The organism is Janthinobacterium tructae, assembly GCF_006517255.1.
GTDB lineage: Bacteria > Pseudomonadota > Gammaproteobacteria > Burkholderiales > Burkholderiaceae_D > Janthinobacterium > Janthinobacterium tructae.
On the sequence record NZ_CP041185.1, the window covers coordinates 1,766,739 to 1,882,081 of the forward strand.

At 64.0% G+C, this 115,343-nt stretch carries 87 protein-coding genes and 1 riboswitch (2 of these 88 cut by a window edge); of the genes, 34 read left to right on the forward strand and 53 right to left on the reverse strand.

The genetic code is table 11. From position 1 onward, the window contains the following. The 4 genes from FJQ89_RS07830 to FJQ89_RS07845 form a co-directional block, all read right to left on the reverse strand. On the reverse strand, nucleotides 1–667 hold the 5' portion of the coding sequence (locus FJQ89_RS07830; protein ID WP_141169757.1) for an HlyD family type I secretion periplasmic adaptor subunit. The gene continues 647 nt to the left of window position 1, outside the view; 667 of the gene's 1,314 nt are visible here — the first part of the coding sequence; it begins with the start codon at nucleotides 665–667; its stop codon lies beyond the left edge, outside the window. Beyond that, a complete protein-coding gene (locus FJQ89_RS07835; RefSeq protein WP_243136465.1) occupies nucleotides 664–2,838 on the reverse strand; it encodes a type I secretion system permease/ATPase in 2,175 nt (724 codons plus the stop codon). Before FJQ89_RS07835 ends, FJQ89_RS07830 begins: the two co-directional genes overlap by 4 nt. 194 nt (nucleotides 2,839–3,032) lie before the next feature. Next, on the reverse strand, nucleotides 3,033–3,689 hold the full coding sequence (locus tag FJQ89_RS07840; protein WP_243136466.1) for a PEP-CTERM sorting domain-containing protein: 657 nt from the start codon (nucleotides 3,687–3,689) through the stop codon (nucleotides 3,033–3,035). A gap of 114 nt (nucleotides 3,690–3,803) precedes the next feature. Next, nucleotides 3,804–7,316, reverse strand: a complete 3,513-nt coding sequence (locus FJQ89_RS07845; protein WP_141169760.1) for an SdrD B-like domain-containing protein — start codon at nucleotides 7,314–7,316, stop codon at nucleotides 3,804–3,806. 408 nt (nucleotides 7,317–7,724) lie between these two features. Here FJQ89_RS07845 and FJQ89_RS07850 point away from each other — a divergent pair, with 408 nt between their 5' ends. From FJQ89_RS07850 to FJQ89_RS07875, 6 genes are all read left to right on the forward strand, one after another. Further along, complete coding sequence (locus FJQ89_RS07850; protein ID WP_168208397.1) at nucleotides 7,725–8,777, forward strand: hypothetical protein; 1,053 nt, start codon at nucleotides 7,725–7,727, stop codon at nucleotides 8,775–8,777. Continuing rightward, nucleotides 8,774–10,474: a single-stranded-DNA-specific exonuclease RecJ gene (recJ, locus tag FJQ89_RS07855; protein WP_141169762.1), complete on the forward strand. Its 1,701-nt coding sequence runs from the start codon at nucleotides 8,774–8,776 to the stop codon at nucleotides 10,472–10,474. The genes FJQ89_RS07850 and recJ overlap by 4 nt, the downstream gene beginning before the upstream one ends. Before the next feature lie 577 nt (nucleotides 10,475–11,051). Further along, nucleotides 11,052–11,138: riboswitch (cyclic di-GMP riboswitch) on the forward strand. Between the two features lie 83 nt (nucleotides 11,139–11,221). Continuing rightward, nucleotides 11,222–13,843 carry a S53 family peptidase gene (locus FJQ89_RS07860; protein WP_141169763.1) on the forward strand — a complete coding sequence of 874 codons (2,622 nt, stop codon included), beginning with the start codon at nucleotides 11,222–11,224 and terminating at the stop codon, nucleotides 13,841–13,843. 135 nt (nucleotides 13,844–13,978) lie between these two features. After that, a complete protein-coding gene (locus FJQ89_RS07865; protein WP_141169764.1) occupies nucleotides 13,979–14,416 on the forward strand; it encodes an antitoxin Xre/MbcA/ParS toxin-binding domain-containing protein in 438 nt (145 codons plus the stop codon). 2 nt (nucleotides 14,417–14,418) lie between these two features. Next, the gene (locus tag FJQ89_RS07870) at nucleotides 14,419–15,120 is read left to right on the forward strand and encodes an RES family NAD+ phosphorylase (protein ID WP_141169765.1); all 702 of its coding nucleotides are present in this window, start codon (nucleotides 14,419–14,421) and stop codon (nucleotides 15,118–15,120) included. A gap of 53 nt (nucleotides 15,121–15,173) precedes the next feature. After that, nucleotides 15,174–15,494, forward strand: a complete 321-nt coding sequence (locus tag FJQ89_RS07875; RefSeq protein ID WP_096235806.1) for a DUF2288 domain-containing protein — start codon at nucleotides 15,174–15,176, stop codon at nucleotides 15,492–15,494. Here FJQ89_RS07875 and FJQ89_RS07880 read toward each other — a convergent pair. From FJQ89_RS07880 to FJQ89_RS07910, 7 genes are all read right to left on the reverse strand, one after another. Then, nucleotides 15,491–15,778, reverse strand: coding sequence for a hypothetical protein (locus FJQ89_RS07880; protein WP_141169766.1), 288 nt, complete (start codon nucleotides 15,776–15,778; stop codon nucleotides 15,491–15,493). The genes FJQ89_RS07875 and FJQ89_RS07880 overlap by 4 nt on opposite strands. A gap of 39 nt (nucleotides 15,779–15,817) precedes the next feature. After that, nucleotides 15,818–27,103: a YDG domain-containing protein gene (locus FJQ89_RS07885; RefSeq protein WP_141169767.1), complete on the reverse strand. Its 11,286-nt coding sequence runs from the start codon at nucleotides 27,101–27,103 to the stop codon at nucleotides 15,818–15,820. A gap of 31 nt (nucleotides 27,104–27,134) precedes the next feature. Continuing rightward, on the reverse strand, nucleotides 27,135–28,793 hold the full coding sequence (locus FJQ89_RS07890; protein ID WP_141169768.1) for a ShlB/FhaC/HecB family hemolysin secretion/activation protein: 1,659 nt from the start codon (nucleotides 28,791–28,793) through the stop codon (nucleotides 27,135–27,137). 389 nt (nucleotides 28,794–29,182) lie between these two features. Continuing rightward, nucleotides 29,183–29,905, reverse strand: coding sequence for an ABC transporter ATP-binding protein (locus FJQ89_RS07895; protein ID WP_141169769.1), 723 nt, complete (start codon nucleotides 29,903–29,905; stop codon nucleotides 29,183–29,185). Between the two features lie 10 nt (nucleotides 29,906–29,915). Continuing rightward, on the reverse strand, nucleotides 29,916–31,859 hold the full coding sequence (locus FJQ89_RS07900) for a branched-chain amino acid ABC transporter ATP-binding protein/permease (RefSeq protein WP_141169770.1): 1,944 nt from the start codon (nucleotides 31,857–31,859) through the stop codon (nucleotides 29,916–29,918). 7 nt (nucleotides 31,860–31,866) lie between these two features. Next, complete coding sequence (locus FJQ89_RS07905) at nucleotides 31,867–32,757, reverse strand: branched-chain amino acid ABC transporter permease (protein WP_100873371.1); 891 nt, start codon at nucleotides 32,755–32,757, stop codon at nucleotides 31,867–31,869. 93 nt (nucleotides 32,758–32,850) lie between these two features. Further along, nucleotides 32,851–34,008 (reverse strand): ABC transporter substrate-binding protein, encoded by a 1,158-nt coding sequence (locus FJQ89_RS07910; protein WP_141169771.1) that lies wholly within the window; start codon nucleotides 34,006–34,008, stop codon nucleotides 32,851–32,853. Between the two features lie 365 nt (nucleotides 34,009–34,373). Between FJQ89_RS07910 and FJQ89_RS07915 the strand changes: the two genes are divergently transcribed. Then, on the forward strand, nucleotides 34,374–35,282 hold the full coding sequence (locus FJQ89_RS07915; RefSeq protein WP_141169772.1) for a hypothetical protein: 909 nt from the start codon (nucleotides 34,374–34,376) through the stop codon (nucleotides 35,280–35,282). 24 nt (nucleotides 35,283–35,306) lie between these two features. Further along, a complete protein-coding gene (locus tag FJQ89_RS07920; protein WP_141169773.1) occupies nucleotides 35,307–35,720 on the forward strand; it encodes a hypothetical protein in 414 nt (137 codons plus the stop codon). 1 nt (nucleotide 35,721) lies between these two features. On the opposite strand, the gene FJQ89_RS07925 is transcribed toward FJQ89_RS07920, so the two are convergent. Further along, on the reverse strand, nucleotides 35,722–36,210 hold the full coding sequence (locus FJQ89_RS07925; protein ID WP_141169774.1) for a tetratricopeptide repeat protein: 489 nt from the start codon (nucleotides 36,208–36,210) through the stop codon (nucleotides 35,722–35,724). Beyond that, nucleotides 36,207–38,252 carry a bifunctional 2',3'-cyclic-nucleotide 2'-phosphodiesterase/3'-nucleotidase gene (locus FJQ89_RS07930; protein WP_141169775.1) on the reverse strand — a complete coding sequence of 682 codons (2,046 nt, stop codon included), beginning with the start codon at nucleotides 38,250–38,252 and terminating at the stop codon, nucleotides 36,207–36,209. The genes FJQ89_RS07925 and FJQ89_RS07930 overlap by 4 nt, the downstream gene beginning before the upstream one ends. Before the next feature lie 91 nt (nucleotides 38,253–38,343). Between FJQ89_RS07930 and FJQ89_RS27995 the strand changes: the two genes are divergently transcribed. From FJQ89_RS27995 to lysS, 4 genes are all read left to right on the forward strand, one after another. After that, nucleotides 38,344–38,538: a peptide chain release factor 2 gene (locus FJQ89_RS27995; protein ID WP_167389586.1), complete on the forward strand. Its 195-nt coding sequence runs from the start codon at nucleotides 38,344–38,346 to the stop codon at nucleotides 38,536–38,538. Then, a protein-coding gene (prfB, locus tag FJQ89_RS07935; RefSeq protein ID WP_141169776.1) for a peptide chain release factor 2 occupies nucleotides 38,455–39,559 on the forward strand; the annotation gives its coding sequence in 2 pieces (ribosomal slippage) (nucleotides 38,455–38,535 and nucleotides 38,537–39,559; 1,104 coding nt in all). Before FJQ89_RS27995 ends, prfB begins: the two co-directional genes overlap by 84 nt. Before the next feature lie 2 nt (nucleotides 39,560–39,561). Further along, the gene (locus tag FJQ89_RS07940; protein WP_141169777.1) at nucleotides 39,562–40,263 is read left to right on the forward strand and encodes an HAD family hydrolase; all 702 of its coding nucleotides are present in this window, start codon (nucleotides 39,562–39,564) and stop codon (nucleotides 40,261–40,263) included. A gap of 18 nt (nucleotides 40,264–40,281) precedes the next feature. Further along, nucleotides 40,282–41,811: a lysine--tRNA ligase gene (gene lysS / locus FJQ89_RS07945; protein WP_141169778.1), complete on the forward strand. Its 1,530-nt coding sequence runs from the start codon at nucleotides 40,282–40,284 to the stop codon at nucleotides 41,809–41,811. 72 nt (nucleotides 41,812–41,883) lie between these two features. Here lysS and FJQ89_RS07950 read toward each other — a convergent pair whose 3' ends face one another. The 11 genes from FJQ89_RS07950 to ppnN all read right to left on the reverse strand — a co-directional run bounded on the left by FJQ89_RS07950 (nucleotide 41,884) and on the right by ppnN (nucleotide 52,472). Next, the gene (locus FJQ89_RS07950; protein ID WP_141169779.1) at nucleotides 41,884–42,885 is read right to left on the reverse strand and encodes a Gfo/Idh/MocA family protein; all 1,002 of its coding nucleotides are present in this window, start codon (nucleotides 42,883–42,885) and stop codon (nucleotides 41,884–41,886) included. 12 nt (nucleotides 42,886–42,897) lie between these two features. After that, complete coding sequence (locus FJQ89_RS07955; protein ID WP_141169780.1) at nucleotides 42,898–43,920, reverse strand: porin; 1,023 nt, start codon at nucleotides 43,918–43,920, stop codon at nucleotides 42,898–42,900. Nucleotides 43,921–43,955: 35 nt separating this feature from the next. Then, nucleotides 43,956–44,915, reverse strand: a complete 960-nt coding sequence (locus FJQ89_RS07960) for a 2-hydroxyacid dehydrogenase (RefSeq protein ID WP_141169781.1) — start codon at nucleotides 44,913–44,915, stop codon at nucleotides 43,956–43,958. A gap of 20 nt (nucleotides 44,916–44,935) precedes the next feature. Further along, on the reverse strand, nucleotides 44,936–45,922 hold the full coding sequence (locus FJQ89_RS07965) for a sugar kinase (protein ID WP_279239630.1): 987 nt from the start codon (nucleotides 45,920–45,922) through the stop codon (nucleotides 44,936–44,938). After that, complete coding sequence (locus tag FJQ89_RS07970; RefSeq protein WP_141169782.1) at nucleotides 45,919–46,665, reverse strand: sugar phosphate isomerase/epimerase family protein; 747 nt, start codon at nucleotides 46,663–46,665, stop codon at nucleotides 45,919–45,921. The genes FJQ89_RS07965 and FJQ89_RS07970 overlap by 4 nt, the downstream gene beginning before the upstream one ends. Further along, a complete protein-coding gene (locus FJQ89_RS07975) occupies nucleotides 46,662–47,396 on the reverse strand; it encodes an amino acid ABC transporter ATP-binding protein (RefSeq protein ID WP_034755389.1) in 735 nt (244 codons plus the stop codon). The genes FJQ89_RS07970 and FJQ89_RS07975 overlap by 4 nt, the downstream gene beginning before the upstream one ends. Then, the gene (locus FJQ89_RS07980; RefSeq protein ID WP_141169783.1) at nucleotides 47,383–48,033 is read right to left on the reverse strand and encodes an amino acid ABC transporter permease; all 651 of its coding nucleotides are present in this window, start codon (nucleotides 48,031–48,033) and stop codon (nucleotides 47,383–47,385) included. The genes FJQ89_RS07975 and FJQ89_RS07980 overlap by 14 nt, the downstream gene beginning before the upstream one ends. A gap of 1 nt (nucleotide 48,034) precedes the next feature. Next, nucleotides 48,035–48,727 (reverse strand): amino acid ABC transporter permease, encoded by a 693-nt coding sequence (locus tag FJQ89_RS07985; protein WP_100873385.1) that lies wholly within the window; start codon nucleotides 48,725–48,727, stop codon nucleotides 48,035–48,037. 91 nt (nucleotides 48,728–48,818) lie between these two features. Next, nucleotides 48,819–49,625 carry a transporter substrate-binding domain-containing protein gene (locus tag FJQ89_RS07990; RefSeq protein WP_141169784.1) on the reverse strand — a complete coding sequence of 269 codons (807 nt, stop codon included), beginning with the start codon at nucleotides 49,623–49,625 and terminating at the stop codon, nucleotides 48,819–48,821. 220 nt (nucleotides 49,626–49,845) lie between these two features. Further along, nucleotides 49,846–50,913 (reverse strand): LacI family DNA-binding transcriptional regulator, encoded by a 1,068-nt coding sequence (locus tag FJQ89_RS07995; RefSeq protein WP_141169785.1) that lies wholly within the window; start codon nucleotides 50,911–50,913, stop codon nucleotides 49,846–49,848. Nucleotides 50,914–51,101: 188 nt separating this feature from the next. Next, nucleotides 51,102–52,472 carry a nucleotide 5'-monophosphate nucleosidase PpnN gene (gene ppnN / locus FJQ89_RS08000; RefSeq protein ID WP_141169786.1) on the reverse strand — a complete coding sequence of 457 codons (1,371 nt, stop codon included), beginning with the start codon at nucleotides 52,470–52,472 and terminating at the stop codon, nucleotides 51,102–51,104. A 368-nt stretch (nucleotides 52,473–52,840) separates the two neighbouring features. On the opposite strand from ppnN, the gene FJQ89_RS08005 reads away from it, so the two are divergent. The 3 genes from FJQ89_RS08005 (at nucleotide 52,841) to FJQ89_RS08015 (ending at nucleotide 56,813) form a co-directional block, all read left to right on the forward strand. Then, complete coding sequence (locus tag FJQ89_RS08005; protein ID WP_479723894.1) at nucleotides 52,841–54,289, forward strand: peptide MFS transporter; 1,449 nt, start codon at nucleotides 52,841–52,843, stop codon at nucleotides 54,287–54,289. Between the two features lie 130 nt (nucleotides 54,290–54,419). Beyond that, nucleotides 54,420–55,106: a UPF0149 family protein gene (locus tag FJQ89_RS08010; protein WP_141169788.1), complete on the forward strand. Its 687-nt coding sequence runs from the start codon at nucleotides 54,420–54,422 to the stop codon at nucleotides 55,104–55,106. Nucleotides 55,107–55,118: 12 nt separating this feature from the next. Then, nucleotides 55,119–56,813, forward strand: a complete 1,695-nt coding sequence (locus FJQ89_RS08015) for a hypothetical protein (RefSeq protein WP_141169789.1) — start codon at nucleotides 55,119–55,121, stop codon at nucleotides 56,811–56,813. A 101-nt stretch (nucleotides 56,814–56,914) separates the two neighbouring features. Here the strand turns inward: FJQ89_RS08015 and FJQ89_RS08020 are convergent, their stop codons facing one another. From FJQ89_RS08020 to FJQ89_RS08035, 4 genes are all read right to left on the reverse strand, one after another. Continuing rightward, nucleotides 56,915–59,425 carry a TonB-dependent siderophore receptor gene (locus FJQ89_RS08020; RefSeq protein WP_141169790.1) on the reverse strand — a complete coding sequence of 837 codons (2,511 nt, stop codon included), beginning with the start codon at nucleotides 59,423–59,425 and terminating at the stop codon, nucleotides 56,915–56,917. 100 nt (nucleotides 59,426–59,525) lie between these two features. Continuing rightward, nucleotides 59,526–60,527: a FecR domain-containing protein gene (locus FJQ89_RS08025; RefSeq protein WP_141169791.1), complete on the reverse strand. Its 1,002-nt coding sequence runs from the start codon at nucleotides 60,525–60,527 to the stop codon at nucleotides 59,526–59,528. Next, nucleotides 60,520–61,041 carry a sigma-70 family RNA polymerase sigma factor gene (locus FJQ89_RS08030; protein WP_141169792.1) on the reverse strand — a complete coding sequence of 174 codons (522 nt, stop codon included), beginning with the start codon at nucleotides 61,039–61,041 and terminating at the stop codon, nucleotides 60,520–60,522. Before FJQ89_RS08030 ends, FJQ89_RS08025 begins: the two co-directional genes overlap by 8 nt. Before the next feature lie 216 nt (nucleotides 61,042–61,257). Then, nucleotides 61,258–61,485 carry a hypothetical protein gene (locus FJQ89_RS08035; protein ID WP_102123163.1) on the reverse strand — a complete coding sequence of 76 codons (228 nt, stop codon included), beginning with the start codon at nucleotides 61,483–61,485 and terminating at the stop codon, nucleotides 61,258–61,260. A 144-nt stretch (nucleotides 61,486–61,629) separates the two neighbouring features. On the opposite strand from FJQ89_RS08035, the gene FJQ89_RS08040 reads away from it, so the two are divergent. Together FJQ89_RS08040 and FJQ89_RS08045 are read left to right on the forward strand one after the other, a co-directional pair. Further along, nucleotides 61,630–62,823, forward strand: a complete 1,194-nt coding sequence (locus FJQ89_RS08040; protein ID WP_141169793.1) for a prenyltransferase/squalene oxidase repeat-containing protein — start codon at nucleotides 61,630–61,632, stop codon at nucleotides 62,821–62,823. Continuing rightward, nucleotides 62,816–63,763 carry an AAC(3) family N-acetyltransferase gene (locus FJQ89_RS08045; RefSeq protein WP_168208398.1) on the forward strand — a complete coding sequence of 316 codons (948 nt, stop codon included), beginning with the start codon at nucleotides 62,816–62,818 and terminating at the stop codon, nucleotides 63,761–63,763. Before FJQ89_RS08040 ends, FJQ89_RS08045 begins: the two co-directional genes overlap by 8 nt. Here FJQ89_RS08045 and hepB read toward each other — a convergent pair. Together hepB and FJQ89_RS08055 are read right to left on the reverse strand one after the other, a co-directional pair. Further along, a complete protein-coding gene (hepB, locus tag FJQ89_RS08050) occupies nucleotides 63,746–66,613 on the reverse strand; it encodes a heparin/heparin-sulfate lyase HepB (RefSeq protein ID WP_168208399.1) in 2,868 nt (955 codons plus the stop codon). The genes FJQ89_RS08045 and hepB overlap by 18 nt on opposite strands. Nucleotides 66,614–66,779: 166 nt before the next feature. Then, nucleotides 66,780–69,041 carry an OPT family oligopeptide transporter gene (locus FJQ89_RS08055; RefSeq protein ID WP_243136467.1) on the reverse strand — a complete coding sequence of 754 codons (2,262 nt, stop codon included), beginning with the start codon at nucleotides 69,039–69,041 and terminating at the stop codon, nucleotides 66,780–66,782. Between the two features lie 211 nt (nucleotides 69,042–69,252). Here FJQ89_RS08055 and FJQ89_RS08060 point away from each other — a divergent pair, with 211 nt between their 5' ends. After that, nucleotides 69,253–71,580, forward strand: a complete 2,328-nt coding sequence (locus FJQ89_RS08060) for a penicillin-binding protein 1A (protein ID WP_423245192.1) — start codon at nucleotides 69,253–69,255, stop codon at nucleotides 71,578–71,580. Between the two features lie 68 nt (nucleotides 71,581–71,648). Here the strand turns inward: FJQ89_RS08060 and FJQ89_RS08065 are convergent, their stop codons facing one another. Then, complete coding sequence (locus FJQ89_RS08065) at nucleotides 71,649–72,302, reverse strand: TetR/AcrR family transcriptional regulator (protein ID WP_243136468.1); 654 nt, start codon at nucleotides 72,300–72,302, stop codon at nucleotides 71,649–71,651. A 359-nt stretch (nucleotides 72,303–72,661) separates the two neighbouring features. On the opposite strand from FJQ89_RS08065, the gene FJQ89_RS08070 reads away from it, so the two are divergent. Next, nucleotides 72,662–73,576, forward strand: coding sequence for a lipase family alpha/beta hydrolase (locus tag FJQ89_RS08070; protein ID WP_141169797.1), 915 nt, complete (start codon nucleotides 72,662–72,664; stop codon nucleotides 73,574–73,576). A gap of 10 nt (nucleotides 73,577–73,586) precedes the next feature. After that, nucleotides 73,587–74,513: a lipase secretion chaperone gene (locus FJQ89_RS08075; RefSeq protein ID WP_141169798.1), complete on the forward strand. Its 927-nt coding sequence runs from the start codon at nucleotides 73,587–73,589 to the stop codon at nucleotides 74,511–74,513. Between the two features lie 3 nt (nucleotides 74,514–74,516). Here the strand turns inward: FJQ89_RS08075 and FJQ89_RS08080 are convergent, their stop codons facing one another. The 4 genes from FJQ89_RS08080 to FJQ89_RS08095 all read right to left on the reverse strand — a co-directional run bounded on the left by FJQ89_RS08080 (nucleotide 74,517) and on the right by FJQ89_RS08095 (nucleotide 81,961). Next, nucleotides 74,517–77,294, reverse strand: a complete 2,778-nt coding sequence (locus tag FJQ89_RS08080) for an ATP-binding protein (RefSeq protein WP_141169799.1) — start codon at nucleotides 77,292–77,294, stop codon at nucleotides 74,517–74,519. Between the two features lie 51 nt (nucleotides 77,295–77,345). After that, complete coding sequence (locus FJQ89_RS08085; RefSeq protein WP_141169800.1) at nucleotides 77,346–78,188, reverse strand: putative bifunctional diguanylate cyclase/phosphodiesterase; 843 nt, start codon at nucleotides 78,186–78,188, stop codon at nucleotides 77,346–77,348. Between the two features lie 86 nt (nucleotides 78,189–78,274). Further along, entirely contained in the window at nucleotides 78,275–79,873 is a 1,599-nt protein-coding gene (locus tag FJQ89_RS28585; RefSeq protein WP_141169801.1) for a methyl-accepting chemotaxis protein, read from the reverse strand. A gap of 333 nt (nucleotides 79,874–80,206) precedes the next feature. Then, nucleotides 80,207–81,961, reverse strand: coding sequence for a methyl-accepting chemotaxis protein (locus FJQ89_RS08095; RefSeq protein WP_141169802.1), 1,755 nt, complete (start codon nucleotides 81,959–81,961; stop codon nucleotides 80,207–80,209). Between the two features lie 339 nt (nucleotides 81,962–82,300). On the opposite strand from FJQ89_RS08095, the gene FJQ89_RS08100 reads away from it, so the two are divergent. The 7 genes from FJQ89_RS08100 (at nucleotide 82,301) to FJQ89_RS08130 (ending at nucleotide 90,503) form a co-directional block, all read left to right on the forward strand. Continuing rightward, complete coding sequence (locus FJQ89_RS08100) at nucleotides 82,301–83,245, forward strand: 5'-nucleotidase (protein ID WP_141169803.1); 945 nt, start codon at nucleotides 82,301–82,303, stop codon at nucleotides 83,243–83,245. Between the two features lie 87 nt (nucleotides 83,246–83,332). Then, nucleotides 83,333–86,776, forward strand: coding sequence for a transcription-repair coupling factor (gene mfd / locus FJQ89_RS08105; protein WP_141169804.1), 3,444 nt, complete (start codon nucleotides 83,333–83,335; stop codon nucleotides 86,774–86,776). A gap of 55 nt (nucleotides 86,777–86,831) precedes the next feature. Then, entirely contained in the window at nucleotides 86,832–87,674 is an 843-nt protein-coding gene (gene serB, locus FJQ89_RS08110) for a phosphoserine phosphatase SerB (RefSeq protein WP_141172686.1), read from the forward strand. 91 nt (nucleotides 87,675–87,765) lie between these two features. Next, complete coding sequence (locus tag FJQ89_RS08115) at nucleotides 87,766–88,494, forward strand: nucleotidyltransferase domain-containing protein (RefSeq protein ID WP_141169805.1); 729 nt, start codon at nucleotides 87,766–87,768, stop codon at nucleotides 88,492–88,494. Continuing rightward, nucleotides 88,491–89,405, forward strand: coding sequence for a TIGR04222 domain-containing membrane protein (locus FJQ89_RS08120; protein WP_141169806.1), 915 nt, complete (start codon nucleotides 88,491–88,493; stop codon nucleotides 89,403–89,405). Before FJQ89_RS08115 ends, FJQ89_RS08120 begins: the two co-directional genes overlap by 4 nt. Further along, nucleotides 89,395–90,249, forward strand: a complete 855-nt coding sequence (locus tag FJQ89_RS08125; protein WP_168208400.1) for an MbnB/TglH/ChrH family RiPP precursor modification enzyme — start codon at nucleotides 89,395–89,397, stop codon at nucleotides 90,247–90,249. The genes FJQ89_RS08120 and FJQ89_RS08125 overlap by 11 nt, the downstream gene beginning before the upstream one ends. Beyond that, nucleotides 90,246–90,503, forward strand: coding sequence for a hypothetical protein (locus tag FJQ89_RS08130; RefSeq protein ID WP_141169808.1), 258 nt, complete (start codon nucleotides 90,246–90,248; stop codon nucleotides 90,501–90,503). The genes FJQ89_RS08125 and FJQ89_RS08130 overlap by 4 nt, the downstream gene beginning before the upstream one ends. Nucleotides 90,504–90,507: 4 nt before the next feature. Here FJQ89_RS08130 and FJQ89_RS08135 read toward each other — a convergent pair whose 3' ends face one another. Beyond that, nucleotides 90,508–92,373 carry a serine hydrolase domain-containing protein gene (locus FJQ89_RS08135; RefSeq protein WP_168208401.1) on the reverse strand — a complete coding sequence of 622 codons (1,866 nt, stop codon included), beginning with the start codon at nucleotides 92,371–92,373 and terminating at the stop codon, nucleotides 90,508–90,510. A 92-nt stretch (nucleotides 92,374–92,465) separates the two neighbouring features. Here FJQ89_RS08135 and FJQ89_RS08140 point away from each other — a divergent pair, with 92 nt between their 5' ends. After that, the gene (locus tag FJQ89_RS08140) at nucleotides 92,466–92,828 is read left to right on the forward strand and encodes a DUF4870 family protein (RefSeq protein ID WP_099763407.1); all 363 of its coding nucleotides are present in this window, start codon (nucleotides 92,466–92,468) and stop codon (nucleotides 92,826–92,828) included. A 36-nt stretch (nucleotides 92,829–92,864) separates the two neighbouring features. On the opposite strand, the gene FJQ89_RS08145 is transcribed toward FJQ89_RS08140, so the two are convergent. Further along, a complete protein-coding gene (locus FJQ89_RS08145; RefSeq protein ID WP_141169810.1) occupies nucleotides 92,865–94,031 on the reverse strand; it encodes a cystathionine beta-lyase in 1,167 nt (388 codons plus the stop codon). 113 nt (nucleotides 94,032–94,144) lie between these two features. After that, nucleotides 94,145–95,500, reverse strand: a complete 1,356-nt coding sequence (gene rimO, locus FJQ89_RS08150) for a 30S ribosomal protein S12 methylthiotransferase RimO (protein ID WP_141172687.1) — start codon at nucleotides 95,498–95,500, stop codon at nucleotides 94,145–94,147. Between the two features lie 310 nt (nucleotides 95,501–95,810). On the opposite strand from rimO, the gene FJQ89_RS08155 reads away from it, so the two are divergent. Further along, on the forward strand, nucleotides 95,811–97,406 hold the full coding sequence (locus FJQ89_RS08155) for a hypothetical protein (protein ID WP_141169811.1): 1,596 nt from the start codon (nucleotides 95,811–95,813) through the stop codon (nucleotides 97,404–97,406). A 91-nt stretch (nucleotides 97,407–97,497) separates the two neighbouring features. Here the strand turns inward: FJQ89_RS08155 and phaR are convergent, their stop codons facing one another. Next, nucleotides 97,498–98,061, reverse strand: coding sequence for a polyhydroxyalkanoate synthesis repressor PhaR (phaR, locus tag FJQ89_RS08160; protein WP_071076767.1), 564 nt, complete (start codon nucleotides 98,059–98,061; stop codon nucleotides 97,498–97,500). 225 nt (nucleotides 98,062–98,286) lie between these two features. Continuing rightward, on the reverse strand, nucleotides 98,287–100,002 hold the full coding sequence (gene phaC / locus FJQ89_RS08165; RefSeq protein ID WP_141169812.1) for a class I poly(R)-hydroxyalkanoic acid synthase: 1,716 nt from the start codon (nucleotides 100,000–100,002) through the stop codon (nucleotides 98,287–98,289). A 105-nt stretch (nucleotides 100,003–100,107) separates the two neighbouring features. Between phaC and FJQ89_RS08170 the strand changes: the two genes are divergently transcribed. Further along, nucleotides 100,108–100,341 (forward strand): hypothetical protein, encoded by a 234-nt coding sequence (locus FJQ89_RS08170; protein ID WP_243136469.1) that lies wholly within the window; start codon nucleotides 100,108–100,110, stop codon nucleotides 100,339–100,341. A 16-nt stretch (nucleotides 100,342–100,357) separates the two neighbouring features. Here FJQ89_RS08170 and pgeF read toward each other — a convergent pair whose 3' ends face one another. Together pgeF and FJQ89_RS08180 are read right to left on the reverse strand one after the other, a co-directional pair. After that, nucleotides 100,358–101,143, reverse strand: a complete 786-nt coding sequence (gene pgeF, locus FJQ89_RS08175) for a peptidoglycan editing factor PgeF (protein ID WP_141169813.1) — start codon at nucleotides 101,141–101,143, stop codon at nucleotides 100,358–100,360. Then, a complete protein-coding gene (locus FJQ89_RS08180; RefSeq protein WP_071076764.1) occupies nucleotides 101,143–102,168 on the reverse strand; it encodes an RluA family pseudouridine synthase in 1,026 nt (341 codons plus the stop codon). Before FJQ89_RS08180 ends, pgeF begins: the two co-directional genes overlap by 1 nt. Before the next feature lie 89 nt (nucleotides 102,169–102,257). Between FJQ89_RS08180 and FJQ89_RS08185 the strand changes: the two genes are divergently transcribed. After that, a complete protein-coding gene (locus FJQ89_RS08185) occupies nucleotides 102,258–103,061 on the forward strand; it encodes an outer membrane protein assembly factor BamD (RefSeq protein WP_141169814.1) in 804 nt (267 codons plus the stop codon). 34 nt (nucleotides 103,062–103,095) lie between these two features. Here FJQ89_RS08185 and yaaA read toward each other — a convergent pair whose 3' ends face one another. After that, nucleotides 103,096–103,866, reverse strand: a complete 771-nt coding sequence (gene yaaA / locus FJQ89_RS08190) for a peroxide stress protein YaaA (protein ID WP_141169815.1) — start codon at nucleotides 103,864–103,866, stop codon at nucleotides 103,096–103,098. Nucleotides 103,867–103,896: 30 nt separating this feature from the next. On the opposite strand from yaaA, the gene FJQ89_RS08195 reads away from it, so the two are divergent. The 3 genes from FJQ89_RS08195 (at nucleotide 103,897) to FJQ89_RS08205 (ending at nucleotide 106,744) form a co-directional block, all read left to right on the forward strand. Continuing rightward, nucleotides 103,897–104,331, forward strand: a complete 435-nt coding sequence (locus tag FJQ89_RS08195) for a putative toxin-antitoxin system toxin component, PIN family (protein ID WP_141169816.1) — start codon at nucleotides 103,897–103,899, stop codon at nucleotides 104,329–104,331. Between the two features lie 83 nt (nucleotides 104,332–104,414). Continuing rightward, on the forward strand, nucleotides 104,415–105,593 hold the full coding sequence (locus tag FJQ89_RS08200) for a pyridoxal phosphate-dependent aminotransferase (RefSeq protein WP_141169817.1): 1,179 nt from the start codon (nucleotides 104,415–104,417) through the stop codon (nucleotides 105,591–105,593). Between the two features lie 47 nt (nucleotides 105,594–105,640). Further along, nucleotides 105,641–106,744 carry an HD-GYP domain-containing protein gene (locus FJQ89_RS08205; protein WP_141169818.1) on the forward strand — a complete coding sequence of 368 codons (1,104 nt, stop codon included), beginning with the start codon at nucleotides 105,641–105,643 and terminating at the stop codon, nucleotides 106,742–106,744. Between the two features lie 50 nt (nucleotides 106,745–106,794). On the opposite strand, the gene FJQ89_RS08210 is transcribed toward FJQ89_RS08205, so the two are convergent. From FJQ89_RS08210 to FJQ89_RS08255, 10 genes are all read right to left on the reverse strand, one after another. Then, a complete protein-coding gene (locus FJQ89_RS08210; protein WP_168208403.1) occupies nucleotides 106,795–107,253 on the reverse strand; it encodes a nuclear transport factor 2 family protein in 459 nt (152 codons plus the stop codon). Between the two features lie 224 nt (nucleotides 107,254–107,477). Continuing rightward, entirely contained in the window at nucleotides 107,478–108,380 is a 903-nt protein-coding gene (locus tag FJQ89_RS08215) for an alpha/beta hydrolase (RefSeq protein WP_243136470.1), read from the reverse strand. 26 nt (nucleotides 108,381–108,406) lie between these two features. Then, nucleotides 108,407–109,480: a tetratricopeptide repeat protein gene (locus FJQ89_RS08220; protein ID WP_141169821.1), complete on the reverse strand. Its 1,074-nt coding sequence runs from the start codon at nucleotides 109,478–109,480 to the stop codon at nucleotides 108,407–108,409. A 17-nt stretch (nucleotides 109,481–109,497) separates the two neighbouring features. Next, nucleotides 109,498–110,403 carry an ExeA family protein gene (locus tag FJQ89_RS08225; protein ID WP_141169822.1) on the reverse strand — a complete coding sequence of 302 codons (906 nt, stop codon included), beginning with the start codon at nucleotides 110,401–110,403 and terminating at the stop codon, nucleotides 109,498–109,500. Next, nucleotides 110,404–112,185 carry a pilus (MSHA type) biogenesis protein MshL gene (mshL, locus tag FJQ89_RS08230; RefSeq protein ID WP_141172689.1) on the reverse strand — a complete coding sequence of 594 codons (1,782 nt, stop codon included), beginning with the start codon at nucleotides 112,183–112,185 and terminating at the stop codon, nucleotides 110,404–110,406. Between the two features lie 13 nt (nucleotides 112,186–112,198). After that, nucleotides 112,199–112,582 (reverse strand): MSHA biogenesis protein MshK, encoded by a 384-nt coding sequence (locus FJQ89_RS08235; protein WP_243136471.1) that lies wholly within the window; start codon nucleotides 112,580–112,582, stop codon nucleotides 112,199–112,201. Continuing rightward, on the reverse strand, nucleotides 112,582–113,304 hold the full coding sequence (locus FJQ89_RS08240) for a type II secretion system protein M (protein WP_141169823.1): 723 nt from the start codon (nucleotides 113,302–113,304) through the stop codon (nucleotides 112,582–112,584). The genes FJQ89_RS08235 and FJQ89_RS08240 overlap by 1 nt, the downstream gene beginning before the upstream one ends. Next, the gene (locus FJQ89_RS08245) at nucleotides 113,301–113,960 is read right to left on the reverse strand and encodes an MSHA biogenesis protein MshA (protein ID WP_141169824.1); all 660 of its coding nucleotides are present in this window, start codon (nucleotides 113,958–113,960) and stop codon (nucleotides 113,301–113,303) included. The genes FJQ89_RS08240 and FJQ89_RS08245 overlap by 4 nt, the downstream gene beginning before the upstream one ends. After that, on the reverse strand, nucleotides 113,957–114,901 hold the full coding sequence (gene pilM / locus FJQ89_RS08250; RefSeq protein WP_141169825.1) for a type IV pilus biogenesis protein PilM: 945 nt from the start codon (nucleotides 114,899–114,901) through the stop codon (nucleotides 113,957–113,959). Before pilM ends, FJQ89_RS08245 begins: the two co-directional genes overlap by 4 nt. Before the next feature lie 168 nt (nucleotides 114,902–115,069). Beyond that, on the reverse strand, nucleotides 115,070–115,343 hold the 3' end of the coding sequence (locus FJQ89_RS08255; protein ID WP_141169826.1) for a LamG domain-containing protein. It continues 3,446 nt past the right edge of the window; the window shows 274 of its 3,720 coding nt (coding positions 3,447–3,720); its start codon lies beyond the right edge, outside the window — the gene reads right to left on this strand; the stop codon is at nucleotides 115,070–115,072.

Genomic DNA, 115,343 nt, shown 5'->3' on the forward strand with positions numbered 1-115,343 from the left:
GCTGCTGCACGCGCTGCTGCGCGTTCAGGTAGTCGCCGCGCGACCCTGCGCCCTCTTTGAACAGGCGCTCCTCGATCGCCAGGCTCTCCATGCCGATCTTGAGACCCGTCTCGAGCTGGGCGATGCGGCCGTGCGCCTCGGCCAGCTCGCCGCGCCGGCGCGTCACGCCTTCGCGCGCGGCCGCCGTGGCCGAAGCGAACTCGCGCTGACCGTCGCGCCACAACTGCGTTTCCTTGGCGATCAGTTCGGGCGCTTCTTGCTGCCATGCCGGCTCGAAGCGGGGCGTGCCGCCCGTCAGCAGCGCGTCCAGGCGCGCCCTGCCCGCCAGCGCGGCCAGGCGGTTCTGCACGCTGGCGCCCAGGTTGGCTTCATACTGGGCCGTGTCCAGGCGCAGCAGCAAATCGCCGCGATGCACCTGCTGGCCAGGTTGCACCAGCATCTCGCGCACGATGCCGCCTTCCAGGCTTTGCACTTCCTGCAGGTGCGATGGCGGCGTGATGGCGCCGCGGCCATTCACGGACACGTCGAGCTGGGCGAACGTGGCCCAGGCCAGCGTCAGCACCACCAGCACGGCGATCAGCGCCAGCATGCGGATGACGAGGCGCCGCGGCTCGCGTTCCGGGTCCGGGTGCGCCTGCGGCAAGGGACGGGCATGCAGGGCGCTCATGCCGGCGCTCCCGTGGTGGCTTCAACGGCGGCGGCAGGCTTGGCGCCCTGCCCGTTCAAGACGCGCAGCACCTCGTCGCGCGGGCCGTCTGCCACGATGCGGCCACGGTCGAAGACGATCAGCCGGTCCACCAGCGCCAGCATGGCCATGCGGTGCGTGACGAGCACGATGGTGGTGTCCTGCAAGGTGCGCAGGCGCGCGATCAGGCGCTGTTCCGTGGCCGGATCGAACATGCTGCTCGGTTCATCGAGCAGCAGAATGGGCGGTTTGACCAGCAGCGCGCGCGCCATGGCCACGGCTTGCCGCTGGCCGCCGGACAGGCGCTCGCCCCGCTCGCCCACTTCCGTCGCCACGCCGTTGGGCAGCTGGGTGATGATGTCGTCCAGGCAGGCCAGGCGGATGGCGTCGAGCAGCTTGGCGTCATCGGGCTGGCTGCGGCCCAATTCGATGTTTTCGCGCAGGGTGCCATGGAACAGGGTCACGTCCTGCGGCACATAGCCGATCTGACGGCGCAAGCTCAAGGGTTCGAGCTGGGTGCTGGCCAGGTCGTCGAACAGCACGCTGCCGCTTTGCGGACCGTACTGGTTGAGCAGCAGGCGCAGCAAGGTGCTCTTGCCGGAACCGAGCTTGCCGATCACGCCCACTCTTTCGCCGGCGCGGATATGCAGGTTGAGTTTATCGAGCAGCGGCGGCGAGTGCGGATATGCAAACCCCACGTCGCGAAATTCGATGCGTCCGGACAGGGGCGGCGCCTGCAGGCTGGCCGCATCGTCGTCGGTGGGCGCTTCCATGATCTTGTTCAGGGCGTGATACGACAGCTTGGTCTGCTCCCAGCGCATGATCAGGCCCGCAATCTGGCTCACGGGCGCCAGCGCGCGGCCCGTCAGCATGCTCACGGCGATGATCTGGCCCAGGGTCAGCAGGCGCTCGCCCATCAGCAAGGCGCCGACGGCCACCACGGCCGTGCCGGACAGGGCCAGCACGGCCGTGTTGATGTAATTGACGCGGCTGACGATTTCGCGCGTCTCGACGCTGTTGGCGGCGATCGCCACGGTCAGGCTTTCCCATTTGCGGCGGCTCCATGCCTCGGCGCCCAGCGCCTTGATGGTGTCGAGGCCATTCATGGTTTCAAACAGGTGCGCCGTGCGCTGCCCGCTTTCCTGCATCGAGGCGGCCACATGGCGCGCCAGCGCCGCGCGCGAGGCGAAGGCAACCAGCAGCAGGATGGGAATGGCGGCCAGCGGCACCAGCACCAGCCAGCCGCCGACCAAGGCAATGACCAGCAGGAACAGCAGCAGGAACGGCAAGTCGCCCAGGGTGGTCAGGGTGGTCGAGGCGAAGAATTCGCGCACCGATTCGAAATCGCGCACGGTATTGGCCAGCGTGCCGCCCGAGGCGGGCCGGCTGGCCGCGCGCAGGCGCAGGCACTGGGCGAAAATGCTCGACGAGAGGGCCACATCCATGCGCCGCGACGCCGTTTCCACCAGTTCGCCGCGCAGCAATCGCATGGCCAGTTCAAAAACGGTCAGCGCCACCACGGCGATCGTCAGCACCCACAGGCTGGAGGTGGCGTTATTCGGGATCACGCGGTCATACACGGCCATCGCGTAGAACGGCACCAGCGCGCTGATGATATTGAGCACCAAAGTGCCCAGCAAAGCCCAGCGAAAGACCCAGCGGTTGCGGTTGAAGACATCCCAGAACCAGCGCCCCGCCGCCGGCATGCTGTAGAGCAGGCTGCGCTGGTCGAAGAACATCACCGGACGCACGGCCACCCAGCGCCCTGCGGGCACTTCCTGCGCCAGCATGGCCGCATCCAGCCAGGAACTGCCTTCGATGCCGGGCACATGGCATTCATACTTGCCGTCGGCGATCGTCAGCACCACCAGCGCCTGTCCCGCGCCATTCAACAGCAGGGCCGGCATTTCCGTGGGGCGGCGCGGCTGATCCACCGGCAGCGCCGTGCCGGCCAGGCTGCCATGGGCCAACGCCTGGTCGAGGAAGTCGGCGGCAGCCGGGTCGCCGTGCGCGAGCACGCTGGCGCGCAGGCGTTCGGCTTGCACGGCGGTGCCGAAAAAGCGCGCCAGGAACACCACCGCCTCGGCGATGCTGTCGGCGGAGGAAATGGAGGGAGTAGCGTCGGCGGCGTGCGCGGCAGAAGGTGGCGTCATGGTGAACTCAAGTCCGATCTCAGGCAGTTGCAATGAACAGTGAGAAACTATTGTCAAGCTTGCGCGGCGGTGGCCTGCAAAAACATTGTGCCATAGTAATATCGGCTATTCAGATAGGTGTTGTAAAAATAAAAAACTGCGGCGCGTCGTGATGGACGCGCCGCAGCAGTTACAGCAGGCTAGCGACTACTGCTTCAGATTTGACCGGCTTTGCGGCGGCGCGCCATGAAGCCCAGCAAGCCCAGGCCGGCAACCAGCATGGCCCAGGTTTGCGCTTCCGGTACCGGCGACACGCTCAACAGGGTTTGCGAAGCGGGGTTGACGCTGCTCAGGCTGGTGTAGTTGTACAGATTCTTGATGGTGGCGCCGCCTGTTGTTGCATCTTTCAGCATGAAGTTCGCTTCGCTCACGACTGCATTGCTCAGGCTCTTGAAGCGCAGGTCGCCCGTCAACACATTGCTGTCGTCATTGTTCAATTCCCACAGGGCCACCTGGAAGGCGGCGGCACTGTTGGCGTTGGTCGACACATTCGCGATGGACGAGGCGTAATAGCCCTCGTACAGGCGCTTGACGGCGTCGCTGGCGGCAAAGGCACCGCTGCTGTAGCTGTTCGCGGTGTTGCTCAGCGCGACATGGGGATCGAGGCAAAAGGCCAGGAAGGTGTTGCTGTCGTACTTGACTTGCCACAAGGTCGGCGAAATGGCGCTGCCGGCGCCGAAAGCGCCGCCGCTGGCCGTAAACAAACTGACGCTATGCGAGTCGATCACTTGCAGATTGGAGGCGGCCAGGGCGCTGCCGCTGGCGAGGGTGAAAACAGCGGCTGCGATGCCGGCGCGGACGATCAGTTGCATGGATTTTTTCATTGTCGATTCTCGTTATGGAAGAGTGGGAAAAGCGCCGGACCGCCTGCGGTCAGGCGGCCGGCACATATCAGCCAGGCGGATGCGGCCTGGCACAACAGGACATCAGGCAGCCATTTCCTGGGGCTGTGCAGTGGTGTGCGCCATGGCGCGGCGCAATACCTCCGCCATCTCGCACTGCGCCTGGGCTTCGACAGCGGGAGCAGCCGGGGCTGCAGCCACCGTGGCGACGCTCGCATCCTGGCCCAGCGCCTTGTCGAGCGCATGGTCGTCGCGCAGCAGGTCGGCCATGCTTGGCAGCGATACGCCGGCCTTGGCCGCATCCTTGGCATCGACGTTGAAGTACACGTCCGTCATGTCGACCGTCTTGCCGTTGGCCAGCGTGGCGCTGCTGCGCTCCAGGTGCAGGTTGTCATTGGCGTCGAGGAAAGGCAGTTCCGTGTAGGACACCGTCAGGCTGGCGACGCCGGCGTCGTGCAACGACATCAGTTCGCCGTCGTCCGTCACGCCATTGCTGTTGGCGTCGCGCCAGATGCGCAGTTCGGCAAACTTGTCATCTTTCGCGTCGACCACGCCGTCGCCGTTCGAGTCATAGCTGGACAGCTTGGCAAAGCCCGTGCCCTTTTCATTGCCGCCAAACAGTTCGGAGATGTTATCGATCTTGCCATTGCCATTGCTGTCGATGGCCAGCAAGCCGTCATGGGCCGAGACCCAGCCCGACTGGATGGCGCTGCCCGTACCCAGCAAGTCGAAGCTGCCGTGGAAATCGGCGCGGGCGATGGTATGCACGCCGTCGCCATTCAGGTCGATCACGATAGGCGTGATGGCGGCATCCCAGCTCATGTCGTTCTGGCCCGATGCCAGTTTCAGGACATCCGTGTAGACCACGTTGGCATACGAGCCATTGCTGTTGACGTCGGAATCGATGTTGTCGTTCGAACCCACGTTCTTCACGCCCCAGCGCCAGCTATCCATGGCGTAGCCGGCGTGATACACGCCCGATTTGTCGAACTTGAGCGAGTAGCTGCCCGGATCGAGGTCGGCAAACTTGTAGTTGCCATTCGAGTTGGTGTAGGTGGTAGCCAGCAGCGCGCCACTGCCCGAAAACAGTTGCACCTTGATGTTGGCGATGCCCGCCTCATTGCTATCCTGTACGCCGTCATGGTCGGCGTCGCGCCACACCTTGTCGCCCAGGCTGGCTTTGCGGTAGATGCCCGCATCCCAGCTCATGTCGTTCTGGCCGGCGGCCAGGTTGATCAGGCCGGAACGGCCCGTGCTCGCATCGATGTCGGAATCGCTGGCGTCATTGCCGACATTCGCCTTGGTGTAATAGAAACCCGATGGACGCACGACTGCCACCTTGTAGCTACCGGCGACGAGATTGTCGAACAGATAATTTCCGCTGGCATTTGTCGTTGTCGTGGCGATGATCTGGTTGTTGGCATTGAGCAGGTTGACTTTCACACCCGCCACGCCCAGTTCGCCCGCATCCTGCACGCCGTTGTAATTATTGTCTTCCCACACGCGATTGCCGATGCTGCCGGTAACAGGCGCGCATTTGACCAGGCCCGCATCCCAATCGAGCTGGACATCACCCGATTTCAACGCGATCCAGGTGGTGGTGAGGCCGGTAGCCGGATTGACATCCGAATCGGTGGCGTAGCCGCCTACGTCCGCCTTGGTGAAATTGTAGCCGGCTGGTGGCACGAAACCCAGGTAGTAATTGCCTGGCACCAGGTTGCTGAACAGATAATTGCCGCTAGCATCCGTGGTGGCGCTGGCCACCACGGCGCCTGCGGCGTTGTACAGATTGACTTTCACGCCGCACACGCCCGCCTCGCCCGCGTCCTGCGTGCCGTTGCCGTTGGCGTCAAACCACACGCGGTCGCCAATGCTGGCGGTTTTATACAGGCCGGCATCGAGGTCCTTGTAGTTCTGGCCTGCGGCAACGGTCACCAGGGCGCTCTGACCCGCCGCGTTGATATCGCTGTCGAGCGCATCGTTGCCACCGGCATCCTTGACCGTGCTCAAATAGCCTGGCGGCGCGACGACGGCAACCGAATACGTGCCAGCATCGACGCTGAAATTGTAATAGCCGGTAGCATCCGTGACGGTCGAGCCGATCACGCTGCCAGCTGCATTTTTCAGCTGCACGGTGACGCCGCTGATGCCCGCTTCGCCCGCATCCTGCACGCCGTTCATATTGGCGTCATGCCAGACGCGGTCGCCAAGCGAGGCCGGCAAGGCCACGATGCCCGCATCCAGGCTATGGTTGCTGTCGCCGGAAGCGAGCAATACTTGCGCCGTCTTGCCGTCGATGGCGCTGGCGTCGGAATCACGCAGGTCATCGCCGCCCTGGTCCTGGCCCGTAAAGGCATAGCCGGCAGGCAGGCTGGTCTTGTCGAACTGGACGCTGTAGGCGCCCGGCTTCAGATTCGTGAACAGGTAGTTGCCATTCGCGTCCGTGACGAGCGGGCTGCCGACGGCGTTGCCCGAGGCATCGAGCAAGGTCACTTTGACGCCGGCAACGCCGGCTTCACCCGCATCTTGCACGCCATTCTTGTTAGCATCGAACCACACGCGGTCGCCCAGCTCGGCGGCGCGGTACAGACCCGCGTCCAGGCTCGAATTGGTCTCGCCCGGCGCCAGGGTGACGGGCGCCATGTTGCCGGCCGCATCGATATTGCTATCCTTGGCCGCGTCGCCGCCCTGGCTTGCAGCAGTCGCCGTGTAGCCATTCGGCGTCACCACGGTGACGGAATACGTGCCGGGATTGACATCGAAGTGGTAACCGCCATTCGCGTCGGTGGTGGTCGATGCCACCACGGCGCCGGTGCCATCTTTCAATTGCACCACGACATTGGCGATGCCCGCTTCGCCCGCATCCTGCACGCCGTTGGCATTCTTGTCTTCCCAGACGAAGTCGCCCAGGTGGGCCATCGGTACGTTGAAGGTCAGGTGATGCGGCACCAGGCTCAGGTCTTGTGCGTTGCAACCGGCAGTGCCGCCGTCATCGCGCACCTTGAAGCCCAGATCGAAATTGCCGGCCACGGTTTGGCTCGGCACGAAGACCAGGTGGCCCGCGCGGATATCATCGATGGAGACTTCCGTGCCGACCGCGACGGCCACGCCGTTGAGCAAGACTTGCCCTGCCGTGGTGGTATTGGTGATGACGATGGACTTGAAGCCGTCGTGCTCGACGTCGTCGTGGAAGCCGAAATCGCTTTCGCTGAGTACGACGCTGGCGCCATCGACCAGGTTGAAGGTCTTGTCGGCCGCATCGGGTGCGTCGTTGACGGGATCGATGATCACTTGCAGCTCCAGTTGGACGAGATCGCCATTGCCCTTGTCGATCGTCACCTGGATGGTCGAGAAATTGCCATTGTAGTTGGCGGCCCAGTCGCCGGGACGCACATACACGGTGTCCGCGTCGAGCATGCCAAACAGGGGGGTGTTGACGGTCGATTCCGTATCATCCGGCAACAGGACAGTGAAATTCTTGATGTTCAACTCGCCTTGCGCCGTGTAGCCGGCCTGTATCAGCAAGTCGCGGATATCGAAGTTCTTGTTAATGTCTTCGCACACGTGAACCGTGGTCGACAGATTGTAGGTAGTCATGCGGCCTCCTGGCGGAGGACGGGAATCGAAAGGGCCGGGCCGCAATCAGCCTGGCCACGCAGAGTGGCAAATGTATACATAGGATGGGCTTCCAAGAAAAAGAACTTGTTTATAAAAACGCGAAGCCGGCAGCATCTTGTATACAGTTTCGAGGGACACAGGAGCTAAACGACACAACCACACATCGGGGTATGATTGTCTTTCAGGCATTTAAGTTGTCTCAATTATATTTCAAATGTTTTCAGAAGTGAATCGTTTTTTTGAAAACAAATAATGTATATGACAATTGAATTGCATCCTTGGCAATTTATATGATTTTATTGATAAAATCATCGCCACCGTGCGTCGCTCGCGGCGAAAATGCATGCGCCCTTCTCCGCCGATGCCACAATCGCCTACAATCTCGGGATGAATCAACTTACCCTCGTCTTGCCCTTCGCCTTGCCCAATGCCGAACTGGCTGCCGACCTGCTCAAGGTCTTGCAGGCGCCCGCGCTGGCGGCCCTGCTGTCGCGCACCTCCACTTGCGATTTGGAAACTTTTGACAACGCCAAGCGCCTGCTGCCGCATGAAGCGTGGCTGGCGCACGCCTTGGAACTGTCGCCCGCGCCCAACGGCGAGGCGGCGCAGGCGGCCTTTGCAACCCAGGCCATGCGCGGCTACGGCCTCGTGCCGGAACCGGGCGGGCGCTATTTCCTGCTGCACCCGGCCCACCTGGCCATTGCCCGCAGCCATATCAGCCTGGAAGACTTGCGCCAGCTCAAGCTGAGCGAGACCGATGGCCGCGCCCTGTTTGACATTGCGTCCCCGTATTTCGACGAGATCGGCCAGCCCTTGGCGTATGGCGACGCAGGCACCTGGTTCATGCGCGCCGATGGCTGGAGCGACTTGCAGTGCGCCTCGCCGGACGCCGCCACCACGCAAGACCTGTCCGTCTGGATGCCGGAAGGCGAGCACGCACGCGCTGCGCGCCGCCTGCAAAACGAAGTACAGATGCTGTGGCATGAACACCCTGTCAACGCGGCGCGCGAGGAGCGGGGCTTGAAAGCCATCAATTCCTTCTGGATCTGGGGCGGGAGCGTGGCAACAGTGGACGCTGCGCGCTGCGCCGCCAGCCTGCATACCAGGGACGCACCGGGCTGGCTGGCCGCACTGGCGGAACCGGCGCAGCGCGAGGCCAGTCCAAACAGTGTGCTGGCGGACCAATCCGATGCAATCGTCGTGCTGGGCGGCCTGATCGAAGCGGCGCAGGCCCAGGAATGGGGCATGTGGCTGCAACAGTTACAAGCACTGGAAGCGGACTGGTTCGCCCCCCTGCTGGCGGCCGTAAAAGATGGCCGCATGGGCCAGCTGCGCCTGGTGCTGAGTCACCGCGACGCCTGGCTAAGCTGCACCACCAGCAAGCATGCGCAGCGCAAATTCTGGCGCGCGATTACCCTGAACAAGTTGAAAGCATCATGACCCGTACCCGCATCGCCACCCGTCCCTGCCCTTACCGCGAATCCGAATCGCTGCGCCAGGGCGGCATCCACCCAGTGCTGGCCCGCCTGTACGCTTCGCGCGGCCTGACGGACGCGAAGGAACTGTCGAGCGAACTGGCGGCCCTGATGCCGCCGTCCGGCTTGCTGCACATCGACGCGGCCGGCGTCTTCCTGGCCGACGCCATTGCCGCCAAGAAACGCATGGTCATCGTGGCCGACTACGATTGCGACGGCGCTACCGCCTGCGCCGTGGCCATCCGCGGCTTGCGCGCCATGGGCGCCGACGTCGATTTCATCGTGCCCAACCGTTTTGAATACGGCTACGGCCTGACGCCGGAAATCGTCGCACTGACGGCCCGCGAAAAGTCGCCCGACATCATCATCACCGTCGACAACGGCATCGCCAGCATCGACGGTGTGGCCGAAGCGAACCGGCGCGGCATCCAGGTGGTCGTTACCGACCACCATTTGCCGGCCGACACCCTGCCCGACGCGGCCGTCATCGTCAACCCGAACCAACCCGCCTGCGGCTTTCCCAGCAAGAACCTGGCTGGCGTGGGCGTGGTGTTCTACGTGCTGCTGGCCCTGCGGGCGGAACTGCGCCGGCGCGCTGTATTCGATGCGCGGACGCAGCCCAAGCTCGACAACCTGCTCGATCTGGTGGCGCTGGGCACGGTGGCCGACGTGGTGCGCCTCGATAGCAACAACCGCATCCTCGTCGCGCAGGGCCTCAAACGCATGCGCAAGGGCAATATGCACGCGGGGGTGGCCGCCCTGTTCCGCGTGGCGGGCCGCGAAGCGCGCAGCGCCACGCCGTTCGACCTGGGCTTTGCCCTGGGCCCGCGCCTGAATGCGGCCGGGCGCCTGCAGGACATGTCGCTGGGCATCGAATGCCTGATCACGGACGACGAAGGCCGCGCCTGGGCACTGGCACAGCAACTCAACGACATCAACCTGAAGCGCCGCGAAATCGAGGCGGACATGCAGGATACGGCCCTGCTGCACCTGGACGCTTTTGAGCCGGCCAACAGCAGCACCATCAGCGTCTTCGATGCCTCCTGGCACCAGGGCGTGATCGGCATCGTCGCCTCGCGCCTGAAGGAAAAATTTTATCGCCCGACCATCACGTTCGCACCTGGCGCCGATGGCTGGATCAAGGGCTCCGGCCGCTCGATTCCCGGCTTTCATTTGCGCGACGCGCTCGACCTGGTGTCGAAACGGGCGCCCAGCCTGATCGACAAGTTCGGCGGCCACGCCATGGCGGCGGGCCTGACCATCCGCGCCGACGCCTTCGAGGCGTTTTCCCAGGCCTTCGAAGCCGTGGGCCAGGCCTGGCTCAGCCAGCAACAGCTGGAACGGGTAGTGGAAACGGATGGCCCGCTGGAAGACGCCTACTACACGACGGCTTTCATCGAGCTGATGGATGGGCAAGTGTGGGGCCAGGGCTTCGCCCCGCCCGTCTTCTGCGATGAATTCCGCGTCGTCAGCCAGCGCATATTAAAAGAGCGCCATTTGAAACTGCTGCTGGAAAAGAACGGCGTGCGCTTCGACGCCATCTGGTTCGGCCATACCGATTCCCTGGGCGAACGCAGCCGGGTCGCCTTCCGGCTCGATGCGAATGAATACAATGGCACGACCAAAGTGCAACTCATGGTGGAGCACGCCGAACCTGTGTAGTGACACCTGACAGTACCTACTGCGCGTCGGTATAGGCCGCCTGCGATGCTCACCGTACCAGAAGTACGGTTGCGCTTCTCGACCGCCTCTCCCTTCCGCTCGCTACGGTACTGTCAGGTGTTGCGACGTTTGTGGTCTTATTGCTGTGTCTCATGCTTACCTGGAACAATGTCGCATCAAACTGCAACGACGACTTGAGCCACCAGACACACCAACTAAAAACAGCGCAATGCGGGCAGCCTGGCGCAGCGGCTGGCGGCCTGCCGCGCAGCGCCGTATCCAGGCATGGCGTTTGAGGTTGACGTTTGAAAAAAGTATATTCGTTAAATTCGTTAAATTCATTCAATCATCAGGAAGTACATGCGCCGTTGCTGTGAAAAAACACTGTCACACATCGATACCCCTCTGATAACCTTGCCTATAAGGCTTAATCAAGCTGGCAAGATTGCCTCCGACAATAGGCAAATTCACCACATATCATTATAAAAATGAACATGTTCATTGAAAATAGTTAACACTTATTTGGCAAATTCACTAGAATTGATAACGCATCAGGAAATTTGTCGCGATGCATGATCAATTCTGAGGGCAAACCCGCCGAAAGGCGGGGACGCAAAGCCACCGGCCTACCGCGCGCAAGCGCCACGGCAGCGGGGCTGCCAATGCAGGGCCGGGACCGCCAGCGCGCGGCACCATGCCAGGATGCATTGTCGAGATGTGGCCCTCGCCAACTCGGAGAGTTTCGCCATGAAAAAATTCATCCCCCCGCATCCCCGTCAAGGGCGTTTGCTGCTGGGCGCCACTGCCGCCATCCTGCTGGGCGCTTGCGGCCCGGGCCAGGAGACCTCGGTGCCGCCCGCTGCCATTGCCACGGCGGCAACCCAATTCACTGTCGAAGTGCCCGTCATCCCCGCCGCCGTCGGTGCGCTGGTGGCGCAGCCGATGTTCCATGCCGCCCCCGCCCTGCTCGATGCACCTGACGGGCGCGACAGCGCAAACAGCAGCGGCTCGGCCCACTGGCGCCCGCACATGCAGCGGGTACCCGGTGCCATGACGGACATCAGCACGCGCCGCCTGACGGCGCAAAAGATCGCCGCCGCGCAACAGGCGGCGCAAAACATCGCACCGCTGCTGGACGGCGGCGCGGCAGACATCGCCGCACCGATGGCCGGCAGCAGCGTGGTGGCCACCTACTCGCCCGCGCAAATCCGCGCAGCCTACGACCTGCCCGCGCTGCCGGCAGCGGGCACGGCGCTGACACCGGCCCAGGCGGCCCAGCTGGGCGCGGGGCAGACGATCTATATCGTCGACGCCATGCACAACCCGAACGCGGCGGCCGAACTGGCCATCTTCAACCAGAAATTCGGCTTGCCCGCCTGCACCACCAAGGCCATCGCCACGAATGCCACCCTGCCCTTGCCGCCCGCGCCGGCCAGCGGCTGTGAATTTTCTGTTGTCTACAACACGCCATCGAGCACCATGACGGCCACCGCGCCCGCCTATAACTCGGGCTGGGCCATGGAAATCGCGCTCGACGTGCAGTGGGCGCATGCCACGGCGCCGCTGGCGCGCATCGTGCTGATCGAGGCGCCCGACGCTTCCATCAACAGCCTGCTGGGCGCCGTGCGCCTGGCCAACCTGATGGGGCCTGGTGTCGTGTCGATGAGCTTTGGCGCCGTCGAAGGCAACTGGACGGCGTCCGTCGACAGCGCCTTCACGGGCAAGAATATGACGTATCTGGCCGCCACGGGCGACTCGGGCAGCAGCGTGTCCTGGCCGTCCGTGTCACCGAACGTGCTGGCCGTGGGCGGCACCACGCTCAGCTACAGCGGCACGGGCACGCGCAGCGAAGCGGCTTGGTCCGGCACGGGCGGCGGCATCAGCGCCTATACGGCACTGCCCTCCTACCAGAGCGCCAGCAACGTACCGGGCATGACGGGCTTGCTGCGCCGCAATGTGGCCGACGTGGCCTTCAATGCCGATCCCGCCACGGGCCAGTACACGGCCGTGATGGCACAGGGCAGCAGCACCGCCAGCTGGCTCAGTATCGGCGGCACCAGCCTGTCCACGCCACAGTGGGCCGGCCTGATCGCCATCGCCAACGCCAGCCGCGCGCTGCAAGCGAAGACGGCGCTCGGCTTGCCGCACAGCATACTGTACGGCCAGATCGCCACCGTACCCGGCACCTTTGCCAGCAGCTTTGCCGACATCACGCGCGGCAGCAACGGCACCTGCAGCGTCTGCACGGCCAGGGTCGGTTACGACCCGCTGGGCGGCCTGGGTACACCCAACGTGAAAAGCCTGCTGACCAGCCTGTCGGGCATGCCCGCCGCTCCGGTCGCGCCCGTGGTGACGGGGGCCAGCATCAGCGGCATGGTCGGCACGCCGCTCTCGTTTACGGTATCGGCCAGCGCGGCCAATCCCCTCAGCTTTTCCATGCTCGGCGCGCCGGCCGGCATGAGCATCGCCGCCACGGGCGTCGTCAGCTGGACCGCGCCCGTGGCCGGCAGCTATGCCGTGACCATGGTGGCGCGCAATACCGTCAGCGGTCTGACCGGCCAGGCCGTGTACAACATCGTCATCGCGCCGCAACCGGCGCCTGTCGTCGCCGCCGGCGCCATCGCGGGCAAGGTCGGCACGGCGCTGGCCTTCAATGTCAGCGTCACCGCACCGAACCCCGTCAGCTATACGCTCACCGGCGCGCCGGCCGGCATGAGCATCAGCAGCGCGGGTCTGGTGAGCTGGGCGGTGCCGCTGGCGGGCAGCTATGCCGTCAACGTCACGGCCAAGGACAGCAAGACCGGCTTGAGCGGCAAAGGCATCTACACGGTGGCCATCGCCGCCCCGCTGCCGCCCGTGGTCACCGTCGCCGCCGTCAACGGCAAGCCCGGCGTGGCCCTGTCATTCACCGTCACGACGGTGGCGCCCAACCCCGTCACGTACACGCTGTCGGGCGCGCCAGCCGGCATGAGCATCAGTGCGGCCGGCGTCGTCAGCTGGGCCAAACCCGTGCTGGGCACGTATAGCGTGACCATCATCGCCAAAGACAGCAAGACCGGCCTGTCGGGCCAGGCCGTGGCCACGGTGAAAATCGCCGCCGCCGGTCCCACCATCACGGCCGCAGCCATGACGGGCGTGGCAGGCAAGGCCATGAGCGGCAGCATCGTGCTGACGGCGCCAGGGGCGACCTCGCTGCGGATCTCGATCGACGGCGCGCCGCTGGGCATGCAGTTTTCCATGAGCGGCCTGACCATCACGGCCTACTGGCCGCAGCCGGTGACCGGCAGCTATACGCTGAAGGTGGTGGCGCTGGACAATAACGGCTTGACGGCGCAACTGAACGTGCCTGTCACCGTCACGGCAAAATAAGCCAGCGCGGTCCGCCAACGGGGCGCAGCGGGACACCTGTCCTGCTGCGCCCCTTTTTCATGCGCGCGGACCTTGCAACGAATCCTGAAAAGGAGTATAAATAGTCCATAAACAGAGTTTTATTGAAGGAGTGCCATGAATCTCGCCTACGCCTACCCCAAGAGCCGCTTCGAGCCTGCCGTGCTCGTCGACCTGAATGCCAAAGCCGAGCGCGAGCGATTGTCGCAGGCCGCATTGAAAGGGTTTTTCAAGCTGGCCGCCGCCTGGAAACTGCGCGACGACGATGCGCGCGAACTGCTGGGCGGTCTGTCCAGCAGCGCCTGGTACGAGTGGAAAAAGCACCCGGACCGCGTGCTGGAAGTGGACCGCATCACGCGCATTTCCTATTTGCTGGGCATCTACAAGGCCTTGCACATCCTGTACGGCGACAAGCTGGCCGACGAATGGGTGAGTTTGCCCAACAAAAACCCGATCTTCGCTGGCCGCACACCGCTGTCGCAGATGCTGGCCGGCGGCTTGCTGGCCATGCAGACGGTGCGCAAGCTGCTCGACGCGCGCCGCGGAGGGCTGTAATCTTGCCCGCCACCACCGCCCATGACCACCTGCCGCCGCTGGCCGCCTTGCGCCAGATCGACACTTGCCGCCTGATCCCGTCGCGCTTCGCCGACATGGAGGACTCCGTGCTGGCGCCGCTGGCCGAAGACGACGATCACCTGCGCGAACTGTTCGAGCTCGATAACGCGACCAACGCCCGCCTGGTGGCCGAATATGGCGGCGCGCCAGGAATTGGCGTGGACGAGCTGGTTTTTGGCGTGCCAAACTTTCGCATCATCAACGCCGCCTACACCTACGCCCGCCCGGAAGGGGCGCGTTTCAACGATGGCGAGCGGGGCGCCTGGTATTGCGCCTTCGACATGAAAACGGCGCTGGCCGAGATCATTTTTCATAAAACTGTGGAATACCAGGAAATCGACTATTTCGACGACAGCGTCAGCTACCAGTCGCTGCTGGCCGATTTTTCCGCCAGCTTCCACGATCTGCGCGGCCAGCAGCGCTACCAGGCTTGCCTCGATCCGGCCAGCTACATCGCCTCGCAAGACCTGGCCGCCATCCTGCTCGAAGCCGGTTCCATGGGCGTGATCTTCCCCAGCGTGCGGCACGCCAGCGGCACCAATCTGGCCTGCTTCCGCCCTGCCCTGGTGGGCAATGTTCGCAAAGGCGCCGCCTATCGGTTAACATGGCAGGGTACGCCGACGCCGCGCGTGGAAGCCCTGTAAGGCCAGCCAGCCGCGCGCAACGGCACCCGACTCACCGAACATTGATATTTCGCATGCAAACCAATCCTGAAAAAGACACCGAACTGCGCCTCAAAGTGAACAGCGAAACGGCCCGCCTGGCCTGGAGCGAACTGGAAAAGCACTTTGCCCAGGGCAACGTCGTCTGGGTCGCCAATGAACTCGACCTGGTCGAAGTAGCCGTGCGCATCTCGCACGACGACAAGTCCACCATCACGCAATGGATGGTCGATGGCAAAGTGGCCAAGGTGTCGGACCAGCAGGCGCTGGACTGGCAAGCGGCCGATGCGGCCCTGTGGGCCGTCGTCGTCAGCCCGTTCATCTTAGTGCAGCAGGAAAAGCCGACGCAACACTAAAGACTGCGCTCGAACAGCAGGCGCAGCGTAGCGCTGCCGTCCAGCCGCGTCACGCTGTCGCTGCGGCCCGCATCATCAACATACGATTGCCCTTGCAGCTGTCGCTGGCGCAGCAAATTGGCCGCTGACAGTTTCAGACGCTCGGCCGGGCCGCGCACGGCAATGCTGCCGCTTTCCAGCACGTAGCCGTCATCGGCCACGACTGGCGTCGAAAGCGGCAGGCTGATGAGAGGTTGCCAGCAGATGGCATGGCGGCAAAAAAAATGCCGCTTCGCGTACGTCACGAAGCGGCACGTCCACTGGCAAGCCCGGTTAATGCACGCTTACTGGCTTTCGATGCTGGTGTTGCCAGCCGCCACAGGCAGTCGCAGGCCCGTATCGACCACACTCAGGCGCAAGCCCGGCAAGACATTGCTGTTCACCGATGCCGTCGTCAGCACCACTGGCGTGCTGCCCTGCCCCGGCTGGCCGCGCTCCGCCACCACCTGCACAGCGTCTTCCTTGCTGGTCACGGTTTCGCCTTTCGCCACGACATCAGCCTGCACCATATTGCCCTGCGATGGCGCCACATTGACCGCCGCGATCACGCTGGCCACCGCGCTTTGCAGCGCTTCGGTCGGCTTGACGGTCAATACGCCCGGCGTGTACGTCAACGCATAGTTGGTCGACGTCTGGCCGGCCGCCGACACCAGATAACTGCCCGATGGCGTAGCGATGGTGGCCGGCGTGCTGAACGCCAGATTGCCGCTGACCTCGTTCGCCAGCGTGTCGTTGCCCAGCAAGCCCGTATAGCTGGCCGTGAAGGCCGGATTGACATTGCCCTGGTCTTTCTCGGCATTGCCCACCTTCACCCCCAGGGCCGCCTGCGTGATGCTGGCCGTGGTGGTTGCCGTGGCGTTGACCGTGTAATTGCCGGCGTCTGTACCGCTGAGCGCAATGCCGTTCACCGTCACCGTTTTGTTGGCGCCGGCGTTCTTGTCGGCAAAGCTGGCGCCGCTATTACTGATGCTCAGCACATCGCCGGCGATACGGTTGTCCGCCAGGGTCACGCTGGCATTGGTGCTGGTGTCATACACGCGCGGCGCGGCGCCCGTGGCGCGCACCAGCAGGCTGGCCGGCGTAATGCTGGCCGTCAAGCCGCTCGGATTGCTGACCGTATAGTTGCTGGCCAGGCCGGTGATGGTGTCGACCAGGCTCGTGCCCGTCACCGTCACCGCCTTGGAGGTGGCCGCGTTCTTGTCGGCAAAGCTTGCTATCTGGCCAGCCAGGCCCAAGGTTTCGCCCGCCACCAGGCCCGCCAGCACGCCACCGGACAATTGCGCCGCCGTATTGCCGTCGTAGACCTTGTTGCCAGCCAACTGGCCCGCCACCGTCAATGCTTTCGGTGTGATGCTGGCCGTCAAGCCCGTCGGATTGCTGACCGTGTAGTTGCTGGCCAGGCCGGTGGCCGTGTCGAGCAGGCTTGTGCCCGTCACCGTCACGGCTTTGCCATTGGCCGCGTTCTTGTCGCTGAACACGGCAGTTTGACCAGCAATGCCCAGGCTTTCGCCGGCCACCAGGCCGCTCAGGGCGCCACCGGACAGGCTGGCTTGTGCATTGCCATCATAGACCTTGTTGCCAGCCAGCTGGCCCGCCACCGTCAATGCTTTCGGTGTGATGCTGGCCGTCAAGCCCGTCGGATTGCTGACCGTGTAGTTGCTGGCCAGGCCGGTGGCGGTATCAACCAGGCTCGTGCCCGTCACCGTCACGGCTTTGCCATTGGCCGCGTTCTTGTCGCTGAACACGGCAGTTTGACCAGCAATGCCCAGGCTTTCGCCGGCCACCAGGCCGCTCAGGGCGCCACCGGACAGGCTGGCTTGTGCATTGCCGTCGTAGACTTTGTTGACCGCCAGCTGGTCCGCTACCGTCAAAGCTTTCGGTGTGATGCTGGCCGTCAAGCCGCTCGGGTTGCTGACCGTATAGTTGCTGGCCAGGCCGGTACTGGTATCAACCAGGGTCGTGCCCGTCACCGTCACGGCTTTGCCATTGGCCGCGTTCTTGTCGCTGAACACGGCAGTTTGACCCGCAATGCCCAGCGTTTCGCCACCCACCAGGCCGCTCAAGGCGCCGCCGGACAAGCTGGCTTGCGCATTGCCGTCGTAGACTTTATTGCCGGCCAACTGGCCCGCCACCGTCAAGGCCTTGGCCGTGATGCTGGCCGTCAAACCGGTCGGGTTGCTGACCGAGTAATTGCTGGCCAAGCCGGTGGCGGTATCAACCAGGCTCGTGCCCGTCACCGTCACGGCTTTGCCATTGGCCGCGTTCTTGTCGCTGAACACGGCAGTTTGACCCGCAATGCCCAGCGTTTCGCCACCCACCAGGCCGCTCAAGGCGCCGCCGGACAGGCTGGCTTCTGCATTGCCGTCGTAGACTTTATTTCCGGCCAACTGGCCCGCCACCGTCAAGGCTTTCGGCGTGATGCTGGCCGTCAAACCGGTCGGGTTGCTGACCGAGTAATTGCTGGCCAAGCCGGTGGCGGTATCAACCAGGCTCGTGCCCGTCACCGTCACGGCTTTGCCATTGGCCGCGTTCTTGTCGCTGAACACGGCAGTTTGACCAGCAATGCCCAGGCTTTCGCCGGCCACCAGGCCGCTCAGGGCGCCACCGGACAGGCTGGCTTGTGCATTGCCGTCGTAGACTCTGTTGACCGCCAGCTGGTCCGCTACCGTCAAAGCTTTCGGTGTGATGCTGGCCGTCAAGCCGCTCGGGTTGCTGACCGTGTAGTTGCTGGCCAGGCCGCTGGCCGTGTCGACCAGGGCTGTGCCCGTGACCGTCACGGTTTTGGCCGTGCCCGCATTCTTGTCGGCAAACGCCGCGCTCTGGCCGCCGATCACCAGGGTTTCACCGCCAACCAGGCCGTTCAACACCCCACCGGACAGGCTGGCGACTGTATTGCCGTCGTAGACTTTATTGCCGGCCAGTTGGCCCGTCACAGTCAAGGCCTTGGCCGTGATGCTGGCCGTCAAGCCGATCGGGTTGCTGACGGTATAGTTGCTGGCCTGGCCGGTGCCATCGGCCAGGCTGGCGCCGCTGACGGTGACCGTTTTGTTGCTGCCCGCGTTCTTGTCGCCGAACACCCCCGTGGTGCCTGACAATACCAGGGTTTCATCACCTACCAGGCCGTGCAAGGCGCCGCCGGTCAGGCTGGCCGCCCGCGTGCCGTCGTAGACCTTGTTGCCCGCGACAATGCCACCGATGGTCAGTTCCTTCGGCGTGATATTGGCCTGCAAGCCGGTCGGATTGCTGACGGTGTAGTTGCTGGCCAGGCCGGTGCCATCAAGCAGGCTCGCGCCGCTGGCCGTCACGGCAATGTTGCTGGCCGCATTTTGCGTGGCGAACGTGCCCGTCAAGCCGGACAGCGACAAGGTTTCACCGCCGACCAGGCCATTCAAGGCGCCGCCCGTCAAGCTCGCCGCAAGCGTGCCGTCATATGCCTTGTTGCCTGCCGCCGCGCCCGTCACCGTCAGCGCTTTCGGCGTGATGGCACCGGTGCCGCTGGCCGTATCGCTGGCCAGGGTGTAATTGCCCGCATCCGTACCGCCGAGCACGATGCCTTCGACATGCACGGTTTTGCCGGTGCCGGCGTTCTTGTCGCTGAACGCGGCCTTGGTGGCGGTGAAAGACAGGCTGTCGCCGCCGAACATGCCGTTGTAGGTAGCGCCGGCGTTCAAGATGGCAGCGTCCGTGCCGTCATACGTCTTGCCGGCGGCCGTGATGCCGCTGACGCTGGCAATTTGCGCCTGCGTGATGGTACCCGTGCCCGTGCCGGTGATGGCCGTCAGATTGTAGTTTCCCGCATCGGTCCCGCCCAGAGTCAGGCCGCTGGCATTGACAACCTTGCCGCTGCCGGCGTTCTTGTCGATGAAGTTGGCCGAGGTGGCGCTGACGTTCAAGCTGTCGCCATTGAACATGCCGGCAAACGTGGCGCCTGCGTTGCTGACGGTAGCCGTATCCGTGGCGTCATACGTCTTGCCGGCGGCCGCGATACCGGCCACGCCGGTGATCAGCGCCTGCGTGATGGTACCCGTTCCCGTGCCGGTGGTGGCCGTCAGGTTGTAGTTGCCCGCATCGGTCCCGCCCAGGGTCAGGCCGCTGGCATTGACAACCTTGCCGCTGCCGGCGTTCTTGTCGATGAAGTTGGACGAGGTGGCGCTGATGCTCAAGCTGTCGCCATTGACCATGCCGGCAAACGTGGCGCCGGCATTGCTGACGGTGGCCGTGGTGGTCGCGTCATAGACCTTGTTGCCAGCGACAATATTGCTGACGCCGCCGATATTGGCCTTGGCGATAGCGCCCGTACCGGTGCCGATGTTGCTGGCCAGGGTGTAGTTGCCCGCATCCGCGCCACCGAGTGCGATGCCTTCGACATTGACGGTTTTACCGGTGCCGGCGTTCTTGTCGCTGAACGCGGCCTTGGTGGCGGTAAACGTCAGGCTGTCGCCGCCGAACATGCCGTTGTAGGTGGCGCCGACGTTCAAGATGGCAGCGTCCGTTCCGTCATAGGTCTTGGCTGCGGCCGTGATGCCGCTCACGCTGGCAATTTGCGCCTGCGTGATGGTACCCGTGCCCGTGCCGGTGATGGCCGTCAGATTGTAGTTGCCCGCATCGGTCCCGCCCAGGGTCAGGCCGCTGGCATTGACAACCTTGCCGCTGCCGGCGTTCTTGTCGATGAAGTTGGCCGAGGTCGCGCTGACGTTCAAGCTGTCGCCATTGACCATGCCGGCAAACGTGGCGCCGGCATTGCTGACGGTGGCCGTGGTGGTCGCGTCGTACACCCTGGTGCCAGCCGCAAAGCCGCTCACACCCGTGATGGTCGCCTTGGCGATATCGCCCGTACCGGTGCCGATGTTGCTGGCCAGGGTGTAGTTGCCCGCATCCGCGCCACCGAGTGCGATGCCTCCGACATTGACGGTTTTACCGGTGCCGGCGTTCTTGTCGCTGAACGCGGCCTTGGTGGCGGTAAACGTCAGGCTGTCGCCGCCGAACATGCCGTTGTAGGTAGCGTCGGCGTTCAAGATGGCAGCGTCCGTGCCGTCATACGTCTTGCCGGCGGCCGTGATGCCGGTCACGCTGGCAATTTGCGCCTGGCTGATGCTGCCCGTGCCCGTGCCGGTGGTGGCCGTCAGGTTGTAGTTGCCCGCATCGGTCCCGCCCAGGGTCAGGCCACTGGCATTGACAACCTTGCCGCTGCCGGCGTTCTTGTCGATGAAGTTGGCCGAGGTGGCGCTGACGTTCAAGCTGTCGCCATTGAACATGCCGGCAAACGTGGCGCCGGCATTGCTGACGGTGGCCGTATCCGTGGCGTCATACGTCTTGCCGGCGGCCGCGATACCGGCCACGCCGGTGATCAGCGCCTGCGTGATGGTACCCGTTCCCGTACCGGTAGTGGCCGTCAGATTGTAGTTGCCCGCATCGGTCCCGCCCAGGGTCAGGCCGCTGGCATTGACAACCTTGCCGCTGCCGGCGTTCTTGTCGATGAAGTTGGCCGAGGTCGCGCTGACGTTCAAGCTGTCGCCATTGAACATGCCGGCAAACGTGGCGCCGGCGTTGCTGACGGTGGCCGTATCCGTGGCGTCATATACCTTGCTGCCAGCGACGATGTTACTGACCTCACCGATATTGGCTTTGCTGATACTGGCCGTCACGGAGGTATCGGCCAGCGTGTAGTTGGATGCCAGGCCACCGCCGCTGCCATTGTTCAGGGCGGTGTGGACGGTGACTACCTTGTTATTGCCGGCGTTCTTGTCGGCAAACGCGGCCGTAGGGCCTGCCGCCAGCGTTTCGCCGCTAACCAGGCCGGTGATGCTGCCCTTGTTGATGGCGGCCGTCTCGCTGCCATCGTACTCTTTGTTATCCACCGCCAAGTTGGTCCAGGTCAGCGTCTTGGGCGTGATGGTGCCGGTAACGTTGGTCGGCGCGGTCACCGTATAGTTGCTGGCCAGGCCGGTGCCGTCAAGCAGCGCACCGACCGTCACCGTCACCGCCTTGCCGGCGCCAGCGTTCTTGTCGTTGAAGGTGCCCGTCTGGCCGGACACGCTCACGGTTTCCCCGGCAACCAGGCCGCTCAGGGTGCCGCCGGTCAGGCTGGCCTTGGTATTGCCGTCATACGCCTTGGCGCTGGCCGTCATGCCGCTCAGGGTCAGCGCCTTGGGCGTGATGCTGGCGCTCAGGCCCGTCACCGCGCCGACCGTGTAATTGCTGGCCAGGCCGCCGCCAGTGCCATCGGACAGCGCGCCGCCCGTCACCGTCACGGCCTTGCCGCTGGCCACGTTCTTGTCGCCAAAGACGCCGGCAAGGCTGGACAGGCCCAGCGTTTCCGAGCCGACCAGGCCGGACAGGCTGCCGCCGCTGACGGTGGCCGCCGTGCCGCCATCGTAAACTTTGTCGCTTGCTGTCGCGCCGGTCACCGTCAGCGCCTTGCGCGTGATATTGCCGGTCGCGCCGGTGGCGTTGCTGACCGTATAGTTGCTGGCCAGGCCAGTGCCGTCGCCGAGGGTGGCGCCGGTCACCGTCACGGCCTTGCCGTTGCCCGCGTTCTGGTCATTGAATGCGCCGCTCTGGCCGGACAGGCTCAGGGTTTCACCGATCACCAGGCCATTCAGGGTACCGCCCGAAATGGTCGCCTTGGTGCTGCCGTCATAGCTCTTGCTGGCAACGCTTACGCCGCTCACCGTCAAGGCTTTTTGTGTGATATCGGCCGACAGGCCGGTCACGCCACCGAGCGTGTAGTTGCTGGCCAGGCCGCCGTTAGCGCCGTCGGACAAGCTGCCGCCGGTGACCGTCACCGCCTTGCTGGTGCCGGCGTTCTGGTCGGCGAAAGCGCCCGACAGCGCACCCAGGTTGAGCAATTCGCCGTTGATCATGCCGCTCAAAGTGCCGCCGGTGACCGCCGCCGCCGTGCTGCCGTCATAGGTCTTGTTGCCAGCCACGGCGCCGGACACTGTCAATGCCTTGGGCGTGATGGCGCCGCTGCCACTGCCGCTGCCAGCGGTCAGGTTGTAGTTGGCCGCGTCCGTGCCGCCCAAGGTGAGGCCGCTGGCGGTGACGGTCTTGCCGTTGCCAGCATTCTTGTCGGCAAACGCGGCGGTGGTGGCGCTGACGTTCAAGACGTCGCCATTGACCATGCCGCCAAAGGTGGCGCCGGCATTGCTGACCGTGGCGGAGGTAGAAGCGTCATACTCCTTGCTGTCGGCCACGATGTTGCTGACAGTATTGATGGTGGCCTGGGTGATAGTGGCCGTCAAGCCGGTCGGATTGCCGACCGTGTAATTGCTGGCCAGGCCGGTGCCGTCGGCCAGCGTGGCGCCACTGATGGTCACCCCCTTGCCGCTAGCGACGTTTTTGTCGGCGAACACGCCCGACAGGCCGGACAGGCCCAGGGTTTCCGAGCCGACCAGACCGCTCAATGCGCCGCCGCTGACCGTGGCCTTGGTGTTGCCGTCATAGACTTTGTTGCCAGCCGTCGCGCCCGTCACGGTCAGCGCCTTGGGCGTGATGTCGCCCGTCACGTCGGTCGGATTGCTCACCGAATAATTGCTGGCCAGGTTAGCACCGTCGGCCAGCGTGATGCCGCTCACGGTCACGCTCTTGCCGATACCGGCGTTCTGGTCGGAAAACGCGCCGGTCTGGCCGGAGAAGCTGACGGTTTCCCCTGCCACCAGGCCACTCAAGGTACCGCCCGTCAGACTGGCCGTGGCATTGCCGTCATAGGTCTTGGCGCTGGCCGTCATCCCGCTCACGGTCACAGCCCTCTTGTCGATAGTCACGCTGCCCGCGCCATAACTGATGATATAGCCACGCTGGCCGGAATACAGGCCCCCGGCGGTAATGGCGTAGGTGCCGACGTTGACGGCGTAGCCTGCCGTGCCGGTGTTCAAGGTCCCCAGCAGCGATGCATAGGCGCCAGACCGGTTGGCGGTGACACCGGAGGCCGTAAAGGTGCTGGTGCCGTCATAGGTTTTGCTGTTGTTCAAGGCAAAATTGACCTGCAACGGCGTCATGAAGGCGCGCAGCAAGGGATAGGTGTTGCTGTCGTAGATAATCCAGGTATTGGCCTGGTCCCAGAGCGCTGCGGTGTAGGTGGCCGGCGATTTCATTTGCGCGGTGGTCAAGCCCGTGCCAGCGGCGCTGGTGGCCTGCCCGCTGGTGGCGGTGTCCCAGAAGTTGCCGGTGGCGCTGCCAGTACTGGCGCCCGCCAGGCCGCCCGTATTGCTGCTGCCCGTGACCGCGCCGGTGGCGTAGTTATTGGTCAAGGCGCCGGAGTTGAGGCCAACCAGGCCGCCCACCGTATTGGTGCCGGTCACCGCGCCCGAAGCGTAGCTATTGCTGACAGTGCCGCTGTTGTTGCCGACCAGGCCGCCGGTGTTCGCGGTGCCGGTCACGCTCATGGTGCTGTAGCTGCCGCTGATGGTGCCGGCGTTGTTGCCGACCAGCGTACCGGTATCCGTGGCGCCGTTGACGCTGCCGCCGTCCAGGCCCACATTGCCGATGGTCACCGTGCCGGTGGTTACACCGAACAGGCCGGTACTGTCGATGCCCGGACGGTTCAGCACCAGACCGGAAATGACATGGGCGGCGCCGTCGAAGGTGCCGGTGAATGGCGCCGCCGCGCTGGTGCCGACCGGCACGAACGTGGCGCCATTCCAGACGTCGCCCGTGGTGCCGGTGGCCGCCACATCGAGGTCGCGGGCCAGCGTGTAATTGCCGGCCAGGTTCATCGCCATCAATTGCAATTGATGCGGCGATTTGATGGTGGTGCTGTACTCGGACGACAACATCGGTCCGGTGGCGCCTGTCGCGTTGCCGGCGCTGTTGAGCGTGCCGTCGGTATTGACCATGACCCAGTTGTTGCCCGACTGGCTGGTATTGGTGGTGAAACTGAAGTTGTCGAAGCTGGCGCCGGAGCGCATTTGTGTCGCGCTCAGGCCGCTCACCTTGGTCTGCGATCCAGTGCCGCCGCCGATGGCGGAACCCAAGTTGACGGTGGAATTGAAGTAACCGCCGGTGATCGTCGCGCTTGCGTTGTTGAAGCCGATGACGCCGCCTGCCACCGTGGTGCCGGCGACGGTGCCGGTCAGCGTGACCTTGCCGGAAGAATAGACATTGGTGACCGAGGCGCCCGCAGTGCTGGTGCCGTTGGCGCCGACCACGCCGCCCACCGAGCTGGTGGCGCCCGTGACGTCGCCGGTGGCGTAACTGTTGCTGATCGACGAGCGGTTATTGCCGACCAGTCCACCCGTGGATACGCTGGCGCTGGCAAGACCGCCCAGGCCCAGGCCCGTCACCGTGCCGGTGGCATAGCTGTTGTTGATCTGCGACGAGGAGGTGCTCCAGCCCACCAGCCCGCCAACATGGCCGCTGCCCGACACGGCGCCGGTACTGAAGCTGTTGTTGATCAGGGCACTCGAACCACGGTTGCTGGCCACCAGGCCGCCGGCGTCGATGCCGACCGCTACCGCGCCAGTATTGAAACTGTTGGTAATGGCGCCGTAATTGATGCCGACCAGGCCGCCACCGGTATGCTTGGCGGTAGCGGTGACGGCGCCCGTATTGTAACTACCGGTGATCTTGCTGGCCTTGGTGCCAAGGCCCACCAGGCCGCCAATCACGGTATCGAGCGTCGCGTTGGTGACGCTGATCGTGGCGGCGCTGCTGCTGTTAAGGATGGTGCCGCTGTTTTTGCCAACCAGGCCGCCGATATACGCATAACCGGGGGTGCTCAGGGTACCGGTCACATAGGCATTATTGATCAAGCCAGAATTGGAACCCACAACCCCTGCCACATTACCATAGGAACCACTGCCCGGCACGCTGGAACTCAGGTTGACGTTAAGCACGCCGACATTGCGGATCTGCGCAGACGTAGTGATCGTACCGAACAGGGCGGCCGAGACGTTGCTCGTGCTGTTGCTACTGGTCAAGCCGGTAATCACGTGGCCCAGACCCTCGAACTGCCCCGTAAATGGCGTAGTATTGGTGCCGATTGCGATAAAACCTTTGGTGCCCCATATGGCTGTGTTGGACGTGGCGCTGGCGTCGATATTCGCGCCCAGCGCATAGTTGCCCGACATGAGGCCCTTCATGCCTTGCAAATCGGTGCCAGTGACGCTGCCGGCCGCGCCCAGGCTAGTGATCATCGTATAGACCTTGGTGGTGCCGTCACTGCCCTGCTTGGTACTGAAACTATTGCCCGAGGGGAGATTGACCTCGGCCTTGATCGTGATATGCGAGGCATTGCTCGACGCGAGGGCGCTCTGCCCATATTCGAGTGCCAGGCTGGCTGTGCCGGTGCCGGTCATCGGCCTGTTGATGTTGATATTGTTTTGCGCAGTCAGGGTCAGCTTGTTGGCCGACCAGGCAATCGCTTCGTTGACATTGACGTCGCCGGCCGTGCCGCCGGTGCCGTCGGTGCTCTGGATCTGCACCGAGCCATTGCTCAGGCCGACCATCAGGTCGGTGCCGGTCATATTGCCGCCGGACGCGGCGATCGTGAAGTCGACCGGGTCGATCAGCCAGGTGCCGGACAGGCCATTGGCCGCCTTGGTCGTCACATTGATGCCCTTGGCAATATTCACATGCGCGGCCGAGGTATCGATAAAGCCGCCCTTGCCACTGACGGGCGCGCTGGCGTCCAGCGTGCCGCCGGCGTTCACCGTGCCGGTTTGCATGTCGCCCAGCAACTTGATCGTGCCGCCGCGCGTGTCTATCGTCTGCGCCTCGATCACGCCCGTGTTGTTGACGACGGTTTTCAGCAAGTCTCCGGCCGCCTGCGCGCTCAAGACCACGCTGCCGCCGTCCGCCCGGATCATGCCGCCATTGTTGACCAAAGCACCCACGGCGCCCGCGTTGACAGCGACATTGAGCAAGCCGTCGCCCGCCACGTCCAGCGTGATGGCGCGGCCCGCCGCCAGGGCCACCGAACCGAGGCGTGCCTGGATCGTGCCCTCGTTCGACACGTTGGCGCCCAGCAAGGCCACATAGCCGCCCGGTGCGCTGATCGAGCCTTGGTTCAGGACTTTTCCCGTGCCATTGCCGCTAAATTGGTACTTGCCTGCCATGAAGTCGGCGTTGTTGATATCCAGGGTGGAGGCCACCAGCCCGGCCGTGTTGACGGACGCGCCCTGGCCGAACAGCACGCCGTTCGGGTTGACGATAAACACCTTGCCGTTGGCCGACAGGTTGCCGAGGATGGTCGTGCCATCGCTGCCCAGCACGCGGTTCAGCGCCACCGCATTGCTGTTGGGCTGCTGGAATTGCACCGACTCGCCCTTGCCGACATTGAAACTGGCCCAGTTGATGACGGCGTTCTGGCTGCCCTGCTTGATCACCGTGGCGCCCGCCGCGCCGTTGATCGTTGCCTGGCCCGCCACCACCGTGCCGCCCGTGGGCCCGGCCAGCGCCAGACTGCCGTAGCCGAGCATCAGCGCCGCCGCCATGCTGGTCAAGGCGAAATGCGCGCCGCCCCCGCTGCATCCTGGCATCGAACGCTTGCCGGCGGATTTGACGTTTTCGGAAACGGCGGCGTAAGCGCCTGTGGCCTGGTTCCAGATGGAGCGGTAGATGCGGTTCATGGCGGTGTCCTGATTTTTTAGCTTGTATTAATTAGAAGTACTTGACGGCTTGCAGCCAGAAGCGGCCTGCCGCATCCGGTGCGGAGGTCGCCTTGGCATTGCCCAGCTTGTGTGCGTAATACGCTTTCAGCACGAGCGCGTTGGCGCCCGTCCACGTCACGCCCATGCCGGCGCCGCTCAGGGTGCGGCGGTTCTCGCCGGCGCTCCACGCATTGCGATTGAGCTTGACGCTGCCCGTGTCGGCAAAGGCCAGCACCTGCAGCTGACCGGGAAACGCAGTAAACGCCGTCACGTTCTGGCGCAGTTCCAGATTCAGCACGTAACCCTGGTCGCCGTATGCCTCGCCGCCCGGATAGGCGCGCACGCCGCCCATGCCGCCGATGCCCATCTTTTCCGACACGTCGAGATTTTTCGACGCCGCCTGGCCGCTGAGGCTGCCGAACAAGCTCGTCTCGCCGCCCAGGCTTTGCAGGCGCGCCGCGTTGAAGGCGAGCTTGTTGAAGTGACCGTTGCTCTTCACCGTCAGCTGGTCGATCAGGCGCGCCACCGGCGTTTCGATGTCGATCTTGCCCGTGGTGTAGGTCAGCGAATAATTGCTGAAGCCACCGCCACCCCAGCCATCCTTGGCGTCGCCGTTCAGGTTCAGCATCCACACCCTGGCCGTCTTGTCATTGACGGTGCCCGTCGATTCCGTGCGATCCTGGAACGTCTTGTCGTCGTAGCTGACCTGCGCATACAGGTTGCTGCTGCGCGAGCGGATCAGCGGATAACTGCCATACGCGCTGGCGATCTTCGCCGTGCCCTTGGCCTCGAGCACGGCAAATTCCTTGCCCAGCTTGTAATCCATATACGTGTAGGCGCCGCCCAGGCGCAGCAAACCGGCCTGCCCCTGATACGCCAGGCGGCCGTAGTTCAAGCCGTCGGCCGAGGTAAACGCGCGCACGCTGGCCACGTCGCCGATGCCGGCCAGTTCATTGATGTTCAAGGTGGCGCCGATGCGGTTGCGGCCCGTGTAGCGGTTGCCCTGGTTATCGACATCGATGCTGCCGTTGAAGCGCGATCCCGGCTGCACCTCGACGATCAGGTCGGACGCGCCCAAGGACGCGCCCGGCGCCAGGGTCGAGCTGACCTGCACGCCCGGCAAGTCCGACAGCAGCAGCAAGCGCCGCTCCAGCGGCGGCGTGGAAATCACTTGCCCGTCGAGGCCGGCCAATATCGTGCCGGCCAGGCCGTCGGACAGATTGCTCTGGTTGCGCAGCTGCACTTGCCCATACTGGCCCGGCAGCACGTTGATTTGCACCACGCCATCCTCGATATCTTGCGCGGGCAGATACGCTTGCGCGAGGAAATAGCCACGCTTCTGGTAATAGCTGGCGATATTGGACGCCATGGCGCGCAGCTCGCCCAGGGTCAGCTCGCTGCCCGGCACGAAACCCGTGCTGGCGATCAGTTCGCTTTCAGGAAACACGGGCGGCGCCGTCACCTGCAGGCGCTGCACGGTGATGCGCGTGGTATCGCCCACCGTGGTGGCCGGCACATTGCCCTGTTGCACGCGGATAGCCGGCAGCGCCTTCGGCAACTGGGGAGCGACGGGAATCTGCTGCAGCTGGCTGCCTGCGCTGGGGGGATCGACGGCGTACGCGTTCTGGATCAACAGCAGCAGAGTCAGGGGCAGGAGTTTGGTGCGCAAAAGAATCCTCTCGATACATCATCAGCGGTGGGAGGCAAAGTTGCCAAAAATTAATTTAATAGTTCCCATACTGTAACAGTTCCGCTTTACGACCTGACCATCTTTATTTTTTATATTAGAAAAGTGCTCATAGATTCGCGTTCCTGGCGAGTTTGGCGCGCAAAATGTTCAAACTGCGCGTCAACCAGGCAGTTTCCGGTCGATTTTGACGGCAAGCGGTCTTGTATGGTCGCCAGCGTTGACGGCAACGGCAGCAGCGGCCCGGCGCGAGCGTGCCGCTGCGGTGAGTGAAGCAAATACGTCAAGCCATGATTTGACACTGCTTATGTAGCTCGTGCACTGACACCATCGTCAGTGCACGAGCTGGAGCACGCGCGTCCAACGTCCTCTCAATGCCCGCCCCCCAGATACGCGGCGATCACCTTCGGATCGGTCTTCAGACTTTCGGCCGGGCCGTGCACGGAGATGCTGCCGTTTTCCAGCACATAGCCGTAATCGGCCACGTTCAGGGCGGCGGCGGCGAATTGCTCCACCAGCAGCATGGTCACGCCTTCGCCTTTCAGGCGCGTGATGATGCGGAACACTTCCTCGACCAGGATGGGCGCCAGGCCCATCGACGGCTCGTCGAGCAGGATCACTTCCGGGTTCAGCATCACGGCGCGCGCCATGGCCAGCATCTGCTGCTCGCCGCCCGACAAGGTGCCGGCCAGCTGGTCGCGCCGCTCCTTCAGACGGGGGAACAGCTCCAGGGCCTTGTCCAGGTCGCCCTTGATGTCGCCTTTCGGGCGCGAACGCGTAAAGCGGGGAAAGGCGCCCAGCAGCAGGTTGTCTGTCACCGACATCGAGGAAAATACGCGCCGCCCTTCCGGCGAATGGGCCAGGCCGGCGCGCGCGATGCGGTGCGAGTCGAGCCCCGTGACATCCTTGCCGCCCAGTGTGACGGTGCCGGATTTGGGTTTCAGCATGCCGGAAATGGCGCGCATGGTGGTGGTCTTGCCGGCGCCGTTCGAGCCGATCAGGGTCACCAGCTTGCCCTTCGGGACTTCAAGCGAAATGCCGTGCAGGACTTCGACTTTGCCGTAGGCGGCGTGCAGATTATGAATGGTCAGCATGGTCTTCCTCTCAGTGCGCCGCGGGGCTCAGGGTGTCGGCGCTGCCGCCCAGGTAGGCTTCGATCACTTTCGGATCGCTCTGGACAAGCGCGGGTGCGCCTTCGGCGATCTTCTGGCCGAAGTCCAGCACCGTCACCACGTCCGACAGGGCCATCACGACGTCCATGTGGTGCTCGATCAGGATGATGGTGATGCCGTGGTCGCGGATCTTGCGGATGATGGCCATCAGCTCCTTGATGTCGGGCGCCGTCAGGCCCGCCGCCGGTTCGTCGAGCAGCAGCAGGCGCGGATTGAGGCCCAGCGCGCGGCCGATTTCCAGCAGCCGCTGCTTGCCATACGGCAGATTGCGCGCCTCTTCGTTGGCCAGGTCGGCCAGGCCGACGAATTCGAGGATGCTGGCGGCCCGCTCGCGCGCCAGGCGCTCTTCGCGCTTGTAGCGCGGCGTATGCAGCATCACGTCCAGCATCGTCGACTTGAAGGTGTTGTGCAAGCCCACCAGCACGTTTTCGGTGGCCGTCATCTCGCCGAAGAGCTGCACGTTCTGGAAGGTGCGCGCCACGCCGCCCAGGGCGATTTCGGACGGCGTGCGGCCGGAAATGACGGCGCCGGCAAATTCCACCTTGCCCGCCGTCGGCTTGTAGATCCCGGTCAGCACATTCATCATCGTGCTCTTGCCCGAGCCGTTCGGCCCGATCAAGCCGTGCACTGAGCCTTGTGTGACGTTCAAGTCCACCTGGTTCAGCGCCTTCAGGCCGCCGAACTGCATCAGCGCCTGCTCCACGCGCAGCAGCGTTTCGCCGCGCTGGCCGCCCTGGGCGTGGTCAAAAGGCGCCACGCCGTGCGAGGCCACCGCCTGCACATGGCGCCGGCCCTTGCCCACGAAACTCATCAGGAAGCCGACGATGCCATCCTGCAGGTAATACACGACAAACAGGGTCATCAGGCCGAAAATGGTCAGGCGCCAGTCGATCATATTGTCCAGTCTATAGGAATACGCGGCCAGGCCGATGGTGGCGACCAGCGGCACGAGCACGCCGCGCACCGTGGAGCGCTTCTTGGCCAGCATGAAGGCGGAACCGATCACGCCCAGCACGGCGGCAGCCACGGCGATCTTGCGGAACAACTCGATGTCCGCCAGCAGGCTGGGGAGCATGACGACGATCAGGGCGCCGAGCAAGGCGCCCGAGCGCGTCTTGCGCCCGCCCATGATGACGGCCAGCAGGAACAGAATGGTCAGCTCGAAGTTGTAGGTATTGGGAGAAATATATTCTTCCGAATACGCATACAGGCTGCCGGCCAGGCCCGCGAAGCCGGCGCTGATGACAAACGCATACACTTTATAGCGATACACGGACACGCCCATGCAGTCCGAGGCGATGGGGCTGTCGCGCAATGCTTCAAACGCCCGCCCCAGGTTCGACTTCAGGATGCGGTGCACGACCACCAGCGAGATCACCATCAGCGCGGCGACCATGTAGTAGTACTCCACCTCGCTCAATCTGTGGCCGAACAGGACGGGTTTGTGGATCTTGATGCCCATCGGCCCTTCCGTCAGGAAGCTCATTTCATTGATCAGGATTTGTATGATGGTGCCGAAAGCCAGGGTCACCATGGCCAGGTACGGCCCCGTCACGCGCAGGGCCGGCAAGGCCAGGATGGCGCCGAAGACGGCCGCGCCCACGATGCTGGCGGGAATGGCCAGCCAGAACGACAGGCCCAGCTTGAACACCAGCACGCCCGTGGCATACGAGCCGATGCCGAACAGGCCCGCGTGGCCCAGCGACACCTGCCCCGTGTAGCCGACGACGATATCGAGGCCGAACAGCAGGATGGCGTAGATCAGGATGGTCTCGGCCAGGTGGATGTAATACGGATTCGGGATGACAATCGGGAACAGCACGAGCGCGGCCAGGCCCGCCGCGCAGAGCGCCAGCATGGTGAATTTCTTGTTCATGTGATCCTCAGACTTTCTTGATCGCGGCTTTGCCGAACAGGCCGGACGGCTTGACGGCCAGCACCAGCAGCAGCAACAGCAGCCCTGGCACTTCCTTGTAGCCGGTGGAAATGTAATAGCCGGTGGTGGTCTCGGCGATGCCCAGGATCAGGCCGCCGACGATGGCGCCCACGCCCGAGGTCAGCCCGCCGATGATGGCCACCGCGAACGCCTTCAAGCCCAGCGAGGCGCCCATGGTGGCGCCGGTCAGGGTCAACGGCGCCACCAGCACGCCCGCGAAGGCGGCCGTGGCCGACGACAGCGCATACGAAAAGGTGATCACCATACCCGTGTTGATGCCCATCAGGCCGGCCGCGTCGCGGTCATTTGCCGTCGCCACCACGGCCTTGCCGTAGATCGACTTGCGGTTGAACAGCTCGACGGCCAGCATGATGGCCAGCGCGCCGACGATGACGGCCACCTGCATCGGCTGCACATTGGCGCCCAGCACCTTGAACGGTGCGGCGCTGAGCGGCGACGGGAAGGTCAGGTCGTCCTTGCCCCAGATGTTTTCCGCCACGTTTTTAAAGATGATGGCCAGCGCGATGGTCGACATGATCCAGCCGAATTCGGACTTGATCTTGATGGCGGGCCGCACGCCTATCCATTCGACGAACACGCCCTGCAAGGCGCCGAAGGCGATGACGATGGGGACCATCAGCAAATAGCTCATGTAAGGGCCGCCGTGGATGGTGCCCACCAGCGACAGGCCCACCAGCGCGCCCAGCATCAGGGACTCGCCCTGGCCGAAATTGAGGGTGCCGGAAGTGGCGAAGGTCAGCTGATAGCCGAAGGCGATGACGGCATAGATCATGCCCAGCGCGACGCCGCTGAAGACAAGCTGCAGGAAGATTTCCATGGTGTTCCCCGGAAGACGGAAGATGAAAAAATGGCCAGTCCTGATTCCTCAAGGCTGGCCATTGCGCGGCTAGATACTGGGAATTAGCCGGACTTATTTGGCGAGGACGACCTTGCCGTCCTTGACTTCGCCAAACACGGTCAGCTCGGCCGTGATGGCTTCATGGTTGGTCTTGCTGAACGGTTTGTTGTAGGTCGTCACGGCGCCTTCCACCTTCTCCGTCAGGTTTTCCAGCGCGGCGCGCACTTTCGGGCCATCCGTGCCGCCCGCCTGCTTGAAGGCCGCAGCCAGCAGGTAGATGGAATCGTAGCCTTGCGCAGCCGAGACGGCCGACGGCATGCGTCCGCCCGACGGCTTGTAGGCAGCCACATAGGCGTCGATGAAGGCCTTGCGCTTCGGCGTGCTGGCATCCTGGATGAAGGTTTGCGGCATGCGCGTGCCATTGCCGTTCTTGCCGGCGTTGTCGATGAAGTTACCCATGGCCAGGGTCCAGCTGCCGATCAGCGGCACTTTCCAGCCCAGTTTTTCCATGCCGTTGGCGATCTGCGCCAGTTCCGGGCCGATACCGTAGGTCAGCACCACTTCCGCGCCGGCCTGCTTGGCTTTCAGCAGCTGGGCCGTCATGTCGACGTCCTTGATATTGTATTTTTCAATGGCGACGGGCTTGACGCCCTTCTTTTCCAGCGCCTTTTCCAGGTCTTCGCGGCCCAGCTGGCCATAGTTGGTCGAGTCGGCCAGGATCGCCACTTTCTTGAACTTGCGGTTCTCGATCGCCTCATGCACGATCATGCCGGACTGGATGGTGTCATTGGCCGCATTGCGGAAGATATAGTTTTCCGGCTGGTCGGCGAACTGCTTGGTGACGATGGAGCCCGTCGCCACATTGTTCATGACGGGAATCTTGGCTTCCTGATAGAAGCGTTGCGAGGCCAGCGCCACGCCCGTGTTGATGTAGCCGACGGTGGCGGCGACTTTTTCCTTGTTGATCAATTCCTGGGCGATTTGCACGCCGCGCTCGTTCTTCGCTTCGTCGTCGCGCTCGATCAGCAGCAGGGAACGGCCCAGTACGCCGCCTTTGGCATTGATTTCAGCGACGGCCAGCTTGACGCCGTCGCGCATCGACACGCCCATCGGCGCGGAGCCGCCCGTGAACGGACCGGACACGCCGATCTTGATGGGTTCGGCTGCGAAAGCGGATTGAGAGAAACCCAGCACCAGGCTTGCAACGAGCAATTTCTGTTTGAAATTCATTTGTCATCTCCTTTAATACAACATTTTTTTTATAGTCGTACGCTGGATAACCTCCCCATCGATAAAACATTGTAGGTGAGTAATCTGGCAGCAGCAACAGATACATATGACGCGTCGCAGCATGCGCAAAAGACCAGATTGCTTGCCCGATGTCAGCTTTTTGTAAGGAAAATATGGAGCAAATTGGCGCGCCTGCGTCATCGGACACCAAGCCAGTGGCAAAACACGACAGGCAAGCAGGCGAGCTCGGTGATTCACCAAGCCACTGATCTGGCGCAATATTGGCACTCTCCAGCATGCTAAGGTCGGCCATGCCAGCGCGTGCGCGCCGGCCCAATCAGCCACTGCTACCGCATGGAGGCCATATGCAGCGCCCGCAGAACTCGTCCGTTTCCACCCTGCTTCTTTGCGCCACCGCCAGCTTGCTGCTGGCCGGCTGCGCCAGCAACCTGGCGCCCGTGCGCACCTTTGCCGAGCAGACGCAAAAGATGTCGCAGCACTTCGACCCCATGCTGGCAGGCGGCGTCCACAGCTGCATGGACAAGGCCATGCGCAAGCGTTTGATTCTGGCCGAGCGTTTCGATGCGCAAGCCAGTGAGCAGGCGGGGCGCGCCGATTGCGCCGCGATCGCGCAGGCCAGCGCGTCGATCGCCAGCCTGAACGACGTCCTGCTGCGCTATGCGCAAACCATGGCGGCGCTGGCCGATGACAAGCTGCCCGTCTACCAGGAAGAGATTGGCGGACTCGGCGATGCGCTGGGCGGCCTGGCACAGCCGGGCGACGGCGCCCCCCTGCTCGATGCGAACAAGCTGTCCAAGGTCGTCAAATTGAGCGAACACCTGAGCCGCCTGGCCACGCAGCGCGTACAGAAATCGGCCTTGCGCGAATTGCTCGACGAGCAGGAAGCCGTCGATATCGTCAGCAATGCGCTCAAGGAGTATGCCCAGCGCAGCTACCGCGCCGGCTTGCAGGATGAATTGCGCGACCTCGACCTGCTGCGCGGCGCCGTCGACAAGGCCGCGCCGCGCGAACCGCTGGCCGCCAACTACATCCGCACGCGATTGCACCTGGAAGGGCGGCAATTGCAGGAAAGGGAAAAGATCGTCGCCGCGTATGTCGCCGCCGTCGACGCGCTGCAAGCCAGCGTGGCCGCGCTGCGGGACAATCTCGATCGCCTGCAGGCGCCCGAACTGGAGCGGCAACTGGCGCAGTTTTCACGCCAGGTCGCCACGCTGCAAAAACAGGCTGTTTTCTATGGTCCCGCCCGCTGGTAAGCGGCGCGCACACTGGAGTATCCCATGGCCCCACTGACCGAACTGACGAAAGACCAAAGCTACGCCATCGCCGACAGCCTGGCGCAAGCGTCAAGCCTGGTGCTGGAATTGCGCATCCGTGAACGCGAGGCGCTGACGCCGGACGAGCGCGCGCTGCTGGAGCAATATGAAAACCACCTGGACCAGATGGTGGCCCTGTTTCGCGCGTATGGCATTTACCTGACGGCCGAAGGCGCCGAACAGGCGCGCGGCGATATCGAGGGCGCCATCGCGAAGGGCAAGCTGCAGCTCAGGCGCATCGCCGACGTGAAAGCCGCCATCGCCGCGGCGGCCAGGCTGGTCGACCTGGGCGCAGCCATCCTGTCGCGCGACCCGTTCGCCATCGGCGAGGCGGCGGCCAGCCTGCGGACCAGGCCGAAGAAGGAAGCAGCGGCCTGATTCAGGGTTCGGGCGGGCGATGGCCCATGGCGTGCGTCGCCATCTTCAGGTACAGCTTGCCCTGCTCCTCATTGTGCGCATAGCCCATTTGCCCTTCGCTCAGGGCCACGGATTTCTGCTGCAGCGCTTCCGGGTAGTTCAGTTCGCAGGCCGCATCGAGCCAGTAACGCGCCTGCGCCGCATCGGTGGCCAACAGCAGGTTCGCCACGATGAACATGGCCGGCGCCACGCCGCGCCGCGCGGCCAGCTCCAGCTGCCGCAGCGCAGCGGCGCTGTCCTGCGGCCCGCCCATGCCGTTTTTCAGCATCAGGCCCAGGTAATAGGCGGCAGGACCGCTGCCCTGCCCCGCCGCCTGTTCGAACAGCGCGCGCGCCTGTGGCTGGGACGCTGTCCCGGCGCGCATCAAGACCTTGGCCTCGAACGTGACGTCCGGCTCTGCCGATGCCAGCGGCGATGCGCCCAAGGCGATGGCAAGCAACAATGCCTTCATTTCGACAGATCGATCTGGTACAGCGCAAAACCCTTGCCCGCGCCATCATCGGCCTTCAGCTGCGTCACATTGCCGATGCCGGTCGCTTGCGCCAGCGCGATCATGTGCGGCGCCGAGTGGAACACCACCGGGCCTTTCGTGGCAGCCTTGGCGAAGCGCCAGCTGCGCGCCGAACCGTTTTTCGCGCGCGTCAGGTTTTTCTGCTGCGTGACGTAGGCGATCAGGAGTTCGCGGTTGTTGTCGGGCGAGGCCACCACCGTCTTGCTGCCGTCGAGGCCAGGGAAATTGCCGCCGCCGCTGGCGCGGTAGTTATTCGTCGCTATCAAAAATTCCTGGCTGGCGTCCATCGGCTTGCCCTTGTACGTCAACCCCTTGATGCGCTGGCCCGGCGGCTGCGTGACGTCAATCTGGTAGCGCACGTCGGCGCTGGTGAGCGTATCGAAGTTGTAGCTCGGGTGCGCCGTGTTGACCAGTTCCTGTGGCTCGGCCTTGTGCGGGTCGATGGTATTGAAGCGCCGCGCCGACTGTTCCAGCCAGGCTTTCAGTTCCGCGCCATTCATCTTTACGCCATATAGCGCGTTCGGATACAAATACAGATCGGCCGCGTTGTTCAATGCCACATTGCCCGCCTTGACGTCCGTGTAGTCGGACACGCCGGCCGAGCCGCTCTTGAACGGCGACGACATCGACAGCACGGGCAAGTGCGCGTACTGCGGCAGGTTCGCCTTGACATACGCGGCCAGGTAGCCCGCTTGCGCCTGGTTCACCACCTCGATGGCGCTGACGTCGCCCACGTCGGCGAAATACGTCGACATGCGGAAATCGGTGGCACCCACGGGCGTCTGCACGTAGGCGATCGTCGCCGCATGCTCCTCGGCCACCAGCCTGGCGATGGCAGCGTCGGGCGCCACATAGCTTTTATCCGCGTTCTGGATGCCGCGCGCTTCCACCGTGGTGGCGCTCTTGTCGACGGTCCACTGCTTGCCGTCGTGGCGCAGGGAGAGGCCGATCACGCCCAGGTGCTTGCCCCACAAATTGGCCATCACGGTAGGCACGCCGTTGACCAGCCCTTTGACTTTGTCGACGCCGGGCAGATTGAACTGCGGCACCGTGCTGGCAGCGTTCGGGAACAGCTGGTGCGAGTGGCCGATCAGCATGGCGTCCACGCCCGGCACTTGCGACAGGTAGTAATTGCCGTTTTCCATGGTGGGCGAATACGGGCTGTCATCGAGGCCGCCGTGCGAAATCGCTACCACCAGCTCCGCGCCCCTGGCGCGCATTTCGGGGATGAATTTTTCCGCCGTCTCGCGCACGCCCTGCGTGTAGACGCGCCCTTCCAGCCAGCGCTTGTCCCAGGCCATGATGGTGGGCGGCGCAAAGCTGATGATGCCCACCTTCACGCTGCTGGTCACCGGTTTGCCATCGGGTCCGGCCGCCGTGATCTGCTTGTCGATGATGTGGTACGGCGCAAACAGGGGCTTGCCCGTCTTGACGCTGTAGACATTGGCCAGCACTTGCGGGAACGCGGGGCCGGCGCAGCGCGGTTTGGCCGCGTCGACGCTGTCGACATCAAACTGGTTGCCCGTCACCTGGCTCAAAAAGGCCAGGCCGTAGTTGAATTCATGGTTGCCGATGCCGCCGCCATCGACCTTCAGCAGATTCATGGCCTTGTAGATGGCCAGGGTCTGGTCGCAGGCCAGCGGTTTTACCAATGCCTGGTAGTCGGCCAGCGCCGTGCCCTGGATGGTGTCGCCATTGTCGAGCAACAGGTTGTTCGGGAACTCGGCACGTGCCTGGGCGATCAGCGCCGCCGTGCGTTCCAGGCCGATCGACGGTTCCGCCTGCAGCTTGTAGTAATCATAACTGAGCACATTCGCGTGCAAGTCCGTCGTCTCCAGCAGGGCCAGCGTGGCGCTGCTGCCCGCTGGCGCGGCCGATGGGACCAGGGCAGGCCCGGTGGTGACGGGCGGCAAGGCGCCGCAGCCGGCCAGCAGCAGCGGTAACAGGGCAAGACGGGGAAGTTGGCGCAGCGGATGGCACATGAGATGTTCCTGTGGAAAGACAATATCGCCAGCATCATACGCAGCACGCCAGCCATCTTCAAGGCAAAAATATTGTCGCAAATACAGCAAAATGACGATTTTATTGTCTCGTGCAACAGCAATTGCGCCGCAGCGGCAGCGGAAACCGGCCGCGCTCGCGTATAATTCAAGGTTTGATTTCACCATAGAAGACCAGAACATTATGGAAGCCGAACGCATCAATATCATCTCCGCCCTGCTCAACGACCTGACGGTCCGCGAAGCCGAACTTCGGAGGTATCTTTGACTTCGCTGTCAAGTCGGAGAAACTAGAGCAAGTCAACGAAGAGCTGGAAGATCCGACCGTCTGGGACGATCCGAAGCGCGCCCAGGACCTCGGTAAAGAGAAGAAGGCGCTGGAAGCGATCGTCTTCACGCTAACCAAGGCCAATGCCGACCTGCGCGACACCCGCGACCTGTTCGACATGGCGCGCGAAGAAGGCGACGACGAGACGCTCGAAGCGATCGAGCAGGACGTGCAGGAAATCCGCAAGGTCATCGAAAGCATGGAATTCCGCCGGATGTTCAACAATCCGATGGATCCGAACAACTGCTTCATCGACATCCAGGCCGGCGCCGGCGGTACGGAAGCCCAGGACTGGGCTTCGATGCTGCTGCGCCAGTACCTGCGCTATTGCGAACGCAAGGGTTTTAAAGTTGAGATCCTCGAGCAGTCCGACGGCGAGGTCGCCGGCATCAAGACGGCCACCCTGAAGGTCGAGGGCGATCACGCCTACGGCTTCCTGCGCACGGAGACGGGCGTGCACCGCCTGGTGCGCAAGTCGCCATTCGACTCGGCCAACGGCCGCCACACCTCGTTTACGTCGCTGTTCGTGTATCCCGAAGTCGACGATTCGATCGAAATCGACGTCAACCCGGCCGATATCCGCGTCGATACCTACCGCGCGTCGGGCGCCGGCGGTCAGCACATCAACAAAACCGACTCCGCCGTCCGCATGACCCATGCGCCGACCGGCATCGTGGTGCAGTGCCAGAACGACCGTTCGCAGCACCGCAACCGCGCCGAAGCGATGGAAATGCTGAAAGCCAAACTGTACGAACATGAACTGCGCAAGCGCATGAGCGAGCAGCAAAAGCTGGAAGACTCGAAAACGGACGTGGGCTGGGGTCACCAGATCCGCTCCTACGTGCTGGACCAGTCCCGCATCAAGGACTTGCGCACCGGTTTCGAGACGGGCAATACCAAGGGCGTGCTCGATGGCGACATCGACGAGTTCATTTCCGCCTCGCTCAAGCAAGGCGTATAAGGATGAACGCATCCGCTCCAGCGCTGGCGCAGCGCGCCTTCCTGTTCGACATGGATGGCACGATCGTCGACAACATGGCCTTCCACACGACATCGTGGCTGGCGTTCTTTGAACGCCACGGCCATGCGCTGGATGCGGACGCCTTTTTCCGCGACACGGCAGGACGGCAGGGACACGAAATCATCGCCCAATACCTGGGCGCGGACGCCGACCACGTCACCCTGCTGGCTGAAAAGGAAGTCGTCTACCGCGAACTGTATGGCCCGCACCTGGCGACAGTCGCCGGTTTCGAACAGCTGATCACCAGCGCGCGCCAGGCTGGCGTCGGGCTGGTGGTGGGCACGGCCGCGCCGGACGAGAACATCGCGTTCACGCTCGACGGCCTGGACCTGCGGCACCGCTTCGACGCCATCGTCGGCGCCGCCGACGTGGAACGGGGCAAGCCGCACCCGGACGTTTTCCTGAAAGGCGCGCTGCTGGCCGGCGCGCTGCCGCACAATTGCATCGTCTTTGAAGACGCGCCCCTGGGCGTGGAAGCGGCGCGCCGTGCCGGCATGCGCGTCGTGGTACTCACCACCACCCTGCCGGCCGAAGCGTTTGCCGCCTTCGACAACGTGATTGCCATCGTGCCGGATTTCTCCGCACTCGACGTCGACGCACTGTTTGCCAGCGTGGCGCCAGCGCTGGCACCACATCATCAATAATCACCAACGAAGAACACCATGACTACGGATATCCAAGAACAAGCCGCCGCCCCCGATGAAAACAAGATCATCGCCGAGCGCCGCGTCAAGCTGGCCGCACTGCGCGAACAAGGCATCGCCTTCCCGAACGATTTCCGCCCCGAGCACAAGGCGGCCGATCTGCACGCGCAATACGGCAGCAAGACGCGCGAAGAGCTGGAAGCCGAACCTGTCACCGTGGTGCTGGCCGGCCGCATGATGCTCAAGCGCGAAGCGGGCAAGAAAGCCGCTTTCGCCACCCTGCAAGACGCTTCCGGCCCGAAAGCCGACGGCCGCATCCAGATCTACGCCACCCTGGACCTCACCGGCGAAGCGGCCATGGCCGCCCTGCACCACTATGACCTGGGCGATATCCTGGGCGTGACGGGCACGCTGTTCAAGACCAAGACGGACGAACTGACCATCAAGGTCACGCAACTGCGCCTGATCACCAAGTCGCTGCGCCCGCTGCCGGACAAATTCCACGGCCTGGCCGACCAGGAAACCAAGTACCGCCAGCGCTACGTCGACCTGATCATGAACGAAGAGACGCGCCGCACCTTCAAGGCACGTACCGCCGCCATCTCGTCGATCCGCCGCTTCATGGAAAAGAACGAGTTCATGGAAGTGGAAACGCCGATGCTGCACACCATCCCGGGCGGCGCGGCGGCAAAGCCATTCATCACGCACCACAATGCGCTGGACATGCAGATGTTCCTGCGTATCGCGCCCGAGCTGTACCTGAAGCGCCTGGTCGTGGGCGGCTTTGACCGCGTGTTCGAGATCAACCGCAACTTCCGCAACGAAGGCGTGTCGATCCGTCACAACCCGGAATTTACGATGATGGAATTCTACGCGGCCTACACCGACTACAAATGGCTGATGGATTTTACCGAAGCCGTCATCCGCCAGGCCGCCATCGACGCGCACGGCACAGCCACCCTGACCTACGGCGGCCGCGAACTCGATCTGGCCAAGCCGTTCCACCGCCTGACCATCGTCGAAGCGATCAACAAGTACGCGCCGGGCTACACGCCGGAGCAGTTGAACGATGCGGAATTCATCAAGGAAGAGCTGAAGAAATTCGGCGTCAAGCCGTTCGCCACGGCCGGCCTGGGCGCGCTGCAACTGGCGCTGTTCGAAGAGACGGCGGAAGCGCAGCTGTGGGAACCGACCTACATCATCGACTACCCTGTTGAAGTGTCGCCACTGGCGCGCGCTTCCGACACGGTGGCCGGCATCACCGAACGTTTTGAACTGTTCATGGTGGGCCGCGAGATCGCCAACGGCTTCTCCGAGTTGAACGATGCGGAAGACCAGTCGGCCCGCTTCCTGGCGCAAGTCGCCGCCAAGGACGCAGGCGATGAAGAGGCGATGTTCTACGACGCCGATTACATCCGCGCGCTGGAATACGGCATGCCGCCAGCCGGCGGCTGCGGCATCGGCATCGACCGCCTGATGATGATCATCACGGATTCGCCGAACATCCGCGACGTCCTGCTGTTCCCGCATTTACGCCGCGAAGACTAATCGCGGACGCAAACCAATAAAACGCCGCCTGATTTTGCGATCAGGCGGCTTTTTTACGTCTGCCGCAGGCCGTCAATCAGCCAGGGTCACGCGCTGGTGGCTGCGGCTGGCCTGCTGCGCCGCCAATGCCGTGGCCAGCGCGCGCGTGCCGTCGTCGCCCGTGGCGGCCGGCTGCCCTTCGCCGCGCATGGCGCGCTGGAAGGCGCGCACCGAGCGCACGTACAGGTTTTCATGCTCGACGGGGATGTCGATGCTGCCGCCGTCGCGCGTCAGGCAGATGCTGCCAACGGGGCGCTGCGTCATGACGCCGGTGGCGAAGATGGTGCCTTTGCTGCCGATGATTTCCACGCCGGACAGCGAATGCGGCGCGTTGTATGCGTCGTGTACCTGCACCAGGGTACCGTTGTCGAACTCGATGACGGCCATCAGGCCTTCCTCCAGCCCGGCCACCGTCATGCCGCCGCTGGTGGCGCAGGCCGTGACGTGGCGCGGCTCCGAATCGAGCAGGAAGCGCAAGGTGTCGACGTCGTGCACGAACATGTCGAGCGTGACGCCGCCCGACTCCGGCGCGTCCAGGCGCCAGCCGCGCAGGTGCTGCGGCAGGTTGTTCGCGTGCAGCACGCGGCAATACAGGGGCTGGCCGATCTCGCCCGCGCGTATCAGTTCGCGCACCTTGCCGTGGCTGGCGGCGTTGCGCAGGTGATGGTTAATCCCCAGCACCACGCCCGCTTCGGCGCAGCCGTCGACCATGCGGCGGGCGTCCTCCAGGTTCAGCGCCAGCGGCTTTTCGCACAGCACGTGCTTGCCGGCGCGCGCCGCCTGCAAGGTTTGCGACATATGCCATTCGTTGGTGGTGCTGATGTACACGGCGTCCGCGCCCGGATGCGCGAGCGCCGCATCGAGGTCGGTATAGCTGGCGGCGATGCCGAATTGCGCGGCAAAGGCGGCGCCGCGCGCAGCGTCCCGGCTGACCACGGCCAGCACTTCCGCATCGCCCTGCTGGCCGATTGCGTCGACCATCCATTCGCGCGCCACGGTGCTGGCGCCGACCAAAATCCATCCGATCTTCTTCATTCGATTCTCCCGTTAAAAAGTGTGGCGCAGGCCGAGGTTCCAGGCCCGGTTGCCGGTACCGTTGTCGGTGGCGTTGCCTACCAGGTAGGCGGCGCCGTTGCGGTTGTCGATATGCGCATAGGCCGCATACAAGGTGCTGCGCTTCGACAGCGCATACGTGTAGCCGATGCCGATCTGCGCAGCGTCGCCGTTGGCGGCGCGCCGGTCGTCGCGCCGCACGTACGAGAACAACACGCGGTGCGGGCCAAAAGGCACGGTGGCGCCCAGCATCAGGTCCGCGCTGTCGACCGTGGTGGCGGCGCCCGCCGTGCTCTTGCTGACGGCCACGGCGCCATGCGCCTTGACCACGCCGAAGTCCCAGGTGGCCCCCAGCACCGTGTTCCTCGCCGTCCCCGCCACCAGCGCGCTTGACAGGGTATTGGCGTCCTGGTGCGCCATGCGCAGGTACAGCGGCCCGCTGGCATAGGTGGCCGCCGCGCCGGCGTAGCGCCTGGCCGAGGCGTCGCCCGGCACTTCGCCGAAGCCGTATGCCAGTTCGCCGGAGAGGCCCCCGCGCACGGGTGAGCTGTAGGTGATGCTGTTGTCGACCCGGCTGATGTATCCGGCCGTAAAGACATTGCTCATCCTGCCCGCAAACCCCAGGTAAAACGGGTCCAGCGCGCCCAGGCTGCTATCGATGAAGGTGTACTGGCGGCCCAGGCGCAGCTTGCCCGCCGCGCCGGCGAGGCCGACGAAGGCCTGGCGCCCGAACAGCAGGCCGCCCTGGGCCGAAGCGCCCGTGTCGGCCAGGATGCCCGCATCCATCGTAAAGATCGCCGTCATGCCGCCGCCCAGGTCTTCGCTGCCTTTGAAACCGAGCCGCGAACCGTTGGCGATGCCGCTGGTCACCTTGAGCACCCTGCCGCCGGCGCCGCCGCTCTCGGACACCACGCCCAGGTCCGCGATGCCGTACATGGTCACGTTCGACTGCGCCGAGCACAGGCCGCCGCAGGCGCCCGCGCCGATGATCATTGCTCCTACTACCTTGTTCTTCATGTCTTGCCCTGTCTGTCTTTTGATGGAAACTGCGCCTAGCTCACCAGGTGGCGCGGACGCTCGCCGCGCAGGCCGGCCAGCAGGTTGTCCACCGCCTGCTGCGCCATGGCGTAGCGCGTTTCGTGCGTGGCCGAGCCGATATGCGGCAGCGCCACCACATTGGCCATGCCCGGCAGCGGATTGTCCGGCGCCAGCGGTTCGCGCTCGAACACGTCGAGACCGGCGCCGTGGATGGTGCCCTGCTGCAGCGCCTCGATCAGCGCCGCCTCGTCGACGATGCGCCCGCGCGAACCGTTGATGAAGATGGCGCCGGGGCGCATCAGCGCGAACTCGCGACGGCCTATCATGCGCTCCGTCTGCGCCGTCAGCGGCAGCACCACGCAGACGAAATCCGACTTGGCCAGCAAGTGATCGAGCGCCACCTGGCGCGCACCCAGCGCCGCGTCCACCTCGGGCACCGCCTCGCCATTCACGTACAGCACCTGCATGCCGAAGCCCAGCGCGGCGCGGCGGGCGACGGCGCGGCCGATGCGGCCCATGCCCAGCATGCCGATGGTCTTGCCGTGCACGTTGACGCCATACTGGCTTTCGCCCACGCTGCGCGTCCAGCGCCCCGCCTTGACGAATTCGGCCAGTTCGACGACGCGCCGCGCGCTGGCGAGTATCAGCGCGAAGATCGTGTCGGCTGTCGTTTCCGTCAGCACGTCCGGTGTATTGGCCAGCAGGATGCCCCGTTCGCGCAGGTAATCGACGTCGAACTGGTCAACGCCCACCGAAATGGTGGAAATGATGTGCAGGTCCAAGGCCGGGTCCAGCAGTGCACGGTCCAGGCGCACGCTGGCGCCCAGCAAGCCGTGCGCGCCGCGGATGGCGTCGGCGAACGCGGCGCGGTTGCCCGCATCGATCGCCTCGAAGTACGTCACCTCGCATTCGGCGCGCAGGCGCGCCAGCAAAGGTTCGGCCAGTTTTTTATAGACAACCACATGTTTTTTCACGCGTATTTCTCCTGTTCGGTTCAAGATTGGACCAGCGCGTCGAGCTGGGCGCGGGTTGGCAAGCCTTCCATGTCGCCGGCCACCTGGATGGCGAAGGCGCCGACCCGGTTGCCGCGCCGTACGGCCTGCGCCAGCGGCAAGCCTTCCAGCAAGGCGCTGACCAGGCCAGCCGCGAAGCCATCGCCGGCACCCACCGTGTCGACCACATTGGCCACGCGCTCGCCCGGCACCACGCCGCTGTCGCCATCGGCCGTGCGGTAATACGCGCCCTCGGCGCCCAGCTTGATGACCACCAGCCGCGCGCCCTGTTGCAAATAAAAGCCGGCGATGTCGTGCGGCAGCTCGTGGCCGGTGAGGATTTTTCCTTCGCCCAGGCCGGGCAGCACCCAGTCCGCCTTGCAGGCGAGCCGGTTGACCTGTTCGACCATGACGGCTTGCGAGGGCCACAGCGTGGGCCGCAGGTTCGGGTCGAACGACACGGTGCGGCCATGCTCGCGCATGAAGTCGATGGCCTGGCCGGCGAACGCCAGGCTGGTCTCGGACAGCGCCGCCGCCACGCCCGTGGCGTGCAGATGGCGCGCGGACAGAAAATAGGCGGGGTCGAAGTGCTCGGGCGCCAGCCGGCTGGCGGCGGAACCCTTGCGGAAGTATTCGACCATCGGGTCGGCGCCATTTTCAGCCCGGGCCTTGAGCTGAAAGGCGCTGGTCTGGCCGGCGACGATGACGACCCGGCTGCAATCGACACCCTCGGCCTGCACGCTGGCGCGGATGAAGCGGCCGAACGAATCGTCGCCCACCCGGCTCAGCCAGCCGACCTTCAAGCCCAGGCGTGCCAGGCCGATGGCGACATTCGTCTCGGCGCCGGCCAGGCGGCGCGTAAAGTGCGCCACGGCCGCCAGGTCGCCCGTTTCCTCGGCAACGAACATCGCCATCGCTTCGCCGTAGGTGACGACGTCGAGCGCGTGCCCCCCTTGAATTTCCTTTTGGCGCAGTTCTTGTTCCATCATGCAGCCTCCAGCATCTGGATGTAGCGGCCCGTTTCGGCCACCAGGTCGACGCCTTCGAGCGGGAATTCGATGGCCCGCTGCACGCCCGGCGCGAAGTGCGCGAAGACGGCGCGCCAGGTGGGATCGGCCTCGGAAACGGCGCACGCCGACAGCCGGCCCGCGTCCTCCAGGACGGCCTTGCAGTGCACATAGCGCACGTACGGCGCCAGCAGGCGCGCCGCCTGCTGCGCGTCCTCGCCCACCCAGCGCCAGTTGCCGATGTCGAAGGTCAGCCCCACCGGCAGCCCGGCTTCGCGCGCCGCCGCCAGGAAGCGCGCCAGCGCCGCCAGCGCGCCGCCATGGGCCGTCTGGTCGTTTTCCACCAGCAGCGCCACGGGCGCCGCCGCCAGTTGGGCCTTCAAGTCCGCCAGTTCCGGCGCGGCCGGGTAGTGGCCCAGCGACACCTTCAGATAGCGCGCCCCCAGGCGCGCCGCCTCGTCCAGCATCTGCTGCAGCAGTTCGTGCCGCGGCAGCCCGTCCGTGCCCCACAATTCGATGGGCGTGGAATACACCGAGTACAGGCCGCGCGCGGCCACCGCCGCGCCCATGCGCGCCAGGTCCGGCAAGTCGGAGGTAAACAGTTCGCGGCGGATCTCGATGCCGGCGCCGCCCGCATCGGCCACCACGTCGATGAAATGGCTTTGCCCCAGCTGCCTTACCCTGCTTGCGCCATAGGCCGACGCCGCCACCAGGACGGGGCTCATTTGATCGCTCCCGCGCCGACGAACTGGCGCGCTTCGGGCGTTTGCGGGTTGCTGAAAAACGCTTCCGACGGTCCGCTTTCCCACACCAATCCCTGGTGCATGAAGACGGTGACGTCGGCCATGCGCCGCGCGAACTCCATCTCGTGCGTCACCAGCAGCATCGTCATGCCGGCCTGCGCCAGCTCTTCCATCACCTTCAGCACTTCCTGCGTCAGTTCCGGGTCGAGCGCCGACGTGACTTCGTCGAACAGCATCACCTGCGGTTCCATCGCCAGCGAACGGGCGATCGCCACGCGCTGCTGCTGGCCGCCCGACAGCTGCTCGGGATAGGCCTCGCGCTTGTGGTCCAGGCCCACCTGCTTGAGCACGCGCAGCGCCGTGGCGCGGCCCTGCGCGTCGGGCACCTTCTTGACGATGCGCGGCGCCAGCATGACGTTCTCTTCCACCGTCAGGTGGGGGAACAGGTTGTAGCTCTGGAAGACCATGCCGACATCCTTGCGCAAGTCGAGCAGATGCTCCTGGCGCGCCGTCAGCGTATGGCCTGCCACGACGATGCTGCCGCTGTCGATGGTTTCCAGGCCGTTGATACAGCGCAGCATGGTGCTCTTGCCGGAGCCGCTGCGGCCGATCACGGCGATCACCTGGCCCCGCTCGACGGCGAACGAAACGCCCTTGAGCACATGATTGGCGCCGAAGCTCTTGCTGATATTGTCGATTTCAACGATGGGCATGGAATTTCCTTTCCAGTGAATGGCTGTAGCGCGACAGCGGATAGCACATCGCGAAGTAGATCAGGGCGACGACGGGGAAGACGATGAAAGGCAGGAAGGTCGCGTTGCTGACCAGCTGCCCTGCGCGCGTCAGTTCCACCACGCCGATGATCGAGGTGATCGAGGTATTCTTGATGATCTGCACCATGAAGCCCACCGTCGGCGGCAGCGAATGGCGCAGCGCCTGCGGCAGGATGACGTAGCGCAGCTGCTGGTAGCGGTTCAGCGCCAGCGCGGCCGATGCTTCCCACTGCTGCCGCTGCACGCCTTCGATGCAGCCGCGCCAGATCTCGCCCAGGTAGGCGCTGGCAAAGATCGTCATCGCCGCGCCGGCCGCGACGATCGGCGACAGCTTGTAGCCAAACAGAGCCAGGCCGTAATAGGTGAGGAACAGCACGATCAGCACCGGCGTGCCCTGGACCAGCTGGATGTACAGGGCGCTGATGAAGCGCAGGAACGGGCTGCGCGCCGTGCGCAGCAGCGCCACCGCGAAGCCGGCGATGCCGCCCGTGATGAAGACGAGCAGCGACAGGCCGATGGTCCAGCGCGTGGCCTCGAGCAGAAATTGCAGGTTATCCCAGGAAAAGTCACTGATCATGTCATGCTCCCATGCGCACCGCGCCCAGACGGCGGCGGCGTTTGAAGACGATCTGGCCCAGTACCCAGAAGCTGAAGCGGAACAACAGGGCCAGCAGGATGTACAGCACCATCACGACGATGTAGATCTCGAAGCTGCGGAAGGTTTCCGAGTCGAGCAGGTGCGCGGCGGCGGTCAGCTCTTCGGCGGAAATGGCCGATACCACGCTCGAGGCGAGCATCATCAAGGTGAACTGGCTGGCCAGCGCGGGATACACTTTTTCCAGCGCCGGCAGCAGCACCACATGGCGCATCACTTGCCAGCGCGTCATGCCCAGCGCCTGCGCCGCCTCCAGCTGCGACGGATGCACGGCGCCGATGCCGGCGCGCACGATTTCCGCCGCATAGGCACCCAGGTTGACCGTCATGGCGACGAGCGCGGCGCCGTTGGCGTCGAGTTGCAGGCCCAGCGACGGCAAGCCAAAGTAGATGATGAACAGCTGCACCAGGAACGGCGTGCTGCGGATGATCTCGACATACGCGCGCACCACGGCGCGGGCATAGGCGGGACCATTCTTCAGGATGACGGCGGCGCACACGCCCACCGCCAGGCCCAGCACCATCGCCAGGGCGCTCAGGCGTATCGTCAGTGCCGCGCCCCACAACAGGCGGTCCAGCGATTGCATGACGAGTTCGAAATGAAATTCATACGGCATACTCAACTCCTTGTCTACGTGCGCATCCCCGGCGACGCCACCATGGTGGCGCGCCGTACGGACCAACACTTTTCCAGTGCGGCTTGTGGTATCAGAAGGTCGGCAGCGCTGGCAGCGGCGCGCCGCTCCACTTGCGCGCGATGGCGTCGAGTTCCCCGTTCAGCTTGACGTAGTAGATGAAGTTGTTGAGCCACTGGTGCAGCTCGAAGTCGCCGCGGCGCACGGCCATCGAGTTCGGTTGCAGCGAGTAGGAGAAGCGGACTTCGATCTTGCCGGCGCCGCGCGTCTTAATGATGTCAAGCGCCATCGTGCTGGGAATCGAGACGGCGTCGACCTGTTTGCTGAGCAAGGCCTGGGTGACGGTGGCGTCATCCTCGAAACGCACGATGGCCGTGCCGGCCGGCGCCATGCGGCTCAGCGCCGTGTCATTCGTGGTGCCGCGGGTCACGCCCACCTTCTTGCCTTTCAAATCGGCCAGGGCCTTGAATTTGCCGCCCACCGGCGCGACGATCGCCAGTTCGAACGCGCTGTAGGGCATGGTGAACATCAAAGTCTTGGCCCGTTCCGGCGTGGGCGCCAGGGTCGCCACGAGGAAATCGACCTTGCCCGATTCCAGCGACGGCACGCGCGAGGGCGCCGTCAGGGGTACGACTTCCACGGGCAGGTTCAGGTATTTGCCAATCAGGTTGGCGACATCGACGTCATAGCCGACGGGCACGCCCTTGGCGTCGATGCTGCCAAACGGCGGCGTGCCGCTGACCACGCCGATGGTCAGCTTGCCTTTCTTGATCAGGTCGCCAAGCGTCTGGGCGCCGGCATCGGCCGCCGCACCGAGGGTGCACGTAGCGGCCAGCGCGCAAGCCACGATCTTCGTGTAAAACAGTGTAGTCATCTTCATGTTTCAGTCTCCTGTGATCCCGGTACCGGCCTCGTCGAGGCACTTCCGGGAATATTGTCAAATGGACGATTCAGATCGTCTCTTGCCATGTCGTTTCAACTTACTTTCAACCTCATGCCATTGCCCTGCCTTGCCGATTCATGCCCCTTTCCAGTGTGAATACATTCTATGAAACCGGTTCCATAACTTTCCCAAAAAAAAGGGCAACGCCCTCTTCGCTTCAATCGCCATCCTTGCCTGCATCCCCGCCACGGGTGGAATGGCGCACAATCAACTTACCTGGCAACAGCACTTCGCGCGGCGGGCACTGCTCGCCCTGCAGGCGCGACAGCATGCACGTCATCGCCGAAAAACCGATTTCATAGGTCTGCTGCTCGATCGTGCTCAGGCCCGCCAACGGCGACCACGGCAATTCGTCAAAGCCCAGCAAACCCACATCCTGCGGCATACGTAATTCGAGGCGCTGCAGCATCAGCGCCAGTTCCAGCGCCACCATGCCATTCGAGGCCAGCAGCGCCACGCGGCGGCCGCGCCACTGCGCCAGGCAGTGACGCACCTGCGCGTCGATGGAAGGACGGTCGTCCAGGTCCACTGCCAGCACTGCGCCCACGCAGCCTGGATGCTCGGCCATCACGGCCTGGAAACCCTCGGCGCGCATCAGGCGCGAGCTGACGCCCGTCAAGGGCGGCGCGACGAAAGCGATGGCGTCGAAACCCTGCTCGATCAGATGCGCCGTGGCCAGGCGGCCCGCCTGCACATTGTCCAGGCCCACCAGGTCAAAATCGGCGCCCTCGATGCGGCGGTCGACCAGCACGATGGGCATGTCCGCCTGCTGCAAGTCGGACGACTGAATATTGCGCCCCTGCGTGTTGACGATCAACCCTTCCACGCTGTACGAGCGCAGCGCGGCCAGCGACTGGCGTTCGCGCTGTTCATCATTGCCGGTATTACATAAAATCAGGGTATAGCCATGTTGCTGGCAGGCCGCTTCCACGCCTTGCAGCACGGCCACCGTGTAAGGGTTCAGCATATCGGCCACGACCATGCCGATCAGGCGCGTGCGTCCGCGCTTGAGGCCGCGCGCCATCTGGTTCGGCTGGTAGCCGAGGCGCGCGATGGTGCTGTCGATCTGCTGGCGGATGTTCTCGGACAAAGCGTCCAGTTCACCGCCGAGAAAGCGCGACACGCTGGTCTTCGACACGCCCGCCTCGCGCGCCACCTGGGCGATGGTCACGGGCCGGACCGATTCGCCCGAGAGGTTTTTTTTATTGCCGCGTACTGAATCCAAGCTTGCTCTCCACTACCTGTTGACGTTCATATTTTTATTTTGGAACCGGTTCCAAAGATAGCACCCACACATTGATGACGCAAGCGATTTGATTGCCTGTGGCGGCGAAGGAACAAGATGGGGACATCAATGGAAAGGCGCCGCCCGCACCCGGCAAACGCAGGAGGCGGGCGGCGCTGACTGAAAAGTTACTGGATTACCGTATAGCAAGGCACATACGCCGTGCCCGCCAGTTTCATCCGGTGCTGCGCCACGAAGGACGCCAGCAGCGCATCCATGGGGCCGGCGATGGATTTGTCGCCGTGGATCTCGAAGTTGCCATGCTCTTCGATCGAACGGATGCCGTCATCCTTGACGTTGCCCGCCACCACGCCGGAAAATGCACGGCGCAGCTGGGCTGCCAGCAAGTGCGTGGGCTGGTTCTTGTGCAGGCTCAGGTTGCGCATGTTTTCATGCGTGGGCTGGAACGGCTTCTGGAATTCGTGGTCGATCTTCAGCAGCCAATTGAAGTAATACGCGTCGCTGTGCGCCTTGCGGAATTCGCGCACCAGGCGTATGCCTTCGAGCATTTCGCGCGCCACCAGTTCCGGGTCGTCGATGATGATCTTGTAGCGCTGCTGCGCTTCCGGCCCCAGGGTGTCGCTGATGAACTGGTTGATCTGCACGAAGTACTCGCGCGAGGTTTCCGGCCCCGTGAAGATCAACGGGAACGGGATGTCTGCATTGTCCGGGTGCAGCAGGATGCCCAGGATATACAGGATTTCTTCGGCCGTGCCCGCGCCGCCGGGGAACACGACAATGCCGTGGCCGGCGCGCACGAACGCTTCCAGGCGCTTTTCGATGTCCGGCATGATGACCAGGTCATTGACGATGGGGTTCGGCGATTCGGCCGCGATGATGCCCGGCTCCGTGATGCCCAGGTAGCGGCCATTGTGCAAACGCTGCTTGGCGTGGCCGATGGTGGCGCCCTTCATGGGGCCCTTCATGGCGCCCGGGCCGCAACCGGTGCAGATGTCGAGGCCGCGCAAGCCCAGCTGGTAGCCCACTTCCTTCGAATAATTGTATTCGGCGCGGTTGATCGAATGGCCGCCCCAGCAGACGACCAGGTTCGGGTTGAGCTGGGTTTGCAGCACATTCGCGTTGCGCAGGATGTGGAAGACGGCGTCCGTCACGCCTTCCGTGCTCTGCAAGTCGAATTTCGGATTGCCCGTGACTTCATCGCTGACGAAGATGATGTCGCGCAGCACGGCAAACAGGTGTTCGTGGATGCCCTTGATCATCTTGCCATCGACAAAGGCGATGGCTGGCGCGCCCTTGATGTCGAGCTTGATGCCGCGCTCGCGCTGAATGATGGAGATTTCAAACGACTGGTAGCGCTCCAGCAGGGCGCGGCCATCGTCGATGGTACTGCCGCAATTCAAGACCGCCAGCGCGCAGCGGCGGAAAGTGTTGTACAGGCCGCCCTGGCTGGTGTCGAGCAGTTTGTTGACTTCAGTCTTGGAGAGCACGTCCAGGCGGCCTTCCGGTGAAACCAGAGTATCGATAACGTCGTGTTCCATAATGCGAAAAATTCCTTTAAAAATCGATGCTCGAAGGTCTTGCAACCTTAATATACGACAAGTCGGGCAAGTTGTGCTGTGCCGCCGCAAAATCGCCCGGGCCGCCCTTGCCTGCAAACCGGTTTGATTAATATGAAACAGTCATTCTTGCTAATGCGAATCGAAACCTTCTTTCAGCGCAATTTGTAGATTAGAATGCCTGCCTATTGGAATTCCCGTGCGTGAGGTTCTTCATGAGAGTCCCCGCCGCCCGCAGGCTTCCATAAGTTCGTTGTATCGATTGACTATAATAATTTTTCAGGAGGAACCGCATGAGCGGTGCGACTACGCCCAACAAGGAAGCCGTTATTCCCGAGTTCAAGCAGATTATGGGCCATCCAAGCCCATTGTGGATGTTGTTCATGACTGAATTCTGGGAACGCTTCGCGTTCTACGGAGTTCGCTGGGCGCTGGTACTGTACATCGTGGCCCAGTTCCATGCTGGCGACGGTTCGGGACAGGCAGCGGCCAACCTGACCTACGGTTCCTTCCTCGCGCTGGTGTACGCCGGCGCCCTGTTCGGCGGTTACATCGCCGACCGGGTCATCGGTTACCAGCGCTCGATCCTGCTGGGTGCCATCTTCATGGCAGCCGGCCTGTTCTGCATCTCGGTGCCGAACCAGGACATCTTCAACCTGGGCCTGGCCACGATGATCGTCGGTAACGGCATGTTCAAGCCGAACATCTCGACCATGGTCGGCAAGCTGTACACGACAGCCGATCCGCGCCGCGACAGCGGTTTCACGATCTTCTACATGGGTATCAACATGGGCGCCATGGTCGCGCCCGTCTTCACCCAGTGGCTGGCCGAGTCGATCTTCGGCACCAGCGCCATGCCTTCGTACAAGATGGTCTTCATGGCGTCCGGTTTCGGCATGCTGATCAGCCTGGTATGGTTCTTCATCGGCCGCCGCGCCCTGAAGGGCATCGGCGCACCGGAAGCCGGTTCCGGCAACCCGATGCGCGTCGTCTGGGTCGCCCTGGGCTGCCTGTGCGTGATCCCGCTGATGTACTTCCTGCTGACCGTCGGCGCTGAAAAGCTGCAAATCGTCCTGACCGTGCTGTTCGTCGGCCTGGCCTTCATGCTGATGATCGAAGGCATCCGCAACGGCAAAGTGGCGCGCGACCGCGTCATCGCCATGCTGCTGATCTTCGTCTTCAACATCCTGTTCTGGATGTTCTTCGAACAGGCTGGCAGCTCGTTTACCTTCCTGGCTGACAAGATCGTCAACCGCGACCTGGGCTTCTGGATCTTCCCGACCGCCTACTTCCAGACCGTCAACTCGGTTGCCATCATCGTCTTCGCGCCTCTCATCGCCGCCGTCTGGGTCTACCTGGCACGCCACAATGTCAATCCATCGATCCCGCGCAAATTCGGCCTGGGCTTGCTGGGGAACGCATTGGCCTTCGGTTTGCTGATCTTCGCTCTGTCGAGCCTGGTTGGCGCCGATAACAAGATCCCGTTCTGGACCCTGACCACCGTCTACGTGCTGCAATCGATCGGCGAGCTGTGCCTGTCGCCTATCGGCCTGTCGATGGTCACCAAGCTGGCGCCAGTGCGCCTGGTTGGCCTGGGCATGGGCGGCTGGTTCCTGTCGACCGGTATCGGCAACAACCTGTCGGGCATTTTCGCCAGCCACGTCAGCGGCACCAGCGGCATGTCGGTGCAATCGGCCCTGTCCGGCTACACCTTCGGCTTCTGGTCCCTGCTGGGCGCCGGCGTGATCCTGTTCCTGATCGCACCGCTGATCAACAAACTGATGCACGGCGTGAAGTAAGCGTTCTGCCCTGGATAAAAACGGCGGCCTGCGGGCCGCCGTTTTTCATTCCGGCGCCGGCTTTCCCCTTGCCGGGCGGTACAATACTGACAGGGCCAGCGGCCATCGACCAACTTACACAAAGAATCCCATGTCCAGCATCTCCACCACCTCGCCCCTCTCCGACGACGAATACGCCGAACTCGACACCCTGCTGGCGGCGCCCGCCCTGGCCGGTGCCGCCATGGACGTGTCGATGCTGGAAGGCTTCCTCACGGCCATCGCCCTGAGCCCGAAACAGATCACGTCGGAACAATGGCTGCCATGGGTCTGGGACAAGGCGGCCGGCAGCGCCTTGCCAGCACAGGACGAGGCCAGCGAACGGGCGGCCAGCCTGGCGCAGCGACATCACGCTTACATGGTCGAATGGCTGGCGAAGGACCCGGACAGCTTCGAGCCCATCTACGTCTGCGGCCCAGAATGGAGCGTGAGCGCCTGGTGCGCCGGTTTTGTCCTTGGCACGAGCCTGGACAAGCCCCAGTGGGCGGCCCTGGCCGTCAGCCACCCGCAATACCTGGCGCCGTTCCAGCACCTGGCCTCTGCCAGCGAGCTCGATGACGATGCGGCCGAAGCGGCCATGGATGGCGTGATTCCCGCCGTCATCGCCATCAACGCCGCCTGGGCGCGCCAGCGCCACCTGAAAAGCCAGGCGCAAAGCCAGTCCGGCGCCACCGTCTTGCGCGAGATACCAAAAACGGGCCGCAACGACCCGTGCCACTGCGGCAGCGGCAAGAAGTACAAGAAGTGTTGTGCCGACGCCGATAGCGCGGCGAACTAAGGCAGCACCTCCTTGCGCCAGCTGCTGACGGCCATCCTGCACTTCCTGCTGCGCCACGCGCTGCAGTTCGCGCTGTTCATCGTCATCCTGCTGGCCGGACGCCTGCTGCTGGCCGAATGGCGCGCCTACAGCGCCGGCAGCGAGGCCGTCGCCGCACTGCGCCAGGCGTCCGACAGCGCCGGCAGCCATGGCGCCGGCCTGGCCGCTGCCGCCACGGCGCGTGTCAACGCCCTGCAAAAAACCTCGCAAACGGCCATCGCCGCGCGCCTGGCGCATGTGCAGGCCCAATTGCGTCAACTGCGCGCAAAGCAGCAGCCTTCGCTGTTCACCCTCCCCCTGCCCGACACGAACACGCTGGCCTTGCATGCGCAGGCGGAAGCGGCGCGCCGCGTGGAAATCGAAGTGCTGGCGCAGGAAGCCCGTTATCTGAGCGCCCTGCAAGCGGCAGTCGAAGGCGAAGATGCGCGGCACACGCTGGCGCGCCTGCAGGCGGAACACGTCAGCGCGTATGCCGCGCTGCAGCACAACCAGGCCCAGCGCCGGCAACTGGAAGCGCAGCACCCCGTGGCGGCGCGCCTGCCTGGCAGCGACGCTTACGCGCAGCTGTCGCAGCTCGAAGCCGAGGGTCAGCGCCTGCGCGAGATCAACCTGCAAGCGTATCGCGCCTGGCTGGCGCAACGCGCACGCACCAACAATGCGGCCCACCCCGCCCCATTCGCCATCGATGGCGCGGCGCTGGCCGGCACCCTGACGCCCGTGCAGGCGGCCATCGCCACGAGCGAGGCGCAGCTGGCGCGCAACTGGATCGCCCGCTGGCGCGCGCCCGTGCTGGACGTGGTGCCCACGGCGGCCCTGCTGGTGCTGTCGGCCATCCTTCTGCCCGTCGCCATCAAGGCCTTCTTTTACTTCGTGCTGGCGCCCCTTGCCGCGCGCTTGCCGCCGCTGTCGGTCGCGCGCGAGCTGCAAGCCGGCGATGCCAGCCTGCCCCTGCCGCCGCAGGGCGCATCGCGCATTTCCTCCGTCTCGCAGGCATTGCTGCTGCAGCCGGGCCAGCAGATGCTGATCCACCCCGCATACCTGCAGTCGTCGCCCGTCAGCAGCACCAAGCGCACGCAGTGGCTGCTGGACTGGCGCTTCCCATTTACGAGCCTGGCGGCCGGCATGGCGGCGCTGACGCGGCTGCACAGCGACGTACCAGCATCCGTGACGATTTCCGCCAGCGACGACCCGCTGCTGGAAATCGCCGTCGTCCGCCTGCCGGCCGGCAGCGCATTGGTATTCCAGCCACGGGGCCTCGTGGGACTGATCTGCGACTCGAACCAGCCGCTGGCGATATCGAGCCACTGGCGCCTGGGCAGCCTGCATGCCTGGTTCACCCTGCAGCTGCGCTTCATCGTCTTTCGCGGCCCCGTCACGCTGATCGTGCGCGGCTGCCGCGGCGTGCGCCTGGAGCGCGCCGGCCAGGGCCGCGCCATCAGCCAGTCCGCCACCCTGGGATTTACCACCAACGTGCTGTACTCGACGATGCGCAGCGAAACCTTCCTCCCCTACCTGCGCGGTCAGCAAGCGCTGCTCAACGACCGCTTCGACGGCGATAACGGCGTCTACCTGTATGAAGAAACCCCGCGCCACGGCAAGCAGCCGGGCAAGGTGGGCAGCTGGTTCGAGGGTTTTACGGATGCAATCTTGAAAGTGTTCGGCATCTAGCCGAGGAAACCAAGAAAGGCGGCGCGCATCGTGCAGGAATGCCCGCTGGAGTTCAGCTCCAGCTACACGGGCTGCGCGCCAGCCATCGAGCTGGCCGCGCGCTACCAGAGGTAGGCCAGGCGCACGCCGACGTTGCGCTGCTCGCCATAATTGCAGGCCCGTGCCGAGAAACATGAGGCGACATGGTATTTGTCGAACAGGTTCTTGACCGTCATGCTGACGCTCAGGCCACGCCAGTGGCTGCGTGTCTGGCCCAGGTCATAGCGCAGCGACAGGTCGGCCAGCGTGAACGCCGGGGCCTGGAAGGTATTGTCCGCATCGCCCCAGCTGGCGCCGACATGGCGCACGCCGGCGCCGGCCGACAGGCCGCGCAAGCTGCCCGCGAAGGCGTAGTCGGCCCAGGCGGACGCCATCTGCCTGGGCACTTCATAAGGCGACTTGCCCTGCACATTCGTGCCCCACATGTCCGGATTCGCCTTCGTCACTTTCAGGGGATTGTAGGTCAGGGCCGCCAGCAGTTTCAGCTGGCTGCTCGGTTGTGCCGCCACTTCCAGCTCGATGCCGCGCGAGCGCACCTCACCCTGCTGGATCGAAAAATTCGGGTCGTCCGGGTCTGTCGTCAGCACGTTCTGGCGACGCAGTTCAAATGCGGCGGCAGTCACGGAAAGATGCGCGCCCGGCGCATATTTCACGCCAACCTCCACTTGCCGGGCCGTTTCTGGCTCGAATGGACGGTCAAGGCGGTCGGCACCGGAAACGGGCGAGAACGATTCGCTGTAGCTGGCGTAAGGCGCCAGCCCGTTCGCCGCCAGGTAGGTGATGCCGGCGCGGCCCGTGAATGCCCTGGGCTTGCGCAAGGTCGTGGTCGATGGCGATGCCAGCAGATTGCGCTGCTCCTGGCGCGTCCAGTCCTGGCGCCCGCCCACGGTGAAGACCCAGCTGCGGTACTGCGCACGGTCTTGCAGGTACGCGCCCAGCTGCCGGTTATGCTCGCGGCGCAGGGCGTCGGGCGCCAGCGCCGCCAGGTCCAGCGCGCTGCCGTAGACGGGGCGGTAGATATCGATCTGCGGACCGTCGACGATATACGAGCTGAACGAAGTATTGCTGCGGCTGTAATCGATGCCGGCAATCACCTCATGGCGCAGCGCACCCGTCGCCATCTGGCCCGTCACGCTGGTGTCGAGCGAGTACACGCTACCCTTGCCGTCGCGCGTATCGATCTCGCGGTTGGTGATCGCCTTGTCGATCAAATTGCCGTAACGAAACATATACTGTTCATGGTTATCCGCGTGCAGGTAGCGGAAGTTCTGCCTGACTATCCATCCGCTGTCGAAGGTGTGGCGCGCCGCGTAGCCAGCGGATGCCACACTCGTCTCCTCGTGGTCGAAGCCGGGCTCCCCCAGGAAACGCGTCAGCGGCAGGCGGCCGTTGGGATTACTGCCGTTCAATGCCTCCCACTGCACATTCGACGATTGCATGGCGCGATTCTTCTGGATAAAGCCCAGCAAGGTGATGCTGGTGCGGGCGCTCGGTGCCCACGTCAGGCTGGGCGCCAGATAGTAGCGGTCATCCTTCATGTAATCGATCTGCTGGTCCGCATCGCGCGCCAGCCCCACCAGGCGAAACTGCAAGCTGCCATCGTCCGCCAGCTTGCCGCCCACGTCGAGGGCCAGTTGCTTGCGCGCGTAGCTGCCAAGCGATAGTTCGACCTGGTTCAGCTGGTCCGCCGCAGGGCGCTTGGCGACGAAATTGACGATGCCGCCCGGCGCATTCTGGCCGTACAACACGGACGAGGGACCCTTGAGCACTTCCACGCGTTCGGCACCATACGGCTCGACGCCAAAGAAGCCCAGCGTCCCCATGGGCATCAGGCGCATGCCGTCCAGGTAGAACGCGCCCGAAAACTGGCTGAAGCCGCGCACCGACAGGCTGTCATCGGCGGGATTGGCGCCTGCCGTGTTGCTGCGCAAGCCGGCCGTGTACTGGATGGCGTCGTTCAGGGTACGCACGCCCTGGTCATCCATGCGGTCGCGCGTGATGACGGACACCGATTGCGGCACTTCCAGCAAGGAAGCATCGGTCTTGGTGGCCGTACTGCCCCGCCGCGCCACATAGCCGCTGACCTTGCCCCACGGGTTTTCCTCTTCCGCCTGCGCGCTGACGGTCACGGGCGCCATCGTCTGCACGCCGTCCGCCGCCGCCCCGGTAGCGGACGCGGTGGCGGCGCGCAGCGCATAGCCGCCACCGGCCGTGCGCACGGCAGCGAGTCCGGTGCCGGCCAGTACGCGAGCGAGCGCATCGTCCACCGCATAGCTGCCGCTGACGCCGCCGCTGCGCAACCCTTCCGTCGCCGCCGAGCCAAAGGCGATCAGCAAGCCCGCTTCACGCCCGAGCCGGTTCAATGTCGCTTCCAGCGGCCCGGCCGGGATGGCGTAATGGCGCAGGGCCTCTGCCTGCCCCGCCGTCTGCGTCTGCGCCTGCGCCGGCGCGCCGGCCAGGCTGGCCAGTGCGCCCAGGCACAGCGCGTGTACCAGGTGGGCGAGCGGCGTCATTGCCAGCAGGCCCGGTGCGCGCAAGCGCGTGGAGGAATGGAATGTGCTGCGTTCGTTCATGGCATGCCTTCATATCATGGGATGGGTGGAACGGGCCAAAACCTGCGCCCTCACTTCCCTTGACAAGGCAGCGTGCAGAAACAGTCCATGTATTTTCAGTTTAATTTTTCGCCGCGCGCGGCCGCAGCGTGACCCAGTAACGGGTCAGGTAATGCAGCTCGACGGGAAAGGCTTCCGTCAACGCCAATAGCACCTTGTCGGTATCGGCCAGCGGATAGGCGCCCGACACCAGCAGATGCGCCAGCGCGGGATCGCATCCCAGGTGGCCGCGCCGGTGGCGCGACAACTCCTGCAGGAAGGCGTCCAGGCGCATGTGCGCGACGACCAGCATGCCGTCGGCCCAGGCGCCAGCAGCGGCATCGAGGACATGCGCCGCGTCCACGCCGTCGCGGGTAAAACTGCCCTCCTCGCCCGCCTGCAGTACGCGTGACTGGGCGTGGGACGCCGCAGGCTGCAGCTCGACGGCGCCCCGCAGCACGCCGACCTGCACGAAGCCGTCGTGCTGGCGCACGATAAACCGCGTGCCCAGCGCCCGCGCCGTGCCGGCCGCGGTGTGCACGAGGAAGGGCCGCCGCTGCGCATCGGGTGCCGTCTGCAGCAGTACCTCGCCGCGCAGCAGCTGCACCACGCGCGCGCTGGCGTCATAGCGCAGTTTGATGGCGCTATCGGTATTGAGCACCAGCGTGCCGCCGTCCGGCAGGCGCAAGGTGCGCCGCTCGCCCGTGGCCGTGCTGGCATCGGCGTTCCACGCCTGCCAGGCAGGGCCCTGGCGCAGCGTGGCGGCGCCGCCGCCCACAACCACCAGCAGCGTCAGCAGGCGCACCGCGCGGCGCCGCTGGGCGCCTGCGGGCGCGGCCAGGGCGGCGCCGGCCAACGGCGGCGGAATACCGGCCAGCTGGCCGCTGACCGCCTCGATACGCTGCCAGGCCAGTTCATGTTCGGCGTCCTCGGCGCGCCAGCGCCGCCATGCATTGAGCTGTACCGCAGTGGCGTCGCCACCCTGCAGCGCCAGCCACCACTGCACGGCCTGCCGCGCCACGGCAGGCGCCACGCGTGCGGCAGCGTCTGCTCCGCCCAAGGGGTCCTGCACATCCTCACTCATCGTGCTGCTCCGGGAAAAAACAGCGCAGGGCCGCCCTGGCCAGATGCCGCTTGACGGTGGACAGGGAAATTCCCAGCTCGGCGGCGACCTCCTGCTGCCCCATGCCGTCGAGCTGCACCAGCAGGAATGCTTGCCGCGCCTGCGCAGGCAGCGCTGCCAGGCGCCGATCCAGCTCCACCAGCCGTTCCAGGAACATCAGGCGCACCTCGGGCGGCGGCGCCACCGGTTCCGGCATCAGGGCAAGGGCATCGAGGTAGGCCTGCTCGATGGCGCGCCGGCGCACATGATTGATCAGCAGGTTGCGGGCGATGGTCGTCAGGTAGGCGCGCGGCTCCTGCACGCCTTGCATGCCCTGCGGCGCGAGCACGCGCAGGAAAGTGGCCTGTGCCAGGTCGGCCGCGTCGAAGGCGTTGCCCACCTTGCGCTGCAGCCAGCCGCGCAACCAGCCGTGGTGCTGGCGATACAGAATGGCGATGTCATCGAAGTCAGGCAGAGAGACGTGGTCGGCGGACATGGAGCGGCAGGTCTGGCGTATAGCGCAAACTTAATGAGAATTATTCTCAATTATAGGCAGAAGTGAGCAGCTCGGCAAGATCAGTGCCGAGTGATACCCTGCCCTGACACTGGCTTCCGAAGCAACAGCCGAATCCGGCCTGGCGATCCGCAGCGCCGATATCTCTCACTTGGCGGGCCGCCAAAGTCCGCCGGGGAAAAGCGCACAGCTTGCGCGCTACGCCGCCACAGAATGCGACACCGTCAGCCACTCGCCCGGCTGCAGCTTCGCCGCCGCCTCGCGGGTGGCCAGCACGCTGTCCGGGTCCAGGTCGGACCGGTTCAGCTTGTAAGAATAGGCAAAATCGTCGGCATCGAATGCCTGCCCCGCCTTGACGTAATACTTGAAGCCGACAAAGGAGTCGGGATTGGTGACGACTGTGTATTCAAGCGTGACGCTGTTCATGGCGGGCCTCGTCGACGTTGGGAGAGTATCCATTATGCGTCAATTCCGGCGGCAGCGATGCAACGGCCAATCCTTGCGGCAAGTCAATAGCCCGGCCCGCTGCCGGCGCTACAGTAGCCTGAGCCAACCACCAACTGGACTGCCATGCGCGCCTTGCTCGCGAAGATCAGGAACACTCTGGCGCCGCCAGCGGGCCTGCCGGCGGCGGCGCGCATGGAGCGGCTGTCGGACCGGCGCGGCCTGCCCGCCATCGATCCCGGCCCGCACGCCGTCGTCAAGGCCTGCACCGCCTGGCTGTGCGCGGCGCAGGACCATTCCAGTTCACACGACGGCGGCGTCGCGCGCGACTACAGCCTGCTGACAGGCTGGTCGAGCTCCTACCCGGAGACCACCGGCTACATCATCCCCAGCATGATCGCCCTGGCGCAGCGCACGGGCGACGCTGCGCTGCACGGCCGGGCGCGCCGCATGCTCGACTGGTGCGTGGCCATCCAGTTCCCGCAAGGCGGTTTCCAGGGCGGGAAGATCGATTCGCTGCCACGCGTGCCCGTTACCTTCAATACGGGCCAGATCCTGCTTGGCCTGGCCGCAGGCGTGCAGGCGTACGGCGCGGCCTACCAGGACGCCATGCAGCGCGCGGCAAGGTGGCTGCGCGACAGCCAGGATGCCGACGGCTGCTGGCGCCGGCATCCGACGCCGTTCGCCGGCCCCGGCGACAAGGCCTACGAAACGCATGTGGCCTGGGGCCTGTTCGAAGCGGACCGCATCGCGCCTGGCCACGGCTATGGCGCGGCCGGCTTGCGCCAGGTCGACTGGGCATTGAGCAAACAGCGCTGCAACGGCTGGTTCGAGTCGAACTGCCTCGACAACCCGCTGCTGCCTTTGACCCACACCATCGGCTACGCCTTGCGCGGCCTGCTTGAAGCGCACCGTTTTGCGGGGCGCGCCGACCTGCTGGACGCCGCCGTGCGCACCGCCACGGGCATCGCCAATGCCGTGGCGGCCGATGGCTACCTGGCGGGCCGCCTCGGCCCGGACTTCCAGCCTGGCGCCGATTACGCCTGCCTCACGGGTTCCGTACAAAATGCGCATTGTCTGTTCCTGTTGTATCGGCTCACCGGCGAGCGGCGCTATCTCGACGCGGGGCGCCGCCTGAACCGTTACGTGCGGCGCTCGATCAGCATCGACGGTCCCGCGCACGCACGCGGCGGCGTCAAGGGCTCGTTTCCCGTCGATGGCGACTACGGCGCCTGGGCTTACCTGAACTGGGCCGCCAAGTTCTGCATCGATGCGAACCTGCTGGAACTGGAACTGGCACGGGAAGCCGGTGATGCTTGAAGCAGCCAAGCGCGCCGCCAGGGCCGCGCTGGAAACGTGGCGCCGCGCCGACAGCGCCCGGCACATGCGCCACAGCGCGCCCCACGTGACGCGCACCGCCTTGACCAACGGCCTGGCGCGGCTGGGCATCGCGCAGGGAGATACGCTGTTCGTGCATTCTTCGCTGAAAAGCATGGGCTATGTGGAAGGCGGCGCGGCAACCGTGGTCCATGCCCTGCAGAACGCTGTTGGCCCGCAAGGCACCCTGCTGCTGCCCACCTACTATCTGCCCGGCGGCACCGTGCGCGCCACCTGTGACATGAAAGACTATGTGTTCGACCCGCGCCGCCACGGCACCCACATGGGCCGCCTGCCCGAAGCGTTTCTGGCAAGCGGCAATATCCACCGCAGCATCCACCCGACGCACTCCGTGTCCGCGTGGGGCCGCCATGCCGCCGGTCTCACCGACGCGCACCACCGTGCTCCCTCGATCTTCGGCACGGACTCGCCCTGGCAGAGGTTTATCGGCTGCGAGCACGCGAAGGTGCTGGGTCTCGGCATTTCCATGGGGCCGGTGACGTTCTATCACGCGCTGGAAGACGCCATGGGCGACGCCTTTCCCGTACCCGTGTGGGAAAATGATACAAAGCTGCTGGCTTGCCTGGACCACGCCGGCCGGCGCTGGGAGGTTCCCGTGCGCCCTTTCGATCCGGCAGTCGCGCAGCGCCGCATCGACCATCCCGGCCGCGGCGATCTGCGCGATTATTTTGCGCGCGAATTCGATGCCGCCGGCCTGCGCGTGAACGGCCAGGTCGGCGATGCGGCGTCATGGGCCATTCCGGCGCAGGCATTTTTCGAGCACCTGCGCCAGCTGGCCTCCGATGACGTGACGATCTACGCCAGCGCGGCGCAGCTGGCGGCGCGGCCTGTCTCAACCGCCCCTTTACGGCAAGGCCGGTGAGGCTGCTGCACGCCGGCCACTGTTGACGCTGCGCTGCAAATCGTACGCACCGCCGCCACTGGCGACAAAGTACAAGGTGCCACCATCGGCACTCACCTCATCCTCGATGGGGCCACCCATGCCGCGCTTGCTCACCGTCCAGCTTCCCGCCTGCAAATCCGTCACCAGCACCTGCATGGACGCGCTTTGTGCCGGCAGCTCGACGGTGATAGTCCCGCCCAGCGCCAGGCCGCTCTTGGAAAACAGCACCACGCGGTCCTTGATTTTCACGCCGGCCAGCAGGGCCGAATCGATGGCCGTCGTGGGCAGTGCGGGCAGCGCGCTGCTGGCATCCATCACCTGCATCACGTTCAGGAAAAGGTCCGTCTCGTTGGAAGCCGGCGGCGACACTTCCAGCCGCCACGCGCCAGCTTCCTCGGTCGAATACTCGGCTTCAGGCTGAATCGGATAATTCGTCCCGCCGACGCTGAATTCATTGCCGCTGCCGCCGACTTTTTCCAGCACGGCATTCGCCGGCAGCAAGGTGCGGTTGATCAGCTTGCCGTTGTACTGGTAGGTATGGTTATAGTCCCATTCCGTGCGCTGGATGACCACGGTGTCGCCGCTGATTTCCGGTTCGGACTGGCTATGCAGCAGCCAGGTCTTCCTGAACCCGGCGTCGCTGGCGCTGACCTTGTCAAAGACGACCAGGGCGGCCGGGTGATCCGTATTCTTGAGGTTCAAGAACACGAATGATCGCTGGAACTGGCGCACCTTGCTGCTGTACGCGGCCGTCAGGTCACCCTTGATGTAGCTGAAGTCGGGCGCACCCGCCACACCGCCGACCTGCTGCTGGCGCAGGACCGTGGCCACCTTGTAGCCGTTGGCCAGTTCCGCCAGGGTTTGCGGCTCCTCGCCCGGAAAACGCTGTCCGCCGTCATTCGCATAGCCGTCAAAATTCTCGCTGGGATCATAGACCAGCATCGTGTTATGCGCGATGCTGCGCTTGTGATAGTTCATGTCGTGCGCGCTGCCATATTCCAGAGCGATGCTGGGATCGGCAACATCCTTGCCGCTATAAATGCCCGAATCGATGGCCAGGCCGCCTTTGTAATAAATCTGGAAATGCCCGGCGTCATAATGTTCATGGTTGCCAAACCAGTCGCCTCCCAGTTTCAGCGTCGCCACGACATTGCCTGATTCCACATGCATGCCTTCGGTCCAGCCCGTGCGGGCTATCATCAAGCCGGCGGGATCAGGGAAGTACTTGGTCAATGACAAGGTGGCCGGGCTGGGCGTGCTGCCCATGGCCGTATTGCCAAGCAGGACAGGCCAGATACTGTCCTTGGCATGGATAAAGTTGATCGGCTGTCTCAGATACTCCTGTTTTAACGTGGCATTATTGTAGTAGCTGGCGGGCAACATATAGGCCAGCGGTTCGCCCCAGTATTCGGTGCTGTTGCTATACGCCGAATGGTAGACATCGCCATCGCGCATCCATTGCCCGTCGGGGCGCCGCGCATACAGCCAGTGATACGGCGTCATCTGCTGCACGGGATCGAACACGGGAGCGGCTCCCATGCGCCGGAATATCCATGCGGCGTACATGTCCGACAGAAAGCGTACTTTGCCGTAGGATGCGCCCTGGTGATGCGCTTGCGAGGCGTAGGCGTAGTTTCGCGGCGCAATATAGTCGGCAAAGAAGCGTCCGGCAACGATGTTGTAGACCAGGGGCGCCTCGTCATAAAAGGCGATGGCGGCCGATAGCTGGTCGCGCAGCAGCTGGTTGTCGCTGCCATGGCCCACGACGGCACCTTGCCGCGACGGCGGAAAGCCGATCTCCATCGTGGCGGCAATCTGCGTAAAGCGCGTAACGACATAGGCGCGCTGCTGCACGCTCATCAGATTGAAGCACCAGTCATACACCATGGCGCTGGCCAGGATGATCTCGCCTTTGTCGTTCGGATAGTTGTAACCGGGCGAAAAGCGGACGGCGGCCAGGTAGTCGAGCAGCATTTGCACGGCTTCCTTGCCCCGCTGCGCCTGCGCCGGCTGGCCGCTGCGTTCGTACAGCAGAAAGTGCAGCGCCTTTGCCTTGATCCTGCTCACGACATCGATCTGGTGGTTGCTCATGGCGGGACCGCCGGGTACGAACACGGGCAGCGGCTGCAGCGCGACCACGGCCGGCGCCTGGATAAACGCATTCAGGACAGCGCGGTGCGGAACCATTTCTTGCGCGTCCGACTCGAAACGGCTGCGTATCGCGGCCAGGTCCCCCGCCCTGGCAAACACGCGCGGATGGATGCCAGCGGGCGGCAGCACAGTGGGCAACGGGTACACGCCATAACCTTGCGGCACAAAATCGGCGAGCGCCGTCACCAGCAGGCAATCGATCCCCACGCCCCCTTCCCGGTACTTGAGCTTGAGCTCGCGTTCACCGGCGGCCAGCCAGCGGGTGACGGGCACCCAGGTCCATGCCGCCGCTTGGCCAGCGGCAAACGGCACGGAGACGCTGGCATAGGCGCCATTGTCAAGCGCCAGGTACAGCGATGCGGCGTTCGCCGCTGGCGCCAGCACGCGCAGCCAGACCGTATAGTTGCCGTCACGGGGCACGGCCACGGTGTACGACAACTCCGCCGCCGCACCTGGCGTCTCGGCGCGCACCAGGTCGGCAGGCGTACTCAGGTAGACGCCGCCGGAAACCACGTTGCTGCCAAGGTACTCTTGCGCCCAAGGGCCGGCCGGCGCCGCCGATTCCGCTTCAAACATGGCCTCGACGGGAAACGACGCCGCATGCAGGACCGGACAGGCCGCCAGCAAGGCAACATGGATCAAACCGTGCAACTTGTTACGGCATCGCGGTGGAAACATAAGGACAACTCCAGTTTGTTGTATTTTAAACAGCAATAACAATACACCATCTGGCGCCATTTAATTTCATTTTCACAACAAAAATACCGGCACAGGCTTGCGGCGCACAAAAAAACGCCCGGTATCACCCGGGCGTTCTTTGCTGAAAAAGCGCATCAACGGCGCTCTACGCCCTCGATGCTTTCTTCTCGCGCGCCACGATGTACAGCAGCACGATGATGAGCGCATACGGCAGCAGCGACAGCGCATCCGAATGCAAGCCCGCGTAGAACGGATTGCCATGCTCGGCCCAGTCGGCCATCATCTGGTCGAAGTGCGTCAGCACGCCGGCCGTAATGGCGATGATGATGCCGGCCAGCGCGCCGCCGGCGATGTAACCGGACGCCAGCAGCACGCCCGAACTGCGGTCGCCCGCCAGTTGGCGCTCTTCGTCGTTCAATGTGGCGTTGTGTTCCAGCTTGTTGTTGCGGCGGTCCGCCAGCCAGCGCACCAGGCCGCCGACGAAGATCGGCAGGGTCGACGACAGCGGCAGGTACACGCCGACCGAAAACGCCAGCGACGGGATGCCGGCCATTTCCAGCACCACGGCGATCATCACGCCGAACAGCACCAGGGTCCACGGCAGTTGCTGATCGAGGATGCCCTTGATGATGTAGGACATCAGCACGGCCTTCGGCGCATCGTATTTCTTCACTTCCGAGCCGTCGGGACGCTTGCTGTAATGGCCATTGATGCCCGGGTCGACCAGGTAGGCCAGCTGGCCATCATCCTTGACAAAATACTTGCCGGCCGGGCCGCCCACGGTATCGGTCTTTTGCCAGACTTTATACGTGTTGTGGTCCGTATCGGCTTGCGGGCCATGCAGCTCGCCCGTCACCGTCAGCTTCGACGCGTCGACCGTCAGGCCCGGCGCCACTTGCGCGGCCGGCACGTAGACGGTGCTCGCCTCGTTCAGTTTCAGCAGAATCGGTCCGAGGATCAGCGCCGACGACAGCGCGCCCGCCAGGATCGCGTACTGCTGCAGGCGCGGCGTGGCGCCCACCAGGTAGCCGGTTTTCAAGTCCTGCGACGTGGTGCCGGCATTGCTGGCGGCGATGCACACGATGGCGCCCACCGACAAGGCGGTCACATAGTAACGCCCGCCCGTCCAGCCCATGATCAGGAAGATCAGGCAAGTAAACAGCAAGGTGGCCACGGCCATGCCGGAGATCGGATTCGACGAGGAGCCGATTTCTCCCGTCAGGCGCGACGACACGGTGGCGAACAGGAAGCCGAAGACGAGGATCAGCAGCGCGCCGAGGAAATTCATGTGCAGCGGCGTGGCGAAGGTGATCACGGCGATGATGGACAGGCAGCCGATGATGACCCATTTCAGGGGGATATCCTGGTCGGTGCGCAGGGTGGAGTTGTTCTTGACGCCCTTGCCGAGGCCTTTCAGGCCGGCCGACAGGCTGCGCCAGATCATGGGCATGGCGCGCACCAGCGAAATCAGGCCGCCGGCGGCCACTGCGCCCGCGCCGATATACAGCACGTAGGCGCTGCGCACGTCGTCGGCGCCCATTTCGCTGATCAACTTGGTGCCCGGCGAGAGCACGGTAGTCAGGCTGTCGCCGAAGAACTTTATCATCGGGATCAGCAGCAAATACGACAGCACGCCGCCGGCCGCCATGGTGGCGGCGATGCGCGGGCCGATGATGTAGCCCACGCCCAGCAATTCAGGGGAAATCTCGGCGCCGATGGAGCCGCCCTTCAGCGGCGCGGCAAATTCCACGCCCGGCGTGTCCTTCCAGCCCTTGAACGAGATATTGAACACTTTATACAGCAAGCCGACGGCGAAACCGCCGAAGATGATCTTGGCGCGGCGCTTGGCGTCCAGTGCGGCGGCCGAATCCTTCTCGATGCTTTCGCCGGCGGCGATGCGCGATTCTTCCGTGGCGGCCGCCTTCAACACCTCGGCGCAAGCCGTGCCTTCGGGGAATTTGAGTTCCTTGTGCTGGTCGACGATCATGGTGCGGCGCATGGGGATCATCATCAGGATGCCCAGCAGGCCACCGAGGATACCGACCAGCATGACGCGCGAGATTTCCAGGTCGAAGCCCAGGATCAAAATAGCGGGCATGGTCACGCCCAGGCCGAAGGCCAGCGACTCGCCGGCCGAACCGGCCGTTTGCGTGATGCTGTTTTCCAGGATCGACGAATCCTTGCCGCCCACCTTCTTGGCCAGGCCGAACAGGGTGATGGCGATCACGGCGACGGGAATCGAGGCGCTGACGGTCAGGCCCACCTTCAGCACCAGGTACAGCGAGGAGGCGCCAAAGACCATCCCCAGGATGACGCCCATGAACAGCGCGCGGAAGGTCATCTCGGGCAGCTTCGCATCGGCCGGAATATACGGCTTCACGGCGCTCGGCATTGCATCTTTTGCCATAAATAAATCCTTAATTGTATAAAATAAACAGCCCGAATCGAGATCCGGGCTATTTGCTTGAAGCCGAGACTATCGCACAGCCGCGTTTCGATGAAAAGGTTTTTTGCTCCCGCTCCCGGAGGCCAGCCCCGCCACCCGCCCGCGCGGGAAGCGCTGGCGCATTGGTCTATAATCGCTGCCACCGTGCCCCGCACGCTACCGTGAGACTGCCTTGACTGCCAAACGAACCGGATTTCCCTGGCCTTCCCGCCGCGCCACCGTGCGCGCCTTCATCATCGCCGGCTGCGCCGCGCTGGCCGCCGCCATGCTGCTGGCCGCTTACCTGTTCCTGTATGTGCGCCCGCGCCTGCCCGAGCTGGACGTCATCACCGACTACCAGCCGAAGATCCCGCTGCGCGTGTACACGGCCGACAATGTGCTGATCGGCGAATTCGGCGAGGAGCACCGCGACTTCGTGCCGATCGCACAGGTGCCGGAAATGATGAAGAAAGCCCTGCTGGCCATCGAGGACAGCCGTTTCTACGAACACCACGGCATCGACTTCGTGCGCGCCGGCGGCGCCGTGCTGTCGAACCTGCGCCACGGCTTCGGCCACGGCGGCGGCTCCACCATCACCATGCAGGTGGCGCGCAACTTCTTCCTGACGCGCGAGAAAGTCGCTTCGCGCAAGCTCAATGAAATCATGCTGGCCCTGAAAATCGAAGCGGCCCTGTCGAAAGAGCAGATTCTCGAGCTGTACATGAACCAGATGTACCTGGGCCAGCGCTCGTTCGGCTTCGGCAGCGCGGCGCAGACCTACTTCGGCAAACCATTGTCCGAACTGTCGATCGCGGAAATGGCCATGCTGGCCGGCTTGCCGCAAAACCCCTCGCGCCACAACCCGATCAGCAATCCGAAGAAGGCGCACGCGCGCCAGCAGATGGTCTTGAAACGCATGCGCGAACTCGATTACATCAGCGAGGGCCAGTACCGGCAGGCGCTGGCGCAGCCGCTGCATTTCAACACCCGCGGCAAGCAGGGTTTCGAGACGCACGCCGAATACGTGGCCGAACTGGCGCGCCAGGCCGTGTTTGCGCAGTTCAAGGAAGACAGCTATACCAAGGGCATCAGCGTCTACACGACGATCCTGAAAGCCGACCAGGACGCGGCCTACGCCTCGACGCGCAGCAACGTCATCGCCTACGACCAGCGCCACGGCTACCGCGGCCCGGAAACGTTCATCGACATGCCGGCTGACCCGGAACAGCGCGACGACGCCATCGATGCTGCGCTACAAAAACGCCCTGACAGCGACGGCCTGATCGCCGCCGTCGTCACGGACGTTGCCAGCGGCAAGGTGGTGGCTGACACGGGCGACGGCGACGCCAAGGCCATCACGGGTGACGGCTTGCGCTTTGCCGCCCCTGCCCTATCAAGCAAAGCGAGCGCCGGCATCAAGCTGCGCCCGGGCGCCGTGATTCGCATCAGCCAGGATGCCAAGGGCAACTGGGCCATCACGCAAGTGCCGCTGGTGGCCGCCGCCTTCGTTTCGCTCGACGCGGAAACGGGCGCCTACCACGCCATGGTGGGCGGCTTCGACTACAATCTGCAAAAGTTCAACCACGTCACGCAAGCCTGGCGCCAGCCCGGTTCGGCCATGAAGCCCTTCGTGTATTCGGCGGCGCTGGAAAAAGGCTTTTCGCCGGCCACCCTGATCAACGACGTGCCCCTGGAAATGCAGGCGGGCGGCAAAGTGTGGGCGCCGCAGAATGACGATTTCAAGTTCGACGGCCCGATCACCATGCGCTATGCGCTGGCGCAATCGAAGAACGTGGCCTCGGTGCGCATCCTGCGAGCGCTGGGCGTGTCATACACGCACGACTTCCTGGAAAAATTCGGCTTCGATCCAAAGCGCCAGCCCAGCAACCTGACCATGGCGCTGGGTACGGGTTCCGTCACGCCCGTGCAGATGGCGGGCGCCTATGCCCTGTTCGCCAATGGCGGCCACCAGGTGGAACCGTATTTGATCGACCGCATCGTCGACGCCAGGGGCGCGATATTGATGCAAACCAAGCCGCCCGCGCCGAACGACGACAAGACCCTGGCATTGGACCCGCGCAACGCCTTCGTGATGGACAGCATGCTGCGCGAAGTGGCCCGCACCGGCACAGGCGCGGCGGCGACGAAAAAACTGGGGCGCAACGACATCGCCGGCAAGACGGGTACCACCAGCGACGCCGTCGACGGCTGGTTCGCCGGCTACGGCGGCGGCATCGTGGCGGTGGCGTGGATGGGCTATGACGAGCCGAAATCGCTGGGCGGACGCGAATTCGGCGCTACCCTGGCCATGCCGATCTGGATCGACTACATGCGCACGGCCCTGTCGACGCGCCCGCAAATCACGCGTGCCGTGCCGGCAGGGCTGAGCCAGGTCGATGGCGAGTGGCTGTACGATGAATTCATCGACATGAACGGGATCAAGACCCTGGATATGGACGTGGAGACGCCGACGGATCCGGCGGCAGTGCCGGAAACGCTGCCGTTGGAAACGACGAACTGATGGGTAAAGGGCGGTTCGCGTAGGTCGGGTTAGCCGGAACGGCGTAACCCGACATGCGCCGCCGAGGTTTACACAGCGGTCATGCTCAAATACCCGCGCACCGTGCCGACGACACTATCGGCGAAATCGTCGACATTGACCTTCGCCGCGCGGTACTTCCAGCGCTTCACGTACCAGTCCTGGAACAGGGCCAGGCAGTGGGCGGCCAGCAAGGTGGGGTCGCCCTGCGGCTTCGGTTCGATTTCGGCGATGGTGGCGGCGATCAGGGTCTGCACATACAGTTCCGAATTCTTCGCCATGCTGCGCTGCTCCACCTGCAGCACGCGCGAATCCATGAAGACGAAATAAAACCACGGCTGCAGCACTTCGGACAGGTAGATCGACGAGCGTATCATCGCCTCCAGCCGATCCAGCGGCGACTTCACGTCGGCAAACAACAGCGGCAAGGCTTGCGTGGCGTGGCGCACCACGTCCTCGATCATTTCCGCCAGTTGGTCCTTGCTGGTAATGTAGCCATACAGGCCGCCCATCGACAGCCCCGTTTCGCTGCACAGGTCGCGCAAGCTCATGGCGCGGAAGCCCACGTCATTGGCCAGGCGGAAGGTGGCGACGAAGATGCGTTCCAGATTTTCCAGCGCCGGCTTGCGGCGTTTGACGCCGATACGTTCCGCGTGGCGGTCAAGAATATATTCCCAGATATTTTCGCCATTTAAAGGCGTCATCTGCTGAAACTGTTCAAAATTGAAATGGGTCGACAAGTGCATTCCCAAGTAACGGTGTATGAGCAATGTAAGACAGCGCCTGAGCGGCGCTGCAAGACGGCGGGACGGCTGATGCCGGGCCGATTATAGCTCAGGAAAACAACTGTGACCTTTCAACTATGCAATGGGCACAGACGCAACGCCAAATTCCCACAGTTATTGCGCTGCATCATGCAATTCACAGCAATTTAAATCCAGCGGTGCTACATTCAGAAAACCGAGCGCTCGCTATATTTAATGCATCGATAGAATGTACAGGGGCGCACGGCACATCGCTACAGCATCGACATTTCCATACTATTTCAAATAACGGAGACAAAATGAAGACACGCTTTTGGCAACTGCTATCGACCCTGCTGCTTACCCTCGCCATCCTGCCCGGCAGCGCCAGCGCCGCCGGCTACACGCAAACGAAGTACCCGATCGTGCTGGTGCACGGCCTGTTCGGCTTCGACAAGCTCGGTCCCGTCGAGTATTTCTACGGCGTGCCCGCCGCCCTGCGCAGCGGCGGCGCGCAAGTGTATGTGACCACCGTGTCGGCCGCCAACAGCACCGAAGTGCGTGGCGAGCAGCTGCTGTCGCAGGTGCGGCAAATCCTCGCCGCCACGGGTGCGGCCAAGGTCAACCTGATCGGCCACAGCCACGGCGGCCCCACGGCCCGCTATGTCGCTTCCGTGCGCCCCGACCTGGTGGCGTCCGTCACCAGCGTGGCCGGCGTCAACAAGGGTTCGAAAGTAGCCGACATCCTCAGCGGCGCCATTCCCAACACCAGCGGTGCGCTGGGCAATGCGCTCGCCTCCCTGATCGGCATTTTGTCAGGCAACAAGGGACTGCCGCAAAACGCGGGCGCCTCGCTCAGCTCCCTGTCCACGGCCGGCTCGCTGGCCTTCAATAGCCGCCACCCGCAAGGCGTGCCCACCTCGGCCTGCGGCGAAGGCGCCTACCAGGTGCAAGGCGTGCATTACTTTTCGTGGAGCGGCGCGCAACCGTACACGAACGTGCTCGACGTGGGCGACCCGCTGCTGGCCGCCATCAGCCTGGCCTTCGGCGGCGTCAAGAATGATGGCCTGGTCAGCAGCTGCTCCAGCCATCTGGGCAAGGTGATCCGCGACGACTACGCCATGAACCACCTCGATGAAGTCAACCAGTTCGTCGGCATCGTCAACCTGTTCGAGACGAACCCCGTCACCGTCTTCCGCCAGCAAGCCAACCGCCTGCAAGGCCTGGGACTGTAAGGAGGCGACGATGCGCACGAACGCGAAATGGATCATCGGCGCCAGCCTGGCAGCCCTGGCCCTGTACCTGGTGCTGCGCCCGGGCGAACCGCCCGCCCCGCCGCTGGATAAGCCGGAACCGGACCTGTTCGCTTTCGTGCGCTCGATGCAAGGCACGCGGCCCGATGGCAACGTGACGGTGGCCGCCGGCGACAAGCTGGTGGTCGACGCGGAACTGGGCCACCTGTTCGACTACTACCTGGCGGGCCTCGGTGAAAAGCCGCTGGCCGCCATCCGCAGCCAGATCGAGGCGGAGCTCGACAAGCGCCTGGCGCCCATCCCCGCCCGCGCAGCGAAGCGCCTGCTGGGCGCGTACCTGGCCTACAAGCAGGCGCTGGCCGGCGCGGAGCAAGCCTTGCCGGCGCAGGCCGATGCGGCCTTGGCGGCGCGCGCGCGCCTGCAAGCGATGCGCGCCTTGCGCGGCAATTATTTTACGCCCGAGGAAAGCGCGGGCCTGTTCGGCGCCAGCGACGCGTATGACGACGATGCCGTGGCGCGCATGGCGATACTCGGCGACGCCACGCTGGACGAGGCGCAGCGCCAGGCGCAACTGGCCGCGCTGGACCAGAAGCTGTCGCCGGCCCAGCGCGATGCGCGCGATGCGCCGCGGCAGGTGGCACAGCTGGATGAATCCGTCAAGGCGCTGCGGGCCCAGGGCGGCGGCGAAAATGAAGTCTACCGCCTGCGCGCCAGCACCTTCACGCCAGCGGCGGCAGCGCGCCTGGCGGAACTGGACCGCGAGGAATCGCAGTGGCAGCAGCGCGTCATCGCGTATCAGGCGCAGAAGGCGCAGCAGGCGGGCCTGCCCGGCGGCGCACAGGATGCGGCGGCCCTGCAACAGCTGCGCGACGCCAGTTTCACGCCGGAGGAACAGCGCCGGCTGGGCGCCTACGAATAGCGTTCAAGCCAGCTGCGCCAGCAAAGCTGCTGCCGCCATCACATCCGTCGTGTCGTGCCCCTGCGCGTAGCCTGCATGCACAGGGGCCAGCAAGGCATGCGCGGCGGCGCCGTGGCCTTGCCCCTGCAGCACGGCCGCCAGGCTGGTGGCGCAGCGCAGCTCCCAGCCCGGCGCCTGCTGGCCCCTGGCCAGAAGCAGCGCCTCTTCCAGCTGCGCGCGAACCGCTTCCCGGCCGGCCGCATCGCCTGGCGCCAGCGCCCGCCAGCGGTGATGCGCGTCGCGGCGCAGCACTTCCGGCGCGCTCCACGGCGCCTGGCCCGTGCGTGCGCGCCGCAGCGCATGGCTGTCGGCGGCGGCGTCGTGCAAGGTGGCCATCAAATCGATCTGTATCGGCCAGCTGCGCACCGAAGGCCAGGGGAACTCCGTCAGCGCCTCGCCCGCATCGAGCAGGCGCTGGTAGGCGGTGCCCCAGGCGCTCCAGTACAGCAGGCCATAACGGGCCGCATGCTCGCACAGCAGGCAAATCCAGGCATGCGCCATTCCCCGCTGTCCGCACCACAGGGCGACGGGAATGGCATTGATGGCCAGCGCCACGCACAGCGTGACGCCATTGTGTTCGAAGCCCACCGTCACCGCCTCGCGCGCCAGCGCCAGCGCGTCGTCGGGACGGCCCTGCATCCACAGGCAGCGCGCCAGGGTGCCGCGCAGGCAAACCTGGTGGTCGGCCAGCAAGGCATTGTTGAAACCAAGCTGTCCGGCGCCCTCGGGGTGCGCCAGCACCATGCGCGCCAGCGCCGCCGACTGCGCGTAGCGCCCGCGCAGATACGCGCCCGCCGAGCGCATGCGCGCCAGTACCAGCCGCATCGCCGTGTCATCACGCGCTGCGCACAGGACGGCCAGCTGCTCCACGTAATTGTCGGCGCCCTGGAAATCGGCCATCTTCAGGCTGCAGATCCACATGCCGCAAATCGCTTCAGCGCGGCGGCTGGCATCGTCCGTGCGCATGGCCAGCACATAGCCGCGCTGGAACGAACGCAGCATGGTGCCCGTGACGCCCTGCGTATGCAGCAGCAGGTGCGCCAGCGAGGCGTGCAGCTGCATCTCGCTGTCGGGGTCCTCCAGCGCATGCCTGTCCATGCATGCGAGCGCCCGCTCGACGCGCACGCGGTACTCATCCATCAACGACAGCTGATAGAACAGGGTTTGCGCGCCCAGGGTCAGGGCCACGCCCAGCGCCACGTCGCCGTCCTCGCCGAAAGCCCAGTCGATGGCGGCGCGCAGGTCATCGACATGGCGGCCGTAGCGCGCGCTCCAGTGCGCCGGTGCCATGCGTTCCCAGTCGGCGGCGATGCGTCCCGCCAGGCCCAGGCAATGGCGCGCATGGCGCAGCAGTACGGCGCCGGCGCCCCCGCTCGCCGACAGCTGCGCGCCAGCGTAGGCGCGCGTGGTCTCGAGCAGCCGGTAATACACGTGCTGGCGGCAAAACTCGATGCTGACCAAGGACTTGGCCGCCAGGTCGGCCAGCGTATCGAACACGTCGCAGCCCGCCACGGCGCTGGCCGACTCCAGGCGAAAACGGCTCTTGAACACGCTCAGCGCCTGCAGCACCTGGCGTTCTTGCGCATCGAGCAAGCCGTAGCTCCAGTCGAGGGTGGCGCGCAGGGTCTGGTGGCGCAAGGGCATGTTGCGCGCGCCGCGCGTGAGCAGGCGAAAGCGGTCATCGAGCTGGCGGCGCAACTCGTGCAAACCGAAATGGCCGATGCGCCCGGCCGCCAGCTCCAGCGCCAGCGGGATGCCATCGAGGCGCCGGCAGATATCCACCACCACGGGCACATCGGCGTCGGCCAGCACGAAAGCCTCGTCGACGGCCGCGCAGCGTTCGCAAAACAGCTGCACCGCGGCGAAGTGCCGCGCCGCCGCCGCATCGGGCACGGCATCGGCCGGCGGCAATTCCAGCGCGGGCAGGCGCAGCAGCTGCTCGCTGGTGATGCGCAGCGGCTCGCGGCTGGTGGCCAGCACATGCAGCAGTGGTGCGCCCTTGAGCAAGGCATCGGCCAGCGTGGCGGCAGCGCCGATTACGTGCTCGCAGTTATCGAGCACGATCAGCATGTGGCGCGGGCGCAGGTAGGCCAGCAGGACCGGCATGGCATCGCCGGCCGACACCGCCACACCCAGCGCCGTGGCCAGCGCCAGCGGCACCAGGCTGCCCTCGTCCAGCGGCGCCAGGTCGACGAAACACACGCCGTCGGCATAGCGGCGCAGCACGCGCGTGGCCAGGACGACGGCCAGCGTGGTCTTGCCGATACCGCCCGGACCGGCAATGCACAGCAGGCGCAATTGCAGCAGCTGGTTGGCCATCGTTTGCAGCGCCTCGGCGCGGCCCAGCATGCGCGTCAGCATGACGGGCAGGTTATGCCGCGGCTCCACGCCCGCCATCCCGGGCGCCGGCCGGCCCGTGTGCGCCAGCGGCGCCAGGAAGCCGTAGCCGCGCCCGGGAATGGTGGTGATGTAGCGCTGGCCATCGCGGCCATCGCCGAGCGCCTTGCGCAGCGCTGCCAGATGCACGCGCAAGGTCGCGTCATCGACCACGGCGTGGGGCCAGACGATGGTCACCAGTTCATGCTTGTCGACGATGTCGCCGGCACGCTCCAGCAGGGCCAGCAGCAAGTCCATCGCCCTGCTGCCCAGGCGCAGCGCGCGGTCGCCCTCGAACAGCACGCGCTCCAGCGGCAAAAGGCGAAACGGGCCGAAGACATAGGCCGGGACGGGACTGTTTATCATTCTTGCGTGGGGGAGTAGGTGTTAAAGCATGCGGCTTGCAGAGGACCTATTTTACTGAGCATCCGCGCCATGCCGCATGGCGCCATGTTGCGGCACTGTTACACGGCCGGCCGGCGCGCCAGCGGCCAGCAGCGCGGCCACCTCGGCCACGGGCGCCGGCCGGTGCAGGTAGAAGCCCTGGACCTGGGGGCAGCCCAGGCGCCGCAGCTGCGCCAGCTGTTCGCCGTTTTCCACGCCCTCGGCCAGCACCTGCAAGCCCAGGCCGCGCGCCATGGCAAGCGTCGAGGCGACGATCACAGCGTCGCTGCCACTGCTCCCCAGGTCGGCGATGAAGGAGCGGTCGATCTTGATGGTGTGAATCGGCAGCATCCTGACATGACTCAATCCCGCATGACCGGTGCCATAATCGTCGAGCGAAATGGCCAGGCCCAGCGCGCGCAGGCGGCGCAAGCCCTGCGTCGCCTGCGCCATGTCGTCGATGCAGCAGCTTTCCGTCACTTCCAGCTCCAGCAGGCCGGGAGGAATGGCGTGGCGCTGCAGGCAGCGCAGCACGAAGTCAGGCAAGTGCGGCTGGCACAGCTGGCGCGCCGAAACATTCACGGCGACAGGCACCAGGGGCAAGCCCGCCGCGCGCCACTGCGCCAGCTGGCGGCAGGCGGCGTCGATGCCCCAGTTGCCCAGCGCGACGATGGCGTCAGTCTGCTCGGCCAGGCCGATGAAGGCGTTCGGGTAGATCAGGCCATGGCGCGGATGGTCCCAGCGCAGCAGCGCTTCCAGGCCGACCAGGCGCAGTTGCGCCGTATCGAACTTGCCCTGGTAGTGGAAGCAGAATTCGCCGTCGACAATGGCGCTGTCAAGGCGCGCCTGCAGCTCGCGGCTGCGCGCCGATGCCATGGGTTTGCCGGCCCGCCCCTCGCGCGCCTGGCGCCGCGCCCGCCACAGCGCGACGCAGCCAAGCCAGAACCTTGCCAGGCGCGCCACTAGGCCAGCAGGCGCGGCACGGCCGGCGCGCGGCCGCGCGGCAAGGTGCGCGCCGGCCCCTGCTGCAGGTGAAAGACGCTGACCACCTGCAGCAGCTTCGCCGCCTCGCCTTCCAGCGATTGCGACGCGGCTGCCGCTTCCTCCACCAGGGCGGCGTTCTGCTGCGTCACTTCATCCATCTGCAGCACCGCCTGGCTGACCTGGCCGATGCCCGTGCTTTGCTCGGCGCTGGCGGCCGTGATGTCGGCCACCATCTGGCTCACGCGTCCCACGGCCGCCACCACGTCCTGCATGGTGGCGCCGGCCTGCGCCACCAGTGCCGTCCCCGCATCGACCTGCAGGGTGGAATTGGCGATCAGGGCGCGGATATCGCGCGCCGCCGCCGCGCTGCGCTGCGCCAGGTTGCGCACTTCCGTCGCCACGACGGCAAAGCCGCGCCCCTGCTCGCCCGCGCGCGCCGCTTCCACGGCCGCGTTCAGGGCCAGGATATTCGTCTGGAAGGCCAGCATGTCGATCACGCCGATGATGTCGGCAATCTGCGCCGAGGAAGCGCTGATGGCGTCCATGGTGTGAATGACCTGCCCCACGGCCTGCCCGCCGGCGGCGGCGATGTTCGCCGCCTCGATGGCCAGCACGCTGGCATGGCGCGCATTGTCCGCGTTCTGCTGAACGGTGGAGCTCAGTTCCTCCATCGCCGACGCGGTCTGTTCGAGCGAGCTGGCCTGCTCCTCGGTGCGCGACGACAGGTCGATATTGCCGGCCGCGATCTGCGACGACGCCGTGGCGATGGTGTCGGTGCCGCTGCGCACCTGCTGCACGATCTCGAGCAGGTTGCCGTTCATGATGCTCAGCGCGTCGAGCAGCTTGCCCGTTTCATCGCCGCCATGGCGGCCGAAGGTCGATGTCAGGTCGCCGGCGGCCACGGTCTGCGCCACGCTCAAGGCATAGTGCAGGGGCTTGACAATGCTGCGCGTGACCAGCCAGGCCGTGACGAGCGAGAAGAGCACGGCCAGCGCGCTCAGCGCCAGCAGCATATTGCGCGCCGTGGCGTATTCCGCGTCCACCTGGGCAGCCGCCTCCTCCATCAGATCATGCTGATGCGTGATGAGGCTTTCCAGCGCCGCCATATAGCGCAGCTGCTCGCCGCGCACCGTGCCGAGCAGCAAACTGGCCGCTGTGTCGCGCGCGCCCTCTTGCAGCAGGGCCAGTACCTTGTCGCGCCCGCCGTTGAAGGCGTCGCCCGCCTGCTTCACTGCCACCATCAACTGGCGGCCCTGCGGCGACAGCACCACCTTTTCCAGCTGCGCCAGTTCCTTTTCCGTTTCGGCGCCCGCACGGGCGATGCGGGCGCGTTCCTGCGCCAGCTGCTGCGGCTCGCTCATCAAGAGCAGATTGCGCGAGGAGCGCGCGATGATGTTGACATTCTTGATGATGTCGTTGGCCAGCACGGTTTTCGGATATTTGTCATCGATCACGTCGCGCATGCGCAGTTCCAGGCTCGACAAGCGCAGCATGCCCAGCACGGCAGTCGCCAGCAGCAGCAAGGTCAACAACGCAAAGGCGCAGCGCAGGCGCGTGCCGATTTTCATATTTGCCATCTATTCGCATCCTTCAGTGTGGTGCATCGGTCATCGCGCCGGACTCGCATGCAAGGCTGACGGCAATGGCTGCCGCCTGCCACGTATGGCCGGACGCAGCAGGCGAAGGGGTCAGCCGGGATGTGGCCGAGGCAGGAACATGGGGTGGTACGGCAGGCAGTGTGAGTTATCTCACAAGCAATGTCGCGTTAAGTTTTGAAAAGATTTGCTTAGATGGCAAAACAGCTATTCTTATAACGATATTTTTTTAGCAAGCACCAACCGCAGTGCGCGCATGTAAAAACGGCCGCGCAAGGCGGCCGTCCGGTAGCGCAGGCTGACGCCGTCACGCCATCAAAACACTTCCCACTCGTCGTCGCGCGGTGCGCTCTGGCGCTGGGACGGCACGGCGTGCAGGGCCGGGCGTCCTGCGGTGGGACGCGGCGGCGCCGGACGCTTCGGCGCCACGCTGGCCACCACGCGGCGCGGTGCGGCCGCTCTGGCATGCGTGGCAGGTGCCTGTGCGCCATCGAGCTTGAAGACGCTGACCACTCCGGCCAACTGGCCCGATTGCTCCTGCAGCGATTCGGCCGCGGCGGCCGCCTCTTCCACCAGGGCCGCGTTTTGCTGCGTCACCTGGTCCATCTGGCCGATAGCCTGGTTGATCTGGTCGATGCCCGAGCTTTGCTCCTGCGTGGCCAGGCTGATTTCCGCCATGATGTCCGTCACGCGCTGCACGCTGGCGACGATTTCGGCCATCGTGTTGCCCGCCTCGCCCACCAGTTTGCTGCCCGCGTCGACCGCCACCACGGAGTCGCCGATCAGGGTCTTGATTTCCTTGGCCGCCGCCGCCGAGCGTTGCGCCAGGTTGCGTACCTCGCTGGCCACCACGGCAAAGCCGCGCCCCTGCTCACCTGCGCGCGCCGCTTCCACGGCCGCGTTCAAGGCCAGGATATTCGTCTGGAAGGCGATGCCGTCGATGACGGAAATGATGTCGACGATCTTGCGCGACGAATCGTTGATGGCATCCATGGTCTCAACCACCTTGCCCACCACCTCACCACCCTTGACGGCGACGCCGGAAGCGCTCAGCGCCAGCTGGTTGGCCTGCTGGGCATTGTCGGCGTTCTGCCGCACGGTGGCGGTCAGCTCCTCCATCGACGATGCCGTCTCTTCCAGCGAACTGGCCTGCTCTTCCGTGCGCGAGGACAGGTCCAGGTTGCCGCTGGCAATTTCCGTCGACGCCGTGGCGATCGTTTCCGTGCCGCTGCGCACCTGGGCGACGATGTTGACCAGGCTGGAATTCATGTCTTTCAGCGCCTGCAGCAGCTGGCCCGTCTCTTCCGTCGTGTGCACCTCGATGTGGCTGGTCAGGTCGCCCGAAGCCACCGTTTGCGCCACTTTCACGGCCGCATTGATCGGCTGCGTGATGGCGCGCGTGATGTAGGCGGCGCAGCCCATGCCCAGCGCGGAGGCGAGCAAGCCGAGGATGAGCATCAGGCTTTCCGAGCGGATCACGGCCGCTCCGCCATCCTTGACGCTGGCGTCGGCCACGCCATTATTGAGCTTGATGATCTCGTTGAGCGTGGCCTCGGCCTTGCCGAACAGACTGCGCGAATCCAGGTACTGCTGGTAGAACGCCACGAACAGCTCTTTCTGCCGCGGCTCGTCGCGGTTGTCGGCCAGCTGGCGCAGGATGGCGCGCACCTTGTCGTCATCGCCCTTCCAGGCGGCCCATTCCTCCAGGAAACGCTTCCACAGCACGGCTTCCTCAGGCGTTTGCGGCAGCGGCTCGTACAGCTTGCGGCCCGCCTCGATATTGCTCCAGGCCTTGGTGCGCAGCTGCAGCGCTTCCGCGAACTTGTCTTGTGCCTGGTAATTGTTTTCATAGATGGCGGCCGTCAGGGTAGCGGCGGCGACGGCCGTCTGGCCCTCGTTCATCATCATCAAGCCCTGGATCGACGGCAGGCGCACCACGCCGATCTCGTTGACGGCGTTACCCACGGTGGCGATGCCCGTGTAACCGCAGATGCCGACCACCAGCATTGCCGCCATCATCACGGCGACGAGGGTCGCCAACTTCCATTTGATCAGTAAATTCTTAAACATGGCTAGGTCCTTTATTAGTCAAAACTGCTGCTGGCAAGGCTGAGGCTGGCATGTTCAGGTAGAACGGCTGACATTTGTATAAAGGTGGCGGGGGTGGGGCGTACGCTTCGTTACAATTGGCGAGAATTCATAAATGGAAGCATAGTGGAAAATGGGCGCGCTGGCTGCTACATACTTGATACAAGACAATATTTATTTCTCTACTGTGGTGCGTGTTGTACAGAAAACAAAAAAAATGGCCTGGCGCCCTGCTTTGGTGCAAAAAAACGCCGCGCGCCACTATTGGCTGCGCAGTTGATAGTCGTATAAGATGAGCAACAAGCAAACAACAGGCAGACCATGGCATATCCTATCGAACACAAACTGGTGATCGGGGTCGCTTCCAGCGCCCTGTTCGACCTGGCCGAATCGCACCAGGTCTACCTCGACAACGGCCCCGAGGAATACCGCAAGTACCAGGAAACGCATATCGACACGGTCTTGCCGCGCGGCGTGGCCTTTCCCTTCATCCGCCGCTTCCTGAACATCAACAAACACTATCCGCGCCAGTCGCCAGTGGAAGTGGTGCTGTTTTCGCGCAATTCGCCGGAAACGGGTTTGCGCGTGATGCACTCGATCGCCCACTACGGCCTGGATATTTCGCGCGCCGCCTTCATGACGGGCAAGTCGCCCTACCCCTACCTGCCGGCCTTCAACGCCTCGCTCTTCCTCAGCGCGAATGAAGGCGACGTGCGCAGCGCGCTGGCCTGCAACTATCCGGCCGGCCTGGTGCTGCCATCGCGCACGGAAGACGACGAGAACGACGAAGAACTGCGCGTGGCCTTCGATTTCGACGGCGTGATCGCCGACGACGAAGCGGAAACCGTCTTCAAGCGCAACAATGACGTCGATGAATTCCACGCCCATGAAACCCTGAACGTGGGCACGCCGCACCGCCCCGGCCCGCTGGCCGACCTGTTCCAGAAGCTGGCCACCATGCAGCGCCTGGAAGAAAAGGCGCAGCGGCGCGACCCCGGCTACAAGAAGATCCTGCGCATCGCCATCATCACGGCGCGCAATGCGCCCTCGCACGAGCGCGTCGTGACGACCCTGAAAAGCTGGGGCGTGGCGGCCGACGAGACGTTTTTCCTCGGTGGCATGGACAAGTCGCGCGTGCTGGCCGTGTTCAAGCCGCATATCTTCTTCGACGACCAGCTGAGCCATTTGAAGTCAGCCGGCGGCACAATACCGATGGTGCATGTGCCTTTCGGTATCGCGAATATGCGCGCGGGCGATGGTCTATAATCGTGCCTGCTGGCGCCTTCATGAAGGGCGCCGCACGCAATACAGCCTTTCCTGTCAACTGCCTCTGCCACTAGTGTCATCGCCTGCATGTCCTTAGACTTAACAAAAGCCCTCCCCAAGCCCGGCAACCGCTACGCGCTGCCCGCCCTGTATGGTTCATCCGACGCCTATGCCCTGGCGCTGGCCGCTTTGGCCTTGAAAGCGCGGGGCCAGATGCTGGCCGTGGTGGTGGCGCAGGCCAGCGACGGCCAGCGCCTGCTCGATGAAATCCCGTGGTTTGGCGGCAAGGAACTGCGCTGCCATCTGCTGCCGGACTGGGAAACCCTGCCCTACGACGCCTTTTCGCCGCACCAGGACCTGGTCTCCGAACGCCTGGCCACCCTGCACGAAATCCAGACGCGCCAGTGCGACGTGCTGATCGTGCCGGCCACCACGGCGCTGGTGCGCCTGGCGCCGCCGTCGTTCCTCGCTGCCTACACCTTCTTCTTCAAGAAGGGCGAAAAGCTCGACGAAGCGCGCCTGAAGTCGCAGCTGACCCTGGCCGGCTACAGCCATGTCTCGCAAGTGATGTCGCCCGGCGAATACTCGGTGCGCGGCGGCCTGCTCGACCTGTTCCCCATGGGTTCGGCCCTGCCCTACCGCCTGGACCTGTTCGGCGACACCATCGAGACCATCCGCACGTTCGACGCCGATACCCAGCGCTCGCTCTACCCCGTGCACGAAGTGCGGCTGCTGCCGGGGCGCGAATTTCCCATGGACGAAGCGGCGCGCACCACCTTCCGCAACCGCTGGCGCGAACAGTTCGAGGGCGACCCGTCGCGCTCGGTGGTCTACAAGGACATCAGCAGCGGCATCGCTTCGGCCGGTATCGAATACTATCTGCCCCTGTTCTTCGAGCAGACGGCCACCCTGTTCGACTACCTGCCGCCCGACGCTTCTCTGGCCCTGGTGGGCGAGATCGACGCTGCCATCGGGCGCTTCTGGACCGATACCCAGTCGCGCTACCGCTTTTTGAAGGCCGACCGCGAGCGGCCGATCCTGCCGCCCGAATCGCTGTTCCTGTCCGACGAGCAGTTCTTCGGCCTGGCCAAGCCCTACCCGCGCCTGGCGATTGCGAAATCGAACGACGCGCTGGCCTCCGAACTGTCGGCGCCCGTGCCGAACATCGCCGTCAACCGCCGCGCCGACGACCCGCTGGCCAACCTGCGCAGCTATCTGCTGCAAGCGGGCCGCCGCGTGATGATCTGCGCCGAATCGAACGGCCGCCGCGAAACCTTGCAGCAGTACTTCACCGAATACGATCTGCACCTGACGCCGGTGGAAGGCAGCGACGGTTTTCTGCAGTCCGACGCCAAACTGATGCTGGGCGTGGCGCCGCTGCATGCGGGCTTCGAGCTGTTCACGCCGGACGGCAATCTGGCCTTCATCACCGAGACGGAACTGTATGCCGGTTCCGGCCGCAGGGTCGGCACCAAGAAGCAGGAAGGCGTGACGCAGGTCGAGTCGATGGTGCGCGACCTGTCGGAGCTGAAAATCGGCGACCCCGTGGTGCACATCAACCACGGCATCGGGCGCTACATGGGCCTGACCAGCATGGACCTGGGCGAAGGCGAGACGGAATTTTTGCACCTCGAGTACGCCAAGGACACCAAGCTGTACGTGCCAGTGTCACAGCTGCATGTGATCTCGCGCTATTCGGGCGCTTCGCCGGAAGACGCGCCGCTGCACTCGCTCGGCTCGGGCCAGTGGGAAAAGGCGAAAAAACGCGCGGCCGAACAGGTGCGCGACACGGCCGCCGAGCTGCTCAACCTGTATGCGCGCCGCGCGCTGCGCCAGGGCCACTCGTTCGAATTCTCGTCACACGACTACCAGCGCTTCGCCGACAGCTTCGGCTTCGACGAGACGCCGGACCAGGCCGAGGCCATCCGCAACGTCATCAAGGACATGACCTCGGGCAAACCGATGGACCGCCTGGTGTGCGGCGACGTCGGCTTCGGCAAGACGGAAGTGGCGCTGCGCGCGGCTTTTATTGCCGTGATGGGCGGCAAGCAGGTGGCGATCCTGGCGCCCACCACCCTGCTGGCCGAGCAGCATGCGCAAACCTTCGCCGACCGCTTCGCCGACTGGCCCGTGCGCATCGCCGAATTGTCGCGCTTCCGCAGCGGCAAGGAGATCACGCAGGCGTTCAAGGGCATGGCCGACGGCACCATCGACATCGTCATCGGCACGCATAAACTGCTGTCGGACGACGTGAAGTTTACCCGTTTGGGCCTGGTCATCATCGACGAGGAACACAGGTTCGGCGTGCGCCAGAAGGAAGCCCTGAAAGCCTTGCGCGCGGAAGTGGACGTGCTGACCCTGACGGCTACGCCGATCCCGCGCACCCTGGGCATGGCGCTGGAAGGCTTGCGCGACTTTTCCATCATCGCCACGGCGCCGCAAAAGCGCCTGGCCATCAAAACGTTCGTGCGCAGCGAAGGCGAGGCGATCATCCGCGAAGCGTGTCTGCGCGAACTCAAACGCGGCGGCCAGATCTACTTCCTGCACAACGAGGTGGAAACCATCCAGAACCGCCTGGCCATGCTGACGGAACTGCTGCCCGAGGCGCGCATCGCCGTGGCGCACGGCCAGATGCACGAGCGCGACCTGGAAAAGGTCATGCGCGACTTCGTCGCCCAGCGTTTCAACATTTTGCTGTGCACGACCATCATCGAAACGGGCATCGACGTGCCGACGGCGAACACCATCATCATGCACCGCGCCGACAAGTTCGGCCTGGCGCAGCTGCACCAGCTGCGCGGCCGCGTGGGCCGTTCGCATCACCAGGCCTACGCCTACCTGCTGGTGCACGACGTGCAGGGCCTGACCAAACTGGCGCAGCGCCGCCTGGACGCCATCCAGCAGATGGAAGAACTGGGCAGCGGCTTTTACCTGGCCATGCACGACCTGGAAATCCGCGGTGCCGGCGAAGTGCTGGGCGAGAACCAGTCGGGCGAGATGACGGAAATCGGCTTCCAGCTGTATTCGGACATGCTGCACGAAGCCGTGCGCTCGCTGAAAGCCGGCAAGGAGCCGGACCTGGCCGCGCCGCTGGCCTCGACGACGGAAATCAATCTGCACGTGCCGGCCCTGCTGCCAGCCGATTTTTGCGGCGACGTGCATGAACGCCTGTCGATCTACAAGCGCCTGGCCAATTGCGCCACGCCAGAGAAGATCGACGATATCCAGGAAGAGCTGATCGACCGCTTCGGCAAGCTGCCCGACCCCGTGAAAGCGCTGATCGAGACGCATCGCCTGCGCATCGCGGCGAAAACCGTGGGCATCGTCAAGATCGATGTGCATGGCGAGGCGGCCACCTTGCAATTCATGGCCAAGCCCCCCATCGACCCGATGCGCATCATCGACTTGATCCAGAAGAACCGCCATATCAAGCTGCATGGCCAGGACAAGCTGAAAATTACGGCCGCCATGCCCGACCTGGCCGCGCGCGTGACGCAGATCAAGACCACCATCAAGCAATTGACGGTGTAGACCATTTCGACCATTTATGCAGGATAGCCCCATGACCAACACGACTTCCATCACCATGAACCTGATCCTGCAGGGCCTGGACGGCGATAGCGCCCGGCTCGAACGCATCGCCGCCCTGGCCGCGCCCACCTCCATCACGCGCCTGGGGCCGAACGCCGTGCGCTGCGAGCAGATCGCCTATTCGCCCGCGCTGCGGCCCACCATCGAAGTGGCGGCCCAGGCGGCGCAGCTGGACGCCACTTACATGATGGGCCAGCGCGAACTGCGTGAATTCAAGCTCGTGGCGATGGACATGGATTCGACCCTGATCACCATCGAGTGCATCGATGAAATCGCCGACATGCAGGGCCTCAAACCGCAAGTGGCGGCCATCACGGAAGCGGCCATGCGCGGCGAGCTCGATTTCGCGGCCAGCCTGAAGCAGCGCGTGGCCCTGCTCGAAGGCCTGGACGCATCGGCGCTGCAGCGCGTCTACGACGAGCGCCTGAAGCTGTCGCCGGGCGCGGAAACCATGCTGGCGGCCGTGCAAAAGGCCGGCTTGAAAACCCTGCTGGTGTCGGGCGGCTTTACTTTCTTTACGGAACGTCTGAAGCAACGCCTGGGCCTCGACTACACGCACGCCAACGAACTGGAAATCGTCGATGGCAAGCTGACGGGCAAAGTGTTAGGGGGCATCGTCGACGCCGAGGAAAAGCAGCGCACGGTCGAGCGCGTGTGCGCGCAGATGGGCATAACGCCAGCGCAAGCCATCGTCATGGGCGACGGCGCCAACGACTTGAAAATGATGGGCATCGCCGGCCTGTCGGTCGCCTTCCGCGCCAAGCCGGTGGTACGCTCGCAAGCCGATGTGGCGCTGAACTTTGTGGGGCTCGATGGCTTGCTCAACGTATTGAGCTGAGTTGGCGCCTGGCGGCGCGCGCACGATGGCATATTTTTGCTATATTGCAAACTTGTGACTACCAAGCTTGCCCATCGTGAAAGAACACCGCATGCCGCCACCGCTGCCAGAAGAGATACAACGCCACCTGGACTTGTTTGTCGCCGCTGCGCAAACGGCCTTCGGGGATGACCTTGCCGCCGCCGTGCTGTTCGGCTCGGCCGCCGATGGGCAGGTACGTGCCACCTCCGACGTCAACCTGCTGTTGCTGCTCAAGCGCTTTACGCCGCAGACGGCAGATGCGCTGCGCGGGTCCTTGCGCCTGGCGCACGCCGCCATCGATTTGCAGGTCATGTTCCTGCTCGAGCGCGAATTGACGCAGGCCGCCGACGCCTTCGCCGTCAAGTTCGCCGACATCATCGCGCGCCATCGAGTACTGCTGGGCAATGATCCTTTCGCCAGCCTGCACACCAGCCGCGACGCCATGCTGCGCCGGCTGCGGCAAGTGCTGCTGAACCAGCAGGTGCGCATGCGCGAACGGTACATGCTATTGAGCCTGAATGAAGAACAGCTGGCCGGCGCCATCGCCGACGCGGCCGCTCCCCTGCGTGCGGCCGCGGCCTCGCTGGCGCAGCTGGAGGGCAAGCCCGCGCAGTCCGGCAAGCAGGCGCTCGAAGCGTTTGTCGAGCAGCTGGGCGAACCGGCCCTGCACGCGGCCCTGCAAGCCATGTCGACGGCGCGCGAAACGGCTCGCCTGGCGCCGGGGCAGGCCATGCCCGCCTTCACCAGCCTGATGGCCATTACCGAACGCCTGCGCGAACACGCGGAGCAGATGCAGTGAACGGCGTCAATCCGTTCGACTGGAGCGGTCCCTGGTTCCTGCTGGCCTACCTGATCTTCGGCCTGCTCGTGTACTACCTCGCGCGCGAGCTGCTGATCCGCCAGGAATTGCGCAATCCACATGCCCAGCTGTCACTCGCCGATGACCCGTACCGCATCGCCTTCCTGCGCGGCGGCGCGCTCGAAGCCGTGAAGATCGCCGCCATCGTGCTGGTCGACCGCGGCTTGCTGCGCGCCGATGGCCCGCTGCTGGAAACGGCCAGCGCCGACAGTCTGCGCTTCGCCAGCCATGACATCGAACGCGACGTGCTGCGGCTGTACCTGGGCCGCCAGGGCCACAGCAAGGAACTGGCCGCGCAGGCCGACATGCTGCCATCGTGCCGCGCCTACCAGGACTCCTTGACCCAGCAGGAATTACTGGTCGGCCCGCCGCTGCTGCGCCGGCGCGAACGCATCACCTGGCCCGCGCACTATTTGCTGCTGACGGTGGCCGCCGTCAAGGCCGTCATCGCCATCAGCCGCCAGCACTACAACTTGCTGTTCCTGGCGCTGCTGCTGGCGATCTTCCTGCTCATGCTGCGCGGCTTGCGCACCCAGGCGAGCAGCTGGAGCGCGCAGCGGCTGCTGACCGACCTGCGCATGCTGTTTGGCCGGCTGAACCAGCGCGCAGCGCGCCTGCAGGCGGGCAGCAGCAGCGCCGACATGGCCCTGCTGGCCGCCATCTTCGGCCTCGGCGCCCTGCCCCTGTCCGTGTACGCATATGTTGGCGAGCTGTACCCGGTGCCCCGGCACAGCAGCGACTCCTCGTCCGGTGGCACGGGCGACTCGTCATCGGGCGGCGGTGATGGCGGCGGCGATGGCGGCGGCAGCGGCTGTGGCGGTTGCGGCGGTGGCGGCGGCTGTGGCAGTTAGCCAGGAAACCGTGCGCGACCGCGTCGGCCTGGGCTGGCGCGGCGAACTGGCTACCGGCATCCTGTCCAACCTGGCGCGGATTGACGTGCTGGAAGTGATCGCCGACGACTATTACCACGCCCCGCGCGCCGACATCGCCGCCCTGTGCAGCCTGGCGCGCCAGGTGCCGGTGAGCCTGCACGGCGTGGGCATGGGGCTGGCCTCGACGATTCCCGCCGACCCGCGCCGCCTGCATGCGATGGCGCGCCTGATGAAGACGGTACAGGCGGAGTCGTGGTCAGAGCATATGAGTTTCGTGCGCGCCGGCGGCGTGGAAATCGGCCACCTGGCGGCGCCACCGCGCACGCCGCTCAGCGCCGCCGGCGCGATCGCCAATATCGCGCTGGCCACGCGCATCGTCGGCAGCGCGCCGCTGATGGAAAACATCGCCACTTTGATCGACCCGCCGGCCAGCACCCTGGACGAAGCCGAGTGGCTGGCGCAGATTCTCCACGGCGCGCACGTGCCGCTGCTGCTGGACCTGCACAACCTGTATGCGAATGCCGTCAATTTTGGGGCAGCGCCGGAGCAATTGCTGCTGCGCCTGCCCCTGGACAGGGTCGGCGCCGTGCACCTGAGTGGCGGCCACTGGATAGCCGCGCCGGGCGGCGGCCAGCGCTTGCTGGACGACCATCTGCACGACGTGCCGCCCGCCGTCTTCGCTTTACTGACCCAGCTGGCGCGCCATGCGCCGCAGCCCCTGACGGTGATCGTCGAACGCGACGGCAATTACCCGTCGTTCGAGCATGTGCTGGGCCAGCTGGAGCTGGCGCGCGCGGCCTTGCGCGCGGGGCGAGACGCATGAGTTCTCCCGCACTGGAAACCTATCTGGCAAGGCTGTACACGGACGACGCCCTGCGTGCCGCCTTCCTGCTCGAACCCCGGGCGCAAGCCTTGCTGCATGGCTTGTCGCAGCAGGAAGCGGAGGCGATGGCGGCGATGGATCGCGTCGGCCTGCAGATGGCGGCGGCCAGCTATCGCGCCAAGCGCGCCGCGCACGGTGGCAGGGCGAAGCCAGCGCAGCGCTGGTGGCGCCGGCTGCTGGCTGCCTGGACCTGACAGCCTACAGCTGCCACAGCCGCAACGGCAGCAAGCCCCACCAGGCCAGCACCAGCAGCAGTTGCAAGGCCGCCAGCAAGGCGACCCAATCCCATTTCGCCCACGAGCCCGCCTCGGCAGCCGTGCCACGGCTGCGCCAGCAGCGCGCCAGGCCGAACGCCATGGCCAGCGGCAACGCGCCCGTGACCAGCGCCAGCAGCACGCTGGCCACGCTGACGTCGCCCAGGCGCAGGTAAGACTGAAAATACAACAACGGCAGGGGCAAGAGCAGCGACAGCAGCGACAGCAGGGGCGCGAACAGATGGTCGCCCCGCCCCAGGCGGTGCAGCGCGGCGCGCCAGACAGCCACCACCAGCACATACAGCAAGCCCGCCATGCCCAGCGCCAGGCTGCCCCACAAGACCAGCATGCGCAGTATCGACACCCGCTCATAGCTGCGCAAGCCGTCGCTGAGGATATGCTTGCCATCGTCTTGCAGCAGCACGTGCGACGGCGTGCTGCGGTCGCTGGCGCGGAACAGCAGGCCGCCCACCGGTTCCAGTTCCTTCGGCTCGCCCTGGAACGGGATCAGGAACAGCGACTCGCCATCCCATTTCAGGCGCGTAAAGCCGAAGACGGCATCGACCCAGGCCATGCTGGCCATGGGGCTGGGTGACGGCACATACACGCCCTGCCAGTTTTCCACCGTGGGCGCGGGCGTGCCCTGCGGCGCTGGCGCGCGCAGCGGCAGTTCCAGGTCACGCAGCAGCAGGCGGTTGAAGCGTTCATAGTCGGCTGCTTCCGCATCCGTATTGAAGGCGACGAAGAAGGCGCTGTCCTGCTCCGGATAGATGCACAGCATGGCGCGAAAACCCACGGCCGTACCAGGGTGGCAGGCGCCGACCACGTTGTGGCGGTCGCGCACGGCAAGGGCCAGGCCGTGCCCCGTTGCCAGGCCCGCCTGCGCCGCATCCGTGCCGGCCGGCTCGGACAAGGCGCCCATCAGCGCCGGGTCGATGAAGCGCTTGCCCTGCAGCTTGCCGTCGCCCATCAGGAACTGCGCCAGCTTGCCCATGTCGGCCGCCGTGGTGGTAAATTGCGCGGCCGGACGCAGGTACTGCGGCACGGCCGCTTGCGCCGCACCATGCTCGAAGTGGCCCATGGCCAGGCGCGGATCAGCCTGCGCGCCCGTCTGCGTGACGAAAGTAAACGTGCTGTCCGCCATGCCCAGCGGCTGCAGCAGCTGCGCATCGAGGTAGCGTTCATAGGGCTGGCCCGTGACCTTCTCGATCACCATGCCCAGCAAGCCATAGCCCATGTTCGAATACGCATAGCGGCTGCCGGGCCGCGCGCGCACGCGCAGCAGGCTGCGGCCGCCATCAAAGGCGGCGGCCAGCGGCGTCTGCGGCGCCGGATTCAGGCTGAACGCCTGCCAGAAGCGCACGTTATCGAGGCCGGACGTATGCGCCAGCAGGTGGCGGATGCGCACGGGGTCGCTGGCCTGCCACGGGTTGTTCAGCGCCAGTGCCGGCAGCACCTGCTGCACGGGCGTGTCGAGCGTGAGCCGGTCTTCGCTGACCAGACGCAAGACGCCCAGCGCCAGCGCCACCTTGCCCACGGAGCCCACTTGCACGCGCGTGTCGGCCTGCATGGGTAGGTGCTTGGCGGCATCGCGCTGGCCCGACGCGCCGACTTTGACTGTGCCATCGGGCAAGACTTCGCTCCAGACGGCGCCCGCCAGGCCCTCTTCCTTCAAGCCAGCGGCAAACTCCGCCTCCAGGGTGGGGCCGGCGGCATGGGCCGCCGTGGCGCACAGCAACAAGGCCGGCACGGCGTGCCGCAGCCATGACCTGGCGCGCGCGGCCAAGGTGGGATGTGAATCTGCTTTCAACAATGTGTTCCGCCTTTTTCCATGGATTGCGCTCCCGTTCAACAGAGCTTGTTACAATAAAAACCTGAACAAACAATCAAGCAGGAGCCTGCATGTCACAAGATATTATTTTAGATACCCCACTCCGGCAGACCAAGAACCTGGCCTGGTGGTTGTACCTGATACATGGCGCCAGCTTTGTGTTTTCGCTGGGCGCGTTTTCCTTCATTCCGCTCATCATCAATTATGTGAAGCGGGACGAGGCGGCCGGGACCTTCGTGTACAGCCATCACAGCTGGATGATCCGTTCCTTCTGGTGGTATGTGGCCTGGATCGTCGTCGGCGCCGTGCTGTGGATTACCATCATCGGCATTCCGCTGGCGTTCGTCGTGTGGGGCGTGGCCTGGCTGTGGAAAGCCTACCGCTTGCTGCGCGGCTTCCTCGACCTGAACAACAACACCCCCGTCCCCATGTAAAAAGTGCTTCGCGGCAAGCCAACGGCTTGCCGCTGCCTACATCGCCGCGAACGCCCGTTCGATATCGGCGATCAAGTCCTGCGGATCTTCCAGCCCCACGTTCAGACGCACCAGCTGGCCCGGCAACTGCCAGCCCTTGCGCATGGCGGCGATGCGGTACGGCATCACCAGGCTGTTCGCGCCGCCCCAGCTGTAGCCTATCTTGAACAATTGCAAGGCATCGACGAAACGGTCCGTCTGCTGCTCCGTGTAGCGGGCATCGAACAGCACGGAAAACAAGCCGCCCGCGCCCGTGAAATCGCGCTGCCAGATGGCGTGACCGGGGCAATCGGCGAAAGCCGGATGCAGCACGGTGGCGATCTCGCTTCTTGCCTTGAGCCAGGCGGCCACCGTGCGCGCGCCCGCATCGTGCGCGTCGAAGCGCAGCTTCATGGTGGGCAAGCCGCGCAGCACCAAGTAGGCGTCATCGGCGCCCACGCCCATGCCAAGGCGCATATGCGCCAGCGCCAGGCGCTCGTGCAGCGCCCTGTCCCGCGTGATCAGGGCGCCCATCAGCACGTCCGAGCCGCCCGACTGGTATTTCGTCAGCGCCTGCATGATGATGTCCACGCCCAGGTCGAAGCCGCGCAGGGCCAGGCCGGCCGACCAGGTGTTGTCCAGAGCCACCAGCACGCCGCGCGCGTGCGCGGCCGCGCAGATGGCGGGCAAGTCCGGCACTTCCATGCTCACGGAACCCGGCGCTTCAGTCCAGATCAGCTTGGTATTCTCCTGGATCAGGGCGGCGATGCCGGCGCCGATCAGCGGGTCGTAATAGCGGGCCGTGATGCCGAAATCCTGCGCCAGCCAGCGTCCCAGTTCACGGTTCGGGTTGTAGATGTTTTCCGGCAATAAAACGTCATCGCCCGTTTTCAGCAGCGCAAAATCCGCCATGGCGATGGCCGCCAGGCCCGACGGCGCCAGCAGGCAGTACTTGCCCCCTTCGATCTCGGCCAGCCGCGCTTCCAGCGTGAACGTGGTGGGAGTGCCGTGCAAGCCGTAGGTATAGGCATTCTTCTCTTTCCAGTCGCCCGAACGCATGGCCGCCACGTCCTTGAACAACACGGTCGATGCGTGATGGATGGCGTTGGGAAAGGCGGCAAAGCCTTGCGGCGCCTGGTAATCGCTGTGGATCAGCGCGGTTTGCGGAGATTTTGGTGTGGTCATGGCGTTGTCGGCAAAAAAAAGGCGGGCCAGCAATTGCTGGTCCGCCTTGATTGTAAGGGCTTATGCCCTTGCCTGCCGTACGTATGACAGAGTGTTACACCTGCGAAAAATTCTTATTCTGCGGCGCCCCACAGGTCGTGCGCGTCCGCTGAAGTAATTTTTACGTCAACGAACTGGCCGACGGCCAGCTTGCGGTGCGGCTCGAACGGCGGTTTTACGTACACGACGCCATCGATTTCCGGCGCGTCGGCGGACGAGCGGCCCACGCCGCCGGAGCGGGTGACTTCATCGATCAGCACGCGCACGGTCTTGCCGACCTTGGCTTGCAGGCGTTTCTTGGAAATTTCTTCCTGCAGCAGCATCACGCGGCCACGGCGCTCTTCGCGCAGCTCTTCCGGCACGGGATTTTCGATCGCATTGGCCGTCGCGCCTTCGACGGGCGAATAGGCGAAGCAGCCCAGACGGTCGATCTGCGCTTCCTTGAGGAAGTCCAGCAAGTACTCGAATTCCGCTTCCGTTTCGCCCGGGAAACCGGCGATGAAGGTCGAGCGTATCGTCAGATCCGGGTTGATGGCGCGCCAGGCCTGGATGCGGTCGAGGTTTTTCTCGCCGCTGGCCGGGCGCTTCATGCGTTTGAGCACGTCCGGATGCGCGTGCTGCATCGGAATGTCGAGGTATGGCAGGATGTGGCCGCCGCTCATCATCGGGATGATCTGGTCCACGTGCGGGTACGGATACACGTAGTGCAAGCGCACCCAGGCGCCGTAGGTCTTGGCCAGTTCGCCCAGCGCTTCCGTCAGCTGCGTCATGTGCGTTTTCACGGGACGGCCATTCCAGAAGCCGGAACGGAATTTCACATCCACGCCATACGCCGAGGTATCTTGCGAAATGACCAGCAATTCCTTGACGCCGGCCTTGAACAGGTTTTCCGCTTCAATCATCAGTTCGCCGATCGGGCGCGAGACCAGGTCGCCGCGCATCGATGGGATGATGCAGAAACTGCAACGGTGGTTACAGCCTTCGGAAATTTTCAGGTAGGCATAATGCTTCGGCGTCAGCTTGATGCCTTGCGGCGGCACCAGGTCGAGGAAGGGCGCGTGCGGCTTCGGCAGGTGAAAATGGACGGAATCCATCACTTCGGACAGCGCGTGCGGACCGGTAACGGCCAGCACTTTCGGGTGCACCTTCATGATGATGTCGTCGCCGGCAGCATCTTTCTTGGCGCCCAGGCAGCCGGTCACGATGACTTTGCCGTTTTCAGCCAGCGCTTCGCCGATGGCGTCGAGCGACTCTTGCACGGCAGCGTCGATAAAACCGCAGGTATTGACGATCACCAGATCGGCGCCAGCGTAGGATTTCGCCGTTTCGTAGCCTTCGGCGCGCAGTTGGGTCAGGATTTGTTCGGAGTCGACCAGCGCTTTCGGGCAGCCGAGCGAGACAAAGCCCACTTTCGGCGCCGCACCTGGCATGGCCAGCATGGCCTCGGGCTGGGCGGAAGGAACGGGAATACGGTGAATTTCAGACATAGTTGGCAGCTAGTAAAATGGTGAGGCGAATCGGCTATTGTACCCCGAGCCGCCCCTTGCTGTCAGCGACAGTTCCTTTTGCTGGCGCATCTGCAACGTTACCACCCCAGCTTTGTTCCGGCCGCTGCCATCGTGGCGGGGGCCGGAACAAGGCCCGGCCACACATTCCAGGTATCAAGAAAGTCAAAATAATGCCTTAAGGAAATTAATGGCATGACATATAATTTTGTTTTTTAAAAAACTAAATGAATCCATGTCTTTGTCCTTTTCCAAATTGAAAGCGCGGCACCGGGCTGTCGCGGCTTGCGGCTTGACTGTATTGCTACTGAGCGGCTGCGTCGTCAACACGTCGGTGGTTGACCCACTGAAAACGAGTGCACAATCGGGAGGAACCCCGGTGGTAGTCAGCATCACGTCGAATACCAAAGATATTTACGGTTTCAATATGATCAAGTTACGCCGTGTGGTGGCGGGGGAGCAGCGCAGTGATTTCAAGCTGGTTTCCGCAAATCTGGTGATGAAAAAGGTCGAGAGCGCGATGGCAGGCGATACTTCCCTGTTCATTGGCGCACTACCGCCTGGCGAGTATGAGTTTGTCGAACTGATCGACACGCGGGCCAACAAGCTCTTGCATGTGTACTCAAGCATCGTAGGAAGCTTCAACATCGAAGCGGGAAAATCGGCGGATCTGGGTCGGCTGATTGTGACACGCGGCGATTTCGGCGTGCAATACGGTCGCAGCGCGCAGGTGGTATCCAATGCGCAATTGCTCCAGCGCTTTGCCCCCGACTACAGCAAGTTATTCGGCGCTGCTGCCAGCCCAGGCTGGAGCACCCCACACCACGCGCAGGACGATGTCGAGCAATTTGCCCGCGCCCACCCGGCCGGGGCCGAGTGCGCCACCGAAATGCCCGATGGCCGGGTAGCTGCCGCCAGCCGCATGGGCGCCGTCCTGCTGCGCTCGACACAAGGTAAATGGAAGATCATCAATGCGCCCTCGGTGGAGTCGCTGTCTTGCGTCTTTCCCGTAGACCTGCACAATGCCGAGTTGATCGCGGTAGGCGAATCGGGCTCCCTGCTACGCAAGGCGCGTGACAGCGACGAACTGCTTCCTGTCGATACAGGCAACCTGCCGCCCGGCAACCTGCTGCGCATCGGCGGCAACCCCAAGGATGGCTGGTACGTGATGCATCACAAGGGAGGTGAATTGAACATTTTCCGTGCGAATCAACTGGACGCCGGCGACTGGCGATCCGTGTACCATTCCACCTTGCCCGGATCGTGGCTGCATGGCCCGGGCTTATTGTGGACGTGGCAAGACGCGGAGCGGATCGGCTATGCGCTGGAAAGCGGCTTGATCGGCGAACTCGACTACCGCACGGGCAAGTTGACCGAGCGCTTTAGTCCGCACAAGAAAAGCTTGACGCAGTTTATCCATCAAGCCAATGGCACGCAAAGCGTTCTGGTAGCGGCTGGTCTGGGAGGACGCTTTCCCGACGCCTATGTTTCACGGGATCGCGGCCAGAACTGGACGACTATCGTTTCGCCGTTCAAAGTCCTGATGTCGCCCGTGGCGCCGCTCAATGACGGCCGCTTGCTTATGGAGGCTGGCATGTATAACGAGGGCGCCCTGCTGGTCAGCAGCGACGAAGGCAAGACCTGGGGGCCATATGTCCCATACAGTCTGCGCAACGCCCCGTTGATATTCCCGTCCGGCCTGGCGCTCAATATCCAGGAAGATTTCAAGGGTAACGTCAGCATTTACAGCTCCATGGACAATGCCAGGACATGGAAGCTCGAGCATTCAAGCCAGGACCTGCTCTCCACGCTGCAACAACGGAAGCAATAACATGCAGCATCGGCAGCCGGCGGCATGACGCCCGCAAAGCACAACGGCACAGGAGATCCTGTGCCGTTGTGTGGCCCGCATTGGCTGCGGCTTACTTTTTGTCGGTCGGTGGGACCGGCGGTACGAACGGGAACGTTCCGAACAGATTCTTGCTCTGGCTCTGCATCTGTTCCTGCATCTGCACGAACAGGCTCTTGCTCTGGTCGATGTAGTTGTTCATCATGCCTTGCATCATCGGGCCCTGGACGTTCATGAACTGGGTCCACATTTCCGGGCTGAATGGCTTGCCTTCGAAACTGCCGGCCGACGTGCCCGTGAATTTGTGCTGGATATCGGTGAACGCTTGCACGTTCTTTTCCAGGTAGGATCCCATCATGCCCTGCATGGCATGGCCGTAGTAGCGGATGATCTGCGACAACACGCTGCTCGAGAACATGGGCGCGCCGTTCGCTTCCTCTTCCAAAATGATTTGCAGCAAGATGCTGCGCGTCAAATCTTCACTGGATTTGGCATCGACGACCGTAAACACCTCATTGTCCAACACCAACTGCTTGACGTCCGTCAAGGTGATGTAGGAACTGGTTTGCGTGTCGTACAGACGGCGGTTGGGATATTTTTTAATCAGGCGGTCTATACTTTTTTTTGCACTACTCATCACAAGTTCCACTTATTGCGCCGCAGCGCGTACTGAGTTAATCCGAAAAAAAAGCGAACGTGGGTCCGCTTTCGCACCTGCCTACTTTTTCCATTATAGAGTGGAAAACGGCTCCGTCACACATCAGGGTAGTAGATTCCCGCATTTATTGCAACGCAACTAAAAGTAGATTCCTGACAAGACCGATGATTACGCCGGCCTTGTCAGGCAAGAAGCTTTTATAAACTAATCCGCCCTGACTTTAACATACCGCCCCGGCGCCGGCTCGATTGCCGCGTGCCGCTTGTTGCCCGGCTTGCCGGGCGCCCTCACCTGCGCGCCGCCGTGTTCGGCCAGGAAGGCCGCCCATTCGGGCCACCAGCTGCCAGCGTGCTCGGTCGCGCCTACCATCCATTGCTCGGCAGTCAAGGGCTTGGCTTTCGCCGTGCGGGGCTGGTCATTGCTCCAGTAACTGCGCTTTTTCTTCGAGGCCGGATTGATCACGCCGGCGATATGGCCAGAGGCACCGAGGATAAAACGGTTGGCTTTCGGCTTCTTGGGATTCAGCAAGGCCGTGCTGGCATAGGCAGCGCCCCAGGGCACGATATGGTCTTCGCGCGAGCCATAGATGAAAGCGGGCGCGTCGATGCTGCTCAGGTCGACCTGCTCTCCCGCCACCGTCAGCTTGCCCGGCACTTTCAGGCTGTTTTCCAGGTAAGTATTGCGCAGATACCAGCAAAACATGGGGCCCGGCAAGCCCGTGCCGTCGCCATTCCAGTACAGCAAGTCGAACGCGGGCGGTTCCTTGCCCTTCAGGTAATTCGACTGCACGTAGTTCCATACCAGGTCGTTCGGCCGCAGGCTGGAGAACGTGCTGCCCAGGTCGCGGCCCGACATCAGGCCGCCCTTGGCCAGACTCTGCTCGCGCAGCGCCACTTGCGGTTCGTCGATGAAGACGTCGAGCGCGCCCGTGTCGCAGAAGTCGAGGAAGGTGGTCAGCAGGGTCAGGCTGGCGGCCGGATTTTCACCGCGCGCCTTGAGCACGGCCAGCGCCGTCGAGACGATGGTGCCGCCCACGCAAAAGCCGAACATATTGAGCTTGTCCTGGCCGGAAATGTCCTGCGTGACCTGGATGGCTTCGATCACGCCTTGCTCGACGTAATCGTCCCACGTCAGGTGCTGCATGCTCAGGTCCGGATTGCGCCAGGACATCAAAAACACGGTATTGCCCTGCTCTACCGCATAGCGCACGAGCGAGTTTTCCGGCTGCAAGTCAAGGATATAGAATTTATTGATGCACGGCGGCACCATCAGCAGCGGCCGCTGGTGTACCGTGGCCGTCGTCGGCGTGTACTGGATCAGCTGGAACAGGGCATTTTCAAACACTACCGTGCCCGGCGTGGTGGCCACGTTGCGGCCCACTTCGAAGGCCGACTCATCGGACTGCGAGATGCGGCCCTTCTGCATGTCGGTCAGCATATTGCTCAAGCCCTTGGCCAGGCTCTCGCCCTTGGTCTCGATCAGGGTTTGCTGGGCGTCGGGGTTGGTGGCAAGAAAATTGGCGGGCGACATGGCGTCGACGATTTGCTGCACCGCAAACGCAATCTTTTGCTTCTGGTGCGGCGTCGCTTCCACGGCGTCGGCCATGGCGCTGAGAAACTCCGCGTTCAGCAGGTAGGCGGCCGCATTGAAGGCCGACAGGGGGCTGGCGTGCCAGGCGGGCGCGGCGAAGCGGCGGTCTTTCAGCTCCGGCGCCTTGCCGGCCATAAAGTCAGCCCACAAGCCCGTCAGCTTGGCCACATAGGCATTTTTCAGTTGCTCGATCGCTTCCGGCTTGATGCTGGCGCCCGCATCCTGCAAAATGCCGGCAATCGGATTGCCCTGGGGCTGCGGTACCATGTTGAACCACGTCTTCCACTGCTCAGGATTGCTGATCTGCGCCATCCATTCCTTGGTCATCATTTGAGGATCGGGCATATTCATAGATGTATGTAAGTCCATTCAAGAATTAATAAATAACTACTTCCGGGCCACCTGCATGCAAACTCTTACTCACTGCCAATACTCATGATGCTCATGACCGCTGTTGCCTGGATCTATGTCGTCGGCCTCATGGCGCTGACGGAACCGTCCATCGTCGCCGGGGTGATGACCTTCGTGCTGTACTGCGTCATCCCGCTGTCCATCCTATTCTATCTGACGGGCTCGCGGCGACGCAAACGCAAGGCTGAGCGCGTCGCTGAACTGAAGGCGCGCACGCTCGCCTCAGCAGACGATAAAACAAAAACGGCAGACACATAAGTGTCTGCCGCGCAGATTATTTGCGCCAGATCAAGCTGGCCTGTCTTCCCGTGACGCCATCGCGCCGGTACGAGTAAAACTGCGCCGCATCGCTGACGGTGCAGTAGTCGCCTCCCGCCACTTGCGCCACGCCATCGCGCAACAGCATGGTGCGCGCCAGCGCATAGATATCGGCCAGGTACTTGCCCGGCTTGCCTGCGATGGCGGTGAATGCATTCGATAACACTAGCCGCTCGGCATCGTCGCGCGCGCCGTCGCGAAACGCTTGCAACACATCCTGCCCCACTTCGAATTGCTGCGGGCCAATGGCTGGCCCCAGCCAGGCGAGGATTTCCCCCGCGCCCTGCGCCCGCATGCTTGCCACCGTGCGCTGCAAGACGCCGCTGGCCAGGCCGCGCCAGCCCGCATGGGCCGCGCCGACGACCAGGCCATCGGTCGAGCAGAACAGCACGGGCAGGCAATCGGCCGTCATCACCACGCACACGGCACCCGCCTGCGTGGCGATGCTGGCGTCGGCATCGGGCACGCAACCGTCCAGGCTGGCCGCATCCGCCACGGCCACGCCATGCACCTGCGACAGCCAGGCCGGCGCGGATGGCAGCATGGCCGCCAGCCGCGCGCGGTTGGCCGCCACGTGCGCGGGTTCATCGCCCACGTGCGTGCCCAGGTTCAAGCCACCGCCGCCCTGCCCGTCACCATACGGCCCCTGGCTGACGCCGCCCGCGCGCACGGTTGCCAGCGCGCCCACGTTCGCGGGCAGGCCGGGCCAATCGGGAGTAAGGCAAGGCAACGGCGACGTCATCAGACCTGTTCCGGCTCGGGAATGCCGGCGGTGGCGATCAGTTGCGCGAAATCATCGGCCAGCGGCACGATCCACTCGCACGCTTCCAGGGTGCCCGGATGCACGAGGCCCAGGCGGCGCGCCTGCAGCGCCTGGCGCGAGAAGACCGATACCAGGTGCTGCTTGCCGTACACGGAGTCGCCGACCAGCGCAAAGCCCAGGTGCTGCATGTGCACGCGAATCTGGTGCGTGCGGCCTGTTTCCAGACGGCATTGCATCAGGCTCACGGGACGGCGGTCGAGTTCGCCGCTGCCAATCAATTCATAGTGCGTGATGGCGGGCTTGGCGGTAAAGTTTTCCGAAACAGCCATCTTGACCCGGTCGCGCGGGTGGCGCGCGATGGACGCATCGATGGTGCCCGCCATTTTCGGCGTGCCCCACACCAGCGCGAAATACTCGCGCTTGACGGTACGCGCCTGCAACTGGCGCACCAGGTCCGTTTGCGAAGCGAGGGTCTTGCCTACCACCATCAAGCCGCTGGTATCCTTGTCCAGGCGGTGCACGATGCCGGCACGCGGCACGCCCGCCAGTTGCGGGCAGTGATGCAGCAAGCCGTTGAGCAGGGTGCCAGACCAGTTGCCGGGGCCCGGATGCACGACCAGTCCGGCCGGTTTGTTGATCACGATGATATGCTCATCTTCGTGCACGATGTTCAATTCCATCGCTTCCGGCTTAAAAGCCTCGTCTTCCGGCGCGCTTTGCGGCAGAATGACGATCTTCTCGTCGCCATAGGCGGTCATGTTGCGTTTGGCAACTTTTCCATCGACGGTCACGAAACCGGCTTCCAGCCACAGTTGCAAGCGGCTGCGCGAGTATTGCGGCACCAGCTGGGCGATGACTTTATCGAGGCGGTGGCCGCAGGCGTCCGGCGTCAGTTCCAATGTAATCGGGGCCATGATCTCGAAGGCGTCGTCGGCGGCAAAATCGCCGTCAAACGCATCTTCGGCGCCATGGTCAGAAAGGGAGTCAAACGCGGAGTCAGCCAAATTAGGCTTCGGAGTTAATATCACAGCATTCCCATCGGCTATAATCAGCCTATTGTAAAATCTTGGTTAAAACCTTCTTGCAAAACGTCATGCAAAAAAAATTATCGTTGGTAGTCGCTTCAGTCGTTCTGCTCGGCATGTCCGCTTGCAGCTTGTTGCCTGAAAAAGTGGATGAGACCAAAAACTGGTCCGTTACGAAATTATACTCGGAGGCGCGTGAAGAAATGGCCGGGCAGCACTATGAAGCTGCAATCGGCCTGTTCCAGAAGCTGGAGGCTAACTATCCTTTCGGCAACTATGCCCTGCAAGCGCAGATGGAGATCGCTTACGCGTATTATAAGGCGGGAGACCAGGCGCAGGCACTGGCTGCCGTCGAACGCTTCATCAAGTTGCATCCGAACCACGCCAATGTAGACTATATGTACTACTTGCGCGGCCTGATCAGCTTTAACGACCAGATCAGCTTCCTGAACTTCCTGTACGAGCAAGACCCGACCGAACGCGACCCGAAAGCCACGCGCGAAGCGTTTGCGGCCTTCAAGCAACTGGTCGACAAGTTTCCAAATAGTAAATATGCGCCCGATTCGCTGGCCCGCATGAACTATCTGATCGATGCCATGGCGAAATACGAAGTGCACGTGGCGCGTTATTACTACCGCCGCGGCGCCTACCTGGCCGCTTCCAACCGCGCACAAACGACGGTCAGCGACTTTGCCGCTTCGCCCGCCATCGAAGAAGCGCTGTTCATCATGTACCGCTCGTATGACAAGCTGGGCTTGACTGACCTGCGCGACGACACCTTGCGCGTGTTGACCAAGAACTACCCGAACACCGCATTCCTCAGCCCGGAAGGGGTGAACAAGGAACGCAAGTGGTGGAAATTCTGGCAGTAAAATGAAAAAACCGGAGCTTGCTCCGGTTTTTTACTTATTCCGCTACTTTGCGCCGGAAGACCCAGCTTTTATCGTTCGACGCTTCGGGCACATACGCGTAGCCATCGACGTCGAACTGCTTCAGCTGCTGCGGATCGCGGATGGCGTTGACGGCCGCATAGCGGGCCAGCATGCCGCGCGCGCGCTTGGCATAGAACGAGATGATTTTATATTTGCCGTTCTTCCAGTCCTCGAACACGGGCGCGATGACGGGCACGTCCAGCTGGCGCGGCTTGACGGATTTGAAATATTCTTCGGATGCCAGATTAACCAGCACTTTCGCGCCCTGCTCTTGCGCCGTGCGGTTCAGGCGATCGGTGATGGTATCGCCCCAGAACGCATACAAATCCTTGCCGCGCGTGGTCGACAACCGCGTGCCCATTTCCAGGCGGTGCGGGTGGATCAGGTCCAGCGGGCGCAGCAAGCCGTACAGCCCGGATAAAATGCGCACGCGCGACTGGGCATAGTCGAGCTGCTCGGGCTGCAGGCTGCGCGCGCCGAAGCCCGTGTACACGTCGCCATTGAAGGCCATGATGGCCTGGTGCGCATCGGTCAACTGCGGGGTCCAGGACGCGTAGCGGGCCACGTTGAGGGCCGACAAGGCGTCGGAAATACCCATCAGGCTGCCCACTTCGGCGGGCGAAAACTGGCGCATGCGCTCTATCAGCTGGGCGGAATGGTCGAGAAAATCGGGGGTGCTGTGCAACGTGGTCGTTGGCGGCGTCTCCAGGTCGAGACTCTTGGCGGGCGAAAGCACGATCAACATAAATTATCACTACAGAATAGAATTGCCGACATGATACCTGCTCCACAAAAACTCGTCCTCGACACCAACGTTTGCCTCGACCTGTTCGTTTTCAACGACCCGCGCTGGGCGGGCCTGCTGGCGGCCATGGAAAGCGGCGCCGTGCACGCCATCACGCGCGAAGATTGCCGCGCGGAATATCTGGTCGTGTTGCATTACAAACATCTGCCGCTCGATGAAGCCAGCCGCGCTGTCGCCGCCGCCCGTTTCGACGCCCACATCAGCGTCGTGGCGCCAGCCGTGTCCGGTGTGCGCCTGCCCGTCTGTACGGACAAGGACGACCAGAAATTCCTCGAACTGGCGCGCGACGCCAGCGCCGACATCCTCATCACCAAGGACAAGGCGCTGCTGAAACTGGCCCGCAAGACGGCCAAGGCCGGCATGTTCAAGATCATGCTGCCGGAAGGCTGGGCTTTGCCGGGCTGAGCCGCCAAAGCCCCACACGCGACGGGGCGCGCTGCGCTAGAATGGGACACGATTCCACTTTCCGCACCGCGACCCTACCGTTCATGAACAGCCCGTCCCTGCCCTACACGACTCCCACCCTGACCTCGCGCCTGCCTCTCGTGGGCACCACCGTGTTTACCCGCATGTCCAGCCTGGCGGCCCAGCATGGCGCCGTCAACCTGGGCCAGGGCTTTCCCGACTTCGATTGCGACCCGGCCCTGGTCGACCTGGTCAGCGACGCCATGCGCGCCGGCCACAACCAGTACCCGCAGATGACGGGCGCAGCCCCCTTGCGCGAGGCCATCGCCGCGAAGATCGCCAGCCTGTACGGCCACAGCTACGATGCCGGCACGGAAATCACCGTCACGGCCGGCGCCACGCAGGCGCTCACCACAGCCATTTTATGCTGCGTGCATCCGGGCGACGAAGTCATCGTCATCGAACCGGCGTACGACAGCTATCTGCCGGCCATCGCGCTGGCCGGCGGCGTGCCCGTGCTGGTCTCCATGCAAGTGGGAGAATCCGGCTACAGCGTGCCGTGGGACAAGCTGGCCGCCGCCGTCAGCGCAAAAACGCGCTTGATCATCATCAATACGCCGCATAATCCGACGGGCACCATCTTGCGCCCTGCCGACGTGGCCGCGCTGGCCGACATCGTGCGCGGCACGCAAATCCTGATACTCTCCGATGAAGTCTACGAGCACATGGTCTACGATGGCGTGCGCCATGAGTCGCTAGCGCGCCACCCGGAACTGGCGGCGCGCAGCTTCATCGTGTCCAGCTTCGGCAAGACATATCACGTGACGGGCTGGAAAGTGGGCTATGTGGCGGCGCCTGCGGCCCTGACGGCGGAATTTCGCAAGGTGCACCAGTACAACGTGTTTACCGTCAACACGCCGATGCAACACGGCATCGCTAGCTATATGGCCGACGCGCAGCCCTGCCTGGACTTGCCCGCGTTTTACCAGCGCAAGCGCGACCTGTTCCGCGACGGTCTGGCGGGCAGCCGCTTTACCCTGCTGCCGGCCGACGGCACGTATTTCCAGTGCGTGCGCTACGATGCCATTTCGCAAGAGACCGAAGCGCAGTTCGCCGAATGGCTGACGGCCGAGATCAAGGTCGCTGCCATCCCCGTCTCCGCGTTTTATGCGCAGGGCAAGGAATCGGGCATCGTGCGTTTCTGCTTTGCCAAGCAAGACGAGACCTTGCGCCTGGCGCTGGAGCGCCTGCGCAGCATATAACCGAGCACTGAGCATGGCTTCGCCACGGCGGAGCAAAGGATGACAGCATGGTACAGCGTCGCATCGGCCCGGCCGACCTGGTTCCCGGCGAACCCCTGCCTTGGGATCTGTTTCTGGCTGACCATAGTGCCGGCCCGCAATTGCGCAAGGGGCAGATCATCACGGACGGCGCGCAGCTGGGCCGCTTGCTGCAACTGGGTCTGTACGCGGGTACGCCGGAGCAGCCGTCCGTCTTGCGCTTGCTCAATCAGACGGCGCAACGCCTGGAACGCCTGCTGCTGGACTTGCGCAGCGAAAGCAATGCCGAGCGCGACGTGCGCGACATCGCGCGCGACCTGCTGCGCGCGCTCGAACATGATGCCGACATCGCGCTGGCCAGCATCCTGCTCAACCAGATCGCCGCTACCTACACCGTGCGCCACTGCATCGAAACGGCGCTGCTGGCCATGCTGGTGGGGCGCAGCATGCACAAGTCCGACGATGAACTATTACTGATCGGCGCCGCCGCGCTGACGATGAACGTGGGCATGCTGCGCCACCACGACAGCTTCCAGGACCGGCACGGCCCCCTGAATGACGAAGAAATGCGCATCGTGCGTCTGCACCCGCAGGAAAGCACGGAACTGCTGCGCTGCGCCGGCGTCGATGACGAGGAATGGCTCAGCTGCGTGCTCTTGCACCATGAAAACGACGACGGCAGCGGCTACCCGCAGGGGCGCACGGCCGATGAAATCCTGCAAAACGCGAAATTGATCGGCCTGGCCGACCGCTATTGCGCGCGCGTCTCGGCGCGCAACTACCGCCGCTCCATCGTGCCAGACCAGGCGCTGCAACACATCTTCCTCGAGCAGGGCGTGACCATCGACCCGCTGCTGGGGGAACAGTTCGTCAAGCTGCTGGGCAAATATCCACCCGGCACCCTGGTGCGCCTACGCAGCGGCGAACTGGGCGTGGTGACGCAGCGGGGTGCCGCCCACGTGCATCCGCTCAGCGACCCGCTGGGCGCGCCGCTGGCCGCCGCCCAGCTGGCGCAGATGACGCCGCGCGACACGGGCGACAGCCAGTTCACCATCGTCTCCTCGCTGCATGAAGACGATGCGGGCGTGCATTTCAGCATGCGCAATGTGTGGGGCGATGAGGCGCGGCTGTAGCTGCCTGGATAACGCCGGGCGCCAGACCCGGCACCCGGAAAAATGTCAGCTCACGGTTTCGGTGGGCGGATGCCGGTGTACTGTGCACTGACCAGTAACCATTGCTTGTCGACAAGCCGAGCCACATAACCGGCGCGCAGGGCGAAGGTACGCGCAGCCGCGTCCTGATTGGCGCGGTAGGACAGCCGTGCCGAGATGAGCGCCGTATCGCCAAAAAGACGCACCACCGGCTCATCGACCTGGAGTTGAGGACTCGGCCGTTTCTGCTCCGGCGCATAGAAGGAGGCCATTTTTTCACGCCCGTCCACCTCGCCGACCGGCGATATTTCCACATAATTCTCGGCCGTGGTGGCTTTCAAGGCAACTTGATCAAAGTTATTCTGCGCCTGCGCATGGCGCTGCACCAAAGCCAGCAGTTCGGCGTCGGCAGGAGCCGCCTGCACACCACCGATTGCGCCCAAGGTGCCAAGCAGGCAGGTAGAAAGAAGATGTGAAAGGGTCAATTTCATGCGTATTTCATCCTGGTCGAGGTCATGGAGAAGCATCCGTTGATGACTGCGGCAGCGCCAGCATCGAACACTCGCTTGCGGCCAACTCATCATGAGGAAGCCCACTGTATGCTATCCGATTGCCATTTCCTGGCACATGCCAGTGCGACAAACTGCTCAATTGGGGGATTGAAACGCCATTGCGCCGCCTCGATTGCACGCCCGCCATTGCGGTATCGGGATGCTCACTGCGATGCTTTCAAATACGCCCGCAAGCCATGCGTCAGCACAAACGGAAACACGCTCGCGTGGTCTTCGTCCTCGAACACGCGCAAGCGCGTTTTCAGGCCGGGGTACTTGCGCGATGTCAACTTCCCATCGAACTCGCGCAAGTCGGCCAGCATGTCGGCCTCTTCCTCCGAACGCGAACGCTTCTTGCCCGCCGCCAGCTTTTCCAGGCCGCCGATGCCGAAGAACACGGACGCGGGCAAGTCCTTGTGGCTGGCGGCATACGCCTGCTCGCGCTCGAACATGATGCCGGCGTCGTACCACAGCGACGGACTGCCAAGGATGTAATGCTCGAAGGTGCGCGGTTCGGTGAGCAGAAATTGCAGACCCAGCAGGCTGCCGTAGGAATGGCCGATGAAGACCTTGCGCTGCATGTTGACGCGATACTGTTGCGCAATAAACGGAAACACTTCGCCCGAGATGAACTGGCCATACGCCTTCGCTTCGCCGAACGCCGCTTGCCGTCCCGGCATGTCCGAGCGGTAATCGTGCTTGCGCGGCGTGGTCGGCGTGTAGTCGCGGCGGCGGCTGTACACCCCGCCATCGCCATTGGCGTACGACAGGCCGACCACTACCACCTCCTCCATCCCGGCATGCTTGTTCAGGCGCTGCGCAATATTGCGCACGATGGCGAACGCGTAATTGGCGTCGACGACGAACAGCACCGGATAGCGCTTATTTCCCTGTCGATAGGAATCGGGCAAGGCGACATACAGCTGATAGTCGCGCTTCAGGGCTTGCGCGCGGATGTCGCGCACCTGCGTATTTTCCAGTACGTAGCTGGCGGGCGCGCTGGCGGGTGCGGCATGGACGCCATTAACAAGAAAGCAAAGGGCCAGGAGGAAATTATGAGGCTTCAAACTGGCTTCTTTCATTGAGGTAATTGCTATTTTGCAGCAGCCGTCGTCAACTGCACCAGCTTGCGCTCGACAAACGCCTGCAGCTGGGGCGACAGGGTTTGCAAGCCCTTGGCACGCTCGAACGCCTGGCGCGCCTGGGCCGGGTGGTTGTCGGCTTGCAAGGCTATCCCCAGGCCCATCCACCAGACGCTGTTGTCGGGCGCCGTCTGCAGGGCCAGCTGATATTGCTCGGCCGCTTCGCGGTAGCGCTGCTCGCGCTGCAGCACGGCGGCCAGGAAGGCGCGATAGTCGCCGTTGTCGGCAGCATGCGGCAGGCTGCGCATGAGGGTATCGAGGGCCGCCGCGCCGCCGTTGGCTTTATCCAGCTGCAAGCGGGCCAGCATCATCGCCTGCGCCGGCTGTTTCGGATCCAATGCCAGACTCAACTGCAATTGGCGCGCCGCGTCGTCGGGGCGCTGCGCTTCGAGCAGCAGGCGCACCAGGGTTTCGCGCGCGCCCTGGTGGCGCGGGTCCAGCTGCAGGGTCTGCTGCAAGCCGGCCAGCGCCTCCGAGACGCGGCCATCCTGCAACTGGCCCAGCGCGCGCCGGTACTCATTCTCCACGCGCTGCTGCGGCGTGACTTGCTTGCCGTCAAGGATGCGTTCGCTGGCGGCGGGCGCTGGCGTCTTCACCACGGGCGCCACGGCAGGCCTGGCTGGTTGTTGCGTGATGCGGCGCATTTCAGCAGCATGTACCTTGGCTGGCGCGACCGTCTCCCCGGCCTGCAACATCGGCTCGGGTGCCACCGGCGCCGTGGCGACCGGCGCCGGCACAGCGACTGGCGCAGCCGCAGGAGCAGGTGCAGGCACGGGTAGTGGTGCCGCCACCGGCGTGCCGGCCACGCTGACCAGCACGGGCGGCACGGGCGGGCGCTTCCAGTACACCCAGCCCAGCGCGATGGCCGCCGCCGTCAGGCCGGCCGCGCCGCCGAAGACCAGCGCGCGCGAAACGCCCTGGCCCCGCTCGCGTTCGGGCACGGAGCGGATGCCGGCCGCGTCGCCGCGCCCATCGGGGGTGCCGCGCGCATCGAGGTCTTGCAACATCTTGTTAATCAGGCTCATCTACAGGCTCATCTTCGTCATCGGTTCAATAAGGTCCAGCTCACGGCGCAGGCGGCGGCCAGCACGCCGGCGCCAGCCAGCCACGGCCACGGCCGTCGCCAGTAGCGGCGCGGCTTGCTGGCCAGGGTATCGCTGGCGGCCAGCGCCACGTGGCGTCCGCTGACCTGCTGCCGGCCTTCGCCGTACGCCACCATCAGCGCCTTGTGCGCCATGATATTGATCAGGCGCGGGATGCCGCCGGAAGCCTTGTACAGCTTGCTCACGCTGCCACGGCTGAACAGGCGCGCGCCATCGAAACCGGCCACGCGCAGGCGGTGCGCCACATAAAAATCCACGTCGTCGCGCGACAAAGGACCCAGGTGATAATGAAAGGTGATGCGCTGCGTCAGCTGGCGGATTTCCGGCAGGGCCAGCTTGACGTCCAGCTCGGGCTGGCCGAACAGCACGATTTGCAACAGCTTGCGCTTTTCCGTTTCCAGGTTCGTCAGCAGGCGCAAGGCTTCCAGGCTGTCGACGGGAATCGCCTGCGCTTCATCCAGACACAGCAGCACGCGCCTGCCCTGCGCCGCCAGGTTAAGCAAACGCAAGTTGAGCGACTTGAGCAGCTGATGCTGATCAGCATCTTTCTCCAGCAGCACATCGAGGTCGTCCGCCAGCGCCAGGATCAGCGAACGGGGTGGCAAGTTCGGATTCGGGATGTAGGCGGTGACAAAATCCGGGCCCAGCGATTGCATGAACTTGCGGCACAAAAAGGTTTTGCCGGTACCCACTTCGCCAGTGATCTTGATGAAGCCCTCGCCATTGCGCGCCGCCACCAGCAAGGTGTTGAGCGCCTTTTGCGACTGCGGGCCGTTGAAGAAGAAACTGGTATCGGGCGTGAGGCCGAACGGCGCCTCGCGCAAGCCGAAATGGGCCTGGTACATTTAGCGCCGCTCCGATGGGCGCCGTGGGTCGAGCGCCTCGATGCGCTTGCCCGAATCGAGCAAGTCCTCGTTCCAGCTGTTGGCGCCCTCGACGATGGTCGGCTTGATCAGCACCACCAGTTCGCGCTTCTGTATCACTTGCCCGGTGTTGCGGAACAGCGCACCGAGCACGGGAATGTCGCCCGCGCCCGGCACTTGCGAGCGGTCCGAGGTGGTGGCCTGGCGCATCAGGCCGCCGATGGCGACGATGCGTCCATCCTGGCTGCGCACCATGCTGTCCATTTCCGAGGTGCTGGAGGCGGCCAGCGGCAATTTCAGCGAACCTGCACTGCCCAGGTCGATTTGCTTGCTGACGGTGGTGACCTGGCTGACGGACGGATGCACGTGCAGGATGATATTGCCCTGGTCATCGATCTGCGGCGTCACGTCCAGCACCACACCGGAAAAGAAGGGCTGCAAGGTGACGTTCGGGCTGGAGGTGGTGCCGCCCGTGGTGCCGGTCGACGTCACGGTGGTGCTCACGCCGGTGACGAAGAATTCGTCCGTGCCTATCTTCAGCACGGCCTTCTGGTTGTTCATGGTGGCGATGCGCGGGCTCGACAGCACGTGCACGGCGCCTTGCGATTCCAGGAAGGTAATCATGGCGGCAAAGTTGGCGGTCTGGAAGGCCAGGCCGAACATCGAGCCGGCCGCCGTGGCCGCCGAGCTCAAGCCAAAACCGCTGCTGGCCGTCAGGCCGTTGCCATTCGTCATGTTCGGCGGCTGGCCGCCGTTGAACGGCAGCGGCGCCAGGGTGCCGCCCGGCTGGATGAAGCCCGTCGAGATGCGGTTCGTGTGGCCGCTCTTGATGGAGGCAAATGAGGCCCAGTTGATGCCGGTCTGGAAATTATCGTTCAATTCCACTTCGAGGATCTTCGCTTCCAGGATCACCTGGCGGTCCACCGACAGCTGCGTCGCCTTCAGGTACAGGTCGACGGCGCGCAATTCATCGGGCATGCCGCGCACCACGACGACACCGGACTGCGGGCTGATCACCACCTTGCGGCCGTCGCCCGTGCCGCCAATGATGGCGCCCAGCGATTCTTTCAATTCCGCCCAGAAATTGCTGTCCGACGTGGTACTCAGATTGGAACTATCGAGCACCACCTGGCTGCCGGGCTGGCCGGGCTGTTGCGTCTGGTTCTGCGGGCTCTGCTGGCTAGACTGCCCCGACTGATTATTGCTGGTGCCGGCATTGCCGACCGATGTCGAAGAGACGCGCAAATTCGACGTGCCCTTGCGGTTGCCCGTCAGGTAATTGACCTGGAACATACGGGTTTGCATGGTGAGGGGCCGAATCGCAATGCGCGTGCCATCGACCTTGTAATCATAGCCATACATCTCGCGCACGGCGTCGAGCGCCTCGAACAGCGTCACATCTTTCAGATTGGCGGAAATATTGCCCTGCACATCCGGATGCACGAGCATGTTGTAGCGCGTGCCGTTGACCAGCGAGTGAAAGAACTGGCGTGCCGGGACGTTGTTGAACGCGACATTGAAACGCTCGTCCAGCACGCCGCGCGCCTTGGGCAACTGCGCGGCCAGCGCGGACGCCGGCGGCAGCAGCGCGTTTTCCACCGCTGCCGACTGCGCCGCCGGACTGGTGGTGGCCACTGCGCCTGCCACCTGCTCCTTGATCGCATTGTAGGTGTCGCGCTTCACAGGCGCGACGTTGCAGGCGCACAAACCCGCAGCAAGTCCCAGGACGCTTGCCCGCTTGCTTATTTCAAATATCTTCCGCATTCCCGCCTTGTGTTTATTGGGTGACATGAACCTGTTTCCTTCGTACATGCATTGCATCATTTGCGTCGACCGCCGGCGGATACAGCCGCAGCGTTTCCAGGGTCTTGCCGCGCCGCAGCACCACGCTCGCTTCGCCTATGCTGACGACGACTGCGCCGCCCACCTTGTCACCCGCGCGCACGCTGCGGCCATCGATCACGGCCAGGCGCCGCCCGCCAGGCCGATTGGAAATGAGCACCGATTGCAGCTGCGGCCGCGCCGCACCGGCAGAGGCCGCACTAGCCGGGACAGGCGCCGCATCGGGCGGCCGCGTGGGATCGACCAGCGCCTGGGCAAACACCCCCGGCGCCAAGGCCAGCAGCGCGCCCGCAAGGAACACGCAACGAGGGGCGCGCATCACAGCGCGATCCATTTCTCGTCCAGGCTGAGCGTGTACAAGGTCAGGCTCAGCGTGGCATTCGGGTACTGCTCGACCTGCATATTGAGCTTGCCCCAGAACACATGGGACGGCATGGCCTCCACGGCATCCATATAATTCACCATATCCAGATAATTCCCACGCAAGACGATTTCCACGCCATGACGGTATAGCACGGCCGGCGCCTTCGCCGGCTCGGCGTCCGCTGGCGACTGTCCGGCAGGCGCGGCGGCAGATGCGGACGCCGACGCCTTGCTGGCGACATGGCCGCCCTGCCCCATGGCGCCGGATGGCAAGGTGGCCAGCGACACCAGGCGCAAATTGGCCTGCTGTTTCAGCAATTGCTGCAGCATCGGCACGATGCGCTCGGGCGCCACCAGGCCGTTTTGCGTCGATTGCAGGGCCTGCCGCATCTGCTGGACTTGCTGCCTGATCCGTTCGAGCCGGATGCGGTCCTGCAAGTTGGGGTCGCCCGCATGCGCGGCCATCCTTTGCGCCATCTCGGCATCGATGGCTGCGACGGCCTGCTGCCGCTGGGCAATCGTGTCGGCCAGCGCCTTGCGCTTGTCCAACTGCGGATTGACGAACAGATACACAACCATGAAAATCAGCAGCGCGGCACTGGCACCAAAGACCATGATCCGTTCCCGCACGCTGAGCGCATCAAATTTCAGCGCAAATTGTTGCCATTGCTGTTTCATTGCTTGACCGCCCCTGCGCCGCTGGCGGGTGCCGCCGACGATTGCAAACTGAATTCGATAAAGCGCGGCGCCGGTGCTGACACGGCGGCCTGGGCAGGAAGCTGCGCGGTCGCCATGTCCAGGCGTGCGAACGATTTTCCCTGCAACGCCGATTCCCTGGACAAGGCGCTGATGTACTGGGGCAGCAAGTCCGCTTGCACGACGCGCCCCTGCAAGCCGATCTCGATCTCCTTGCCGGCGCCGGCGATGCTCGCTCCCGTCAGCCACAAGCCATTGACCCTGGCGCGCGCGAAGGCGCGGAAATAATCGGCATAACCGTGTGTATTGCCCAGTTCGCCGCCCTGCAGAATTTGCCCGGCTTCCAGCAAGGCGCTGCGGTCAGCCTCGGCCTGGCCCAGCGCGCCCGCGATCAGCGGGTCCTTGCCGGGCACGGAAAACCGCGCGAACACATCCGCCCGCTTCGCCTCGCGTGCAGCGAGCACGACCTTGGCGTCGGCCGCCGTGCGCTCCAGCGCGGCCACCTGGCGCGCGCCAAACCAGACCACTGCGGCACTGGCGGCAAGGACCAGCCCCAGTCCCTGCAGCAAGCCCAGCGCCGACAGCGCCTGCTTGCGTTTTTCAAACGCAGGGTTGAACAGATTGATTTGCTGGCTCACGCTGGGTTCTCCTCCTGCCGCAGGGCAGCACCCAGGGCCAGGAAAAAGCGCGCCTGGCCGGCAACGGCCAACAGGTCCGGCACTTTGGAAAAATCAAACAGGGCCGTCAGATCCAGCGCCTCGACCGGCATGTACAAATTGTCCGCCAGGTAAGCATGCAGACCGTCGCTGCCGCCCGGCGCCAGGACCAGCCTGGCAACGGAAATAAAATGGAATTGACGGTCGAAATAGTCAAAGGAACGCTGCAATTCCAACGTGATCTTGTCGTAATACTGCTGCCGCTGGGCGTCGCTGGTGTCGGCCAGCTGCACCACGGTGACGTCGATGCGGCGCGCCAGGTACAGTTCGCCATCGAACGTCACGGTCAACAGCCCCCCTTCGCCATCGAAAGACAGCATGGCCAGGCCGCGGCCCTGCGTTTCCATCAAGCCCGCGATATTGCGCTGGGCCATTTCCGGAATATCGATGACCGACAGGGTGATCTTGCATTCGCCATACAGCGCCTGGCGCTGGGCCACGGCATTGTTGCGCGCCGCGACGGCGAACAGCGATTGCGAGCGTCCCGGCCCGTTCTTGTCGGCGGGAATATCGATGACGTCGACGGTGGCGTCCGCCGCCGGAAAGTCGAGCATGTCCTTCAGGCGCCAGCGCACGGCGGTCTTGAGCTCTTCCGGCGGCACGTTCGGCGCATCGAGCGTCAGTATCTGGTACTCGCCCGCGCCGAGCAAAGTGGTGTTGCGATAAGACTGGGCATGCATATCCCGGTTCATTTTTTCCAGGGTCGCCGCCGCCAGCGGCTTGCGTCCGGGATACATGACCGCCGCCTGCACCAGCGGCTTGTCGTCCGCGCGCCGCTTGACCACGGCAGCGCACACACCTTCCGCTGAAAATGATGTCGCCAGCCAACCCTCGTGTTTTTTTGCTTTTGCGAATAAACCCATGCCACCGATCCAGATAATGAAATGCTACGACAGCGGTGCCGTCCGAATGATGCATTCGATCAATTTTAATTCATAGCAGGTAGGAACAGGCTAAAAAAGAAATTATTGACAATATTTTTTCAGGAAAACACCACGATTGTCACGACGCGCCGAAAAATCACACATCCTTCAATATATTTCGCGCATGAAGAACATGGGCTCGCTCTTGAGTGCGCCTATGGTTTGGCGCGCCTGTCCCGGCAGGTACGGTATCAGCGACTGTAGCGTGAGCGTACCTTTTTTCTTCACGGCTACGGCGGGTTTGGCCATCAGCACGCTGCCGCCGCCCTGCTGCAGCAAGCCACTGTCGAGCGGCAAGCTGCTCGCGGCTGGCAACTGCACATCCGTCAGGTTGAGATAATCCTTCAAGACGAAATTCTTGCGCAACAGGGCCGTGCAATTG

Coding starts and splice junctions, on each gene's coding strand:
- FJQ89_RS08220 (WP_141169821.1), bottom strand. CDS start 109,480: ATGAGCCTGATTAACAAGATGTTGCAAGACCTCGATGCGCGCGGCACC.
- FJQ89_RS07920 (WP_141169773.1), top strand. CDS start 35,307: ATGGCCCCACTGACCGAACTGACGAAAGACCAAAGCTACGCCATCGCC.
- mshL (WP_141172689.1), bottom strand. CDS start 112,185: ATGCGGAAGATATTTGAAATAAGCAAGCGGGCAAGCGTCCTGGGACTT.
- FJQ89_RS08210 (WP_168208403.1), bottom strand. CDS start 107,253: ATGAAATTGACCCTTTCACATCTTCTTTCTACCTGCCTGCTTGGCACC.
- FJQ89_RS08025 (WP_141169791.1), bottom strand. CDS start 60,527: ATGAGTGAGGATGTGCAGGACCCCTTGGGCGGAGCAGACGCTGCCGCA.
- rimO (WP_141172687.1), bottom strand. CDS start 95,500: ATGCCAGGTGCGGCGCCGAAAGTGGGCTTTGTCTCGCTCGGCTGCCCG.
- FJQ89_RS08145 (WP_141169810.1), bottom strand. CDS start 94,031: ATGACCACACCAAAATCTCCGCAAACCGCGCTGATCCACAGCGATTAC.
- pilM (WP_141169825.1), bottom strand. CDS start 114,901: ATGGGTTTATTCGCAAAAGCAAAAAAACACGAGGGTTGGCTGGCGACA.
- FJQ89_RS08100 (WP_141169803.1), top strand. CDS start 82,301: ATGGCATATCCTATCGAACACAAACTGGTGATCGGGGTCGCTTCCAGC.
- FJQ89_RS07850 (WP_168208397.1), top strand. CDS start 7,725: ATGAATCAACTTACCCTCGTCTTGCCCTTCGCCTTGCCCAATGCCGAA.
- FJQ89_RS07965 (WP_279239630.1), bottom strand. CDS start 45,922: ATGATGGAACAAGAACTGCGCCAAAAGGAAATTCAAGGGGGGCACGCG.
- FJQ89_RS08115 (WP_141169805.1), top strand. CDS start 87,766: ATGCCGCCACCGCTGCCAGAAGAGATACAACGCCACCTGGACTTGTTT.
- FJQ89_RS07940 (WP_141169777.1), top strand. CDS start 39,562: ATGAACGCATCCGCTCCAGCGCTGGCGCAGCGCGCCTTCCTGTTCGAC.
- FJQ89_RS07950 (WP_141169779.1), bottom strand. CDS start 42,885: ATGAAGAAGATCGGATGGATTTTGGTCGGCGCCAGCACCGTGGCGCGC.
- FJQ89_RS07925 (WP_141169774.1), bottom strand. CDS start 36,210: ATGAAGGCATTGTTGCTTGCCATCGCCTTGGGCGCATCGCCGCTGGCA.
- FJQ89_RS08225 (WP_141169822.1), bottom strand. CDS start 110,403: ATGTACCAGGCCCATTTCGGCTTGCGCGAGGCGCCGTTCGGCCTCACG.
- FJQ89_RS08240 (WP_141169823.1), bottom strand. CDS start 113,304: ATGAAACAGCAATGGCAACAATTTGCGCTGAAATTTGATGCGCTCAGC.
- FJQ89_RS08065 (WP_243136468.1), bottom strand. CDS start 72,302: ATGACGCCTTTAAATGGCGAAAATATCTGGGAATATATTCTTGACCGC.
- phaR (WP_071076767.1), bottom strand. CDS start 98,061: ATGAGTAGTGCAAAAAAAAGTATAGACCGCCTGATTAAAAAATATCCC.
- hepB (WP_168208399.1), bottom strand. CDS start 66,613: ATGTTTCCACCGCGATGCCGTAACAAGTTGCACGGTTTGATCCATGTT.
- FJQ89_RS08170 (WP_243136469.1), top strand. CDS start 100,108: ATGATGCTCATGACCGCTGTTGCCTGGATCTATGTCGTCGGCCTCATG.
- FJQ89_RS27995 (WP_167389586.1), top strand. CDS start 38,344: ATGACGATTTTATTGTCTCGTGCAACAGCAATTGCGCCGCAGCGGCAG.
- yaaA (WP_141169815.1), bottom strand. CDS start 103,866: ATGTTGATCGTGCTTTCGCCCGCCAAGAGTCTCGACCTGGAGACGCCG.
- FJQ89_RS07860 (WP_141169763.1), top strand. CDS start 11,222: ATGAAAAAATTCATCCCCCCGCATCCCCGTCAAGGGCGTTTGCTGCTG.
- FJQ89_RS07985 (WP_100873385.1), bottom strand. CDS start 48,727: ATGCCGTATGAATTTCATTTCGAACTCGTCATGCAATCGCTGGACCGC.
- FJQ89_RS07835 (WP_243136465.1), bottom strand. CDS start 2,838: ATGACGCCACCTTCTGCCGCGCACGCCGCCGACGCTACTCCCTCCATT.
- FJQ89_RS08040 (WP_141169793.1), top strand. CDS start 61,630: ATGCGCGCCTTGCTCGCGAAGATCAGGAACACTCTGGCGCCGCCAGCG.
- FJQ89_RS07865 (WP_141169764.1), top strand. CDS start 13,979: ATGAATCTCGCCTACGCCTACCCCAAGAGCCGCTTCGAGCCTGCCGTG.
- FJQ89_RS08185 (WP_141169814.1), top strand. CDS start 102,258: ATGCAAAAAAAATTATCGTTGGTAGTCGCTTCAGTCGTTCTGCTCGGC.
- ppnN (WP_141169786.1), bottom strand. CDS start 52,472: ATGGAACACGACGTTATCGATACTCTGGTTTCACCGGAAGGCCGCCTG.
- FJQ89_RS08130 (WP_141169808.1), top strand. CDS start 90,246: ATGAGTTCTCCCGCACTGGAAACCTATCTGGCAAGGCTGTACACGGAC.
- FJQ89_RS07990 (WP_141169784.1), bottom strand. CDS start 49,625: ATGAAGATGACTACACTGTTTTACACGAAGATCGTGGCTTGCGCGCTG.
- recJ (WP_141169762.1), top strand. CDS start 8,774: ATGACCCGTACCCGCATCGCCACCCGTCCCTGCCCTTACCGCGAATCC.
- FJQ89_RS07905 (WP_100873371.1), bottom strand. CDS start 32,757: ATGGAAATCTTCCTGCAGCTTGTCTTCAGCGGCGTCGCGCTGGGCATG.
- FJQ89_RS08010 (WP_141169788.1), top strand. CDS start 54,420: ATGTCCAGCATCTCCACCACCTCGCCCCTCTCCGACGACGAATACGCC.
- FJQ89_RS07900 (WP_141169770.1), bottom strand. CDS start 31,859: ATGAACAAGAAATTCACCATGCTGGCGCTCTGCGCGGCGGGCCTGGCC.
- mfd (WP_141169804.1), top strand. CDS start 83,333: ATGTCCTTAGACTTAACAAAAGCCCTCCCCAAGCCCGGCAACCGCTAC.
- serB (WP_141172686.1), top strand. CDS start 86,832: ATGAACCTGATCCTGCAGGGCCTGGACGGCGATAGCGCCCGGCTCGAA.
- FJQ89_RS07910 (WP_141169771.1), bottom strand. CDS start 34,008: ATGAATTTCAAACAGAAATTGCTCGTTGCAAGCCTGGTGCTGGGTTTC.
- lysS (WP_141169778.1), top strand. CDS start 40,282: ATGACTACGGATATCCAAGAACAAGCCGCCGCCCCCGATGAAAACAAG.
- FJQ89_RS07840 (WP_243136466.1), bottom strand. CDS start 3,689: ATGCAACTGATCGTCCGCGCCGGCATCGCAGCCGCTGTTTTCACCCTC.
- FJQ89_RS08200 (WP_141169817.1), top strand. CDS start 104,415: ATGAACAGCCCGTCCCTGCCCTACACGACTCCCACCCTGACCTCGCGC.
- FJQ89_RS07980 (WP_141169783.1), bottom strand. CDS start 48,033: ATGATCAGTGACTTTTCCTGGGATAACCTGCAATTTCTGCTCGAGGCC.
- FJQ89_RS07895 (WP_141169769.1), bottom strand. CDS start 29,905: ATGCTGACCATTCATAATCTGCACGCCGCCTACGGCAAAGTCGAAGTC.
- FJQ89_RS08030 (WP_141169792.1), bottom strand. CDS start 61,041: ATGTCCGCCGACCACGTCTCTCTGCCTGACTTCGATGACATCGCCATT.
- FJQ89_RS07930 (WP_141169775.1), bottom strand. CDS start 38,252: ATGTGCCATCCGCTGCGCCAACTTCCCCGTCTTGCCCTGTTACCGCTG.
- FJQ89_RS08070 (WP_141169797.1), top strand. CDS start 72,662: ATGAAGACACGCTTTTGGCAACTGCTATCGACCCTGCTGCTTACCCTC.
- FJQ89_RS07970 (WP_141169782.1), bottom strand. CDS start 46,665: ATGAGCCCCGTCCTGGTGGCGGCGTCGGCCTATGGCGCAAGCAGGGTA.
- FJQ89_RS08035 (WP_102123163.1), bottom strand. CDS start 61,485: ATGAACAGCGTCACGCTTGAATACACAGTCGTCACCAATCCCGACTCC.
- FJQ89_RS07845 (WP_141169760.1), bottom strand. CDS start 7,316: ATGACTACCTACAATCTGTCGACCACGGTTCACGTGTGCGAAGACATT.
- FJQ89_RS08055 (WP_243136467.1), bottom strand. CDS start 69,041: ATGGCAAAAGATGCAATGCCGAGCGCCGTGAAGCCGTATATTCCGGCC.
- FJQ89_RS08020 (WP_141169790.1), bottom strand. CDS start 59,425: ATGAACGAACGCAGCACATTCCATTCCTCCACGCGCTTGCGCGCACCG.
- FJQ89_RS07885 (WP_141169767.1), bottom strand. CDS start 27,103: ATGAACCGCATCTACCGCTCCATCTGGAACCAGGCCACAGGCGCTTAC.
- pgeF (WP_141169813.1), bottom strand. CDS start 101,143: ATGACGTCGCCGTTGCCTTGCCTTACTCCCGATTGGCCCGGCCTGCCC.
- FJQ89_RS08005 (WP_479723894.1), top strand. CDS start 52,841: ATGGGCCATCCAAGCCCATTGTGGATGTTGTTCATGACTGAATTCTGG.
- FJQ89_RS28585 (WP_141169801.1), bottom strand. CDS start 79,873: ATGGCAAATATGAAAATCGGCACGCGCCTGCGCTGCGCCTTTGCGTTG.
- FJQ89_RS08155 (WP_141169811.1), top strand. CDS start 95,811: ATGTCTTTGTCCTTTTCCAAATTGAAAGCGCGGCACCGGGCTGTCGCG.
- FJQ89_RS07915 (WP_141169772.1), top strand. CDS start 34,374: ATGCAGCGCCCGCAGAACTCGTCCGTTTCCACCCTGCTTCTTTGCGCC.
- phaC (WP_141169812.1), bottom strand. CDS start 100,002: ATGATGACCAAGGAATGGATGGCGCAGATCAGCAATCCTGAGCAGTGG.
- FJQ89_RS08045 (WP_168208398.1), top strand. CDS start 62,816: ATGCTTGAAGCAGCCAAGCGCGCCGCCAGGGCCGCGCTGGAAACGTGG.
- FJQ89_RS08235 (WP_243136471.1), bottom strand. CDS start 112,582: ATGCGCGCCCCTCGTTGCGTGTTCCTTGCGGGCGCGCTGCTGGCCTTG.
- FJQ89_RS08140 (WP_099763407.1), top strand. CDS start 92,466: ATGTCACAAGATATTATTTTAGATACCCCACTCCGGCAGACCAAGAAC.
- FJQ89_RS08195 (WP_141169816.1), top strand. CDS start 103,897: ATGATACCTGCTCCACAAAAACTCGTCCTCGACACCAACGTTTGCCTC.
- FJQ89_RS08075 (WP_141169798.1), top strand. CDS start 73,587: ATGCGCACGAACGCGAAATGGATCATCGGCGCCAGCCTGGCAGCCCTG.
- FJQ89_RS07955 (WP_141169780.1), bottom strand. CDS start 43,920: ATGAAGAACAAGGTAGTAGGAGCAATGATCATCGGCGCGGGCGCCTGC.
- FJQ89_RS08205 (WP_141169818.1), top strand. CDS start 105,641: ATGGTACAGCGTCGCATCGGCCCGGCCGACCTGGTTCCCGGCGAACCC.
- FJQ89_RS08080 (WP_141169799.1), bottom strand. CDS start 77,294: ATGATAAACAGTCCCGTCCCGGCCTATGTCTTCGGCCCGTTTCGCCTT.
- FJQ89_RS07975 (WP_034755389.1), bottom strand. CDS start 47,396: ATGCCCATCGTTGAAATCGACAATATCAGCAAGAGCTTCGGCGCCAAT.
- FJQ89_RS08095 (WP_141169802.1), bottom strand. CDS start 81,961: ATGTTTAAGAATTTACTGATCAAATGGAAGTTGGCGACCCTCGTCGCC.
- FJQ89_RS07875 (WP_096235806.1), top strand. CDS start 15,174: ATGCAAACCAATCCTGAAAAAGACACCGAACTGCGCCTCAAAGTGAAC.
- FJQ89_RS08085 (WP_141169800.1), bottom strand. CDS start 78,188: ATGGCATCGGCGCGCAGCCGCGAGCTGCAGGCGCGCCTTGACAGCGCC.